Annotated in this window: 89 protein-coding genes (2 of these 89 only partly in view); 46 read left to right on the top strand and 43 right to left on the bottom strand. The window is 34.0% G+C overall.

Annotated elements, in window-relative coordinates; genetic code table 11:
• Positions 1 to 337 carry the 3' portion of a DUF3298 and DUF4163 domain-containing protein gene (locus LL966_RS13785; RefSeq protein WP_229354025.1) on the top strand. Its footprint begins 407 nt before the window's first position, so the window shows 337 of its 744 coding nt (coding positions 408–744); its start codon lies off the left edge, out of view; it ends in the stop codon at positions 335 to 337.
• Between the two features lie 170 nt (positions 338 to 507).
• Here the strand turns inward: LL966_RS13785 and LL966_RS13780 are convergent, their stop codons facing one another.
• The 3 genes from LL966_RS13780 to LL966_RS13770 form a co-directional block, all read right to left on the bottom strand.
• The gene (locus LL966_RS13780; RefSeq protein WP_229354023.1) at positions 508 to 1,653 is read right to left on the bottom strand and encodes an ATP-binding protein; all 1,146 of its coding nucleotides are present in this window, start codon (positions 1,651 to 1,653) and stop codon (positions 508 to 510) included.
• A gap of 108 nt (positions 1,654 to 1,761) precedes the next feature.
• Positions 1,762 to 2,517, bottom strand: coding sequence for an SDR family NAD(P)-dependent oxidoreductase (locus LL966_RS13775; RefSeq protein ID WP_229354021.1), 756 nt, complete (start codon positions 2,515 to 2,517; stop codon positions 1,762 to 1,764).
• 201 nt (positions 2,518 to 2,718) lie between these two features.
• A complete protein-coding gene (locus LL966_RS13770; RefSeq protein WP_229354015.1) occupies positions 2,719 to 3,594 on the bottom strand; it encodes an aldo/keto reductase in 876 nt (291 codons plus the stop codon).
• Positions 3,595 to 3,806: 212 nt separating this feature from the next.
• Between LL966_RS13770 and LL966_RS13765 the strand changes: the two genes are divergently transcribed.
• From LL966_RS13765 to LL966_RS13730, 8 genes are all read left to right on the top strand, one after another.
• The gene (locus LL966_RS13765; protein ID WP_017497457.1) at positions 3,807 to 4,811 is read left to right on the top strand and encodes an AAA family ATPase; all 1,005 of its coding nucleotides are present in this window, start codon (positions 3,807 to 3,809) and stop codon (positions 4,809 to 4,811) included.
• Between the two features lie 77 nt (positions 4,812 to 4,888).
• Positions 4,889 to 5,752 carry a DUF58 domain-containing protein gene (locus LL966_RS13760; protein ID WP_229354013.1) on the top strand — a complete coding sequence of 288 codons (864 nt, stop codon included), beginning with the start codon at positions 4,889 to 4,891 and terminating at the stop codon, positions 5,750 to 5,752.
• A 64-nt stretch (positions 5,753 to 5,816) separates the two neighbouring features.
• Entirely contained in the window at positions 5,817 to 7,451 is a 1,635-nt protein-coding gene (locus tag LL966_RS13755) for a phenylalanine--tRNA ligase subunit alpha (RefSeq protein WP_229354011.1), read from the top strand.
• On the top strand, positions 7,451 to 8,452 hold the full coding sequence (locus tag LL966_RS13750; RefSeq protein ID WP_229354010.1) for a vWA domain-containing protein: 1,002 nt from the start codon (positions 7,451 to 7,453) through the stop codon (positions 8,450 to 8,452). The genes LL966_RS13755 and LL966_RS13750 overlap by 1 nt, the downstream gene beginning before the upstream one ends.
• Before the next feature lie 75 nt (positions 8,453 to 8,527).
• Positions 8,528 to 9,562 (top strand): vWA domain-containing protein, encoded by a 1,035-nt coding sequence (locus LL966_RS13745; RefSeq protein WP_229354008.1) that lies wholly within the window; start codon positions 8,528 to 8,530, stop codon positions 9,560 to 9,562.
• Positions 9,563 to 9,600: 38 nt separating this feature from the next.
• A complete protein-coding gene (locus LL966_RS13740; protein ID WP_229354006.1) occupies positions 9,601 to 10,368 on the top strand; it encodes a tetratricopeptide repeat protein in 768 nt (255 codons plus the stop codon).
• Between the two features lie 107 nt (positions 10,369 to 10,475).
• Entirely contained in the window at positions 10,476 to 12,221 is a 1,746-nt protein-coding gene (locus LL966_RS13735) for a BatD family protein (protein WP_229354005.1), read from the top strand.
• A gap of 101 nt (positions 12,222 to 12,322) precedes the next feature.
• On the top strand, positions 12,323 to 13,069 hold the full coding sequence (locus tag LL966_RS13730) for a tetratricopeptide repeat protein (RefSeq protein ID WP_229354003.1): 747 nt from the start codon (positions 12,323 to 12,325) through the stop codon (positions 13,067 to 13,069).
• 83 nt (positions 13,070 to 13,152) lie between these two features.
• On the opposite strand, the gene LL966_RS13725 is transcribed toward LL966_RS13730, so the two are convergent.
• The 3 genes from LL966_RS13725 to LL966_RS13715 form a co-directional block, all read right to left on the bottom strand.
• Positions 13,153 to 14,703, bottom strand: a complete 1,551-nt coding sequence (locus tag LL966_RS13725; protein ID WP_317207138.1) for a vWA domain-containing protein — start codon at positions 14,701 to 14,703, stop codon at positions 13,153 to 13,155.
• A 491-nt stretch (positions 14,704 to 15,194) separates the two neighbouring features.
• Entirely contained in the window at positions 15,195 to 15,767 is a 573-nt protein-coding gene (locus tag LL966_RS13720; protein ID WP_229354001.1) for a 5-formyltetrahydrofolate cyclo-ligase, read from the bottom strand.
• Positions 15,754 to 16,731 (bottom strand): succinylglutamate desuccinylase/aspartoacylase family protein, encoded by a 978-nt coding sequence (locus LL966_RS13715; RefSeq protein WP_229354000.1) that lies wholly within the window; start codon positions 16,729 to 16,731, stop codon positions 15,754 to 15,756. The genes LL966_RS13720 and LL966_RS13715 overlap by 14 nt, the downstream gene beginning before the upstream one ends.
• A 135-nt stretch (positions 16,732 to 16,866) precedes the next feature.
• On the opposite strand from LL966_RS13715, the gene uvrC reads away from it, so the two are divergent.
• The 15 genes from uvrC to LL966_RS13640 all read left to right on the top strand — a co-directional run bounded on the left by uvrC (position 16,867) and on the right by LL966_RS13640 (position 35,436).
• Positions 16,867 to 18,666 carry an excinuclease ABC subunit UvrC gene (gene uvrC / locus LL966_RS13710; RefSeq protein WP_229353999.1) on the top strand — a complete coding sequence of 600 codons (1,800 nt, stop codon included), beginning with the start codon at positions 16,867 to 16,869 and terminating at the stop codon, positions 18,664 to 18,666.
• A gap of 6 nt (positions 18,667 to 18,672) precedes the next feature.
• Positions 18,673 to 19,209, top strand: a complete 537-nt coding sequence (locus tag LL966_RS13705; protein WP_229353998.1) for an XAC2610-related protein — start codon at positions 18,673 to 18,675, stop codon at positions 19,207 to 19,209.
• 130 nt (positions 19,210 to 19,339) lie between these two features.
• Positions 19,340 to 21,544 carry a patatin-like phospholipase family protein gene (locus LL966_RS13700; RefSeq protein ID WP_229353997.1) on the top strand — a complete coding sequence of 735 codons (2,205 nt, stop codon included), beginning with the start codon at positions 19,340 to 19,342 and terminating at the stop codon, positions 21,542 to 21,544.
• Positions 21,545 to 21,844: 300 nt separating this feature from the next.
• Positions 21,845 to 23,002, top strand: coding sequence for a homogentisate 1,2-dioxygenase (locus LL966_RS13695; RefSeq protein WP_229353996.1), 1,158 nt, complete (start codon positions 21,845 to 21,847; stop codon positions 23,000 to 23,002).
• 144 nt (positions 23,003 to 23,146) lie between these two features.
• Positions 23,147 to 23,506: a four helix bundle protein gene (locus tag LL966_RS13690; protein ID WP_229353995.1), complete on the top strand. Its 360-nt coding sequence runs from the start codon at positions 23,147 to 23,149 to the stop codon at positions 23,504 to 23,506.
• A gap of 79 nt (positions 23,507 to 23,585) precedes the next feature.
• Positions 23,586 to 24,746, top strand: a complete 1,161-nt coding sequence (gene hppD, locus LL966_RS13685) for a 4-hydroxyphenylpyruvate dioxygenase (RefSeq protein ID WP_179004192.1) — start codon at positions 23,586 to 23,588, stop codon at positions 24,744 to 24,746.
• A 299-nt stretch (positions 24,747 to 25,045) separates the two neighbouring features.
• On the top strand, positions 25,046 to 25,819 hold the full coding sequence (locus LL966_RS13680; protein WP_229353994.1) for a DUF3108 domain-containing protein: 774 nt from the start codon (positions 25,046 to 25,048) through the stop codon (positions 25,817 to 25,819).
• Positions 25,816 to 26,757, top strand: coding sequence for a tryptophan 2,3-dioxygenase family protein (locus tag LL966_RS13675; RefSeq protein WP_229353992.1), 942 nt, complete (start codon positions 25,816 to 25,818; stop codon positions 26,755 to 26,757). The genes LL966_RS13680 and LL966_RS13675 overlap by 4 nt, the downstream gene beginning before the upstream one ends.
• Positions 26,758 to 26,781: 24 nt before the next feature.
• Positions 26,782 to 28,002 carry a peptidoglycan DD-metalloendopeptidase family protein gene (locus LL966_RS13670; protein ID WP_229353990.1) on the top strand — a complete coding sequence of 407 codons (1,221 nt, stop codon included), beginning with the start codon at positions 26,782 to 26,784 and terminating at the stop codon, positions 28,000 to 28,002.
• 39 nt (positions 28,003 to 28,041) lie between these two features.
• On the top strand, positions 28,042 to 28,662 hold the full coding sequence (locus LL966_RS13665; RefSeq protein ID WP_229353988.1) for a hypothetical protein: 621 nt from the start codon (positions 28,042 to 28,044) through the stop codon (positions 28,660 to 28,662).
• Between the two features lie 9 nt (positions 28,663 to 28,671).
• Entirely contained in the window at positions 28,672 to 29,013 is a 342-nt protein-coding gene (locus tag LL966_RS13660; RefSeq protein WP_229353986.1) for a hypothetical protein, read from the top strand.
• 103 nt (positions 29,014 to 29,116) lie between these two features.
• The gene (gene pgi, locus LL966_RS13655; protein ID WP_229353984.1) at positions 29,117 to 30,760 is read left to right on the top strand and encodes a glucose-6-phosphate isomerase; all 1,644 of its coding nucleotides are present in this window, start codon (positions 29,117 to 29,119) and stop codon (positions 30,758 to 30,760) included.
• 319 nt (positions 30,761 to 31,079) lie between these two features.
• Positions 31,080 to 34,328, top strand: a complete 3,249-nt coding sequence (locus LL966_RS13650; protein ID WP_229353982.1) for a TonB-dependent receptor — start codon at positions 31,080 to 31,082, stop codon at positions 34,326 to 34,328.
• 104 nt (positions 34,329 to 34,432) lie between these two features.
• Complete coding sequence (locus LL966_RS13645; RefSeq protein WP_095953867.1) at positions 34,433 to 34,855, top strand: hypothetical protein; 423 nt, start codon at positions 34,433 to 34,435, stop codon at positions 34,853 to 34,855.
• A gap of 89 nt (positions 34,856 to 34,944) precedes the next feature.
• Positions 34,945 to 35,436: a septal ring lytic transglycosylase RlpA family protein gene (locus tag LL966_RS13640; RefSeq protein WP_229353980.1), complete on the top strand. Its 492-nt coding sequence runs from the start codon at positions 34,945 to 34,947 to the stop codon at positions 35,434 to 35,436.
• A gap of 33 nt (positions 35,437 to 35,469) precedes the next feature.
• On the opposite strand, the gene LL966_RS13635 is transcribed toward LL966_RS13640, so the two are convergent.
• Positions 35,470 to 35,925, bottom strand: coding sequence for a DinB family protein (locus LL966_RS13635; protein ID WP_229353978.1), 456 nt, complete (start codon positions 35,923 to 35,925; stop codon positions 35,470 to 35,472).
• A 79-nt stretch (positions 35,926 to 36,004) separates the two neighbouring features.
• Here LL966_RS13635 and LL966_RS13630 point away from each other — a divergent pair, with 79 nt between their 5' ends.
• The 7 genes from LL966_RS13630 to LL966_RS13600 all read left to right on the top strand — a co-directional run bounded on the left by LL966_RS13630 (position 36,005) and on the right by LL966_RS13600 (position 40,222).
• Entirely contained in the window at positions 36,005 to 36,352 is a 348-nt protein-coding gene (locus tag LL966_RS13630; protein ID WP_229353976.1) for an arsenate reductase family protein, read from the top strand.
• Positions 36,353 to 36,446: 94 nt separating this feature from the next.
• A complete protein-coding gene (locus LL966_RS13625; RefSeq protein ID WP_229353974.1) occupies positions 36,447 to 37,307 on the top strand; it encodes a YicC/YloC family endoribonuclease in 861 nt (286 codons plus the stop codon).
• A gap of 2 nt (positions 37,308 to 37,309) precedes the next feature.
• Positions 37,310 to 37,906, top strand: a complete 597-nt coding sequence (locus tag LL966_RS13620) for a hypothetical protein (protein WP_229353973.1) — start codon at positions 37,310 to 37,312, stop codon at positions 37,904 to 37,906.
• Positions 37,907 to 37,930: 24 nt separating this feature from the next.
• On the top strand, positions 37,931 to 38,503 hold the full coding sequence (gene gmk / locus LL966_RS13615; RefSeq protein WP_229353972.1) for a guanylate kinase: 573 nt from the start codon (positions 37,931 to 37,933) through the stop codon (positions 38,501 to 38,503).
• A 36-nt stretch (positions 38,504 to 38,539) separates the two neighbouring features.
• A complete protein-coding gene (locus LL966_RS13610; RefSeq protein WP_229353970.1) occupies positions 38,540 to 38,905 on the top strand; it encodes a four helix bundle protein in 366 nt (121 codons plus the stop codon).
• A gap of 33 nt (positions 38,906 to 38,938) precedes the next feature.
• Positions 38,939 to 39,520 carry a nicotinate (nicotinamide) nucleotide adenylyltransferase gene (gene nadD, locus LL966_RS13605; protein ID WP_229353968.1) on the top strand — a complete coding sequence of 194 codons (582 nt, stop codon included), beginning with the start codon at positions 38,939 to 38,941 and terminating at the stop codon, positions 39,518 to 39,520.
• Positions 39,521 to 40,222 carry a hypothetical protein gene (locus LL966_RS13600; protein ID WP_229353966.1) on the top strand — a complete coding sequence of 234 codons (702 nt, stop codon included), beginning with the start codon at positions 39,521 to 39,523 and terminating at the stop codon, positions 40,220 to 40,222.
• A gap of 41 nt (positions 40,223 to 40,263) precedes the next feature.
• Here LL966_RS13600 and LL966_RS13595 read toward each other — a convergent pair whose 3' ends face one another.
• The 6 genes from LL966_RS13595 to LL966_RS13570 all read right to left on the bottom strand — a co-directional run bounded on the left by LL966_RS13595 (position 40,264) and on the right by LL966_RS13570 (position 45,421).
• A complete protein-coding gene (locus LL966_RS13595) occupies positions 40,264 to 41,733 on the bottom strand; it encodes a nicotinate phosphoribosyltransferase (protein WP_229353965.1) in 1,470 nt (489 codons plus the stop codon).
• A 21-nt stretch (positions 41,734 to 41,754) separates the two neighbouring features.
• On the bottom strand, positions 41,755 to 42,282 hold the full coding sequence (locus LL966_RS13590; RefSeq protein WP_229353963.1) for an NADAR family protein: 528 nt from the start codon (positions 42,280 to 42,282) through the stop codon (positions 41,755 to 41,757).
• 70 nt (positions 42,283 to 42,352) lie between these two features.
• Positions 42,353 to 43,186: a ribose-phosphate diphosphokinase gene (prs, locus tag LL966_RS13585; RefSeq protein ID WP_229353962.1), complete on the bottom strand. Its 834-nt coding sequence runs from the start codon at positions 43,184 to 43,186 to the stop codon at positions 42,353 to 42,355.
• A gap of 74 nt (positions 43,187 to 43,260) precedes the next feature.
• The gene (locus LL966_RS13580) at positions 43,261 to 43,953 is read right to left on the bottom strand and encodes an NUDIX hydrolase (RefSeq protein WP_229353961.1); all 693 of its coding nucleotides are present in this window, start codon (positions 43,951 to 43,953) and stop codon (positions 43,261 to 43,263) included.
• A gap of 111 nt (positions 43,954 to 44,064) precedes the next feature.
• Positions 44,065 to 44,436, bottom strand: coding sequence for a PKD domain-containing protein (locus LL966_RS13575; protein WP_229353960.1), 372 nt, complete (start codon positions 44,434 to 44,436; stop codon positions 44,065 to 44,067).
• A gap of 79 nt (positions 44,437 to 44,515) precedes the next feature.
• Complete coding sequence (locus LL966_RS13570; protein WP_229353958.1) at positions 44,516 to 45,421, bottom strand: LysR family transcriptional regulator; 906 nt, start codon at positions 45,419 to 45,421, stop codon at positions 44,516 to 44,518.
• 85 nt (positions 45,422 to 45,506) lie between these two features.
• Here LL966_RS13570 and LL966_RS13565 point away from each other — a divergent pair, with 85 nt between their 5' ends.
• The 3 genes from LL966_RS13565 (at position 45,507) to LL966_RS13555 (ending at position 48,964) form a co-directional block, all read left to right on the top strand.
• Positions 45,507 to 46,268 (top strand): type 1 glutamine amidotransferase domain-containing protein, encoded by a 762-nt coding sequence (locus tag LL966_RS13565; protein ID WP_229353956.1) that lies wholly within the window; start codon positions 45,507 to 45,509, stop codon positions 46,266 to 46,268.
• Between the two features lie 189 nt (positions 46,269 to 46,457).
• Positions 46,458 to 47,615 (top strand): iron-containing alcohol dehydrogenase, encoded by a 1,158-nt coding sequence (locus tag LL966_RS13560; RefSeq protein WP_229353954.1) that lies wholly within the window; start codon positions 46,458 to 46,460, stop codon positions 47,613 to 47,615.
• Positions 47,616 to 47,968: 353 nt separating this feature from the next.
• Positions 47,969 to 48,964: an NAD(P)H-dependent glycerol-3-phosphate dehydrogenase gene (locus LL966_RS13555; RefSeq protein ID WP_229353952.1), complete on the top strand. Its 996-nt coding sequence runs from the start codon at positions 47,969 to 47,971 to the stop codon at positions 48,962 to 48,964.
• 146 nt (positions 48,965 to 49,110) lie between these two features.
• On the opposite strand, the gene LL966_RS13550 is transcribed toward LL966_RS13555, so the two are convergent.
• The 4 genes from LL966_RS13550 to LL966_RS13535 form a co-directional block, all read right to left on the bottom strand.
• Positions 49,111 to 49,518, bottom strand: a complete 408-nt coding sequence (locus LL966_RS13550; protein ID WP_229353950.1) for a hypothetical protein — start codon at positions 49,516 to 49,518, stop codon at positions 49,111 to 49,113.
• 80 nt (positions 49,519 to 49,598) lie between these two features.
• A complete protein-coding gene (locus tag LL966_RS13545; RefSeq protein ID WP_198855280.1) occupies positions 49,599 to 50,618 on the bottom strand; it encodes a phenylalanine--tRNA ligase subunit alpha in 1,020 nt (339 codons plus the stop codon).
• Between the two features lie 84 nt (positions 50,619 to 50,702).
• On the bottom strand, positions 50,703 to 51,152 hold the full coding sequence (locus LL966_RS13540) for a hypothetical protein (protein WP_229354114.1): 450 nt from the start codon (positions 51,150 to 51,152) through the stop codon (positions 50,703 to 50,705).
• 173 nt (positions 51,153 to 51,325) lie between these two features.
• Positions 51,326 to 51,682: a hypothetical protein gene (locus tag LL966_RS13535; protein WP_111377556.1), complete on the bottom strand. Its 357-nt coding sequence runs from the start codon at positions 51,680 to 51,682 to the stop codon at positions 51,326 to 51,328.
• 240 nt (positions 51,683 to 51,922) lie between these two features.
• On the opposite strand from LL966_RS13535, the gene LL966_RS13530 reads away from it, so the two are divergent.
• A complete protein-coding gene (locus LL966_RS13530; protein WP_229353948.1) occupies positions 51,923 to 52,474 on the top strand; it encodes a CvpA family protein in 552 nt (183 codons plus the stop codon).
• 185 nt (positions 52,475 to 52,659) lie between these two features.
• On the opposite strand, the gene LL966_RS13525 is transcribed toward LL966_RS13530, so the two are convergent.
• The 11 genes from LL966_RS13525 to LL966_RS13475 all read right to left on the bottom strand — a co-directional run bounded on the left by LL966_RS13525 (position 52,660) and on the right by LL966_RS13475 (position 76,017).
• A complete protein-coding gene (locus LL966_RS13525; RefSeq protein WP_229353946.1) occupies positions 52,660 to 55,068 on the bottom strand; it encodes a glycoside hydrolase family 95 protein in 2,409 nt (802 codons plus the stop codon).
• Between the two features lie 226 nt (positions 55,069 to 55,294).
• Positions 55,295 to 57,241: a sialate O-acetylesterase gene (locus tag LL966_RS13520; RefSeq protein WP_229353944.1), complete on the bottom strand. Its 1,947-nt coding sequence runs from the start codon at positions 57,239 to 57,241 to the stop codon at positions 55,295 to 55,297.
• 115 nt (positions 57,242 to 57,356) lie between these two features.
• Positions 57,357 to 58,856 (bottom strand): cellulase family glycosylhydrolase, encoded by a 1,500-nt coding sequence (locus tag LL966_RS13515; protein ID WP_229353942.1) that lies wholly within the window; start codon positions 58,854 to 58,856, stop codon positions 57,357 to 57,359.
• A gap of 93 nt (positions 58,857 to 58,949) precedes the next feature.
• Positions 58,950 to 61,187, bottom strand: coding sequence for a glycoside hydrolase family 3 C-terminal domain-containing protein (locus LL966_RS13510; RefSeq protein WP_229353940.1), 2,238 nt, complete (start codon positions 61,185 to 61,187; stop codon positions 58,950 to 58,952).
• A gap of 99 nt (positions 61,188 to 61,286) precedes the next feature.
• Positions 61,287 to 62,858: a GH39 family glycosyl hydrolase gene (locus LL966_RS13505; RefSeq protein WP_229353938.1), complete on the bottom strand. Its 1,572-nt coding sequence runs from the start codon at positions 62,856 to 62,858 to the stop codon at positions 61,287 to 61,289.
• A 64-nt stretch (positions 62,859 to 62,922) separates the two neighbouring features.
• Positions 62,923 to 64,929 (bottom strand): glycoside hydrolase family 97 protein, encoded by a 2,007-nt coding sequence (locus LL966_RS13500; protein ID WP_229353936.1) that lies wholly within the window; start codon positions 64,927 to 64,929, stop codon positions 62,923 to 62,925.
• Between the two features lie 363 nt (positions 64,930 to 65,292).
• Entirely contained in the window at positions 65,293 to 67,692 is a 2,400-nt protein-coding gene (locus LL966_RS13495; RefSeq protein WP_229353934.1) for a glycoside hydrolase family 31 protein, read from the bottom strand.
• Between the two features lie 133 nt (positions 67,693 to 67,825).
• On the bottom strand, positions 67,826 to 70,312 hold the full coding sequence (locus LL966_RS13490) for a glycoside hydrolase family 2 TIM barrel-domain containing protein (protein ID WP_229353932.1): 2,487 nt from the start codon (positions 70,310 to 70,312) through the stop codon (positions 67,826 to 67,828).
• A 137-nt stretch (positions 70,313 to 70,449) separates the two neighbouring features.
• Positions 70,450 to 71,319, bottom strand: coding sequence for a hypothetical protein (locus LL966_RS13485; protein ID WP_229353931.1), 870 nt, complete (start codon positions 71,317 to 71,319; stop codon positions 70,450 to 70,452).
• Positions 71,320 to 71,337: 18 nt separating this feature from the next.
• Positions 71,338 to 72,915, bottom strand: coding sequence for a RagB/SusD family nutrient uptake outer membrane protein (locus tag LL966_RS13480; protein ID WP_229353930.1), 1,578 nt, complete (start codon positions 72,913 to 72,915; stop codon positions 71,338 to 71,340).
• A 12-nt stretch (positions 72,916 to 72,927) separates the two neighbouring features.
• The gene (locus LL966_RS13475; protein WP_229353929.1) at positions 72,928 to 76,017 is read right to left on the bottom strand and encodes a SusC/RagA family TonB-linked outer membrane protein; all 3,090 of its coding nucleotides are present in this window, start codon (positions 76,015 to 76,017) and stop codon (positions 72,928 to 72,930) included.
• Positions 76,018 to 76,582: 565 nt separating this feature from the next.
• Here LL966_RS13475 and LL966_RS13470 point away from each other — a divergent pair.
• The 4 genes from LL966_RS13470 to LL966_RS13455 all read left to right on the top strand — a co-directional run bounded on the left by LL966_RS13470 (position 76,583) and on the right by LL966_RS13455 (position 81,083).
• Positions 76,583 to 77,299: an NUDIX hydrolase gene (locus LL966_RS13470; RefSeq protein ID WP_229353928.1), complete on the top strand. Its 717-nt coding sequence runs from the start codon at positions 76,583 to 76,585 to the stop codon at positions 77,297 to 77,299.
• Positions 77,300 to 77,354: 55 nt separating this feature from the next.
• Positions 77,355 to 78,056, top strand: a complete 702-nt coding sequence (locus tag LL966_RS13465) for an NUDIX hydrolase (protein WP_229353926.1) — start codon at positions 77,355 to 77,357, stop codon at positions 78,054 to 78,056.
• Between the two features lie 162 nt (positions 78,057 to 78,218).
• Entirely contained in the window at positions 78,219 to 80,015 is a 1,797-nt protein-coding gene (lepA, locus tag LL966_RS13460) for a translation elongation factor 4 (RefSeq protein ID WP_229353924.1), read from the top strand.
• A 453-nt stretch (positions 80,016 to 80,468) separates the two neighbouring features.
• Entirely contained in the window at positions 80,469 to 81,083 is a 615-nt protein-coding gene (locus LL966_RS13455; protein ID WP_229353919.1) for an outer membrane beta-barrel protein, read from the top strand.
• 52 nt (positions 81,084 to 81,135) lie between these two features.
• On the opposite strand, the gene LL966_RS13450 is transcribed toward LL966_RS13455, so the two are convergent.
• The 3 genes from LL966_RS13450 to LL966_RS13440 are packed head-to-tail and all read right to left on the bottom strand — an operon-like array spanning position 81,136 to position 83,463.
• Positions 81,136 to 81,333 carry a hypothetical protein gene (locus LL966_RS13450; RefSeq protein ID WP_229353918.1) on the bottom strand — a complete coding sequence of 66 codons (198 nt, stop codon included), beginning with the start codon at positions 81,331 to 81,333 and terminating at the stop codon, positions 81,136 to 81,138.
• A gap of 5 nt (positions 81,334 to 81,338) precedes the next feature.
• On the bottom strand, positions 81,339 to 82,730 hold the full coding sequence (locus tag LL966_RS13445) for a radical SAM protein (protein WP_229353917.1): 1,392 nt from the start codon (positions 82,728 to 82,730) through the stop codon (positions 81,339 to 81,341).
• On the bottom strand, positions 82,720 to 83,463 hold the full coding sequence (locus LL966_RS13440) for a prolipoprotein diacylglyceryl transferase family protein (protein ID WP_229353915.1): 744 nt from the start codon (positions 83,461 to 83,463) through the stop codon (positions 82,720 to 82,722). Before LL966_RS13440 ends, LL966_RS13445 begins: the two co-directional genes overlap by 11 nt.
• Before the next feature lie 205 nt (positions 83,464 to 83,668).
• Here LL966_RS13440 and LL966_RS13435 point away from each other — a divergent pair, with 205 nt between their 5' ends.
• Positions 83,669 to 84,628 carry a helix-turn-helix transcriptional regulator gene (locus LL966_RS13435; protein ID WP_229353913.1) on the top strand — a complete coding sequence of 320 codons (960 nt, stop codon included), beginning with the start codon at positions 83,669 to 83,671 and terminating at the stop codon, positions 84,626 to 84,628.
• Between the two features lie 52 nt (positions 84,629 to 84,680).
• On the opposite strand, the gene LL966_RS13430 is transcribed toward LL966_RS13435, so the two are convergent.
• Entirely contained in the window at positions 84,681 to 85,160 is a 480-nt protein-coding gene (locus tag LL966_RS13430) for a DinB family protein (RefSeq protein WP_229353911.1), read from the bottom strand.
• A gap of 288 nt (positions 85,161 to 85,448) precedes the next feature.
• Between LL966_RS13430 and LL966_RS13425 the strand changes: the two genes are divergently transcribed.
• Entirely contained in the window at positions 85,449 to 89,504 is a 4,056-nt protein-coding gene (locus tag LL966_RS13425; protein WP_229353910.1) for a T9SS type B sorting domain-containing protein, read from the top strand.
• 258 nt (positions 89,505 to 89,762) lie between these two features.
• On the opposite strand, the gene LL966_RS13420 is transcribed toward LL966_RS13425, so the two are convergent.
• Positions 89,763 to 89,933 carry a hypothetical protein gene (locus tag LL966_RS13420; protein ID WP_229353908.1) on the bottom strand — a complete coding sequence of 57 codons (171 nt, stop codon included), beginning with the start codon at positions 89,931 to 89,933 and terminating at the stop codon, positions 89,763 to 89,765.
• A 167-nt stretch (positions 89,934 to 90,100) separates the two neighbouring features.
• On the opposite strand from LL966_RS13420, the gene thiL reads away from it, so the two are divergent.
• On the top strand, positions 90,101 to 91,147 hold the full coding sequence (thiL, locus tag LL966_RS13415; protein WP_229353906.1) for a thiamine-phosphate kinase: 1,047 nt from the start codon (positions 90,101 to 90,103) through the stop codon (positions 91,145 to 91,147).
• Positions 91,148 to 91,237: 90 nt separating this feature from the next.
• Here the strand turns inward: thiL and LL966_RS13410 are convergent, their stop codons facing one another.
• The 5 genes from LL966_RS13410 to LL966_RS13390 all read right to left on the bottom strand — a co-directional run bounded on the left by LL966_RS13410 (position 91,238) and on the right by LL966_RS13390 (position 97,188).
• Positions 91,238 to 91,936 carry a response regulator gene (locus LL966_RS13410; RefSeq protein WP_229353904.1) on the bottom strand — a complete coding sequence of 233 codons (699 nt, stop codon included), beginning with the start codon at positions 91,934 to 91,936 and terminating at the stop codon, positions 91,238 to 91,240.
• Positions 91,926 to 93,983, bottom strand: coding sequence for a tetratricopeptide repeat-containing sensor histidine kinase (locus LL966_RS13405; RefSeq protein WP_229353903.1), 2,058 nt, complete (start codon positions 93,981 to 93,983; stop codon positions 91,926 to 91,928). Before LL966_RS13405 ends, LL966_RS13410 begins: the two co-directional genes overlap by 11 nt.
• A 97-nt stretch (positions 93,984 to 94,080) precedes the next feature.
• Positions 94,081 to 94,389 (bottom strand): hypothetical protein, encoded by a 309-nt coding sequence (locus tag LL966_RS13400; protein ID WP_229353901.1) that lies wholly within the window; start codon positions 94,387 to 94,389, stop codon positions 94,081 to 94,083.
• A 175-nt stretch (positions 94,390 to 94,564) separates the two neighbouring features.
• Positions 94,565 to 95,380 carry a LytR/AlgR family response regulator transcription factor gene (locus LL966_RS13395; protein ID WP_229354112.1) on the bottom strand — a complete coding sequence of 272 codons (816 nt, stop codon included), beginning with the start codon at positions 95,378 to 95,380 and terminating at the stop codon, positions 94,565 to 94,567.
• A 269-nt stretch (positions 95,381 to 95,649) separates the two neighbouring features.
• Positions 95,650 to 97,188 (bottom strand): glycine--tRNA ligase, encoded by a 1,539-nt coding sequence (locus LL966_RS13390; RefSeq protein WP_229353899.1) that lies wholly within the window; start codon positions 97,186 to 97,188, stop codon positions 95,650 to 95,652.
• A 98-nt stretch (positions 97,189 to 97,286) separates the two neighbouring features.
• On the opposite strand from LL966_RS13390, the gene LL966_RS13385 reads away from it, so the two are divergent.
• Positions 97,287 to 97,967, top strand: a complete 681-nt coding sequence (locus LL966_RS13385) for a ComF family protein (RefSeq protein WP_229353897.1) — start codon at positions 97,287 to 97,289, stop codon at positions 97,965 to 97,967.
• Positions 97,968 to 98,167: 200 nt separating this feature from the next.
• Here LL966_RS13385 and LL966_RS13380 read toward each other — a convergent pair whose 3' ends face one another.
• A complete protein-coding gene (locus tag LL966_RS13380; RefSeq protein WP_229353895.1) occupies positions 98,168 to 100,849 on the bottom strand; it encodes a zinc-dependent metalloprotease in 2,682 nt (893 codons plus the stop codon).
• 196 nt (positions 100,850 to 101,045) lie between these two features.
• Here LL966_RS13380 and LL966_RS13375 point away from each other — a divergent pair, with 196 nt between their 5' ends.
• The 3 genes from LL966_RS13375 (at position 101,046) to LL966_RS13365 (ending at position 103,531) form a co-directional block, all read left to right on the top strand.
• Positions 101,046 to 101,975: a bifunctional riboflavin kinase/FAD synthetase gene (locus tag LL966_RS13375; RefSeq protein ID WP_229353893.1), complete on the top strand. Its 930-nt coding sequence runs from the start codon at positions 101,046 to 101,048 to the stop codon at positions 101,973 to 101,975.
• A 114-nt stretch (positions 101,976 to 102,089) separates the two neighbouring features.
• Positions 102,090 to 102,527 carry a hypothetical protein gene (locus LL966_RS13370; protein WP_229353892.1) on the top strand — a complete coding sequence of 146 codons (438 nt, stop codon included), beginning with the start codon at positions 102,090 to 102,092 and terminating at the stop codon, positions 102,525 to 102,527.
• A 137-nt stretch (positions 102,528 to 102,664) separates the two neighbouring features.
• Entirely contained in the window at positions 102,665 to 103,531 is an 867-nt protein-coding gene (locus tag LL966_RS13365) for a cupin-like domain-containing protein (protein ID WP_229353891.1), read from the top strand.
• A gap of 46 nt (positions 103,532 to 103,577) precedes the next feature.
• Here LL966_RS13365 and LL966_RS13360 read toward each other — a convergent pair whose 3' ends face one another.
• From LL966_RS13360 to LL966_RS13345, 4 genes are all read right to left on the bottom strand, one after another.
• Positions 103,578 to 106,880 carry a T9SS sorting signal type C domain-containing protein gene (locus LL966_RS13360; protein WP_229353890.1) on the bottom strand — a complete coding sequence of 1,101 codons (3,303 nt, stop codon included), beginning with the start codon at positions 106,878 to 106,880 and terminating at the stop codon, positions 103,578 to 103,580.
• A gap of 379 nt (positions 106,881 to 107,259) precedes the next feature.
• Positions 107,260 to 107,448: a T9SS sorting signal type C domain-containing protein gene (locus LL966_RS13355; protein WP_317207140.1), complete on the bottom strand. Its 189-nt coding sequence runs from the start codon at positions 107,446 to 107,448 to the stop codon at positions 107,260 to 107,262.
• Positions 107,449 to 111,117, bottom strand: a complete 3,669-nt coding sequence (locus LL966_RS13350; RefSeq protein WP_229353888.1) for a delta-60 repeat domain-containing protein — start codon at positions 111,115 to 111,117, stop codon at positions 107,449 to 107,451.
• 144 nt (positions 111,118 to 111,261) lie between these two features.
• Positions 111,262 to 115,343, bottom strand: the 3' portion of a protein-coding gene (locus LL966_RS13345) for a GEVED domain-containing protein (protein WP_229353886.1). Its footprint extends 364 nt past the window's final position; the window shows 4,082 of its 4,446 coding nt (coding positions 365–4,446); its start codon lies beyond the right edge, outside the window; its stop codon occupies positions 111,262 to 111,264.

Below are 115,343 nucleotides of genomic sequence, written 5' to 3'. Positions count from 1 at the left end.
AGGAGCGCACGGCTATCAAGGCTATCGTTCTTTATTATTCAATAAAAAAACGGGAAAAGTAATTTTTAATAACCAGCTATTTAAAAATGAAAAAGAGTTTAAAACATTGGCTGAAAAAACCTTCCGAGCAAAATACAAAATTCCAGAAAAGACAAATATAAATGCGACAGGCTTAATGTTTGAGAATGATAAATTTCAACTACCGCAGAATATTTTTTATACTTCACAAGGATTGCTTTTATATTACAACTCTTATGAAGCCGCGTCTTACGCAGACGGTCCAAAAGAAATTATATTTCCATATAATGAAGTCAGCAAATATTTGAATTTTCAATAAATTTAAATTGAATCTTTGTCGATATGTTGGATGTAGACGCACTGCAGTGCGTCTCTACAGAAAACCTTTGTCACTTTGAACCTCTGAACCTTTGTAACTTTACTACGTCTCAACAGAAAAAACCTCAAAACCTTAGCATCTCAGAACCTCAGCACCTTAGAACCTTTTTTTTACTGAACATCATATTTCATTTTACGCAAAATTCGTAATGCTTCTTTAAAAGAAGAATAAATCTGTTTATAAGGTTTCAAAAGCAGTTTTGCATCAATTAATTTCTGTCTAGCATCTTCAAAACCATTCAAATAACAAATCATAAAAGTAGAAGGCAGATTTTCTAAATCTTTCATTTCTCTTTCAGATAATGCAATTTCTTTTTGAAGTTTGCTCAATAATGCCACATTCGAATTGTAAATATGATAAAGCATCTTTCGATTGAATTCTGGCGGCTGAAAAAGCATTTGACGATCTATTTTATAATAACCATTATCAAAAAAATGAATAGTCTGCTCTTCTAACGGATAGTAACTCGTTTTATCATTCAAACCCAAAGGAACATATTCTGTAATGGTAAAAGTATCATCATTATATTCTATCGTAACAACATCTTGCGCAGAATAAAAAAGTTTAATTTGTTCGTTGATTAATTCGATATCAACACGCGAAAGAAAGGTTTTATCCCGCATTGTTTTAGGAACTCCAGCCCAACAGATTACAAACAATTCTTTAAAGACATAATACTTAGGCGACATGTCTTTATGCCTGAAATTCATAAAATCGATAACGCCATCTAAAGTATATTGAATACTGTTTCTTGAACTGTTTTCAATCCCAATAACGGTTTCGGTATTTTGATTACTTTTTTCTACTTCCTCATGGTCTTCTAGCGGAATCGAATTACTGCCGCGTCTGATAAAGATGCTATTGGCTAAAATAGTATGAATTCCTTTTTTAAAATAAGAGATTTTACTTTTAGGTTTAATAGTAACCAGACCGATTACTTTGTCTTTTGGAAGATTGGGAAAAGGAACATTTTCGTATTGAATTTTAGGCGGATTTTCTAAAAAAGCGTTGACCAGATTCTGAATTCGACTATCATCGAAGAAGTCATCGCCGACAATTTCGTTATCTTGGTCTTCTACTCCAACTACGATATAAGAATTATTGTTTGGATTGGAATTGGATAATGCGCAAATGTGTTTTAAGAATTTGCCTTTCCCTTCGCGAGAATGAAGATTCAGCTGCCTTTTTTTATCATAAAAACTGCTTTCGTCATTATGTGCGAGAAGATTTTTAATTAAAAGGCGCTTATTAATCATGTCGATTTTATTTTGCCACGAATTACACTAATTCGCACTAATTTAATTTATTAAACCTTAAAATTAAAAAAAAGACGCACTACTGTGCGTCTCTACAATCAATTTTATTTAAATATTTTTCTTGACAATCGTAGAAGATGCCTGAGCGGTACTCATAACAACCAGATCAGCAATATTTACATGATAAGGTCTTGAAACTACGAAATGAATAATATCTGCAATATCTTCAGCCTGCAACGGATCAAATCCTTTGTAGACATTTGAAGCTCTTTCCACATCTCCTTTAAAACGAACTTCACTGAATTCTGTAGCAACCATTCCTGGATGAATACCTCCCACTCTAATTCCAAACGGATTTAAGTCGATTCGCATTCCCGCAGTAATCGCATCAACAGCATGTTTAGAACCACAGTATACATTTCCGTTTGGATAAACTTCTTTCGCAGCAGTTGAACCAATATTGATAATATGTCCCGACTGTCTTTCCACCATTTGCGGAATTATCGCTTTTGAAACATACAAAAGTCCTTTTACATTAATATCGATCATGTCATCCCAATCGTCTAAATCTCCGTTTTGAATCGGATCTAAACCGTGAGCATTTCCTGCATTATTTATCAAAACATCGATTATAGCAAAATCATTCGGCAAAGAACTTATTTTTTCTAACACATCTTGTTTATCACGAACATCAAAAGCCAAAGAATGCACTTCTGTAAAAGCTGAAAGTTCTTTTTCAAGTTCTTCCAAACGGTCTTTACGTCTTCCGCAAAGCACTACTTTATAATTGTTTTTTGCCAAAGTCTGAGCGGTTGCTTTTCCAATTCCGCTTGTGGCGCCAGTAATTAAAACTGTTTTTTTCATTGTTAACTATTTTGTTTTAACACATAGATACATAGTTCAGCTTTGCTTTAAAAAGGTATTTCATTTACATCAACACACATAGCTATGTGTAAGTGAAACGCTAAAATCTTCTTTTTAAAAGAAAAAAATCTATGTCTCTATGTGTTTAAATTTTGATTCAGATAAAACTGAGCACTTAAAACTGCGACTGAACACTAAAATTTAAGGCACATCATCACCCATACTTTCTGTCCAGATGGCGAACCAGTCTTCTGTGTCCATATCCAATTCAATTGCTTTTGACAAAGATTGAATTCTAGCAATATTTACAGTTCCTGCAATTGGAATTATTTTTGCCGGATGTTTTAAAATCCATGACAATAAAAGTGTGTCTGCTCCTAAATGATATTTCTCTAATAAAGTAGAAAACAGTTTTTTCAAACGGCGCGTTTGTTTTGTATCTTCTCTAAAAACAGTTCCAAGCGGATTCCATGATAATGGGCGAATTCCGTTAGTCTGCATGTAATCTAAACTTCCGTCAGTCATTGCTTCATAATGCGTTGCCGAAAATTGCACTTGATTGTAGCTAACTTCAGTTTTCTGACGAATTAATTCAGTTTGCGAACTGGTAAAGTTTGAAAGTCCAAAATCAATGATTTTTCCTTCTGCTTTTAATTTCTCAACCGCTTCTGCAATTTCGTCTGCCTGCATTAACGGACTCGGTCTGTGCAATAAAAAAACATCAACATAGTCCGTTTTTAAGTTTTTTAAAGAACCTTCAACCGACTTAATAATATAGTCTTTAGAATAATCGTAATGTTTAATTTTGTTTTCAGGGCGTTTATCAGCAATCATCTGAATGCCACACTTGGTAATTAATTGTAATTTTTCACGGTCAATTTTACTAGCGTGAAAGGCTTTTCCAAAATCGGCTTCGGTCGTATACGAACCGTAAATATCCGCGTGATCAAAAGTCGTAATTTTGTTTTCGATACTCACTTGTATCATGTTTTCCATTTCTTTGGTTGTAAGGTTTTTATCCCAAACTCCCCAATTCATAGTGCCCGAAATTATAGGCGATAAGACTGTTTTGCTCATAATTGTTATGCGTTATTTTTGGTAATAATTATGCTTTAAAAAAACATAATCATCAAAGTTCTTAAAAATATAAAAATAGATTCACAATTAGTCCTTAAAATTAGGTCATTGGTCGAAGTTTTAACCATTCTTTAACATCTTACTTCTTAAAAAATATTCAATTTGCACTCTCAAAAATAAGGCGTAAAAATCAAGGTTTTAAAAATATTTATATGGAAGAAAATACAACGACTTTAGACATTAGAGCGATAAATGAAAAAATTGAAAGAGAAAGTGCTTTTATAGACCTTCTTACAATGGAAATGAACAAAGTTATTGTGGGCCAGAAACATATGGTCGAGCGTTTATTAATCGGATTGCTTGGACAAGGACATATTTTACTGGAAGGAGTTCCAGGTCTTGCAAAAACTTTGGCTATTAATACGCTTTCTCAAGCGGTTCAAGGTTCGTTCAGCCGTATTCAGTTTACGCCCGATTTATTACCTGCCGATGTTATCGGAACCATGATTTACAATATTAAAGCAAACGAGTTCTCTATTAAAAAGGGACCAATTTTCGCCAATTTCGTACTTGCCGATGAGATTAACCGTGCTCCAGCAAAGGTTCAATCAGCATTATTAGAGGCAATGCAGGAAAAACAAGTTACTATTGGCGACACTACTTTCAAATTAGATCGTCCGTTTTTAGTATTAGCAACACAAAACCCGGTTGAGCAAGAAGGAACATACCAACTTCCTGAAGCACAAGTGGATCGTTTTATGTTGAAAACCGTAATTGACTACCCAAAAATTGATGAAGAGCGTTTCGTAATTCGTCAAAACTTAAAAGGATCTTACGAAAAAGTAAATCCAGTAGTTTCTGTTGAGCAAATATTACGCGCGCAAGAAGCGGTTCGTGAAGTTTATATGGACGAAAAAATTGAAAAATACATCTTAGATATTATTTTCGCTACACGTTACCCAGAAAAATACAAATTAGCCGATTTAAAACCGCTTATCAGTTTTGGAGCTTCTCCTCGTGGAAGTATCAACTTGGCTAATGCTGCAAAATGTTATGCTTTTATCAAACGTCGTGGTTATGTAATTCCAGAAGACGTTCGTGCCGTTGTTCACGATGTGCTACGTCACAGAGTTGGAATCACTTACGAAGCAGAAGCAGAAAACATTACTTCTGTAGACATTATCAACAAAATCGTTAACGAGATTGAGGTACCTTAAAAGTTGATGGTTGATAGTTTTTTGTTGATGGTATTATGCCATTAACCAACAACCACAAACCATAAACCAAACAAAAAATGGATACAAAAGAGCTTTTAAAAAAAGTACGGAAAATAGAAATCAAAACGAAGAGACTGAGTAATCATATCTTTTCGGGAGAATACCACTCTTCATTTAAAGGACGAGGAATGACGTTTAGCGAGGTGCGTCAATACCAATACGGAGATGATATTCGTAACATCGATTGGAATGTAACCGCACGCTACAACGAAGCTCACGTTAAGGTATTTGAAGAAGAACGCGAATTGACCATGGTTTTAATGGTTGATATTTCGGGTTCTGAATCCTTTGGTTCTAAAAATCAATTCAAGAAAGACATCGTAACCGAAATCGCGGCAACGATGGCTTTTTCGGCTACACAAAACAATGACAAAATTGGTTTAATCTTATTTTCTGATACAGTAGAATTATATATTCCGCCAAAAAAAGGGCGTTCGCACGTGCTTCGCATAATTCGTGAATTGATCGAATTTGAACCAAAAAGTCATAAAACAGACATCGCTCAAGCTTTGAAGTTTTTATCTGGAACTCAAAAAAAGAAAGCTATTATTTTTATGATTTCAGATTTTATGTCTGATTCTTACGAGCAAACTTTAAAAATTGCATCTAAAAAACATGATATTACAGGCGTTCGCGTTTACGATATGCGCGAAGAAAAAATTCCAAATTTAGGAATGGTTTCTATGCTGGATTCTGAAACAGGAAAAATACAGTTGGTTGATACAAGTTCTAAAACAGTTCGATTGAATTATGAGAAACATTATCAAGAAAAATTGAATTATTTTAAAGATACATTCCGTAAATCTGGAGCAGGTATTGTCAACACCAGAGTTGACGAAAATTACGTTACTAAACTATTAGGCTATTTCAAAGCACGATAAAAATTTGGCAATTTTGATTAACAAATCAAAAATCGTTAATCTAAAATCAACAATCGTTACTCAAATGAAATTTAAACTTTATATATTTTTATTGCTTTTTTCTACTATGATTTTTGCGCAGCAGAAACAGGTAGAAACAAGTATTGACACCACCAAAAATAAGATTGGTGCCGAGTTCAAACTAACGCTTAAAACGGTGGTTACTTCAACATCTAAAGTTGAATTTCCGAAACTTAAAAACATTGGGCCGTTAGAAGTTATTCAATCATATCCGATTGATACCGTTAAAAAGGACGGAACTTACGAACTTATAAAAAAATATGGTTTAACACAGTTTGATTCTGGTCGCTATACTATTCCGAGTGTCAAAATTTTAATAGATAAAAAACCTTTCTTTTCTGATTCTATCAAAGTTGAAGTTGCAAACGTAAAAGTCGATACTTTACAGCAAAAAATGTACGACATCAAAGATATTTCTTCTGTTGATGAAGGAATGGGAAATTGGTGGATTTATGTTTTGATTGTTTTAGCTATTATCGGAATTGGCGCAATCGTTTACTGGTATGTTAAAAAACGTCAACTGAAAAAAATCGAAGAAGAAGTTTATAAAACTCCAATCGAAAAAGCAACAAGTTTATTGAATAATCTGGAACAAAAAGAACTTGTTCAAAAAGGAGAAATTAAAGAATATTATAGTGAATTAACCGATATTGCAAGAAATTATATTGAAGAAGCGATTCACATTCCAGCAATGGAAAGCACAACTTCTGAGTTAATTACAGCTATTAGAGAAGCATCGACCAAAAAGAAAATGACGCTGACTCCAGAAACCGTTGAGAATTTAGAACGTGTTTTACGTCAGGCCGATTTAGTAAAATTTGCGAAATCGAAACCACTTGATTTTGAGATTACAGAAGACAGAAATAAAATTCAAAAAGTTATTTTAACGCTTGATAATGCTATTCCGACTGAAGCTCCAGAAGATATCGAAGATCAGTTATTGAATGAGGCTCAAAGACAAAAACAAATTAAGGAACAACTTCGCAAAAAACGCAATGCCAGAATTGGTTATTCTATTGCAGCTGTAATCTTAGTGTTGTTTGTAACTACAACTTATTTTGTGGTAACAAAAGGTTTCACTTACGTGAAAGACAATTTAATCGGTCATCCTTCTAAAGAATTATTAGAAGGAGAATGGGTAAAAAGTGCTTACGGAAGTCCAGCTGTTTTGATTGAAACTCCAAAAGTTTTAAAAAGAATGGACACTGAAAAAGTCCTTCCAAAAGAAACAATGGCTTTAATTAAAGAAATGCAGCTTTTCACATACGGAAGTATGATTGATAATTTCTATATCACTGTTTCTACTGCCAAGTTTAAACAGCCAACTGATATTGATTTAGCAAAAGCTCTTGAAGGATCTTTAAAAGTAATGGAAGCTCAAGGAGCACAAAATATTATTGTAAAACAAGAAGATTTTCAAACAAACGAAGGTATTCAGGGTGTAAAAGGTTATGGAACAATGACTATTCTAAATCCTGCAACTAAAACAAGTACAAAAGCATATTACGAATTGTTGCTTTTCAAACAAGATCAAGGTTTGCAACAAATCATGATTTTGCATGAAGAAGGCGACACGTATGCCAACGACATTACAGCCCGAGTATTAAATTCTGTTGAACTTCAAAGAGCAAGCAACTAATGAGTAAGATGAGTTTTTTAAATCCAGAATTTCTTTGGTTGTTTCTATTGATTCCAATTGCCATAGGTTGGTATTTCTGGAAACGCAATCAGCAGTCGGCTACTTTAAAAATGAGCTCAACTGCAGGTTTTCAAAACAGCGAATCATTTTGGACAAAGTTCAAACCTGCTTTATACGTTTTCAGAATCCTTGCTTTATGTTCTTTGATTATTGCTTTGGCTCGACCAAGAACGGTAGATATTAGCAATCAAACCAAAACAACAAAAGGGATTGATATTGTAATGGCAATTGACGTTTCTGGATCTATGTTGGCAAAAGATTTAAAACCAAATCGTATGGAAGCTTTAAAAAGAGTTGCCGCCGATTTCGTTGAAGAAAGACCAAACGATAGAATCGGATTGGTTTTATATGCATCTGAAGCGTACACAAAAACTCCAGTTACGAGCGATAAAGCGATTATTTTGGAAGCAATAAAAGGCATTAAATACGATACAACGTTACAAGACGGAACTGGAATCGGAATGGGATTGGCAACTGCTGTAAACCGCCTTAAAGACAGTAAAGCGAAAAGCCGAGTAATTATTTTAATGACTGATGGAGTTAATAATGCTGGTTTTATCGAACCAGAAACGGCTTCTGACATTGCAAAACAATACGGAATTAAAGTATATACAATCGGTATTGGAACAAACGGAATGGCAGAATCTCCGTATCAATACGCTCCAAACGGAAGTTTAATGTTCAAAATGCAGAAAGTTGAAATTGACGAAAAGTTGATGAGAAGCATCGCTCAAAAAACAGATGGAACGTATTTTAGAGCAACAAGTAACGACAAATTAGCTCAAATATATAATTCGATTAATAAGCTGGAAACAACAGAAATCCAAGAATTAAAATTCTACGATTATGATGAAAAGTACAGAATTTTTGTTTTGTTTGCAGCCTTTTTATTATTACTTGAAGTTGGATTAAGAAATACGGTTTACAGAAGCTTTATTTAAATATTTTAGTCGCAGTCTCAGTTCTCAGTTTACAGCTGGAAACTGTGACAGAAAACTGGAAACTAGAATTAAAAAATGGAATTAGACGAAAAAAAATATTTATATCTCTTACTACTGATCCCAATTGTGGTGTGTATTTTTCTTTTCAATATGTATTGGAAAAGAAGAACACAACGCGAGTTTGGTGATTTGGAAATGGTGAAAAGATTGAGTCCTGAGAAATCGGTTTTTAAACCTGTTTTAAAAATTGTGGTGATTCTCTTGGCGCTTACCTGCTTGATTATCGGTTTGGTAAATCCGAAAATCGGAACCAAAATGGAAACCGTAAAACGAGAAGGTATCGATATTGTTTTTGCTGTCGACGTTTCGAAAAGTATGCTTGCTGAAGATGTGGTACCAAGCCGTTTGGATAAAAGTAAACAATTGGTTTCTCAAATTATCAATAACTTAGGAAGCGACCGAATTGGTATTGTGGCGTATGCAGGAAGCGCTTTTCCTGTTTTACCTATCACATCAGATTACAGCGTTGCTAAAATGTTTTTGCAAAGTATGAGTCCTGGAATGGTTTCTTCTCAAGGAACATCTTTGGATGAAGCAATAAAATTATCTTCAACTTATTTTGATGAAAAAAGCAAAACCAGCAAATTATTAATCCTGATTTCTGATGGAGAAGACCATTCTGAAGGCGCGACTGCTGCGGCAGAAGAAGCGAATAAATTAGGAATGAAAATCATTACAATTGGTGTTGGAACAGAAAAAGGAGGAACAATTCCGTTAAAAGAAAATGGTGTTGTCAGAGGATATCAAAAAGATCAAAACGGAGAAACGGTAATCACGAAATTAAATCAAGAAGGCTTAAAAACGATTGCCAAAGCAACAAAAGGCGGTTATGTTTATGGCGGAAGTACCAAAGAAGTTTTAGAATATATAAAAAATGCTTTGAACAATATTCAAAAAACAGAATTTGAAGCAACACAAATGGCAGAGTTTCAATCGCAATTTCAATGGTTTATCGGATTTGCTTTTTTACTGTTGTTTATTGATATTTTCTTATTAGAAAGAAAAACAAACTGGATCAAAGAGTTGGATTTATTTAACGAAAAGAAATAAATGCTCAGATGAAATTCAGAACAGAAAACAAAATTAGAATGAAAAATTTACTTCTTTATATCTTATTAACGGTTTCTTTTGCAGTTTCTGCACAAGAAAAAGACAAAACATTGCCTGCTGCGAATGAAGAATATAAACAGAATAAATTTGTTGATGCTGAGGCAAACTATAGAATTTCGGAATCTAAATTTCCAAAACGATCTGCGGCGCCATATAATTTAGGAAACACTATTTACAGGCAAAATCAAATTTCGGAAGCTAAATTCGCTTACGCGAAAGCGATAAAAAATGCCAAAACAAGACCTGAAAAACATAAAGCTTTTCACAATCTTGGAAACGTTTTCATGAAGGAGAAAGATTATACGCAGGCGGTTGAAGCTTACAAACAAGCTTTGCGCAATGACCCAACAGATGAGGAAACGCGTTATAATTACGCATATGCAAAACAAAAACTAAAAGAAAATCCTCCGAAAAACGATAACAAAGACAAGAATAAGGATAAAGACAAAGACAAGGATAAAAATAAAGATAAGAACAAGGACAACAATAAAGACAAAGATAAAGACAAGGACAAGAAAGACGACAAAGGCGATAAAGACAAGGATAAAAAAGATGGTAAAAACGATCCGAAGAAAGATGACAAATCTGACAATAAAGGAGAGCCAAAACCACAGCCTGGAGGAATATCAAAAGAGCGCGTTCAGAACTTGTTAGATGCTGTTAATAATGAAGAGAAGAAAATTCAGGATAAAGTTAACGCACAAAAAGTAAAAGGTAGTCCTAAAAAATCTGAAAAAGACTGGTAAAATTTTGGTTAATCGTTTAACCGTTAATTTGTTTATTTGATCCAAACAAAACGATTAAACAAAATGACGGTTAAACGATTAAACATTAAAAAACGATTAAACATTAAATGAAAAGATATTTAATTCTATTTCTAATCACATTTCAAGGACTTATGGCTCAAGTACAATTTGAAGCCAGAGTCAGCAAAAACACACTTGGAGTAAACGAAAGACTTCGTATAGATTTCATTATGAATGTTGACGGAGACAACTTCGAACAGCCTTCTTTTGACGGGTTTAGAATGGTTGCAGGGCCAAGCCAGCAGATTAGCCAATCTTGGGTAAATGGCCGAAGCTCTTTTCAAAAAATATATTCTTACATTTTACAGCCTGAAAGAAAAGGAGTTGTAATGATTAAACAGGCCGCTATAGAATACAACGGTCAAGTTTACAAAACCAATCCGATAAAAGTTACGGTTACCAATGCCGTTGCCCAAGAAAGAGATCCAAACGACAGGCCTCCAGGATCTCCTAATGAATTATTGACTTTAGTTGCAGAAATTTCTAAAACAAATCCGTATCTAAACGAACCAATTACAGTAGTTTACAAACTATACTTCAATAATATTGGAGTAAATCGTTTTAAAGAGCTTGCAAAACCTAAATACAATGATTTCTGGAATCAGAATATCGACATTAAACAATTACAGATTGAAGAAGGAAGTTATCAAGGTCAGAGATGTTATTCTGTAATCTTGAAAAAAACCATTTTATATCCGCAAAAATCGGGAAGATTAACAATCGAACCTCTTTCATTAGATATTGAAGTAGAAATGGCTTCTAATCGTCGTGATATGTTTGGTCAAATGATTACAACAGAAGGCAATAAAGTAGTTTCTGCTGGAGCAAAAACAATTAATGTAAAACCACTTCCAGAAAGCAGCAAACCAGAAGGATTTACCGGAGCTGTTGGAAAATTTAATTTTACAGTTACTCCTTCAAAAACAACACTTAAAAATGGTGAAGGACTAGACTTAATTGTGAGCGCGCAAGGAACTGGAAACATGAAGTTATTTACACTTCCAAAACCAGTTGTTCCAAACGCATTAGAAATGTACGATCCTGTTCATGATGAAAGCGTAACCACTTCTCTGACTGGAATGTCTGGAAGAATTACTGATAAATATACTATTGTTCCGCAATACAGAGGAAAATATGCCATCAAACCAATGCAGTTCTCTTATTTTGATTTAAGTACAGGTTCATACAAAACCATTACTTCAAAAGAAATTATGATTGACGTTTTAGATGGACCAACGCCTGCAGAAGCAAATACAGGATCGGCATCTAAAAATGCAGTTGCACAAACAGATCATTTCAAAAACATTAAATCTAAAACAGCTTTAATTCCAATTGCTAAAAAAGAGTTTTACGGTTCTAATTTGTATTTAGGATTATTATTTGCTCCTTTTATCATTATTCCGTTAATCATTTTAGCTAAGAAAAGAAAAGAAGCTATTGACAGTGATGTTACTGGAAATAGAATTAGAATGAACAATAAACTGGCGAAAAAATATTTATCGCAAGCGAAGAAACATCTTAATAACAAAGAGCCTTTCTATATTGCATTAGAAAAAGCGATGCATAATTTCTTAAAAGCCAAACTGCATATTGAAACTTCAGAAATGAGTAAAGACAATATCAGAGAATTATTATTGTCAAGAAATGCAAATGCAGAAACAGTTCAGAACTTTATTAATTTGACAGAAAACTGTGAATTTGCACGTTACGCACCAGCGTCGAGCGCTTCGATTCAACAAGATTACGACAAAGCAGTTTTGATTATTTCTGAATTGGAAAAACAGATTGTCTAATTTTTTTAACGCAATCCCGATAGCTATCGGGAGCTAAGAAATAATGATCTAGCTTTCGCTGAATTTTAAGTCCGCAAAGTGAAAATTTATATATCATAAAAATGAAAAATACACTCTATCTCTTTTTATTAATCTCGCAGGTTATCTTTGCTCAAGGACGCTTTGAATCGGCAAATGCACTTTATCAGAAAGGGCAGTATAAAGAAGCGGTTCAGGTTTACGAAAACATAGTGAAAGAAGATAAATTACATTCTGCAGAATTGTATTTTAATCTTGGTAATTGCTATTATAAATTAAATCAAGTTGCGCCTTCGATTTATAATTATGAAAAAGCTTTAGTATTAAAACCAAACGATACTGAGACTTTAAATAATTTAAAATTTGCCAAAAAACTGACTATTGATGAAATTAAAGAAGTTCCAAAAGTTGGTTTTGCAAAACTGATTCAAAACTTTACTTCTATTTTTGATTATAATGAATGGGCAAAAATTGCCGTTGCAATTGGTTTTATTTTTTTACTAAGTTTCATCGGATACTATTTTTCAAAAGCTACACTTGCAAAAAGAATCTACTTTGTCGGAATGTTTATCTTTTTAGTTGCATTTGCTTTAAGCATATCTGCTGCTGTATCTGAAAAACGTCATTTTGATAACGATCGTGTTGCCATCGTTTTTTCTGAAATGAGTCAAGTTCGTGCAAAACCAGAAAAATCTGCAAATGGTATTATTTTATTGCATGAAGGAGCAAAAGTATATGTTTTAGAAAGTGTTGCCGGCTGGAGAAAAGTAGAATTAACAGACGGAACCCAAGGCTGGATTGATTCTTTGACAATTAAAGAAGTTAAGTAAAAGTTCAAAATATTTAAATAAAGAAATCCCAAATTCCAAAACTTAAATTGGAATTTGGGATTTTCATTTTTTGGAATTTAAGATTAATTCACTGCATCAACTAATCTTATAAATTCAGATCGATAACCTTCTTCATCATTAGATAATCCTGATTTTGCCAAATTTTTAATGTCAGAACTTGAGCTGTTTGCAATATATTTTGATTCGCGTAATTTTAGTCCGAACCAAGAAACGGCAGTTGTAAATTTGAAATCTGGCGAACTATTTTTCAGTTCTGTTTTCTTATCTGCAATAACATTTATTATTTCATTGCTTTTATTGCCATTAGGTTTTTTATATCTAAATTTCACCGTTGCCAGTTCATCGCTATAATTTCCCTCGTTTTTCTGTGTTTTGGTGTATTTCAAATCTGAAGGTGTATAATCGCTTTCAACACCTGTCGGAATAACTTCATACAAAGCCGTAACCGAATGTCCGCTTCCTAATTCTCCTGCGTCAATTTTATCATTTTTAAAATCTTCTGCATTTAGTTTTCGGTTTTCATAACCAATTAATCGATAGGCCTGAACATGTTTCGGATTAAATTCGATTTGAATTTTTACATCTTTCGCGATAGCAAACATTGAGCCTTTAAATTCTTTTCCAAGAAAACGATTTGCTTCTTGAATATTATCGATATAAGCGTAATTTCCATTTCCTTTATCGGCTAGAATTTCCATTTTACTGTCTTTATAATTACCCATTCCAAAACCTAAAACGGTTAAGAAAACGCCAGATTCTCTTTTTTGTTCAATCAATTTCAACATATCATCGTCGCTTGAAGCGCCAACATTAAAGTCACCATCAGTAGCTATCACTACTCTATTATTTCCTCCTTTAATAAAGTTTTCTTGTGCTAGTCTATAAGCTAATTCGATTCCTTCACCGCCCGCCGTGCTTCCGCCTGCGTGCAAATCGTCAAAAGCATCCATAATTTCGTCTTTATTATCTCCAGAAGTTGGTTCTAAGACTACTCCAGCCGAACCTGCATAAACTACAATTGAAACTCGGTCTGTACTGCGAAGCTCTTTTACCAAAATTTTCATTGATTCTTTTAATAACGGTAATTTATTTGGTTCATCCATCGAACCCGAAACATCGACCAAAAAAACCAAATTAGTAGCCGGCAAATTGGCCATTGGAACATCTTTTCCCTGCAAACCAATTTTTAGCAATCGGCTTTTTTTATTCCACGGACAGTCGCTGTATTCGGTATTAATAGAAAACGGATGCTGGCCATCTGGCTGTGGATATTTGTATTTAAAAAAGTTGATCATTTCTTCTACTCGAACGGCATCTTTAGGAACTTTTTGCCCTTCATTTATAAATCGGCGAATATTGGTATAAGATGCATTATCAACATCAATAGAAAAAGTCGAAAGTGGCGTTTTAAGCGGAGATTCAAATGGATTTTCTTCCAATCCTGCATAACTTTCTGAATTGGTTTCAGGAATGTAATTTTCTTCTTCAACCAAATCGGTTGTTGTTACTGCGATTTCGGTCGAATCTGCAGCTTCGTCTGGTGCATACGCTTTCTTACAGCTGAAAATAGTAAGTACGAGGAATGCCATCATAAAGAAATTAAGATTTCTCATAAAGTAAATTTTTAAATATTAATAAATAGGTTATTGGCTTCAAATAAGGACTAGCATTCCGGATGTACTAGAAGTGATTATTTGCAATTTTCGAGTACGCAAAATCGTGCCAAAAACTTTACAAATATTTTTCTTACGAGAAAATAAAATTAGAAACCTTGATTTTAAAGGGATTTGATGCGGAAGATTTTTTTAAATGCGAAGATTTTTTTGCCACTCCCGATAGCTATCGGGATAAAATGATTAAATAGATTAATCTTTTTGAATCCTTTAATCTGTGGCATTAATTTTTTATGCATTTGAATTGTAGAGACGCACTGCAGTGCGTCTACGTCTAGCATATCGACAAAGATTGTGTTAGACACACTGCAGTGCGTCTCTACATAATATTGGAATGTAAAAATTAAATGTGTTTTTTGCCACAGATTAAAAGAATTAAATGGATTATTTTTTTGAAATCATTTTAATCCTTTTAATCTGTGGCATTAATTTTATTCAAACTGATAAATTTTCTCCGGCGTAACACAGAAATCTAGTTTGATATCCGATTCAAAAACATCATCGATTTGATTTACGGGTTGAAAAAATGAAAGCCCGATTTTAATGGTTTCAGGTTTACATTCTGAAAGGAATTTATCATAAAAACCTTTTCCATAACCAATACGATTTCCGAAAATATCAAATGCTAGAAGCGGAACAAAAACTACTTCGACTTTAGAAGAAGGAACTTCAATTCCGTCAACAGGTTCTGGAATATTATATTCGTTTTTTTTAATTTTAGTATTATCCGTCAATAAAAAATGAGTCATTTTTCTGCTATTGAAATCACTTTTCGAAATCAGGATTTCTTTGTCTTTTCCAGAAAGTAAATGAAGAACAAACTCTGTATTTACTTCTTTTTGCTCTTCAATAGGAAGAAAAACATGATAATAGATTTTATCCCAAATTGGCATTTGGATTAGCTGATTTGCAATTGCTAAACTTTTTTCTTCTACTTCATCGAAAGAAAGTGCTTTACGGAGATTTTTATATTCTATGCGAAGTTCTTTTTTACTCGTCGGCATTGTCGGGCGTTTTAGATAAATGGTAAATAGCATCGCCTTCGTAAACAATTGGCGAATGATTAGCATTAATTACAAAACCATCGTGCGGCGCTTTGACTTTTTGTTCAAACTTTCCGAAAGGATCTGTAATTATGGCTAAGATAGTGCCTTTGGTAACAAATTTTCCCACCAAATTAAAATCATGAAGCAGACCCGAACATTTTGCGCGAAGCCAAACTGATTGTTTAATATAAATGGAAGGCTGCGCTGCTGGCTCAACTAACTGTTTAGGATCTAACATATTCAAATAATGCAATAACCGTTTTGTACCCAAAACACCTTCATTTGCAATTTCGTTATTAATGTCCAATGATTTTCCACCTTCAAAAAGAAGCATTTTTACATTGGCTTTTTCAGAAGTATTTCTAAAAGAACCATTTATGTTTTTAGAATAAAGTGTAAATGGCGCATTAAAAATATCAGCTAGAATCTTCAACTCGGGATTGTTTTCGGTAATTCTGATTTGCGGTGCATTGAATCGGCTCGCTCCACCTGCATGAAAATCGACCGCGTAGTCTAAAATCGGCAAAATTTCTTCTACAATATGATAAGCAAATCGGCTGGCAAGTGAGCCTTTTTTGCTTCCTGGAAAAACACGATTTAAATCGCGCCCGTCTGGAAACTCACGAGATTTATTGACAAAACCATACATATTGATGACAGGAATGCAGATTATGGTTCCGCGAGAAGGCCGATTTATTTTCTTGCTGATAATCTGGCGAACAACTTCAACACCGTTAATTTCGTCGCCATGAATTCCGGCAGAAAATAAAATTGTTGGACCGTCATGCTTGGAACGGCGCACGATTACAGGAATATTCAACTTGGTTGTAGTATGCAGCCGAGCAATTTCGACGTTTATGGTTCTGTGTTCTCCCGGCAAAATCGATTCGCCAAAAATAACCAATGGAGTACTATTTTTCATGTAGAATTATAAAATCTAAATATAGAAATTATTCTTTTGATTTCGTAAATTTGAAACTAATTCAATGTTAAGCTTCATTTAGAAATCGGAATGGTTTTTGAAAAGCTTCTCGAACATCTTCAGAAACAATAAAGAATGCAAAAGCCGGCCTTAGACCTTCAAATTTTAACCTTGCCAGACAATCCAGGTGTTTATCAATATTACGATAAAGACGGGAAAATCTTGTACGTCGGAAAAGCAAAAAACCTAAAAAAAAGAGTTTCTTCTTATTTCAATAAAATTCACGACACCGCAAAAACCAATGTTTTGGTAAAAAAAATCGTGACTATAAAACACATCGTTGTTCCCACAGAAACCGATGCCCTTTTATTAGAAAACAATTTAATTAAAACCCTTCAGCCGAGATACAATGTATTGCTGCGCGATGATAAAACCTATCCTTGGATTTGTATTAAGAAAGAACCTTTTTCTAGAATATTTTTAACGAGACGAATGGTTAAAGATGGTTCTGAATATTTTGGACCGTACACTAATTTCAAAATGGTGCATACGATTTTGGATTTGATTAAAGAATTGTATCCGCTTCGAACTTGCAATTATGATTTGAGCGAATCGAATATTAATTCTGGGAAATTTAAAGTTTGTCTGGAATATCACATTGGCAATTGTAAAGGACCTTGCGAAGGTTTAGAACCTTTAGAAGAATACCAAAGACAAGTCAACGCTATTCGCGAAATCTTGAAAGGAAATTTTAAAGAAAGTTTAAAAGATTTCAAAAAATTGATGAATACTTATGCGCAGAATTTACAGTTTGAAGAAGCGCAAAAAATTAAAGAAAAGATTGAAGTTTTAGAGAATTATCAATCCAGATCAACGATCATCAATCCGAAAATTACCAATATTGACGTTTTCTCAATTGTTTCTGATGAAAATGCAGCTTATGTCAACTTTCTTCAGATTTCTCATGGTTCGATTATTCGTTCGCATACTTTAGATATAAAGAAAAAGCTGGACGAAAGCGATGAAGAATTATTAGAATTAGCGATTGTAGAATTGCGTGAGCGTTTTCAATTGTTATCCAAAGAAATCATTGTTCCTTTTGAATTGGATTTGGGCGAAAACATTAAAGTGACCGTTCCGCAGCTTGGCGATAAAAAACAGATTTTAGATTTATCGATTCGAAATGCCAAATTTTATCGCATTGAACAGTTGAAACAATTGCAAATTGTAGATCCAGATCGTCACGTAAACCGAATTATGGCGCAAATGCAAAAAGATTTACGTCTTCCTTCTGAGCCTCGACATATTGAATGTTTTGATAACTCGAATATTCAGGGAACAAATCCGGTTGCGGCTTGTGTTGTTTTTAAAGATGGAAAACCAAGCAAAAAAGATTATCGTCATTTTAATGTCAAAACGGTTATTGGTCCAGATGACTTTGCTTCGATGACCGAAATTGTGTACCGACGTTACAGAAGATTGCTCGATGAAAATGAACCTTTGCCTCAATTAATTATTATTGACGGTGGAAAAGGACAGCTTTCTGCCGCATTAAAAAGTATCGACGAATTAGGCTTACGCGGAAAAGTGGCCATTATCGGAATTGCAAAACGTCTCGAAGAACTTTTTTATCCTGGAGATTCTATTCCGTTATATTTAGACAAAAAATCAGAGACTTTAAAAGTAATTCAGCAATTACGAAATGAAGCGCACAGATTTGGAATCACTTTTCATAGAGATAAAAGAAGTAAATCGGCTCTTAATTCTTCTGTGGAAAGTATTCCTGGAATTGGCGAAAAAACAATGCTCGCTTTAATCCAACATTTTAAAAGTGTTAAAAGATTAAAACTGGCTACTGAAAAAGAAATTTCAGATGTTGTAGGAGTTTCCAGAGCCAAGAAAATTGTTGCATTTTATCATCCAAAAGAAAACTAATTCATTTTGAAAAAAGGCCTTTTACATATTATTATCTGTTTGTTTTTTTCTATTTCGTATAGTCAAAACGACATTTCTTTTGTACAAAAAGACAAAAGCAAAATCGAGATAAGTTTTAAAAATAAAATTGGAACGAGCGAAGAAGAGTACGAACAAGCGGTCGAAATAAAAAATACACAAACTGGAAAAACTCAAATTATAAACAACATAGAAGTTTCGATTACAGGAAAACCATCCCATTTAGAAATAAACGATTATAATTTTGATGGTTACACCGATTTTGCAAGTTTTCATACCGATGACGGAATGGGAGTTTACACGATTTATCAGATTTTTATTTTTAATCCAAAGACCAAAAATTTTGAAAATTTAGAATTTCCAACCCATTATAATCCGAAATGTGACATGTTTTGCGATGTTAAAATTGATAAAATTAAAAAGACACTTACCTCAAGCTGTCGCGGCGGCGCTAAGACTCATAACGACATTTGGAAGTACGATCAAAATAAAAAATTAATACTTTTAAAAACAACATCATATTAGGAATAAACCCGAAAAAATTGCCGACTTTTACAAAACTAACTTGCAGATTTTTATGCGCCAAAATCCATTTTCAATTTTAAATATCAAATCAAAAGGGTTCTCTCCAAATACAGTTTGGAAAGCAATTTCTATGATATTTATATTGCTGATGCTGTTTTCGCAAAATTCTTTTTCGCAAGAAACAAAAAAAGACAGCATTAAAAGGCCAAAAATTGGTTTGGTTTTGAGTGGCGGTGGTGCCAAAGGTTTTGCGCACATTGGTGTTTTAAAAGTTTTGGAAGAAGCCGGAATCAAAATTGATTATATAGGCGGAACCAGCATGGGATCTGTCATTGGCGGACTTTATGCCTCTGGTTACAATGCTTCTCAAATCGATTCTATTTTTAAGAAAACCAATTTCGACGAATTGATTAACGATTATATACCAAGATCTTCTAAGAATTTTTACGGCAAGAAAAATGACGAATTGTACGCAATCGTTTTACCGTTTAGTAATTTTAGAGTCGGCATTCCAGAAGCGCTTTCAAAAGGAATGTACAATTATAATTTATTGAGCAGTTTAACTCGAAACGTGCGTCACATTCGTGATTTCAATAAACTGCCAACTCCATTTTTATGTATTGGTACCAATATTGAAACCGGAGAAGAAGTTTTATTGAATAAAGGAAATCTCGTTCAAGCTATGATGGCGAGTGCTGCTTTTCCTTCCCTATTTACTCCAGTAGAAATTGACGGGAATTTATTGGTTGATGGCGGTGTTGTAAACAATTATCCTATTGAAGAAGTACGAAAGCTTGGAGCCGATATTATTATTGGAGTTGACGTTCAGGACGATTTAATGAAGAGAAAAAACCTGAAAAATGCTACCCGAATTTTGGTTCAGATTACCAATCTTCAGTCGATCGACAAAATGAAAAACAAAATAAAAAACACCGATGTTTACATAAAACCTGACATTCGTGACTTTGGTGTCATTTCATTTGATAGAGGCGAAGAAATTATCCGAAAAGGAGAAGAAGCGGCTTTTGCCGTTTACGAAAAAATCAAAGCATTAACTGACGAAACCACTTTTTACAAAAAACCAAAACTAAAAGTTGCGACGGACACGATTCAAATTCAAAAAATAAACACCGATCAATTAGATAATTATACTAAAGAATATATTCGCGGCAAACTTCGCTTTAAACCAGGTAGCACTATTACTTACGATGGTCTTAAAGCTGGAATTAACAATTTAAATGCCACACAAAACTTTAGCACTATTTCGTATTGTTTGCAACCAGATGGCGAAAAAGATGATTTAGATTTGGTTTTAAAAGAAAACCCAACACAGACTTTCTTAAAACTTGGACTCCATTATGATGGACTTTATAAAAGCGGCATTTTATTAAATCTTACTCACAAAAAAACATTTTTAAAAAATGATGTTACTTCGCTTGATATAATTTTAGGAGACAATTTCAGATATGATTTGAATTATTATGTTGAAAATGGTTTTAATATCAGCTTTGGTTTCCGTTCGAGATTAAATCAATTTAATCGAAATGTAACTACAAGTTTGAGTAATTTGGTTACACAAAATCCGAACTTCAACTTAATCAATGTTGATTTTATGGATGTTAGCAATCAAGCTTATTTTCAGACTATTTTTGTTCAGAAGTTTTTAATGGGCGGTGGTTTAGAATATAAATATTTAAAAATAAATTCTCCAACACTTGCCAATGAAGATAATATCATTGACAAAAGTAATTATTTCAGTGCCTTTGCTTATCTAAAATACGATTCGTTTGATGACAAATATTACCCAAGTTCAGGATTGTATTTCTCTACAGATTTGCAAACCTACTTGGCATCTTCAGATTATACCAAAAATTTTAAACCTTTTTCGATTGCAAAAGCAGAAGTGTCTTTTGTGAATACTTTATTTAATAGAGCTACTTTTAAAATTGATGCCGACGCAGGTTTTACTTTCGGAAACTCAAGTGTTCCGTTCTTTGATTTCATTTTAGGAGGATACGGTTACAGCAAAATAAACAATTTCAATTATTTTTATGGGTATGATTTCTTGAGCATTGCAGGTAATAGCTACATCAAAACAGGAATTACTTTGGATTACGAAATCTTAAGAAAAAACCACATTAATCTTTCTGCCAATTTTGCCAATCTTGGAAACGATATCTTTTCTACTGTAGATTGGGTTTCAATGCCAAAATATACTGGTTACGCAGTAGGATACGGATTAGAAACCATTATTGGTCCAATTGAAATAAAGCAATCTTGGTCTCCAGAAATATCTAGAAGCTTTACTTGGTTTAGCATCGGATTTTTGTTTTAGGATTTTATCAAAGAATAGTTCAATAAAATCGTACTATTTTTTTGCTTTGTAAAAATTATATCAAAAAAATTAAAACATCTTGTAGTTATAATTAATATAATTTTTATTTTTACTCGCAAAAATTTACGACATTTGTTATAATGAAAACAAAATGGACAGGTTTATTAGAGTATCTTCAATTCCTCATCAAGAGAAATCCTGAGTAAGCTATCGAATTGAGATAATTTAGATCATTTAAGAACGAATGATCAGATTATCTGTTCAAACAATTCAATTTTCGAATTATCTAATTGAAAAGCCATGCCATTATATCACAAACTCGGAGATTTTCCGCAAAAGCGACACACCCAGTTCGAAAAACCAAACGGAGGTTTTTATTATGAACAGTTATTTGGAACAGAAGGTTTTCATGGACATTCGTCATTGTCTTATCATGTTCACAGACCAACGCAGGTTAAAGAAATTTTAAACTCTTATCCGGTTGAGCCCAAAATTGCAATCGGAAAAAATATAAAATCATTACTTTTTAAAGGTTTTGAATTAAAACCTGAAAACGACTTTTTAGACAGCCGAAAAGCAATGTTAGTCAACAAAGACTGTATTATTGGTTTGGCTGCGCCGAAAGAATCGCTTCGAAATTATTTCTACAAAAATGCCGATGCCGATGAAATGCTTTTCATCCATAAAGGAAAAGGAAAATTAAGAACCATGTTAGGAAATATTCCGTTTGAATATGGCGATTACTTGATTATTCCGCGTGGCATTATTTACCAAATCGAATTTGAAACGGAAGAAAACCGACTATTTTACGTAGAATCGTATTCTCCATTTTACACTCCAAAACGATATAAAAACCAATCAGGTCAGCATTTAGAACATTCTCCATTTTGCGAGCGTGATTTTATTTTGCCAAGCGAATTGGAAACACACGACGAAAAAGGTGATTTTTTAATTAAAATCAAAAAAGAAGGCATGATTCACGAAGTGGTTTATGCAACGCATCCTTTTGACGTTGTGGGCTGGGACGGCTATAACTTCCCATACGGATTTTCAATTCACAATTTCGAACCTATAACTGGGCGTGTTCACCAACCGCCGCCAGTACATCAAACTTTTGAAACGGCCACTTTTGTCGTTTGTTCATTCTGCCCAAGACTTTACGATTATCATCCGAAAGCAATTCCGGCGCCTTATAATCACAGCAATATAGATTCTGACGAAGTGCTGTATTATGTAGATGGCGATTTTATGAGCCGTAACAATATTGAACAAGGTCATATCACTTTACACCCAAAGGGAATTCCGCATGGACCAGCGCCAGGCGCAATGGAACGCAGTATTGGTCACAAAGAAACTCAGGAATTAGCTGTTATGGTCGATACTTTCAGACCATTAATGGTTACGGAAGAAGCTATGGGTCTTGATGATGGGCAGTATTATAAATCCTGGACGGAGTAATTTTTTAATGTGGCAATATGCCAATTAGATAATTTTCAATTAGAAAATGTGGCAATTAGAAAATTAGAGAATTAAATACTGTAATTTTAAACTTACAAAATAAATTATCTCATTATCAAATTTCCTAATTAACTAATTCAACAAATGACTTTCAACGAGAAATATAGAGACAACGCTCTTTTACTTAAAACATTCAATTTTGCATTAAACATAATTGATTACACTAGTGAACTTCAGGAACAAAAGAAATTCGTAATTGCAAATCAGTTATTAAAAAGTGGAACGTCAATTGGAGCAAATTCAAAAGAATCACAAAACGCAGAAAGTAAAGCAGATTTTATTCATAAATTAAAAATTGCAATTAAAGAGGCAGACGAAACTGAGTATTGGTTGTTTTTATGTGATGCTCATAGAGAATATCCAAATTGCAAACGTTTATTAAATGATCTTTCAGAAATTTTAAAAATTTTAAATAAAATAATATCAACATCAAAGAGGAATTAGAAAATTAGAAAATGTGTCAATTAGAAAATTAATGCATTTCAAGAATTATCTCATTTTCTCATTATCAAATTATCTAATTATGAGCAAAGAAGTAAAATCAGTAGAATACGGATTAGAAAAAATCTTTGAAGGAGCACAAGATTTCCTTCCTTTATTAGGAACCGATTATGTAGAATTTTATGTAGGGAATGCAAAACAATCTGCACATTATTATAAAACTGCTTTCGGATATCAGTCATTGGCTTATGCTGGATTAGAAACGGGAGTAAAAGACAAAGCGTCTTATGTTTTGAAACAAGATAAAATCAGAATTGTTTTAACTACGCCTTTAACAGCAGATTCTCCAATCAACGAACACTTGAAAAAACACGGCGACGGAGTTAAAGTTGCAGCACTTTGGGTTGAAGATGCTACAAAATCTTACGAAGAAACTATGAAACGCGGTGCACGTTCTTTTATGGAACCAACCGTTGAAGAAGATGAATTTGGTCAAGTTATTCGTTCTGGAATTTACACTTACGGAGAAACGGTTCACATTTTTGTAGAAAGAAAAAACTATAACGGAGTTTTCTTGCCTGGATATAAAGAATGGAAATCAGACTATAATCCAGAACCAACAGGATTAAAATACATTGATCACATGGTTGGAAATGTGGGTTGGAACGAAATGAATACTTGGGTAAAATTCTATGAAGATGTAATGGGATTTGTAAATTTCCTTTCTTTTGATGACAAACAAATTACTACAGAATATTCTGCGTTGATGAGTAAAGTAATGTCAAACGGAAACGGAAGAATTAAATTTCCTATCAACGAACCAGCCGAAGGAAAGAAAAAATCGCAAATTGAAGAATATTTAGATTTTTATGGCGGACCTGGAATTCAGCATATCGCAATTGCAACTGATGATATTATAAAAACTGTATCACAATTAAGAGCTCGCGGTGTTGAATTTTTATCTGCTCCTCCTCATACTTATTATGAAGCAATTCCAGAAAGATTGGGTGTTCATATGGATATGATGAAAGAAGACATTAATGAAATTGAAAAATTAGCCATCATGGTCGATGCCGACGAAGATGGTTACCTTTTACAAATTTTTACAAAGCCAGTTCAGGACAGGCCGACGCTTTTCTTCGAAATTATCCAAAGAATGGGTGCAAAAGGATTCGGTGCAGGTAACTTTAAAGCTCTTTTTGAGTCGATTGAAAGAGAGCAAGAATTGAGAGGAACGCTATAAAACGTTAATTTTCATACACAAAACAGCATAATTCTCTAAAAAACGATGCTTTTTTTGTAAATGTTATGTTAAACTTGACTTTGGCTATTTGTTTTTTGAACTTTCTATCTATCTTTGCACTCGCAAATAAGGAAGGGGTGGTTTCCTTCCGAATTGATATAAATTTCATAATTTATAGTTTTTTGGTTAGTTAATAGCATAAAAACTCAGTCATCCTTTGACTGAGTTTTTTTGTTTTGGTACATTTGGAATAGAATTTGCATTTATTTATCTTTATAATGAAATGTAAAAATTGTACTATGAAAAAGCTTATCCTCATCATATTAGCACTAACAACACTGGCGTTCGACACTCAAAAAGAAGACGCTTTCGATACTGGAGAATATTTTAAATTTAGAATTCATTACGGAATTGTAAATGCAGGTTACGCTACTCTCGAAGTAAAAGACGCCATAATCAATAACAAAAAAGTATATCACTCTGTTGGAAAAGGTTACACTACCGGAATGTCTAAATTTTTCTTCAAAGTAGAAGATTTATACGAAAGCTATTTTGACAAAGAAACTGGAAAACCATATCGATATGTTCGAAAAATTGACGAAGGCGGTTACACCAAAAATCAAGAAGGTTTTTTCAATCAAGCAGAAAATAGAGTTTTAGTAAAAGACTATAAAAGAAAATCAGAAAAAACGATTATTGTTACCGAAGAAGTGCAAGACATTGTTTCTGCATTTTACTATTTAAGAAACCATCCCAATATTGACAAATTAAAATCGGGCGAAGCAATCACAATAGACATGTTTTTTGATGATGAAATCACAAAATTTAAGTTAAAATATGTAGGCCGTCAAGATATTACAACTAAATTTGGAACCGTTTCTACAATGGTCTTCAAACCATTGGTGCAAACAGGAAGAGTATTTAAAGAAAAGGAAAGTTTAACACTCTGGATAACAGACGACGACAACAAAGTTCCAATTAGAATTAAAGCAGATCTAGCAGTTGGCTCGCTAAAAGCAGATCTCGATGAATATAAAGGATTGAAAAGTCCGCTTAAAGTAAAAAAGAAATGAATTTAACTGATAATTCAGAAGCAATTTTAAAAGAAATTGATCAAAAATTTCAAGCCATTAATCAAAAAACTGATGTTCAGTTAGAAGGATTGCTTTGGGCTAAACCAATCACTTATTGGGATTACATTCAGACTGACGCTCTTTTAAATTTACAAATACAACGCACCACACTTCCTGACGAAATGGTTTTTATCATGTATCATCAGGTAAACGAATTAATCTTTAAAATGATTTTGTGGGAAATTGACCAGATTGCCGAGAAAGAAAACATTCAAGTAGATTTCTTTAGCGAAAGATTATCTAGAATAACACGTTATTTTGATATGCTTACCAACTCTTTCAGCATTATGGAAAATGGTATGGAAGTAGATCAATACATGAAATTCAGAAACACGCTTACACCTGCAAGCGGTTTTCAAAGTGCACAATACAGAATGATTGAATTTGCTTCGACAGATGTCATTAATTTAACCGACAGAAGATACAAAGCAAACTTTGACGAAAACACCGATCTAGAAACCAGCTTCGAACATTTATATTGGCAAGCTGCGGGAAAAGATTATCATACAGGAGAAAAATCATATTTGCTGCAAGAATTTGAGAAAAAATACAAAGAGCAATTTTTGAGACAAATGGCTTCTTTTAAAACCAAAAACATTTGGCAAAAATTCACACAATTACCTGCTGAAGACCAACAAAATACAGAACTAATTACTGCCATGCGTCATTACGATGAAACAGTCAATATTACTTGGGTGATGCAGCATCTTAATACGGCGAGAAAATATATTTTAGAAAGCGGAAAAGGAAATGGCGAAGCTACCGGCGGAAGTGACTGGCAAAAATATATGCATCCAAAATACCAAAGACGCATCTTTTTTCCTAAATTGTGGACCGAAGAAGAATTGTCGAATTGGGGAAATGAAACCGTAGCATAATTTCACCACAAAAAAACAAAAAGTTTGAAAAAAGCAGTCGTAATTTTAATTGTCTTGTTTTCTATTTTTTCATGTAAAAAAGCAGAAGAAAAAGTAGAAACCAAAATTACTAAACCAGCAACCAAAAAAATAGAATTCGGTTTTAATTACGCAGATTTCAATGTTGTTAACGATACAATTTCAAAAGGAGATTCATTTGGCTCCATTATTCAAGGTCAGACTATTGGCGACAAAAAAGTTTTTGACATTGTAGAACAAGTTAAAGATTCTTTTAATGTAAGAAGTATTCGTTACGGCAAACCTTTCACTTTACTTCGATCAAAAAATAAAACCAACAATTTACAGGTTTTTATTTATCAGCCAGACGCTTTAAGTTATTATGTTATTGATTTAAGAGACAGTATTGCAAAGGCTTATAAAAAAATAAAACCAGTAACTTTAAAAAGAAAAATTATTGGCGGTGTTTTAAAAAGTTCACTTTCTGAAACTTTAGGAAATGAAAGTGTAGAAACAGCATTGGCCAGCAGAATCACAAAAGTATTTTCATGGTCTATCGATTTCTTTAAACTTAAAAAAGGAGATCGCTACGGATTAATTTTCACAGAACGTTTTATCAACGGAAAAACGTATGATGGTGTAGAAGAACTGGAAGCGGCATTTTTTGAATATAAAGGTAAAATTGTTTATGCTTTCCCTTTTGAAAGAGATACCACTTCAGGAAAAGTAGAATATTATGATGATGAAGGAAAAACACTTAAAAATTTCTTCTTGAAAACACCAATCAAATTCAGCCGAATCACTTCAAGATTCACAATGAATAGATTCCACCCAGTACAACACACCTGGAAAGCCCACAAAGGAACCGATTATGCCGCTCCAACAGGAACTCCGATTTCAACGACTGCTTCTGGAGTTGTAGAAACCACAGGATATACCGCTGGAAACGGAAACTTTGTCAAAGTAAAACACAACGGAACCTACTCTACTCAATATTTACATATGTCTAAAATCTTGGTTCGCCGTGGACAACGCGTTACACAAGGACAGACAATTGGTTTGGTTGGAAGTACCGGTTTAGCTTCAGGACCTCACGTTTGTTACCGCTTTTGGAAAAATGGCGTCCAAGTAGATGCCTTACGATTGAATCTTCCGACTGGAGAATCTTTGACTGGAAATGACAGAACTCGTTTCATGAAGCAAATTGAACCTTTGAAGAGAGAATTGGATAGTATTGGAAATTTGTAAATAATTCACTTATAAATTTTAGATTTCAAATCGAAAAACATGAAAAATTCGCGTCTTAAAACCATGTATCATGAAACTTTTTCGGGTTTAAAATTATTTTACAGAGACACCAATTTCTCTGATAATTTAATTTCAAATTATAAAATTGGTCAAATCATTCAAGAAAAAGGTTTTACGGATATGAGTTCAATGAGCGGAGGTCTTTCGGGAAACTTCAGGTATTTAATTGCAAGTGCTCACGCCAAAGATTTATCAAAATTTAATCCTGATTCGGCAAAAATTGGTCATTTTCTTTTAGATTCGATTGCGTATTTTAAAGTATTGGATATTCAGAAAATTGAAAACAAGACACAGGTTTTTCTTTTAAATATACCAGACAATTCGATTTCACTTTTCAAAAATTCAACTTCAAATTTAGAAGATGAAATTATAGAAAAAGCTCAAAAACGCTTTCGCGAAAAAATCGATTTACCGTTAATTCCAGAATTACAAACTGAAAACTGGAAAGAGAGAACAAAATCTCCGCTTGGAATGAGTGATAATGGCGAATTATTTTTTGATGATTCTAAAATAAAAACAGAATCTCCAAAAAGAATTGATGTTGATATTACAAAGAAAGTTATTGAAATCAACAAAAAGCCTTGGTGGAAAATTTGGTAAACTTAAATTATGAAATCCATTTTATTAGTATCAATTTCTATTATCTTAATTGGATGTTCTAAACCGAAAGCTTTTGTTTTAAATGATACCAAAGAAAATAAATATTTTGTTTTAGAATTCATCAATAAAGCTTTTAAAGAAAATCAGATAGGAAAGTCTCCATTAATTGTAATTGATGGAATTCCCTTTAAATATGACAAAAGCAAAGACACTATTAGATTACCCTTTAAAAGATCAGACATTAGCAGTTTAAATTTTTTAAATGAAAATAGCAGTCGTATTATATACAATGAAAAAGAAAACAATGGCGCTATTATCATAAGTACAAAAATCCAAACTCAGAATCCATAAAACGTTTTCGTAACTAATTGTTATATAATCGTGAACCGTTCCCCTTTTAAAAGTTATTTCAGTATTTTTGTGTTTCAAAGAACAAACTCAATTATAGATAAAAATGGCTTTAAACACAACAAACCCAACTGGGACTGAAGCGTGGAAAAATCTGCAAAACCACTATAACGCAATTCACGAAACCACCATACAAGAATTGTTTCAACAAGATAGTGCCCGCGCTGAAAAATTCAATTTGCAATGGAAAGATTTCCTTGTAGATTATTCTAAAAACAATATCAGTCAGGAAACTATTTCGCTTTTATTAGAATTAGCAAATTCAATCGGATTAAAAGATGCAATCGCTGATTATTTTGGAGGTGAATTAATTAACAAAACAGAGAATCGTGCAGTTCTTCATACGGCTTTACGCGCTCCAGAATCGGCAGTAATTAAAGTGGATGGAGAAAATGTAATTCCAGAAGTTTACGAAGTAAAAAATAAAATTAAAAAATTTACTGAAGAAGTAATTTCAGGACAAAGAAAAGGATATACCGGAAAAGCTTTTACTGATGTTGTAAATATCGGAATTGGTGGTTCTGACCTTGGTCCAGTTATGGCGGTTGAAGCTTTACAGTTTTACAAAAACCACTTAAATCTGCATTTCGTTTCAAACGTTGACGGAGATCACGTAAACGAAATCATCAAGAAATTAAATCCTGAAACGACTTTATTTGTAATTGTTTCTAAAACATTTACAACGCAAGAAACGCTTTCAAACTCGGAAACAATTAAAGAATGGTTTTTAAAATCGGCTTCTCAGGAAGATATTGCAAAACACTTTGCAGCGGTTTCTACAAACATTAAAAATGTAACAGAATTCGGAATTAATCCAGACAACGTTTTCCCTATGTGGGATTGGGTTGGAGGGAGATTTTCTCTTTGGAGTGCTGTTGGTTTAAGTATCGCTTTGGCCATTGGATTTGAAAACTACAACCAATTATTAGTTGGAGCAAACGAAATGGACGAGCATTTCAAATCAACAGAACTAGACCAAAACATTCCGGTAATTTTAGCTTTATTAAGTGTTTGGTACAATAATTTTTATGGTGCTGAAAGTGAAGCGTTGATTCCTTATACACAATATTTATCAAAATTAGCTCCTTATTTGCAACAAGCAACTATGGAAAGCAACGGAAAAAGTGTTGGCCGCGACGGAAAACCAGTTAATTACCAAACGGGAACTATTATCTGGGGAGAACCAGGAACAAATTCGCAACATGCTTTCTTCCAATTAATTCACCAAGGAACAAAAAGAATTCCAACAGATTTTATCGGTTTTGTAAAACCTCTTTACGGAAACGAAGATCATCATGATAAATTGATGTCGAACTTTTTTGCTCAAACAGAAGCTTTAATGAACGGAAAAACTCCAGCGCAAGTTCAAGCAGAATTTGACAAACAAGGACTTTCAGCCGAAAAAGCATCTTATTTATTGCCTTTTAAAGTTTTTACAGGAAACAAACCAACCAATACAATCCTAATTCAAAAACTAACTCCAAAAAGTTTAGGATCGTTAATTGCTTTATACGAACATAAAATTTTCACTCAGGGAATCATTTGGAACATTTTCAGTTTTGATCAATGGGGAGTTGAATTAGGAAAACAATTGGCTAATTCTATCTTAGATGAGATTAATTCTAAAACTGTTAAAACACATGACAGTTCGACTTCTTTCTTGCTAAATCACTTTTTGAAAAATAAGTAAAAAGTAAAATTTACAAATTTCATAACACTTTGGAACGTCTTAATTTAACCTAAATTAAGACGTTTTTTTTCATAAAATACCGACAAAAACATGAAAAATATCGGCAATTTGCACGTTTAAGCTTACAACATAATTCAAATAATTACATAATTAACAAAAAAGCTTTACATAAATTCAAAAAAACAACGTTTTTTTTATGTAAAAAAGAAAAATTCATTTTAATGCGCAACACAAAAGACAAAAGTTATTTTTCTTAACATTTCGATAACATTATCTGAGTTAATTGTTATAATTTTGCCAAAAACAAATAACAAAACAGATGAAAAAATTGTCAAAGTTTCTCTTACTGCTTTTAGCGTTTATTTATGCAGGAGATATTTATGCGCAAGGTAATACAACATCTTCTATTAATGGTGTTGTATATGATTCGCAAAACAAGTCCCTTCCAGGAGCAACGATTCTTGCAGTTCATGAGGCTTCAGGTAGCCGTTACTCAACCACAACGGATTTTGATGGTCACTTTAGAATCTCTAACATGCGTGTTGGTGGTCCTTACAAAATTGAAGTAACCTTTATTGGTTTCACAACCTACACAGAATCAGGAGTTTATTTACAACTTGGTGATTCAAAAAATTTAAAAGTTGTTTTAAAAGACGAAACAAGCCAACTTAGCGAGGTTGTAGTTGTTGCTAAAAAAGATCCAACTTTTAACTCTAAAAAGACTGGAGCTCAAACAATTATTGATCACGACAAGATCAACGAATTGCCATCTTTATCAAGAAATATTGCTGACTTTGCAAGACTTACACCACAAGCACAATTACGTGGAGATGATGTAATCTCAATCGGCGGACAAAATAACAGATTCAATGCAATTTATATTGATGGAGCTGTAAACAATGACGTTTTCGGATTAGCTGCAAACGGAACAAACGGTGGACAAACAGGAGTTTCTCCAATTTCATTAGATGCGATTGAGCAATTTCAAGTGAGTGTTTCTCCTTACGACGTAAAATTATCAGGATTCGCTGGAGGAGCAATTAGTGCTATTACACGTTCTGGAACAAATAACTTTGATGGTTCTGCTTATTTCTTATACAGAGACCAATCTTTGGCAGGAAAGACTCCAACACGCAGCGGAAGCGGTGTCGAGAGAAAACGATTGGGTGATTTTACAGCACAAACATATGGTGTTAGAGCTGGAGGAGCAATTTTAAAAGATAAATTATTCTATTTCATTAACTATGAAAAACAGGAGAATGATACACCACAGCCTTTTGATATTGCAAATTACACAGGAACTACAAAAGCTGCAGGGTTAGAGACTTTAAGTAATTTTTTAATAAATACATATGGTTACAACCCTGGAACATATCAAAATAATAAATTATCATTGACAAGTGATAAGTTAATTGCTAAAATTGACTGGAACATTAATGATAACAATAAATTATCTGTTAAAAACAGTTATGTAAAAGCTACAAACTTTTCTCCATTCCGTTCTTCAAACACTGCAATTAATTTCTTGAACGGTGCTCAATCTTTTGAGTCTGTTACAAATTCAGCATCGTTAGAATTAAACACTAGATTCAATAATAAATTTTCGAATAACTTAGTTGTTGGATACACAACTGTAAATGATGATAGAGATGCGTCTGGAGATCCATTCCCAACGGTAACTATTAGAGATGGTGTTGGTGCAACGATTTATTTTGGATCTGAAGCAAGTTCGACAGCAAACTTATTAAATCAAAGAGTCTTAACTATCACTGATAACTTTGAAATTAATTTGGGTAAACATAATATTTTAATTGGTACTCACAATGAATTATCTCACGCTAAAAACGTATTTATCAATAGAAACTACGGAGCGTATGATTTCAATAGCGTAAGCGATTTCATGGGTGGAGTTAAGGCATACCGTTACCGTTTAGGATATTCATTATATGGTGGTTCAGGAGATGATTCTAAAGGAGCTGCTGATTTCAATATGAATCAATTTGGTTTATATGTTCAGGACAATATTAGAATATCTGACAACTTTCGCTTAAATGTTGGCGTAAGAGCTGATATGCCAGTATGGTATGATGGACTTGTGAATGAAGATTTTAATACAAGAACAATTGGCCTATTGGAAGCTAAAGGAAAAGATTTAAAAGGAGCAAAAGTTGGTCAGCCAATTAAAAGCACTGTTCACTTCTCTCCAAGAATCGGATTCAACTACGACGTAAACGGAGATAAAGAAACTCAGGTTAGAGGAGGTATTGGTGTTTTTACATCAAGAGTTCCATTAGTATGGCCTGGTGGAGCATACAATAATAACGGTATTTCTCAAAACAGTATCCTGATAAACAATTCTACTGCTACTCCTACACCAAACTTCAATCCTAACACTAATATTGATAGCCAATTAAGTGGTGTTCCTTCAGCTCCATTACCTGGAAGTGGACAAGTGGGTGGAAATATCGATTTATTTGCTAAAGATTTTAAACTTCCACAAGTTTTAAAAACTAGCTTAGCTTTCGATCGTAAATTAGGTGCTGGCTGGATACTATCTGCTGAGGCAATTTGGAATGAAAACCTTAACTCAATCCAATACCAAAACTTAAACATTGATGCACCTGTAACTAATTTAACAGGAGCAGACAACAGACCAAGATACAATGGAAATGTTCGTATCGATAATACTTACCAAGGTATTTATTTAGCATCTAATAAAAAAGCAGGAAGTTCATGGAACACAAACTTTACCGTATCTAAGAACTTCACATCAGATTTTATTGACGCAAATATTTCAGCAACTTATGCTTATGGAGAGTCATATGTTTGGATGGATGCAACAAGTTCTCAAAACAGTTCACAATGGCAATTCATCGAAACTGTTAATGGTTCAAATGCAATTTCTGGAGTATCTAGATCGGATTTTGATCAAGGATCAAGAGTACTTGCTAATTCTTCTATAAAATTCAAATGGAATAAATCAATTAAAACTACGATTGGTCTTTATTACGAAGGTACTCAAGGAACTCCTTTTAGCTATGTTTATGATGACGCTGGTAACTTATTGCGTGATACTTTTGCAGCTTCAGCATTAATCTATGTTCCTGCTAACAAAAACGAAATAGTTTTCACTCCTACTGCAACAATGACAGCAGATCAACAATGGGAAGCTTTTAATAGTTTTATCTCTAATGATAAATATTTAAACAGCAGAAGAGGTAAATATGCAGAACGTAACGGAGATCGTTTAGACTGGAGTCATGTTATAGATGTGAAAATTGCTCAGGAATTCTCAATCAATGTTAACAAGAAAAGCCATAAATTAGAATTTACAGCTGATATCTTTAACTTTACAAATTTGTTAAACAAAAACTGGGGAAGAAGATACTTTATGTCAAACGATCAGATCTTAGTTCTTAGACACAGTGGATTCTTACCAAACGGAACAACCCCAACATTTACTTATAATCCAAATACTACAAGTACTGTTAAAAATCAAATTGATGACGTAGGTTTACAATCATCAAGATGGCAAATGCAAGTTGGAGCTAGATATTCTTTCAACTAATAAAGAACCATCCTAAATAATAAAAACGGCATTGACTTTTAAGTTTAATGCCGTTTTTTTTTAGTCATTTTTGCTATATTTGTTTCAAACAAAAAACAAGGTTTATGTATAATTTTCTACAAAAATTTCACTCTGGCTGGGCATACTTAGCATTGCTTCTTTTGCTAGTTGCAGTGGTAAATGCCATCATCGGAGTAACATCAAAAAAAGAGTTTACAGCTAAAGATCGAAAAATTGCTTTATTTGCTTTAATTGGAACTCACACTCAGCTATTAATTGGTTTAATACTATATTTTGTTTCTCCGTTAGGGAAAGCTGCTTTTGGTCAAATGTCAAATGCAGAACTTAGATTAACATCATTAGAGCACCCACTTATTAATCTTATTGCAATTGTCCTAATTACTATTGGATGGTCTAAACATAAAAAATTAATCAACAGCGAAGCTAAATTTAAAACCTTTGCTATTTTTTACGGATTAGGATTATTACTTATTTTAAGTAGAATTCCTTGGAACCTTTGGTTCTAAAAACCAATTAAGAGCCCTTTCAACAGGGCTTTTTTTATCTCGGCATATTATTTGTACAAACTCCCCCCAAGTCTGAAAAACAATAACCCATGAGAAATAAAAAAATTATTTTATTCGCCACAATCGCTTTCACATTAATTAGCGGCTTTACTTATGTCATAAGCCAAACCAAGCCTACTACAGACCCAAAAATCACCCAAGACACTTTAAAAAATGCAAGACCAAATATTATTGCATTACCAATAGACTCGGTATTTACAGACAAAGGCTTAAAACTTAGACCATACAAAAAAAATGCTCATGCCTCCTACTATGCAGATCGTTTTAATGGAAAAAGAACCGCTAACGGAAGCAGATTCAACAACAACAGTTATACAGCAGCTCATAAAAAACTTCCTTTCGGAACTAGAGTAAAAGTAACCAACGAAGCAAACGGAAAGTTTGTTATTGTAAAAATTACCGACCGCGGTCCGTTTGTAAAAACCCGCGAGATCGATTTATCTAAAAGAGCTTTTATGGATATCACCAAAAATAAGGGTGCCGGAGCAATGAAAGTTACAATCGAAACTATAGTAGAATAAAAAAATCCCGCTTTAAAAAGCGGGATTTTTATTTTAAACCAATTTTCTTAAAGTCATCACGATTCCGGTATGAATTCCTTCGTGATAATTATTAAAATCTAATGCGTCTTGAACGCTGCTTAATGTAAATCCCATACTGGTGGTATATTCATTATAATCTACAAAAAGACCGCTTTCAAAATCATTTTTTGTTTTTTCAAATGTGCTTAAAAGCAAAGTCTTAATTTCATTTACTTCTTCTTCAGAAACATCTCCTTCTGGTTTTGTTCCTTTTCGGTATTTCAAAATAAATTCTTCTGAAACCATGGTCGGAAGACCTGATAATTTGTACACCAATGTCTGCTGCGCAGCGACACAATGCCCTACATTCCAAATAATATTATTATTAAAACCTTGCGGAATTTTGTTTAATTGTTCTAAAGAATGTCCATCTAAGATTTTTAAGAGAATTTCTCTAATTGTTTTTTGCGTTTCAAAAACCGAACTCATATTATTATTTTTTTTCTAAAATTAATCATTTTTAAGTTTCAAATGATTTTTCTTTGTAGTCTAATACAATTCAAAAATCATGGACAAAATATATTATTTAGCTTCTTGCGATACATGCAGAAAAATTATCAAAAGCTTACCCGAAAACAATTTAGTTTTTCAAGATATCAGACAAGATCCAATTACAGAAGATCAGTTGGAAGAAATGTACCAACTTTCAGGAAGTTATGAAGCTTTATTTAGTAAAAAAGCACAGTTGTACAAATCAATGGATTTAAAAAACAAATCTCTGACTGAAGCTGATTTTAAAAAATACATTTTAGAACATTATACTTTCTTAAGCCGTCCTGTTTTTATTATTGATGGCAAAATTTATATTGGAAACAGTCAAAATAATGTTACCGAAGTCATAAAAGCATTATCGTAAGAATCGTCTTGAAATATTTGTACGAAACTGATTTACAATTTACAACGCAAAGCAGCAAACTTTTAATTATCTTTGCGCCTTTATACTCAATTCTATGATACAATCTATGACAGGGTTTGGCAAAGCTTCTTTGCAATTGCCTACAAAAAAAATTACAGTTGAAGTAAAGTCCTTAAACAGCAAAGGTTTAGATCTAAATGTAAGAATGCCATCGCTTTACCGCGAAATGGAATTAGGATTACGCACTCAGATTTCGACTAAATTAGAGCGAGGAAAAATTGATTTTGCGATTTACATCGAAAACACCGCAGAACAAACTACAACTAAAGTAAATGTACCTGTTGTAAAATACTATATTGCACAGTTAAAAGAAGTCAATCCCGATGCTGACGAAACTGAATTAATGAAAATGGCGGTTCGTATGCCTGATACATTAAAAACAGAACGTGAAGAAATTGACGAAGATGATTGGGAACAAATTCAGGTTATCATTGACGAAGCACTCCAAAACATCTTGAATTTCAGAAAAGACGAAGGTCAATCTTTGGAAAAAGAATTCAATCTGAGAATTGGAAATATTCGCCAATTTATGAATGATACTTTAGCACTTGATCCAGAACGCGTTCAAGCAATCAAAGATCGTTTACAAAATGCAATTTCAGAATTACAAGTAAATGTAGACGAAAACCGTTTTGAGCAGGAATTGATCTATTATTTAGAAAAATTAGATATTACTGAAGAAAAAGTTCGTTTAGGAAATCATTTAGATTACTTTTTAGAAACTTTAAATGGTTCTGAAGCTAATGGTAGAAAACTTGGTTTTATCACTCAGGAAATGGGTCGTGAAATCAATACAATGGGTTCAAAATCTAACCATGCTCAAATGCAGAAATTGGTTGTGATGATGAAAGATGAATTGGAGAAGATTAAGGAACAAGTTTTGAATGTGCTTTAAACATGAAACATTGTTTCATATTATTATTTTTTATAGTTTTTAATTGTTTTGGTCAAGAAGTTTCTGAAATAAATAAAGTTTTAGAAATACCTGACACATTAGGATTTCAAGAGGAAATCCGCATTTATAAAAATTACTCAATTACAGAAAGCATTGATTTTTTAAGAATGTTTAAAAACGAAAAAAATGAATGGGTGGCTCAAAAATTTTGGTATTCTAAAAATTTTAAAACCGTAACCAAAATTGATGTAATAAGTTTTTCAAAAGAAACCATTGGTAAATTAAAACCAAAAGATCCAGAATTAATTTGGCTTAATTTACTTATTACAAATATTGAATTTCTTCCAAACATGGAAGCCATTAAATACAAATTTGGTAAACCACAAATTGATTTAGATAGAGGTAAGCGAGGAATCTCTAGAATAAAAAAACATGTTGTAGACGGAGTTGGATACAAAGTATATGTTAGAAATGGAAAAACCAAAAACAGTTTCTATTTTGACAATCCTAAAACTTACTTAAAGTATTATCCAACGGTTGATGAATTAATTTCATATAATGAATTACTATCTGTTCTAGAAAAAGAATTTAGCTTTTAAAAACAGATTACACATATACACACAATGAACAAAGGAAAATTAATTGTTTTTTCGGCACCGTCCGGATCAGGAAAAACAACTATCGTAAAACATTTGTTAGGTCAAGAAGATTTAAACTTAGAATTTTCGATCTCAGCAGCTTCGCGTGACCCACGTGGAGAAGAAGTTCACGGAAAAGATTATTATTTTATTTCGCTGGAAGAATTCAAAAAACACATTAAAGCGGAAGATTTCCTTGAATGGGAAGAAGTTTACCGTGATAATTTCTACGGAACTTTAAAATCAGAAATTGAAAGAATCTGGGCTTTAGGAAAAAACGTCATTTTTGACATTGATGTTGCGGGCGGACTTCGTATTAAACATAAATTTCCTGAACAAACTTTAGCCGTTTTTGTAAAACCACCAAGTGTAGACGAACTTAAACGTAGATTAAAAGAACGCTCTACAGAAAGCGAAGACAAAATCAATATGAGAATTGCAAAAGCATCTGTAGAATTGGCCACTGCTCCACAATTTGATGTAATTATCAAAAATTATGATTTGCCCGTAGCATTGGAAGAAGCACATCAATTGGTTAAGGATTTTGTTTCTAAATAGTGATTAGTAAAGAGTAATTAGTAAATAGCGTAAAAAATGAGCGAAATAAGATCTTATAAAGATTTACTGATTTGGCAAAAAGGAATTAAAATCGTTTCTCTGATTTATCAATTAGTAAAATCATTCCCAAAAGAAGAATTATTTGCTTTAACCAGTCAGTTGAAGAGAGCTTCTGTGTCTATTCCATCAAATATAGCAGAAGGTTATGGCAGAAATACCGACAAATCTTTTGGACATTTTTTAAACATTTCAAGAGGATCTTTATTCGAAATTGAAACTCAATTACTTATTGCAAATGATCTTGGCTTTATAACTAGTGAAACTCTTTACAAAGAAATTTTAAATCAAATTGAAGAAGAATCAAAAATGATTAATGCTTTTTGTAAAACATTAAAAGACTAATCACTTTTTACTAATCACTATTTACTTCAATTTATGAAAGTAGGTCTTTATTTCGGAACATATAATCCTATCCACGTTGGTCATTTAATCATTGCCAATCATATGGCAGAATTTGCCGATTTAGATCAGATTTGGATGGTCGTTACGCCACATAATCCGTTAAAGAAAAAAGCGACTTTATTAGACGATCAGCAGCGTTTGCAAATGGTTTTTCTGGCAACAGAAGATTATCCAAAAATCAAGCCTTCTGATATTGAATTTAAACTGCCTCAGCCGAGTTATACAGTAATTACATTGGCACATTTACAAGAAAAATATCCTACTCATGAATTTTCATTAATTATGGGCGAGGATAATCTGAAAACGCTTCATAAATGGAAAAACTATGAGGTGATTTTAGAAAACCATGATATTTATGTCTATCCGCGTATTTCTGATGAACCAGAAAATGTAGAATTAAAATCGCATCCTAAAATTCATGTAATTGATGCACCAATTGTAGAAATTTCTTCGACTTTTATTCGAAATAATATTAAAGAAGGAAAAAACATTCAGCCTTTATTACCACCAAAAGTCTGGGAATATATTGATCATAATAATTTTTATAAGAAGTAAATGCTTTTTTCTGCTTCAATTTTTATTCCTGAAAAACCTAAATTCTTTAATTTAACCCTTTCAGAAAAATTATCATATTTGTCTATTGGAACAGTTATTTTGTATGGTTTAATATTACTTCTGATTGAACGATTTTTAGGTTATAAACTATCTCAGTACTTTTACTACCCTTTAGCACTTCTTTTGCTCTTTCATTTAGCTGGAACTTTTATTAGGCTTGCAGAATTTGAAAATTTCAATGGATATTTAAAAGGGAAAATTTCATTTGACGAAGATTTTCTCGTAGTAAATGAGATAGAATACAACTATTCAAATCTACAAGATCTTGTGATTTATGGAAATTCTTTCTCAGGAGAAAAAACACAAAACTATAAATCTGGTCCCATGTATGGAAATGGCACTAAAAACCTTATTTCGTTTACTTGTGATGGGATTAAAGTTGAAAAGTATTTTCAGTTAAACTCAGAAAGGCATCTTGACGAATTACAAGAGGTTTTAATTCATATTTTAACAACTGAAAAACTTCCTTATAAAAGAGAATATCTAGATTTTATAAATGATGAACATCGTTCATTTTTACTTTTCGAATTATTTATTGGAAAATTAATCCGAGAAAAACGAATGGAATGCAAAGAAGGAATTAATTTAATCGGTCTTAATTCTAAAGATGCAGCAGAGTTTAGATTAAAGTATTGTTCTTAAAATAAAAAACCTGAATTTAAATTCAGGCTTTTCTTTTATAATTATGCTTCGATACTTACTTCACTTTTTACTCTTGTTCTAATCTCACTAAGTGATTGATCGACTAAAAGTTTTCCATCTCTAAAAACCTCTTTCAATTCACCTTGTTTTTCTTCTTCCCAAGAAACATTATCAGTCAAATGATACTTTCCGTCAATCAAATCAATTTTCATTAATCCCTTGGCAGATTTTTTAGTTCCGTCGTCAGTGATTGGATCTTTAAAGATAGCTCTTCCCTCTCCGTTCACTTCTCCGTAAGTTGCTTTCATCGCAAATCCGAAAGTATCTCTGGTATTGTATTGATAAGTAAAAGATCCAATTCCTAATACGACATTCGTAGAAGCAAATCCCTTAGCTTTTAATCGTTCGCAGATTTGAGTTGCTCTTGCCACGGTGATACTATCTCCATAAATCGCACCAATTTGAGGCACTAATTCTTTAAACCCTTTTGTATTTGTAGAACCTCCAAAAACATCCCAAAGAAATTCAATAACACCTTTCTTTTCTTGTTCTGTTTTTCCGTTCGGATTTCCGCAGATAATATCAACTGGATCACCGCTATCAGGACGAATTACTACTTTTCCTTCTCTAGAAACAATTTCTTCTTTTAATCTTGGCAGATAATCTGTTAGTACTTTCCACAGATCCCAAGTATCAGAAACGATAGAAACGATTCCTTTTGGATAAACTTGCGTAATCAATCTTTTGAACGTTTCGTATTCGCCTTCTGTGGTTCCCATACACATTACAGAATGTTCTGTTGCAGCTACTGAACCCGCTACAAGTTCCAAATCTGAATTGGCATTGTAATATTCTTCTAAGAAATCGATAGCTGGAATAGTGTCAGAACCTGTAAAACTTAATAAATGTCCCGCTGCAGAAGTCAAAGCCGCTTCAATTCCGCCCATTCCTCTCATTGAGAAATCGTGCGCCTGCCAATCTACAAATTCTGGTACTGAAGAAGTTTCTGCTGCATATCTGTCTAAAACTTTTCTGTATTGTTTTGCCAAAGTCGCAGAATTACAAGGAAGCCAAACCACTGCAGAAAGTAACGTTTCGAAATAATTTGTCAACCAGAAAAATTCAGGAATGGTGTTGTACATCGTAAACATCGGCACACGCAATGGAACACTTGCTCCTTCCGGCAACGCTTTGAAAACCATCGGAATATAACCTAAATCATGTAAATCTTCGATATGTTTTGTTCCGACTAAATTTTCACCTAGATAGTTATTGATTCTTTTCGCGTATTTATTAACGACTTCTTCTTTTGGTTTCTTAAAGAAATACTCCTCAAAATCATGAATGATATATTTTTTAATGAAATATTGCAATCCGAAAAACACAACTTCGTCTAGCTCTTCAATTCTAGATTTTCTTGGTGTCCAGTTAGAATAAACAATGGTTGTTCCGTCTGGGTATTGTCTTCTGTGGTCAACTTTGTAACCGTCGGTTAATAGTAGTGGGTTCATATATTTTTATTTATATTTTAATTATTTCAATTCATCTCTAACTTCCATCAAAGCAAAACCTAAAAGATTTAAGCCTTGCCATTTTTCAGGGATTGTTGCATCCGTATGATCGCTTGCCAATCCGATTCCCCAAATAGGATCTACTGGACTTGCTTCGACTAAAACTCGGTTTTTTGTATTCAATAAAAACGTTTTTAAATCGAGGTTTTGGCTAAACTTATGAAAATTTCCTTGTTTTACAATTTCAAATCTATTGGCTAACCAAAGCTGATCATCATAATTTTTTACTTCACGCCCTAACTTTTTTGCTTCGGCTGGAGAATCGGCTAACAGAATTTTTTCTAAAATTTCTTTATCCTGAAACAATTCTGCCTTTTTGGCCATCATCCAATGCTCTGCTGTTTTGTATAGTATGCCTTCAACTTCAAAAGAACTTAACCACCATTGACTAAAACAGGTTTTTGTAATTTTCCCGTCTTCATTTGCCTGGTGTCCCCAGAAAAATAAAAACTTACTTTCTGGAGCTATTGTTGCTATATCGTATTTCATTTTGTTTGATTTTTTGTTTGCTTCAAGTTTCACGTTTCTAAAGAACTTGAAATCTGAAACTTGAAACTTTTTAAACTAATTGATCCAGTCCAATTACCTGAACATTTTCGCCTTCAAAATCTTTAAAAGAATTGGTAGTGAAAATTCCATCAAAGCAGTTTAAAACCTCAAAACCTTTATTGAAAATTCCGTGGCTTACCGCTAAGTACAATTTTCCGGCATTTTTCTTTTTCAATTCCTCAGCCAAACCGACAAAAGTACCGCCACCGTCGCAGATATCATCTACAATTAAGCAATCCATTACTTGCAAATCCTCTTCATAAACTTTAAAACCAGATAATTTTCCTGTTTTCACATCGCGGCTTTTACTGCATTCTACTACTTCTACTCCGCCTAAAAACTCAGATACTTTGTAGATTTTTTTCAAAGCGCCTCCATCTGGAGAAATTAATTTTACGTTTTGACCAATTCTATTTAAAACTTCTTTAATAAAAGTATAGTTCGGGATTACGGTACAATTGTTCAACAAAGCTGGAGTAACTTCTGAATGCGCATCGAAAACAAAAACTTTGCTCAATTGCAATGCATTGATAATATCAGCATAAACTTTTACAGACAAAGGTTCTCCAGGAATCATAACACGATCTTGTCTTGCTGCTGGAAAATATGGAATAAAAAGATCGATAATTTTAACGTCCATTCTTCGTAGGGCATCAACTGTGATACACAATAAGCCTAAATCGTTGAATGAATTTAATCGATGCGTGATTGTGATTTTTCTTTTTGGATCAAAATCTGGACTGATTTTAATATGGGGTTCTCCACCAGAAAATGTAAAACTTTGAAATTTGATTTCTTCCTGATTTTGGAAAGGAGCGAATTTTGGATCAAGATTTAGTATCATAGCTTTTTAGTTTGCGTTAATTATACGCAAATGTAAAATTTAATTTTGAATAAACAATTTATTTTGTGTAAAAATTACGCAAACTTTATTTCGAAGTGAAAACCTTCCTTAATTAACTCTCTGTATTTTAACTTATTAAACCTAAAAAGTTTAGCTGGACGCCCACTTTTTACGGGAGAAATATTATCTGTTTGTTCTAAAATATCAAAGCTGAATATTTTTTTTCGGAAATTACGGCGGTCAATTTCTTTTTCTAAAATGGTACAATAAAGGTTTTCAAGATCCGAAAACAAGAATTCTTCTGGTAGTAAATCGAAACCGATTGGCTCATAAGTTAATTTGGCTTTTAATCTTTCTATTCCTTTTTGTAAAATTAAATTATGATCAAAAGCTAGAGACGGAATTTCATCTATTTTGAACCATTGCACTCTTTCTGCATCTGTGCTAGCTTTAATTTCTAATGTAGAAGCATCTACTAACGCGTAATAGGCAACCGAAATAACTCGATTTCTAGAATCTCGCTGAATATCATCGCCAAACGTATATAATTGTTCCATAAAGGTCAATTGCACATTAGTTTCTTCGTGCAATTCACGAATAACAGCATCGCTCAAAGATTCGTCGTCTTTGACTAAACCGCCAGGCAAAGCCCAATATTTATCAGAAGAACCGAATTGCTGTTCAATCAATAACGCATACAAACCACTGCTTTTATATCCAAAAACAATTGCATCGACAGCAATTCTAATATTTTGTAATTTTTCCATAATCAAAAATCGTATCGAACAAATATAACGAATGAGGACCAACTTTGTAATCTATGCTTGTGCAATAAATTACAAAGTTGGTCCTCATTACTATTTTTTACTTGTGGTATTTTAGTTCACTGTTACACTTTTCTTTGGACTAACAGTACAGCTTCCTCCACCTTTTGAAAGTGTTACATCAGCTTTAACCTCAAATGTTCCCGCAGCGCTATACGTATGAGAAACTTCGCCAGTAGCGCTACTTACAGTTTGCGCAGGAGTTCCGTCGCCAAAAGTCCATTTTACAGAGGTTACAGTATTGCTTCCACTGTATTGAATGGAGTACTTAATAATCTTAGAATTTGTTCCGTCTGCCGAATGTTTTAATTCAGTTAAGATTGAATCACCAAAACAATCAACTATTGCAGCATCATCGCTTTTACTGCAAGAAAAGGACAAAAAAGCCATAATAACAATTCCAGAAATTCTTTTAATATTTTTCATAAATAATTGATTTAATATTAGTTATACACAAAAATAAATCTTTTTCTCACATAAAAAACAAAATGCAGGACTTTACTTATTACAATCTATTCCCAAAAAAGAGTTTTAATTCTTTAGCAATAATTTCGAAAAACGAATTGGTATTAGTGTTTTTGGATGTCAATAAATACACAAATTCTTCTGGAACATGAAAACTATTCCAAACCAGCTGCAATTTATTTTCTTTTATCAATTTTCTAGCATTACAATTCCAAGTTGCTGCAACACCTTCATTTTTAGCCAGAAGTCTAAGCATTTCAAATTCGGAAGGAATAATATAATTGGGCACCATCGAAGGTCTTTTTTTATTAAAAGCATGTAGCCAAAATACCTTTATGTGCGGAATACGCGCATCATGGCTGTACCATTTTTGACCATTAAGCCATTGCTCTATTTCTGTGTAATTGTCTGCTTTTAATCTTTGGCGAAATTCTGTTATATCTAGACTTGTTGGAGCGACCAATATCAATTTAATTTTTCCAACAATTTCGTAAGTAGTATCAAAAGTATCGAACCTTTTTGTTGTAATCGCAAAATCAAGTTTTTTAGCATCTACCAAGGCAAAAAGCTCCTCATTTTCTGCGAAAGTAAAATCGATTAAATCAAATTTAGAAATAAGAATATCGCCAACACAGTCAAAAAGATGTTTTGAAATTCCAACCGAAATTAATCGATTGGCATCTTCAGCTTTTGTTCTAAAGCTAGTTTCCACATTTTCAAGCCTTTCCAATGCGTCTATTATTAAATTATTTAGTAACTTAGCATATTCAGTCGGCTCAACTCCTTTCGACTTTCGGTTAAATAATTTATTTCCAACGTGTGCCTCAAGCATTGAAATTTGCTGACTAACCGCGGGCTGACTCATAAATAATTCCTTCGCAGCCACTGAAAAATTACCGTTTTTGTAAACTGCTTTAAAAGTTCTGTACCATTCTAGATTTACCATGATATAAATTTATTTATAACAAACATAGTTTATTTTATTTTTACTGATATCACATAAGCCGTAAATTTGTTGAAAATTTAATCTTATGAAGAAAATAACACTATTCGCAATAACTGCATTTACAGCCGTAAGCTTTTCAGCTGAGGCTCAAAAGTCTAATAAAAAAAGTATGAAAAAGGTCTTATTTGTTGTTACCAGCAATGATAAACTGGGCAATACAGGAGAAAAAACAGGATTTTGGTCAGAAGAACTTGCTGCACCTTATTATGAATTACTAGATCAAGGCGTTGAAATCACAATTGCCTCTCCGCTTGGAGGACAACCGCCAATTGATCCAAAAAGTGCCGATCCAGCTTCGGCAACAGAAGATACCAAACGTTTTGATGCTGATAAAGTATTACAGGAAAAATTAAAAAATACTTTAAAACTTTCGACGGTTGATCAAAAAGATTATGACGCAGTATTTTATCCAGGAGGTCATGGTCCGCTTTGGGATTTGGTTGAAGACAGGAGTTCAATTGCTTTAATTGAATCTTTTTATACTCATAACAAACCAGTTGCATTTGTTTGTCACGCTCCTGCCGTCTTGAAAAATGTAAAAGTAAATGGTCAATATTTGGTAAAAGGTAAAAAAATTACTGGTTTTACTAATGATGAGGAAGAAGCTGTTGGTTTAACAAAAGTAGTTCCGTTTTTATTGGAAGATTCTTTGGCATCAAACGGAGGAATTTTTTCTAAAGGACCAAACTGGCAACCGTATGCTGTTGAAGACGGACTTCTAATTACAGGACAAAACCCTGCATCTTCTAAATTGGTAGCTGGAAAATTGCTAAAGAAATTGAATTAAAAAGGCACTAAGGGACTGAGTTGCTAAGGTACTAAGGTTTTCTCTTTGTACTTAAAAACTCAATCTCTTATCCATTAATTAATAAAAAAATTAAATAACAACGATGCTAAGTTTACTAAATAAGTTCAAAAAAAAACTTAGAACGTCAGTCCCGAAGTTTCGGGATAGCATCTTAGAACCTTAAAAAAAATGCTAAACTTTGAATTATACAATCCGACGAATTTGATCTTCGGAAAAGGACAAATTGAAAAACTTCCGACTTTAGTTCCAAAAAATGCTAAAATATTGTTGGCTTATGGCGGTGGAAGTATTTTCAAAAACGGAATTTACGATCAGGTAATCCAAAATTTAAAAGGTTTTGAAATTGTAGAATTTGGTGGAATCGAACCGAATCCAAGATTCGAAACTTTGATGAAAGCTGTTGAAGTTATCAAAACAGAAAAAATCGATTTTATTCTAGCAGTTGGTGGTGGATCTGTAATTGACGGTGTTAAATTTATTTCTGGAGCTGTTAATTTTGAAGGAAATCCGATTGATATCCTTCAAAAAAGATTATTAATTAAAGAAAACGCTTTACCGTTCGGAACTATTTTAACACTTCCAGCAACAGGAAGCGAAATGAATTCTGGATATGTAGTAACGATTGAGGCAACTCAAGAAAAATTATCTTCTGGCGGAAGCGCTCTGTTTCCACAATTCTCAATTTGTGATCCAACAGTAATTGCTTCTTTACCCAAAAGACAACTTGAAAATGGTGTTGTAGATGCGTACACGCACGTTATGGAACAATATTTAACCTATCCAACCGATGCTTTTTTGCAAGACAGAATTGCAGAAGGAATTTTGCAGACTTTAATTCAAGTTGGTCCTGGAGTTGTACAAGATCCGACAAATTATACTTTGGCCTCTAATTTTATGTGGAGCTGTACCATGGCTTTGAACGGATTAATTCAGAAAGGTGTTCCTAGCGATTGGGCAACACACATGATTGGTCATGAATTAACTGCTCTATACGAAATTGATCATGCTAGAACTTTGGCTATTATTGGTCCAAGTTTGTATACTGTAATGTTCGAAACCAAAAAAGGAAAATTAGCGCAATACGGAAGACGTATTTTTAACTTAACCGGTTCTGATGACGAAGTTGCAAAAGAAGCAATTAACAAAACCGTTGAATTTTTCCATACAATGGGAATGGATACCAAACTTTCTCAATATACAAAAGACTATTCGAATACAGCAGATTTTATCGTAAATCGCTTTGATGAAAGAGGCTGGAAAGGTTTAGGAGAAAATCAATTAGTAACTTTAGATAAAGTAAAATCTATTGTGGAACTTAGTTATTAAAAGATAAATTCCAAATTTTTAAAATTCCAAATTCCAATCTTAGTATATTGGAATTTGGAATTTTTTTATTGGAATTTCATAAAAAAAGGCGTTCTTAATAAATTTAGGAACGCCTTTTTAAAATACTAAAACAAAACTAACTAACTCAATTCCTTCTAAATTCATTAAAACTCTAATTTATAAAGTGTTATAACGTAAGCGAAATGATTTTATTGTGAGCCATTGCAAAATATATTTTAAATCTCCAAAACTCTTGAAAGCCACTGTATTTTAAGGGTTTTTTCAAAATTCTTAAATGAGGTTTTGCTTTATTAGCACATTATTAAGTACTTTTGTTTTAAATTATTAAAATAATGAGCGAAAAATTAAAATTTGCAGTGATTGGTGGTGGAAGCTGGGCAACGGCAATTGCGAAAATGTTATGCGTTAATCTTTCAGAAATTGCTTGGTACATGCGTAATGATTCGGCAATCGAACATATTCAGAAATACAAACACAATCCAAACTATTTAAGTTCGGTTGAATTTGACACCAATAAACTCAAATTAACTAATAATATAAACGAAGCGATAGAATATGCAGATTACATCATTTTTGCGATTCCATCTGCTTTCTTAGATGCCGAATTAAAAAATATGACGGTTTCTTTAGCAGATAAAATTATTTTTTCTGCCATTAAGGGAATTGTTCCTGAAACTAGTTTAATTGTTGGCGAACATTTTCATATCGAATATGATATTCCATACTACAATATCGGAGTAATTACTGGTCCATGTCACGCAGAAGAAGTGGCATTAGAAAGACTTTCTTATCTAACTATTGCTTGCGGCGATCCAGATAAAGCAAAAATGGTGGCTAAAACACTTTCTGGAAATTATATTAAAGCAAAAATTTCAGACGATATTATCGGAACTGAATATGCTGCAATGCTAAAAAATATTTATTCTATCGCTGCCGGAATTGCTCATGGTTTAGGTTATGGCGATAACTTTCAATCCGTTTTGATGAGTAATGCGATTCGCGAAATGAAGAAATTCATTAGAAAAGTACATAAAATGAAGCGTAACATTAACGATTCGGCTTATTTGGGCGATTTATTAGTGACAGGATATTCTGTTTTCTCTAGAAATAGAATGTTCGGAAATATGATCGGAAAAGGCTACACCGTAAAAAGTGCCATGATGGAAATGAGTATGGTTGCAGAAGGTTATTATGCTACAAAAAGTGCTTATAAACTAAATCAAGGATACGGAGCTAAAACGCCAATTATCGACGCAGTTTATGCTGTTCTGTATGAAGGAAAAGATGCAAAATCTGTTTTCAGAAAGTTGACTGAATCTTTGGATTAAGTTTTTTTAGTAAAAAGAGACAAGAAGCAAGAAAAAAGACTTCTGTATTGAGATAAAAAAAGAGCCAAACTGAATTTCAGTTTTGGCTCTTTCTTCTTTATTATTTAAATCTAGGCTTTCCTCTTGCTTCTTTCCTCTTTAAAACTCTACTTCACCATAACCCCATCCACAAACAAAATCGGCACTTCTTCCGTTTTATTTTCGTCAAGCGAATTGGCTTTAAAAATAAACTTCTTATCGTATAAAGTATTTCCGATGAAGAAAGTTACCATAAACTCATTATTAAGCGGTAAAAGGCTTTTTTCGACCAATTCTATTTTCACAACAGAAACAGAAGGAACCTCAACAAATGCATGACGCAAGATTGAAGTCTTTTTCATTTCTCCATCAATAGTTCCAAATGCTTTTGAAACTACCATAACGCTATCTAGATTAAAATCACTGTCATTTACTAAATAAGCGTACCACACTTTTTCCATAAAATCGTCGCTCCATTCCTGCACTGCAGCAAGAAATACATTTTCGACTTCTGGAATTACTATATCTTTTTTCATAATCTTAGTAATTAGTAAAAAGTAAATAGTGATTAGAAAGAAAGCTTCTCACTAATCACTATTTACTAATAACTTTATTTTTAAATATTTGCTTTAAACTGCTCTAAGAAACGAACATCGTTTTCATAAAACATACGAATATCTCCAATTTGGTATAAAAGCATTGCAATACGTTCTACTCCCATTCCAAAAGCAAAACCATTATATTCATCAGGATTAATATCACAGTTTTTCAAAACGTTTGGATCTACCATTCCGCAACCTCCAATTTCTAACCAGCCTGTTCCTTTAGTGATACGGTAATCGGTTTCAGTTTTTAAACCCCAATAAATATCAATTTCGGCACTTGGTTCTGTAAATGGAAAATAAGATGGACGAAGACGAATCTTAGATTTTCCAAACATTTCTTTAGTGAAATAAAGCAAAGTCTGTTTTAAATCGGCGAAAGACACATCTTTGTCAATGTACAATCCTTCCACTTGATGGAAAATACAATGCGAACGAGATGAAATCGCTTCATTACGAAACACACGTCCTGGAGAAATCGTACGAATTGGCGGTTTATGATTTTCCATATAACGCACCTGAACTGATGATGTATGCGTACGCAACAAAACATCTGGATTGGTTTGAATGAAAAACGTATCCTGCATATCACGTGCCGGATGATATTCTGGCAAATTCAATGCTGTAAAATTATGCCAGTCATCTTCGATTTCTGGTCCTTCAGAAACGTTGAATCCGATATTGGCAAAAATATCTATAATCTGATTTTTAACGATAGAAATTGGATGACGAGAACCAATAATCACTGGTTCTGCCGCACGAGTTAGGTCTCCAAAAATTCCTTTTGACTCTTCTTTGCTTTCTAGTTCTTCCTGAATAACTCTAACTTTTTCTTCAGCAACCGCTTTTAAAGTATTGATTACTTGTCCAAAATCTTTTTTCTGGTCATTTGGAATATTTTTAAATTCAGTAAAAAGTTCTTTCAGCAAACCTTTACTTCCTAAATATTTAATACGGAATTGTTCTAACGATTCTTTATTTTTCTCATTAAAGGCTTTAGCTTCCTCTATATGTTGTTTTATCTTATCTATCATTTTCCTTCGATAATTGAGAGTACAAATTTAGTGTTTTTAGTTGAAAGTGTACGGTCACCGTCGCAGTTTTAGGTTTTCTGTAAATTATTTTATCAGATTTAACTTTTCTTCAACTTGTTTAACCTTTACATGCCAATAATCTAAACCTTCCTGATTGGTTACTATTTCTTTTTTGTAATTAGGAGAAATACTGCTTAATTTATGCCAGTTTTTATTTAAATCCCGTTCTCGTTCTTGTTTATTTGTTGGTTCAATTCTACTGCGCCAAAACCCCATATTTTCAAGATATCTTTTTTTTATCCCTTCAAAATACTCCACTAATTTTTCTTTTGAATTTGGAATATAGCCCGGCCCACTACAACCGCAGGAGTGAAACGTAATACCTACAGAAAATAAACTTTTAATATGTTCCCACTTTTTGACATCGTCTTTCTTAGGCGATTCAAAATCTAGTCCCATATTGGCCATAAATTCACCGCATTGCGGACATTTGGCTTCAAAAACCGATGTTTCTCCTTTTTTCACATCAACCATCAATCTTCTTTTAAAGGTCTTTCGACAATTAAAACAAGCATAATGAGGTTTATAAGATGTCATAGCGTATCTGCACATTTTTTTAGTGGTCTGTGGTCAGGTTTTTAGTGTTCAGTATTCCGTTTACAGCGCTGAACACTAGTCAACTGAATACTGAACACTTAAAAAAAAATCTATTCAATAAGTTTTCTTTCTAAAAAATAACTCACAATCGCTTCTTTCATTAAAACCGATTGTTCACCGGCTTTTAACGGCGGTAAATTTTCTTTTACTTTGTAATGAGGCCAGCCTTCATCGTCGAAATATTCGAATTCATAAAATCCGTATGGTTCTAGCAATCGACAGATTGCAATGTGCATTAAATTCAGTTTTTCGTCTTTTTTGTATTCGCGGTGCACTTTTCCGTATTCTTGAACTCCGATTAGGTAAATTATGGCATCCAAATCTAGATCTTCGCCTTGCGAAAATTGATTGGAAAGTATATCAACGAGCTTTTCCCATCGCTCTTTTAATTGTGTATCTCTAGACATTATATGATTTTAGATTGTTGCTTTAGATTTTAGATTGCTGAAAATCCAATTCTGAAGGGGGCAGAATCGCAATCTGAACTCTAAATTTTGATTTGCAAAGATACATAGTTCAATACATTACACCTAAAAATAAATACACAGAAAAAAGAAAGCCCTAAAAACCTTTGTCTCTTTGTCACTTTGAATCTCTGAACCTCAAAAAAAACATATCTTTGCGCCTCATTAAACATTAAACCAAACATGAGTTTTTTTGATATTATTGTTGCCGCGCTTTTGGCTTTTAGTTTATACAAAGGCATTAAAAATGGACTTTTTGTGGAAGTCGCTTCTTTTGTTTCGTTGTTATTAGGAATTTATCTTGCTATTAAATTTTCTTCGTTAATGACAGGAATAATTTCAAAACATGTTTCTTGGAACCCAACTAATATTCAGATTACGGCTTTTATATTGACTTTTATTTTAGTGGTGATTGGAGTTTATTTCCTTGCCAAAATATTAACCGGAATTGCAGATTTTGCCATGCTGGGATGGATGAATAAACTCGGAGGCGGATTTTTCAGAGTTTTAAAAACGATTCTTATTCTAAGTATTTTTATCGCTTTATTTGAGAAAATCAATTTCAATAATACTTTCGCTAAAGAGGAAACTTTAGATAGTTACATTTTTTATAATCCAGTAAAGAAAGTTGCTGCATTTGTATATCCGTCGATTGAAAAATGGTACTATACTTTTAAAAAAGAACATACTCAAAAAGATGAAGAAAAAGAAACTTCTGAATCTGAAAAAAAATAAATTCAAATATAAAAAAGCTTCGGAGAAGCGAAATATTTATAGAAAAAAAACAAGCGTTCAAGATATAAAAGAGCTCCAGCGGAGCGACATATTTAGATTTTAAATCATTTATATGTCGCTCCGCTGGAGCTCTTTTTGTTTTGATTATTAAATTTCTATAAATATTTCGCTTCTCCGAAGCTTTTCTAAAACTTGATTTCTATACTTTCTCCTTTTTTCAAAACAATTTCTTGTTTTTTATCGCCGAAAATCAAAGTTGTTTTTCCTCCATTTTTAGAGGAAATAATCACTTTTTCAGGTTTTTTATCATTCCACGTCATTTCAATTTCAAATCCCCCTCTTGCACATATTCCTTTTACAGAACCTTCTGACCAAGCGTCTGGTAAAGCAGGAAGTAATCGAATTTCATTTTCATTTGACTGAACCAGCATTTCAGCAACGGCTGCAGCTCCTCCAAAATTGCCATCAATTTGAAATGGCGGATGCGCGTCGAATAAATTTGGATATGTTCCTCCTCCTCTTCTTGGTTTATCTGTTTTCTTTCCGTCGGGATCAACGTAGCGAAGTAATTCTCGGAACATTTTATAAGCGCGGTTTCCGTCCCAAAGTCTTGCCCAAAGATTGATCCTCCATCCTTTTGACCAGCCAGTAGTTTCGTCGCCTTTTATTTCTAAAGTTTTCTTTGAAGCTTCCGCTAAATCATGCGTTTTTAAAGGCGTAATATGATCGCCAGGGAAAAGTCCGAATAACTGTGATTGATGTCTATGTTTCGGGTCTTTATCATCCCAATCAAAATACCATTCCTGCAGATTTCCTTTTTTACCAATTTGATACGGATACAATTTTGAAAGTGCTGTTTCCAGTTTTTTTCTGAAATCGGCATCAGTATTCAGCACTTTTGACGCTTTTATGGTTTTATCAAAACATTCGCGGATCATGGCCAAATCAGCAGTTCCGCCATAAAGTGTTGCACCTACAAAACCATCTGCCAATTTATATTGATTTTCTGGCGAAGTCGATGGCGATGTAATTAAATTCCCGTTTTTATCGGTAACCAACCAGCCCAAACAAAATTCAGACGCACCTTTCATTAATGGATAACCTTCTTTTTTTAAATAAGATAAATCTTGACTAAAAATATAATGTTCCCAAATATGAGTACTCAGCCAAGCGCCTGCCAACGGCCAGCAAGCCCACATTGGATCTTCTTTTCCAAACTGTCCAACCGGATTGGTCATTGCCCAGATATCTGAATTGTGCGCTGCCGCCCACCCTTTATCAACTCCGTAAAAAGTCTTTGCTGTAACTTTTCCGGTTACCGAAAGATTTTTAATAAAGCTCAAAAGTGACGAATGCATTTCGGAGAGATTGGTGTTTTCTGCGAGCCAATAATTTTCTTCCAGATTGATATTCATTGTATAATTACTGCTCCAAGGCGGATTTAAATGCGGATTCCAAAGTCCTTGTAAATTGGCCGGAACGCCCAAAGTTCTGGAAGAACTAATTAATAAATAACGTCCGTAATTGAAATAGAGAATTTCGAGATTTTTATCTTCTTTTCCGTCGGCGTAACGCAATAAACGTTCATCCGTTGGAAAATCTGGAGCGGTTGTTTTTCCTAAATCTAAATGGACACGATTGAAGAATTTTTGATAATCGGCAATGTGAGATTCTTTAAGTTTATCGAATGGTTTTGCGTAGGCATTGTTCAAATTTTGTAAAGCAATTGAAACATCGTCTAAACCTTCTGATGCTGGATTTTTATCAAAACCATTAAAACTTGTTGCAACAGAAACAAAAATAATCGCTTCGGTCGCATCTTTTAAAGTTAAGGTTTCTCTGGAACTCGTAATTTTTCCGTCTGTTTTTTTAATTTGTACTAAACCTGTAAATCGTGTTCCTCTATCTTTTAAATTCAGGTATTTTGGCACAACATTATATCCTGCGTTTTCATGAATTGGCGCAGAACCTTTAATTACCAAAATATTATTTCGCACTTCAACATTTGATTGTAAAAGGCTTTTTAGATTAATATCGAAATTTAAAGCTCCTTTTTGATCGGCAGTCAATTTGATAATCATAACCTTATCTGGAGCTGAAACGAAATATTCTCGTGTATATTTGATACCCGCCATTTCGTAACTTACTTTTGAAATAGCGTTTGAAATATCTAATTCTCTATGATAATTTACCGCTTTTCCTTTTTCGGAATTATTGATTTCTAATGTTCCTAAAGGCGCGTACGATTCGGAATTTTTCCCCTGAACTTTTTTATTGAGTTCTTCTGCCAGTTTGTAGTTTTCGTTTTGTAAAGCTTCACGAATTGCTGGAATGTTTTTGTATGCTTCTGGGTTCATATTGGCATTTACGGGTTCGCCCGACCAAAGCGTAATGTCATTCAAATAAATTTTGTCTGAATTGGAACCTCCAAAAACCGTCGCTCCCATTTTTCCGTTTCCTAAAACCAAGCTTTCTTCAAAGAATTCTGCGGGTTGTTTGTACCATAAAACATTTTTGGACTGCGCCGAAATGGTTGTATAGTAAGATGTGAGAAGTAAGAAGAGAAATGTTTTTTTTATGAGAGCTGAATTCATTTTGATGCCTTTTTTGTTACCGATCAAATGTTCCAATGGAACATAATTACAATGTTGATTTTTTATCAACGGATTGCATCCGTTGCTACCGACGAATTGTTCCTAACGGAACATTTTTAATTTATTTTACATCCAAACAAGTTTCGAAAACCGTTTAAATTACCTTTTACTTCACCATTTAAAAACTAGTTACTAAGGACTAATTACTATTCACTAAGAACTAAAACTATTTACTCACTTTATACTTCTCATTCGCCGTTAGCATTTCCCAATTATCGGTTCTAAATGGCGATGCGGGAAATTTTTCTTTATTGAAAAGATTAATTGCCGTATCATCGTCTGCCCAGCCGTAATGCACTGCTACAGGATTTTGAACTTTATCGCTTGAAACAATTATTTTGTTGTCTTTAATTATGGCTTTCGCGGAATGAAAAACTTTGTCAGCGCCTGCAATTTCAAAACCTTTTAATTCAACGTTATTTGGAGTTGATAATCCGCTTCCGATATTATCGAAAGTGAGGATAATTTGGTTTCCTTTTATTTCCTGAGATTTATAAGTCGGACCGCTGTAAACTTGTTTTTTGCCGTAAATATTGTTTAACGCTGTTGCTGCCAAACGCAAACCAATATCTTGTTTATTGGTTGGGTGAATGTCTTTTGCGTTACCAATATCTGTAGTAACGGCCATTCCTGTATTCTTTAGTTTAAGCGTTTCAGATTGTGCTTCGCGAAGTTCTGCCCAACGGCTTCCTTTTTGGCTGTTTCCTCCAAATTCGTCGAAAGTCGATAATTGAACGAAATAGAAAGGAAAGTCTCCTTGTTTGAATTTGGTTCTCCAATCGTTGATCATTAATGGAAATGACTTTTTGTATTCTGCCGCTCTCCAAACATTCGCTTCACCTTGATACCACAAAACGCCTTGCATCGCATATGGAACTAAAGGGTTAACCATGGCATTGTACAGTAATGATGGATAACTGTTTGGTGAAACTTCGATTCTTACTTTGATAACGTTGAATTTCCAAAGCCCTTCTAACGGTAAATTTGAATCTTTAAAATCAATTTTTAAATCGGCTGCATCACCGTAAATTCCGCCGCCGCCACTGTAATCTGTAATTCTCACTGCGATTACGTTTGTTCCTTCTTTTAAGACATTTGCAGGAATTTTATAAACTCTTTTAGCATCCCAAAAATTGTTAGTTCCAACTTCAACACCATTCACATAAGTTTTGTCTTCGTCATCGACTTTTGCTAAATGCAAAGTGGCTTCTTTTTTGGCTTGTTCTGCGGTTAAAATAATGGTTTTGCGCATCCAGACAATTCCGTCGATATTGCCAATTTGCTGGTTTTCCCAAAGTGAAGGCACTTTTATTTCTGGCCAGTTTTTATCTTGGAAGTTTGGGTTTTTAAATTGCTCTTCGTTTTCCATCGAAACATCAAAACCTTGTACTTTTTTCAAATTGTCTAAAACCGATTTTTTATAGGTTTCAAAAATAGCATTGATATCTACGGTTGGAACGTCGGCAATCATGGCTTTAAAATCGGAACTGTTTTCAAAAGCTTCACGGCTTGTCCAAGTTTCTACATTGGTTCCGCCCCAAGAAGTATTGATGATTCCGATTGGGATTTTTAGTTCTGAATATAGTTTTCTGGCAAAATAATAGCCAACTGCTGTAAAATTGCCTACATTTTCTTTGTTGGCCACTTCCCATTTTCCTTGTTTTAAATCGTCTTTTGGAGTGCCACTTAAATCTTGGGCAACACCAAAATGACGAATCATTGGGTAATCTGCGCTGCTGATTTCTTTTTCAGAATTCATCGTTTTGAAAACCTGAAATTCCATATTCGATTGTCCGCTGCAAATCCAAACTTCGCCAACCAAAACATTTTTGATGGTAATTTTATTTTTTCCGATGATAACCAATTCAAATGGTCCGCTTGCTTTTTCTGGACTTAAATTTACCGTCCATTTTCCGTTTTTATCGGCTTGCGTTTTCTTAATTTGTTTGTTGAAATGAACTTCTACACTTTCATTAGCATCCGCAAAACCCCAAACTGGAATTTCTTTGTTGCGTTGCAATACCATTCCGTCAGAGAATATTAAAGGCATTCTCACATTAGCATTAGCTAAAACACTAATAAATAGAAAAATAAACAATAAACTTTTTTTCATTTTTTCTAATTTAATTATTTTTAAACCATATAAGTGATATAAGTTATTTTAAGTTTTTATTCCGCATTGTGCTTAAATTTACTTATATCACTTATATGGTTTTAACCTTATTTTTTTACTTTAATCCATCTATTAAAGCGTTTAAAGCTTGTGTATCGAAGACGGTATTATTGGTTCTATTTATGATTCCGAAACCGTTGTTTCCTAGACTTCCTTCGTCCCAATAAAAAGGTAATAGTCCGTTTGCTTTTGCCGTTTTGACTACCGTTTTTAAATAATAGGCTCTTGAGTTTAAATGTAAAGTTAAAGCATCTCCCGTTAAAGTTGTTCTTCTTATTGCTCCAAATTCTCCCAATAAAACCGGAATTCCTTTGTCTACAAATTGGGTTTTCATCAATTTGAAATTCTTTTCTAAATCGGCCTCTTCTCCCCAAGTTGCATTTCGTTCTGTATCGGTTGTAGAATGAAATCCTGCTCCCCAATAATAGAACATTTTACCCCAAGTTTCGTCTTTGGTTAAACCAGCAAAATTCCAAGGAGAATAATAATGTACTTCGACCATCATTCTGCCTGTAACTTTATCTGTTGGCAATGTAGTCATTAATTTGTTTGTTTTTTCTATATCTGTTGTTGGTCCTTGAACTACTAAAACACGTGTTGCATTTTTTCCTCCTGTAGAACGCACGGCATCAATAAAAGTCTGGTGATAAGAAGTTAAAACGGCCATTTGAGCAGCATCTTCAACCGCTGGTTCGTTGGCGCTTGCAAAAAGTAAATGTTCATCGAAACCTCTTAAATGTGTTGCAATTTGTTCCCAGAATGCTTTTTGTTTCGCATTGTTTTCTACTTTTTTGGCTTCGGTAATATTGTTTTCCAGCCAGCCGCCGTCCCAGTGAATGTTTACTACAACATACATATCATTGTCTACACAATATTGTACTACTTCTTTCACTCGGTTCAACCAATCTACTTTGATTTTTGCTGTTGCAGCATTTTCAAGATTCTGATTCCAAGAACACGGAATTCTGATCGCATTAAATCCGTTTGCTTTTACCGCATCAATTAAAGCTTTTGTTACTTTTGGATTTCCCCAAGCAGTTTCGCCTCCAGTTGCTTCCAACGTATTTCCGATATTCCAGCCTAATTTAATTTTTGCTGCCAATTCAACTGCAGAACTTCCCATTCCGGAAGCATCGGCCGCAATTGGATTGGTATTGTAACTCGGATACAAACTTGTCGCTAAAGCCGCCGCTTGTGAAACTTTAATTTCGGAAGCATTTCCTTCAGTAGAAGTTAAAGTCAATACGGCATTTCGTACTGCAGTATTTGCGTTTTCTGAAGCAGTAATTTTAACAATTGTACTTCCAGAAGTTCCAACCGCTTGACTCAATTTTATCCAGCTTGCTGGATTGCTTAAAGTCCAATTTGTTGCATTCGAAGTAATGGTTATTTCAATTGTATTTTCCTTACTCTCAAAATCGATTTTATTTGTACTGGCAGCAAGCGTTTTTATACTTACTGGAGTTTCTTCTTTGTCTGAACTGCATGCTAAAACGCCTAAAAAAGCAAAACATAAAACGATAGACAAGAGGTAATCTTTGATTGTTTTTTTCATTTGGTTTGGTTTAAGTTAACTGTAAGTTTTTAAAATCAACGCCAGCTTTGAATGGCTGGCGTTGGTGGTTTGGTTATTTTATAGCAATAACAATTATTTAATTGTTACCTGAATTTCCTTTTTAATATCTCTAGAAGAAGTTCCTAACTTAATAGTATATTTTCCAGGTTCAACTGTCCATTTTTTAGCAGCAACATCGTAGTAAGCCAATTCTTTTACTGGTACTTTGATCGTTACTTTTTCTGAACTTCCCGCTTTTACATCTGCTTTTTTGAAACCTTTTAGTTCTTGCGCTGCACGAGTAATTTTAGAATCAGATTTTGAAGTATACAATTGAACTACTTCTTTTCCATCTACTTTTCCAGTGTTTTTAACGTCAACTGTAACTTCGATTACATCGTTTTGAGCGTACGAATCTTTATTTGCTTTTGCATTATCAAGCGCGAAAGTCGTGTATGATAATCCGTAACCAAAAGGATATAATGGCGCAACATTTTTAGTATCAAACCAACGGTATCCAATTAAGATTCCTTCAGCATAATTTACCGCTTTTTCTCCAGGGAAACTGTTTGTTGCATGCGCAGGTGAATCTTTCAATTGTTTAGGCATTGTCCAAGGTAATTTCCCTGACGGATTTACTTTTCCTAAAATCACATCAGCCAAAGCATTTCCACCTTCAGAACCGTTGAACCAGCTCCAAACTAAAGCAGAAGATTTCTGGCTAACTTCATTAATATCAAAAGGAGCCCCAGCAATCATTACTACAATAGTTTTTGGATTTGCAGCTGTTACTTTTCTAATTAATTCTTCTTGTCCAAAAGGCAAGTGTAAATCTCTACGGTCAGAAGCTTCTGTTTCGTAATCACGGTTGGATCCCGCAAAAATGATTGCAACATCTGAATTTTTAGCGGCATCAACTGCTTCCTGAACTTTTGCTGGATCTAATTCGTCAATTGTAACTGGACCATTAGCTGTAATATTTCCTAAGTTTCCTCTGTTTTTCTTATCGTAACGCTCTAAATATCCTTCTGCATAATTGATTTTAACTGATGAAGGCAATCTGTTTTTAAGACCTTCAAGAGGTGTAACTTCTCTCTTTGTTTTTACACCCGCTCCAAATCCGCCAAGAGCATTTTTCTTTGTTGCATTGTTTCCGATAACAGCAATAGATTTTACTCCTTCTAATTTTAAAGGCAATGCATTGTTTTCGTTTTTCAACAAAACAATTGCTTCTGCTGCAATTTTGTAAGCATCTTGGTAATGTGCTTCGGTTGCGATGCTTCCTTTTGCACGTGTCCCGCCGCCCATTGCTTTTACCTGAAATAATGTTCTTAAAATTCGTTTCACATGCAAATCAATTTCTTTTTCTGAAACTTCTCCAGATTTAACAGCAGCAATTAATTTATCGGCTAAGAAAAATTCGTTGAATGGTTTTGGTGTTCCCATTTCAATATCTAAACCATTTTTCAAAGATTTTGCTGTAGAATGCACCGCAGCCCAGTCAGAAACTACGATTCCTTTAAATCCCCATTCATCACGAAGGATTTTATTCAGCATATAATCGTTTTCACATAAATATTCGCCTCTGAACTTATTGTAAGCCCCCATTATACTGTATGCTTTTGCCTCTTTTACTGAAGCTTCAAAAGCTGGAAGATAAATTTCGCGAAGTGTACGCTCGTCAATTTGTACATCTACAAAATCACGATTTGTTTCCTGATTGTTTGCTGCGTAATGTTTTACACACGCCATTACATCTTTTTCTTGTAAACCAACGATCAAAGGCACCGCGATTTTTTTGTTCAAAAATGGATCTTCAGACATGTATTCGTAAGTTCTTCCTCCAAGCGGTGTTCTAACCATATTGATAGCTGGCGAAAGTAACATGTCTTTGTCTCTTGCACGTAATTCTTCTCCTAAACTGGTGCCGAAAGTATGAGCCATTTCTGCGTTCCAAGTTGCTGCCAAAGCACCTCCTGCTGGATAATACGTTGCAAAATCGTTTGTCCATCCAGCTGGAGCCCAATTATCTCTAGAGATTTCTTCACGAACTCCCAAAGGACCATCGGCCATTTTTAATTCTGGAATTCCTAAACGTTTTACGCCTGCATTTGCAAACATACTGTTCCCGTGAAGCATTCCGATTTTTTCTTCTAATGTCATTTGCGAAATCAACTTGTCGATTTCAGCATCATGTTCTGTTCCTATTTCTTTTCCAACGTATTCTTCTGTCTGCGCCGAATTTGACGCTAAAGTTTGTGCATCATTTTTACATGAAGTAAACAATGCAAAAACCAAAGCCGATGAAAGGAATATCATTTTGTTTTTCATAGATAGTTAGGTGTTTTTTGATTTAAAGATTTTTGATTCCTCACACATCGTCTTTAAATACCATTAATACTTTTTTTATGCTAGTGGTTTTTCTCTCTATTATTGTTTAATTAAATTCAGCATGACAACATCATTTTCATTGATTTTAAATTCTCTGCTGAAAGTTCCTTTTGCGTCAATTGTAATTTTTTCTGTTGAAATTGGCGCTCCATTATTTTTATCTTTTATGGATTTTACTTGTTCACGGGTTAGCTGACTTGGTTTATTCATCGCCAAATAATCTGCGTAAGCGTCATTTACTTTATAACCCACTTTGTAAATTTCTAAAAGATATTTTCCTTTCTGAATCCCATCAATCTCCACTTTTACTTTTCCTTTTTCTTTTGATGGAAGATCCTGAATGTAATAAGTTTGGTTCCAAACTTTATCGCCTGGGTGCGTATTCGTAAAATCCCATAATAAAACTTGTACATCGCCTTTTGCATTTTTGGAAGTCCACGAAGCTTTATCTGAATTTTGAAGTTCTGTTTCTCCTAATTTATTCATTAAATAATAAGAGAAATAAGCTGGCTTTTTGATTCCCTGCGTATTCAACAATCCAAAACCACCGTGAAAAGGGGTAAATCTTGGTCCTGGTTCTTCAAAAATATCGGTAAAAACCCAGTATGACATCGAGTTTGCCGCATTGCCAACTTGCTTGAGTTTTTGCAGAATGTAAGCTGCCGAATGATAACTGTCGTGAATGGGATCTGCAGGCGTGTAAGAAGAACTCCATTCTGTATAATGCAATTCTAAATTTGCTTTAGCCGAATTGGTAATCTGCTTACGCGAATTTATAACATCTCCGTTGATACTATTCACGTCTGGACTCAAAACTGTTCCAGAAGTTCCGAATTCATCCAAATATCCTTGATTTACGCCATAAGTATGTGTCGAAATAAAATCCAATGGCACATTATTTTTCACACAAAAATCAATTGTTTCCGGAACCCATCCAGCACCCGCCGTTGCTGGTCCGCCAACTTTATATGCAGGATTTACAGCTTTTACACCGCGGGCTGCATAATCGTATAGTTTAAAATATTCTTGCTGCGTTCCTGTCCAGAAACCTGGTGATAAGTTAGGCTCATTCCAAACTTCAAAGTACCATGTTTTTACTTCGTCATCTCCGTAACGTTCTTTAAAATGAGCAGTTAGATTTTTAATCAAATCTTCCCATTTTTTATAATCTTTTGGAGGTGTTACGTTTCCTTTCCACCAAAAAATCGTTTCTTTTCCGCTTGCCAATGCATTTGGCATAAAACCTAATTCTACAAAAGGTTTCATTTTAAGACTCACAATATAATCGAACAAAACGTCTACATATTGGTAGTTGTATTCTGGATTTCCTTTGTTGTCTTCACGATAAACCGCCATATCATCTGACAATAAACCATGAAAGCGGATGTATTTAAAATCGCATTCTCTTTTTACCAATTCTAATTGTTGCTGCCAGTCGGCTCGCAAACCTTCGTTTGCTCTTCCGGCACCAATGCATTCTTTGAACATGGTGTTTAATTTTCCTGCTTCTTTTTTGAAATCTACTTTTATGATTCGGTTTTCAGCATTATTGTTTTGTCCAATGATTTGAATTGAATGAATTAAAATCAATAATATTAAAATTCTTTTCATCTGAAAATGGTTTTGGTTATCCTAACAGGTTTCGAAAACCTGTTAGGATACTAAAATCTAATAGTTATATTTTTTTGAATCTTACTGCTCCACCGCCAGCTCCACCTAATTTCAATTGTAATTTATCTGAAGCTTTTACTGTTTTCTTAGAAATTGCTACTGCTTCTGGATTATGCGTTTGATCTGTTCCTTCAGCATCTACATAAATCTGTGCTTCGTAAGTCGCTTTTGGATCTAAAAATGATAATGAAACCTCAACATTTCTTGGTTTTTCATTTGTCAAAGTTCCTAAATACCAGTCGGCGCTGTTTCTATCTTTTCTTGCTGTTGTAATGTATTCGCCAATTTTTCCTTCTAAGATTTTAGTGTCTTCCCAATCTGTTGGAACATCTTTTAAGAATTGTAAAGCTGGTTTTCCTTCGTAATTTTCTGGAAGATCGGCTAACATTTGAATTGGAGAATAAATCGTAACGTACAATGCCAATTGCTGTCCAACTGTTCCCTGAATTCTTTTTCCTGGATAACCTTGTTTGACCTCAACATCAAAAATTCCAGGTGTAAAATCCATTGGTCCAGAAAGTAATCTTGTAAACGGAATTATACTTAAATGGTTTGGCGGATTTCCTTCGCTCCAAGCATTATATTCTTGTCCGCGCGCTGCTTCTCTAGAAACCATGTTTGGAAAAGTTCTTCTTTCTCCCGTATCTTTTATAGATTCATGGTATAAAACGGCTAAATCGTATTGCGCTGCTTTTTCTAAAATATATCTGAAATAGTTTACTCCAAACTGTCCGAAGTGCATTTGTTTCATATTCAATTTAGAACCTACGTGACCAATTTTTACGGTATGAATTCCTAGTTTTTTGTATAAAGCAAAACCTTCGTCAACTTCTTTTAAGTAGTTAATTAAGTTTGAACCTGTTTCGTGGTATCCGATTAATTCGATGTTCTTTTTCTTTCCATATTCCACTACTTTTTCTAAATCGAAATTATCGGCACTTTTCGTGAAGCTGAACATGTGCATACGGTTTTCGTACCAACCCGGCGTCCAACCTTTGTTCCATCCTTCGATTAATAAATGGTTGAAACCTTCTTTTGCTGTAAAGTCAATATACGTTTCTGCATTTTTGGTTGTTGCACCTTGTTTGTCACTTTCCCAGAAAGTGTATTTCCCAATATGCATTCCCCACCAGATTCCTAAATATTTATAAGGTTTGAAATAGCTGTTTGTATTTTTTAATTTGTTTGGTTCGTTTAAGTTTAAAACCAAATATGAAGTAATTAATTCTCCCGGATTTTCTCCAATTTGAAGTGTTCTCCAAGAAGAAGTGAAAGTATCTTTTACACGAACTTTTATTCCATCTGCCCAAGGCACTAAATCTGATTTTAGTTCTGTTCCTTTTGTGTTTACCAAAGTCATACTTGCAAAATCGATCAAGTTTGCTTCGTGAAAACTCAACGCTAATCCGCTTTTGCTTTCAATTGTTAATGGAGTTAAAACGGTATCCAAAGTACTTACCGGCGCATCTTTAAAAAGATATTCGTCACGGTTTTCTCTGTTTGCCGGAATCCACCAAGCTTTTCCGTCTTCTTTTAAGTTGAAAGTCGTTTTTTCATCCATGATGAAAATGCTGTCTTTTACAATTTGTTTTGGATAAACGTATCTAAAAGCCACTCCGTCATCAAAAGCGCGAAACTGAATTTGTAATTTTCTTTTGTTTCCAGTCTTTTGCTGTAAATCAACTACCAATTGATTGTAGTGATTTCTGATGTTTTTCTTTTCTCCCCAAACTTGTTCCCAAGTTTCGTCAAACGTAGAAGTTTTTGCTCCTTTTATTTCAAAGTTTGAACTTAAATCTTCGTTTCCTTTTAAAACAAATCCCATATCTGACGGAGAAATTACTTCTGTCTTTCCGTGAGAAACTGCGTATTTTGGAGCATTTTTTACCAGCTCAAATTTGATTTTATTCTTTCCGTTTGGCGATGCCAATTCGTAAGCACTTTTCGTTTTTTGACTGTAGCCTATTGCTATCGAAAACAATACGGCTGGGAGAATTAGATAGTTTTTCATGTTTTTTGGTATTATATTTTTTTTGCCACAGATTAAAAGGATTTTTTTGTTTGCGGATTTTTTTCTCGCAGATTTGGCAGATTTTTGCAGATTTATTTTAATCTTTTTAATCCTTTAATCTGTGGCTTAAACTTTTTTAAACACATAGAATCATAGCTTATTGGAAACTTAAAAAAAGGCGTTTCACTTGTTTAAACAAACATAGTTTCTATGTATGAGAAACTAGTTTCTTTCCATTTTCCTTTTATTCACAAACAAAAACCTATGTTTCTATGTGTTTAAATATTTTATTTTTTGCCACGAATTGCACCAATTATCACCAATTCAATTCGTGGAAATTCGTGTAATTAGTGGCTATTTTATTTATTTAATCCACTCGGTTTTAAAAGTGGTTTTTCCGTTTAGTGGATTTGCAGCTACTTCAAAATTGTTGCCAGTTTTATTCACTTTTATTTCTTGTACTGCATCGCCTTCTGGTAAAAATACTTTGGCTGTTGCCGAAGTGGTTTTATCACTTGCATACACTTTCAAAGTCAATTTGCTCCAATCCATATCTTTTGTAGACTGCGCTAAACCGATATGGGGAATTGCAGTTCCGTCTTTAATTAAAACGATAATTGGCACTTCGCCCGCTTTAATTTTATGCCAGCCCGATTGGTACACTTTTTTAGTTTGGTAATCGATCCACGTTCCTTCTGGAAGATAAACGTCTCTTTCTTCAACTTCTTCAAAAAGCGGTGCAACCAACATGCTTGATCCAAATAAATATTGATTGTCGACTAACCAAGCGCCCGGATCGTTTGGATATTCTACAAAAAGAGCACGCATCATTGGCAAACCTTTTTGAGAACTTTCTTTTGCCTGAGCGTAGATATATGGCATTAATTCGTAACGCATATTATCAGCTTTTCTAAATCCTTCTAAGAAATCTTTGCTGTACAACCAAGGTTCACGAGGCGGTTCTCCGTGGCTTCTTACGTGTGAAGTTAACATTCCGAAAGGTGTCCATCTTCTGTAAATGTTCTCAGGAGATTTAGTTGCGAAACCTCCAACATCATGACTCCAAAAACTGAATCCGCTTAATCCTAAAGAAAGTCCACCACGTAATTCTGCCGACATCGCTCCGTTTGTAGTTTCAGAGTCTCCTCCCCAATGTAAAGGGTAACGTTGTGATCCTGCCCATGTACTTCTTGCCCAGATTAAAGTATATCCTTTTTCTTTTTGAGTGATTTCTGCAACTGCTTTATTGTATCGTAACGGATATAAATTATGTTCGTAGAAACCTGTTCTACCAGAATGATAAATTCCGTCTGGCGGAGCAGCTTCTCCAAAATCTACTTTGAAAACTGCAACGCCTTCATCAAATAATTTTTTCAATTTTCCTTGGTACCAAGTTACCGTTTCAGGATTTGAGAAATCTAAAACAGCATCTTCATATGGAAGATTTCCTTTTCTGTCTCTTACCGCTAAGTTTTTATCCATGATTTCTGGGAACAAAGTATTCTTTGGCGTGAAATAAGGCAACTGCCAAAGACAAACTTGGAAACCGTCTTTCTTCAAATCAGACATCATTTTTGTAGCGTCTGGGAAACGAGATTTTGCAAACTCGTAGTTGTTTCTCCAATCTACATCAAACCAGCCTGTATCAAAGTGAATAACATCGGTTGGGATTTTGTATTTACGCAAATCTCTGGCTACTTCTCTTCCTTCTTTTTCAGAAAAATAAGTAATTCTACTCATCCAGAAACCGAAAGACCAAAGTGGTGGCATAGCCGCTTTTCCAGTCAAATTCGTGTATTGGTCTAAGATATCTTTTGGTTCTCCGATGAAGAAAAACAAATCGGCTTCGTCGTCTCCAATGTACATTTCGTTGGCACTTGAAAAGTATTTCCCGAAATCCACTGTAATTGGTGTTGAATGGTGCATGAAAACGCCATAACCACGGCTGCTCATGTAAAACGGAATAGGTTTGTACATCGTTTCATTTTGGATTCCGTTGGCGTCATCTGTCCATAAAACTACTTTTTGTCCGCGTTTGTTGAATTGCGTGAATGATTCTCCGCAGCCAAATATTTTTTCATCTGGTTCTAAGCTGAAAGCCGCGCCCATACTTCTTGAATAATCGCTGTTTCTGCGAACGTAAGAAAAGGGAAGTGTTGGTGTGTATGTGTTTTTAAAATCGGTATCGTGAAGTGTACTTGTCAGCAGTTTTCCCTTTTCATCGTAGATTTTTACGTGCCAAGGTTTTGTCAAAATTTCAACTTTCCCGTGTTTGCTTGTATAACTGTGACCGCCTTCGATTTTAGCATATTTCCATAATTCTGGGTGATTTGGCGCAACACCGTCAATCAACATCAATGATTCTTTTTCTGGGTGAAATTGCGGTCCAGAAGTAGTTTTGATTCTAACCGTTCGATCTGAAACAAACTGAATTTCGAATGGCAAAACAGGAGATTCTGCATATTCTGTTGTTGGAAATTCGTTTGCTTTTTCCACATCAGGTTTCATCATCATGTTGTTGAAAGCCTGACGTGTTTTATAATTGTATCGCAGATATTTAATGGTTCCTTTTCCCGTTGCAGGATCAAAAGAAGCCAATTCGTCTGCGAAATAAAAAGTGTTCAGATAATTCTGAAAATCCTTACTGATATCTATTGGAGCATTTAATACGTCTGCATTTTGGATTTGTGCATTAGCATTTGGAACTGCCAAAAATCCAAACATAAGAGCAGAAAATAATGCGGTTAGTTTTGAGTTTTTCATTGGTTAATAATCTAGATGTTAGTTATCCTAACAGGTTTCAAAAACCTGTTAGGTATTTTATTTATTTTAATATCTTAATTAAATATATTGATACCTAACAGGTTTTGAAAACCTGTTAGGATAGCGCAACTTATCATTCGGTTGTAATTACAATTGTTGCTTGTTTTAAGCCGTTTGCTTTTGCGGTCAATTCTAATCTTCCTGATTGATCTCCAGATTGTACAATTACCAAACATTTTCCAGCCAAAGCGGTGTGTTTATTTCCTTTGTATGATTCGTGACTTACTGGATCTCCGCTGCAAACGCCAACAATTTTTCCGTTTCCTTTTAAAGAGAAATTAATTTCGTTATTCGCATTTGGAACGAAAGTTCCTTTATCATCTAAAATATCAACTGTGATAAATGACAAATCGCTTTTATCTGCTTTGATGGTACTTCTGTCTGCTGTCAATTTTAATTGAGATGGATTTCCAGCCGTTTTAATTTCTTTTTCTAAAACCACTTTTCCACCTTTACGAGAAATGGCTTTTAAAGTTCCTGCTTCAAAAGGAATTCTCCATATTACATGCAAATCGTCTCCTTTTTTACTTCTTTTTCCAACAGATTTTCCGTTTACAAAAAGTTCCACCTCATCGGCTTTATTGTAATAGGCCCAAACATCGACAGTTTGTCCCGCTTTCCAATTCCAATGCGGGAAAATATGAAGAACGGTTTTATCTGTCCATTCGCTTTGGTACATATAATAAACGTCTTTCGGGAAACCGGCTAGATCTACAATTCCGAAATAAGAACTGATTGACGGCCATTCGTAAGGCGTTGGTTCTCCGATATAATCGAAACCTGTCCAAATGTACATTCCAGAAAGAAAATCGTGTTTTTTAATGACTTTCCAAGTCGCTTCGTGCGTAGAACCCCACGGCGTCTGAACCTGATCATAAGCTGAAACCGTATTTCCTGGATTTCCTTCTGTGAATTTTAAATCCCATCTTACCGGCCATTTTTTGATAGTGTCTGAAACCGCATCATAATAACCTCTTGTCTGTAAACCTGAAGTGGTTTCGGTTGCAATGAAAGGCGTGTTTGGAAAGTTTTTTAAATGATGTTCATACGTTTGATGCGCATAATTGTATCCGATTAAATCTAAAACTCCTGATCCTGCAAGCGGATTAATTGATACGTCTTTTTTCTCAAACTGTAAAGTCACCGCATCAATATTCATATTTACCGGCGGATTCATCGCTGCGGTTAACGGACGCGTTTTGTCGTATTGACGCGTAATTGCCGCTAATTCTTTGGCAATTTCAACCCCTTTTTCATTCCATTGTTCTGGAATTTCATTTCCGATGCTCCAAACAAAAATACTTGGATGATTTCGGTCGCGAAGCAATTGATCAATTAAGTCTTTTTTATGCCATTTGTCCCAGTCGTTTCCGTAATCGTATTTGGTTTTGGTTTGTTTCCACATGTCGAAAGCTTCATCCATGACAATGAAACCCATTTTATCACAAAGATCTAAAAGTTCTGGTGCAGGCGGATTATGAGAAGTTCTAATTCCGTTTACACCCATTTCTTTCATGATTTCCAATTGTCGTTCGATTGCACGCGTATTAATCGCAGCACCTAATGGACCTAAATCGTGATGCAGACAAACACCTTTTATTTTGACCTGTTTTCCATTCAAAATAAAACCTTTGTTTAAGTCAAATTTAAAATCTCTGATTCCGAAATTGGTTTTGTATTGATCGATGATTTTATCGTCAAGCGAAATTTCAGTAACTGCTGTGTACAATTCTGGTTTTTCAACCGACCATAAAATCGGAGTTTCAACTTCTGCCGATTGTTTTAGGGTTTGATTGGCATTGGCGCCAATTGTTATATTTTGAGTAACCGATGTTACTTTGGTATCTTCTTTAAAAATAGTAGTGGTTATAACAGCCTTTTTTTCTTCAGCATATTGATTTTGAATAGTTGTTTCAAAATTAACGGAAGCTTTTTCTGCAGTAACCTTTGGAGTTGTAATATACGTTCCCCATTGTCCTACATGAAGTTTATCTGTGGTTTCGATCCAGACATTTCTAAAAATTCCTGAACCCGAATACCAACGTGAATTGGGTTGTTTTGAATTGTCAACCTTAACAATGATTTCGTTGTTTTTTTCTCCGTAATTTAAGTACGGTGACATATCATACTGAAAACCAATATATCCGTTTGGACGTTTTCCTAAATAATGTCCATTTACCCAGACTTCGCTGTCTTTGTAAACACCATCAAAAATAACAGAAGTTACTTTGCTACTGTCTGCGGCATTTACTTTGAATGATTTTTTGTACCAGCCTAAACCTCCGTTTAATGCTCCGCCTCCATAACCTGCAGGGCTTTTTTCGTCAAATTTTCCTTCGATGCTCCAATCGTGCGGAACATCTAAAGTTCTCCATTTTGTAGTATTTCCGATTGTATCTTTATCAACAATACTATCATTAAGATAAAAACTCCAATCTGAATTAAAAGAAACTTTTCTATTTGTAAATGCATCCTCTTTTTTAGCGCAGGAATTAAATAAAATTAATCCGGATGCGACAGCCAATAAACTTATGCTTTTTATAGTTTTTGTAATTTGCATAGGTACTTTTTGTGTTTTTGGAAATGGAAGATAGAAATAAAAAATGATTTCGAATATTTCTTCTTAAAATAATTTAAGTCTCAGTCTTAAAGCACATTATAAATGTATTTAAAACTGAGACTTCAAAACTAACTAACTTATGATTTTGGAACTAAATGATAAATTAAATAATCACCATCTGCTCTAATTCCGATAAAGCATAAACTTGTCTCTGTAAGTTCAACAATTTTTACATTTGTAAAACTGAAAGAAGGACTAAAATAACTCGGCTCGTTTGGATGCAGCATTTCTGTTCCTCCGTTAAACGAAATTCTATCATTTGTTTCTCCAGTTGTAAGACTAAAATTGAATGTTCCTACTTTGGTTGTTTTTTGTGTATTTCCTAAAGCTGGATTGGTTTGTGTTACCGAAACATTATACCCTCCATCAAGATCAAATGTAATTTCTCCCCAGTCTTTATTTTCTAGACCAGCCCAAGAAATATCTGAAAGATTTGGCCACCAACCTGGACCGCTCACTGCTCTGTTTACATAACTAGGCGTGTTTCCAATAAATTCTAATGGAGCAGTCATATATAAAACCCAAGTTTTTCCCTCTTGTCCATTAGTTAGTTTGTTCCATCTAGGGTCGCTAAAGAAAGCATCATCATTTTCTGGAACATCTACGGTTACTGGAGCAGCTTCAACAGAACCTCCTCTTACAAAAGCTGTGTAAAAAATAGTGTACTTCCCTGCAAAAGGAAAATTTACTTTATCGTCACTTTTATTAGAATGGCCCAGTTCGTTTCCGTTACCATCAACATATCTCCAAAATGGAATTACAGTTGGATCATCATTTTTTAAAACTACTTCATTCTTTTTTGCTGTATTTTGAGTTATGGAAAACTCAAGTGTTTCTGGAGTCAGCGTTACTGCTGGCAGACTTTCACGATCTTCAACAGGCTCGCAAGAGAATAAGAACGAACTGATTGATACAGCCGCTAATACTATATATAATATACGTTTCATAATCAATTTGTTTTAGAGTTAATTCCAGCCTGGATTTTGAGTAATAGTTCCGTTAGAAAGAATTATTTGCGATTGTGGCAAAGCAAACCATCCTTGAGTTTCTGTTCTAAAAGTTACAGCAAACTGAGAATCTCCCGTGTTATCTATAGCTGCTTTCATTGCAGGCATTCCTTGTCTGATTAAATCAAAATAGCGTAATCCTTCCAATGCAAATTCTAAACGACGTTCTTCCATAATACGAGCTTGAGTTATAGGAAGTCTGTGCAATGTATTTTTGAAAGCGCGATCACGAACTCTGTCATAATCTGTTTGCGCCAACGCTGCATTTGTTGTTAAGTTTAGTTCGGCAGCCATTAATAATACATCTGAAAAACGAATAATAGCGTAATCCTGATAATTATCAATTTGGAAGTTTCCTCCGTTAGCTTCTACAACTGCTGTTCCTGCTTCATTTGTAATCGGACAATATTTTTTCCAAGAATAACCAGTGTATTGACGTTGTTCTCTAGCCTGAGCATCAAAATTTAAGCCTTCGCCAACGTAATCAATAAATGATGCAGCTTTTCTAGTATCGGCATTATCATAAGCTGCAACCAATTTAGGATTTACAGTTGCTCCTCCCCATCCTGTTGCATATCTTCCGATTGCTCCACCACGAGGTGCAATGTTTACTTGGAAACGGTTTCCTTCGTGAAGATCCCAGTTTCCTTTTCCTGAACCGTTGAAACGAACTGCCCAAACCATTTCAGTATTATCTTCTCCCACAAAATTGGCAAAAGAAGCCGCTAGCCAAAGATTAGCAAAATCAGCAACCAATCCGTGCCCGCTGTTGTTAACAGCATCATTAATGTAAGTTACTGCCTGAGCTTTAGTGACTACTCCAGCTAAATCTGTTTTACCATAAGCTCCAGTATAGAACAAAAACGTTCTAGCCAAATAAGCTTCTGCAGCCCATTTTGTAATACGTCCGTAATTGGCATTTCCTGCTTGCGAATAGTTTTCTGGCCCTAAATTATCTGCAGCAAATTTTAAATCGTTTGCAATTAAAGCATAAGTAACTTCTGGTGCTTGTCTTGGCAACTCAAATTCGCTTGTAGTCACAGTGTGATCTAACGGAATAATATCTCCAAACATTTTTGCTGCCTGAAAATGAAAGTGAGCTCTTAAGAAACGAGCTTCTGCTTCGTATCTCGTTTTTAAAGCGGTGTCTGAACCCCAGTTTACTTTGTCTAAGTTTTCTAATAAAACGTTAGCTCTGTAAATACCAAGATAAGAGTTTGTCCAAGTTAGGGCATTCATATCTTTATCTGTAGTATACTGAAAGCGGTCCCATTGTAAATCTACCGTTGGATCTGCAATACCAAATCCGCCAAAACAGTTATCAGAAGCTTGTTCACTCACAATCAATTGTGTTCCGTAAGCTTCTCTCTGCAATACGTCGTAAACGGCTACCAAACCTTCAAAAGCATCAGAAGGAGTTTTATAAAAATTCTCTGTTACTTTATCTGTGTAGGGTTCGTTTTCTAAAAAATCTTCCGAACAAGAACCTAAAACAAGTAAGCTTGAAAGGGCAAATAATTTTATATATGTTTTCATCGTTTTCAAAATTTAAAAGTTAACATTTAAACCCATCATGTAGGTTCTTGGCTGTGGGTAATATCCAACATCAATTCCTTTAGCCCAAGATTGATTTACGTTTCCGAAACCAATTTCCGGATCCATTCCTTTGTATTTAGTGAATGTGTAAATGTTATTTCCAGCAACGTAAACTCTGAATTTAGAGAAGAATTTTAATTTGTCTGTTAACTTCGTTAAATCACATCCGATTGTAGCATTTTTAATTCTGAAGAAATCTGAATCCTGAATGTACAAATCAGAGAATTTAGTGTAGTTACCATTATCATCAGTTCCGTAAGTTACTCTTGGAATTCTGTTTGAAGTTCCTTCGCTTGTCCATCTGTTTAATACATCTGTTGTGTTGTTTGTGTATGCACGAGTGTAATCGTGAATTCCGAAAACGTTTTGTCCTCCAGCTGTACCGTAAGTATTAATTGTCAAATCAAAAGCTTTGTATGAAATATCCAAATTGATACCGTAGTTAAAATCTGGATTTGGATCTCCCACTTGTGTTTTATCATTAGCATCAATTTTGCCATCTCCATTTAAATCTACGAAACGTACATCTCCAGGCTGTGCATTTGGCTGAACTCCCGCTGCAACTTCAGCTGCATTTTGGAAGATTCCTGCTGTTTTCAAACCGTAGAAATAACCCATTGGTTTTCCAACCTCAACACGGTTCATCTCGTCTAAACCTTGGAATAAAACGTTAGATTCTCCGTGAATAATTCCTTCGTTGTTAGCAATTCTCAAGACTTCATTTTTATTTTTAGAAAGGTTGGCATTAATACCAAAATTCCAGTCTTTTCCAAAATGTGTTCTATATGCTAAACCAATTTCAAAACCTTTATTGCTTACGTCACCACCATTAATATAAGGTGCTGTTGCTCCAGCATAAGTTGGAATTGACGCCAACACTAACCAGTCTTTAGTTTTCTTATCGTAGTAATCAAAAGTTAAAGTAAAATTGGTAAACAAAGTAGCATCAAAACCTAAATCTAACTGCTCAGAAGTTTCCCATTTTAAGTTGCGGTTTGCCAACTGATCAGGGCTTGAACCTACTAAAAGAGTTTCATCTCCAGTTCCGAAATGATATGTTTTGTCTGTTGAATTCACAGTAGACATATAAGCAAATCTTCTCGCAAATTGATCGTTACCATTTTGTCCCCAGCTCGCTCTTATTTTGAAAGTATTTAAAACTTTATTTTCTTTAAAGAAAGCTTCTTTATCTAAATTCCAACCCGCAGAGAATGAAGGAAAAATGGCATATTTGTTATCTGGACCAAATTCTGATGAACCATCACGACGAACTGTTGCAGAGAATAAATATTTGTTGTTGTAATCGTATAATAAACGTCCGAAGTAAGACTGAATCGCATAATCTCTGCGATTTCCTTTTACCACATTTGATGTCGGATCTTTTGCATTATCTAAATAAGCATGCTCAAAATCATCAAAAATTAAGTTTCTTCCTTGTCCTTCCATATAATCAGAAGTATTCTTTTTAGCAGAAGTACCCACTAAAAAATCGAAATTATGAGAAGATGCTAGATTGAATTTGTATTGAAGCGTATTCTCAAAAATCCATCCTAGAGATTTTGTAGAACTTTGTGTAACGCTAGAAACCGTATTATTATCATTTGAAGAAAGAGAATAAACGGGTCTGAAAGAACGATAGTTGCTGTCTGTCATATCAACACCGAAACTAGTTCTGAAAGTCAAATCTTTTATGATTTTTAATTCGGCAAAAATGTTACCTACATAACGGTTTGTTTTTGTCTGATTAAAGTTGTTGTAATACAAAGATCCCACAGGATTTGTAACGTCATTTGAGATAATTGAACGAGCAAAATCTCCATTTTCGTCATAAGCCTGATCAATTGGAGCAGCATTTAAGAATGCTCTAATAGCATTACTATAAATACCATCATCTGCAATACCACTCGATTTTACGTTTGAAAATGTAAAGTTTTCTCCAATTTTCAAATAATCTTTAATCACTTCTGAAGTAGAGTTTACTGAAAAAGTTACACGATCGTATTTTGACTGGCTAGTAGAACCACCAATCATACCTTCTTGTCCGTAGTAAGACAAACCAGTTGCAATAGTCGATTTTTGATCGCCGCCTGTAATTAATAAAGAGTGGTTTTGTTTTATTGCACCTTCATTAAACAAGTCGCTTTGCCAATCGTGGTTTGGAAATGCTGCTATTTGAGCTTTACTGTATAATGGAGAATATCCAGAATTTACGCGAGCTTCGTTAATAATTGTGGTGTACTCTTGTGTATTCATCAAATCTAGCCTCTTAGCAATCTGCTGAAAACCTGTATAAGAATTGAAAGACACATTCATTTTACCATCTTTTCCTTTTTTTGTTGTAACCAAGATAACCCCATTTGCCGCTCTAGCTCCATAGATAGAAGCTGCAGAAGCATCTTTTAAAACGTCAACCCTTTCAATTACAGAAGGATCTAAATATCCGATTCCGTTATCTACGACAACACCGTCTACAACATAAAGCGGATCACTGTTTCCTGCTGTACCGGCACCACGAATATTTACCACCATATTCGCACCTGGCTGACCAGAAGATGAAGTTACAGATACTCCAGAAGCTTGACCTTGCAAAGCATTTGTAACATCAAGACTCGCAACTTGCTGAATGTCTTTTCCTGATACCAAAGAAGTTGCAGCAGTATTTACTTTCTTCTTCTGAGTACCATAACCAATTACAACAATTTCCTTAAGTTCTGAAGTTTCTGGTTGTAAAACTACATTGACAACTTTTTCGGTGCCAACTTTAATATTTTGTGTTTTAAATCCCACGAAAGTGATCACTAAAACATCTCCTGTTTTGGCTTCCACTTTATATTTTCCATCAAAATCGGTAACAGTACTCGATTTTGTTCCCTGTACAAGTACAGTTGCTCCCGGAACTCCTAGCCCGTCTTCTGACGAAGTGATTGTTCCACTTACAGTTTTAGATTCTTGTGCCAATCCAAACTGCATCATAAATACGCTAAGCAGCACCGTCATAAAGTATGACAGCTTTGTTGTTTTAATACAATTTTTGCTTTTCATAATAAGAATTGATTAAGTTTAAGTTATAGTTAGTAAATCTTACCTTAAGAGAACCCTGGAAAATTTCCCAAGCAGTTCATGTCAAAAATGAGGGCCTGAATCTCATTTCCAACATTTAGTACTTGCAGACTATAAGCATCAAAATCAATTCGAAAATCAATTTCTCAAAAAACAATTGTGGTAAGTTTAAGTTAAGTTGTAGCTTTGCCTTTTTTACTTATAGTCAATTTGAATTTATCTTATGGTAAATTTGACTACAAGTGTAAAACAAATTTTCTATATTAACAAAATATTAGGGTTAATTTTTTTCAATTCTAATAATTTCTGTTTCATTTTTATGAATGCCATAAAATTTGAATTAGATTTGAAATAAAAAATACAGAAAAATCAAGCTTTTATAAAATTGACAATCAGCTATTTAAGAATCAGTCTAATTAAAGGTGTTTTTTTAAGCTTTTTTAATATGCTGATTATCAATTTTTTGTTTCGTTAAAAAAAAATATAAAGCTTTTAAAAAGCATCTTAATCAATTTATTTATTTAATTTGTCAAAATTTATCTCGAGTATGATTGAAAATGTAGATGATAAACCTGCAGCAAAAAACGAGCAAAGTGCTATGAACGCCATCACGATTGACTGCGTTATTTTTGGTTTTGATCAGGGAAGTTTGGAAGTACTTTTGGTACAGCACGGCGAGGGTATCAGTAAGGGAAAATGGGGATTGCCTGGAGGATGGATTTATAAAAAAGAAAGTACTGATGCCGCAGCTCATCGTTTGTTAAATGAACTTACAGGTCTTGACAATATTTATCTAGAACAGTTGAAAGCATTTGGTGATCCAGATCGTTTTCCGCTACGACGTGTTATTACCATTGGTTATTATGCTTTGGTAAAAAGAGAAGATTATAATATTAAAGCCGGTTTTACCGCTGCTGATGCAAAATGGTATAAAATCAACGAAATTCCAGATTTGATTTACGATCATAATGAAATTTTAGATTATAGCATAAAACATCTTAGAAATAAAGTTCGCCAGACGCCAATTGGTTTTAATCTATTGCCCGAAAAATTTACTTTATTGCAATTGATGCATTTGTACGGAGAAATTTTAGGAATTGAAATGGACAAACCAAATTTCAGACGAAAGATCCTTCATATGAAATTATTGGTTGCTTTAGACGAAAAACAACAAGACGTATCGCACAGAGCCGCTCAGTTGTATAAATTTGACCCTGAAATTTATACCAGATTAACAGAAAAGGGATTTAATTTTGAATTTTAATGTTCTTCTAAAATCAATTAAAATTCTTTTTTGAACTTCGAAACAACACAATACATTGACAGAAATAATTACTCAACATCATAAACCAGCCGTAGACGGAATCACGATTGACTGCGTTTTCTTCGGTTTTAACAAAGAGAGTCTCGAAGTTCTCTTGGTTCAGCACGCTCAAGGCGAAAGTAAAGGAAAATGGGGCCTTCTTGGTGGATGGCTTCAGTTAGATGAAAGTGCCGATGATGCCGCACAACGCATTTTACAAGAACTTACTGGTCTTGAAGACATTTATTTGGAACAGTTGAAAGCCTTTACAAACCCTAAACGTGTTCTCGAAAGACGCGTTGTAACTATTGGCTATTATACTTTGGTCAATCGAGAAGATTATAACATCAAAGCGAGTTTAAAAGTTATAGAAGCAAAATGGTATAAAATCAACGAAATTCCAGAGTTGATTTTTGATCATAATGAAATATTAGATTTCAGTTTATTGCAATTGAGAAATCGCGTCCGTCAGGCACCAATTGGTTTTAATTTATTACCTGAAAAATTCACATTATTGCAACTAATGCATTTGTATGAAGAAATTTTAGGAATCGAATTGGATAAATCTAATTTCAGAAGAAAAGTACTTCATATGAAACTGCTTCAAGCATTAGACGAAAAACAAAAAGACGTTTCGCACAGAGCGGCCAAACTTTATAAATTTGATGCCGAAATCTATAAAAAATTAACAGAAAAGGGATTTAATTTTGAATTCTAACCCCAATTTTAATTCTTTACTGTCAACTATCGAACGTCAAGATTCCAGAATCCAAAACTTTGCGCTATCTTTGCGCCTTAATAACCTGCTTTAAAGCGATTGCTTTGGCATTATTTATACCCAAAAATTACTAAAACTCGTTTAGAGAACTGATATATTAAAATGAAGAAGATACGTAACTTTTGCATTATTGCACACATTGACCACGGTAAAAGTACATTGGCGGACAGATTACTAGGCGCAACACAAACCGTTACAGCTCGTGAAGAAAAAGCACAATTGCTTGACAACATGGATCTGGAGCGCGAGCGTGGAATCACCATTAAGAGTCACGCCATTCAGATGGAATACAAATATAAAGGTGAGGAATATATCTTAAACTTAATTGATACTCCCGGCCACGTAGATTTTTCGTATGAAGTTTCTAGATCAATCGCTGCCTGCGAAGGTGCACTTTTGATTGTTGATGCTGCTCAAAGTATTCAGGCACAAACGATTTCAAACTTATATTTAGCTCTTGAAAACGACTTGGAAATTATTCCGGTTTTAAATAAAGTTGACTTACCAAGTGCTAATCCAGAAGAAGTTAGTGATGATATTATCGATTTATTAGGATGTAAATTAGAAGATATTATTCACGCATCTGGAAAAACTGGTTTTGGTGTTGAAAACATCTTAGCCGCTATTATTGAAAAAATTCCTGCTCCAAAAGGAAATCCAGAAGAACCATTACAAGCTTTGATTTTTGACTCGGTTTACAATCCGTTTCGTGGAATTGAAGTAATCTTTAGAGTTGTAAATGGTGAAATCAAAAAAGGCCAGAAAATTAAATTCATGGCTACAGGTAATGAATATTTTGCTGATGAAATTGGAACTTTAAAATTAAATCAAGTTCCTAAAAATGTAATTTCTACTGGAGATGTTGGTTATTTAATTTCTGGAATTAAAGAAGCAAAAGAAGTTAAAGTTGGAGATACCTTGACTGATGCCAAAGTACCAACAACGAATATGATTACAGGTTTTGAAGATGTAAAACCAATGGTATTTGCTGGGATTTATCCTGTTGATACTGAAGATTATGAAGATTTGCGTTCTTCTATGGAAAAACTGCAATTGAATGATGCTTCGCTAGTTTTTACACCAGAAAGTTCTGCGGCGTTAGGATTTGGTTTCCGTTGCGGATTCTTAGGAATGCTTCACATGGAAATTATTCAAGAACGTTTAGAACGTGAGTTCGATATGACTGTAATTACAACGGTTCCTAACGTTTCGTATTTGGCTTATACCAAAAAAGATCCTGAAACTGCATTTGTAGTAAACAATCCTTCTGATTTGCCTGAACCTTCTCGTTTAGATAGAGTTGAAGAACCTTTTATAAAAGCAACAATTATTACAAAAGCTGATTTCGTAGGAAACGTAATGAGTTTGTGTATTGAAAAACGTGGTCAAATTACCAATCAAACGTATTTGACGACAGAACGAGTTGAATTAAACTTTGATATGCCTTTGGCGGAAATTGTATTCGATTTTTACGATCGTTTAAAAACGGTTTCTAAAGGTTATGCTTCTTTCGATTATTCTCCAATCGGTATGAGAACTTCGAAATTGGTTAAATTGGACGTTCTTTTGAATGCCCAAACAGTTGATGCGCTTTCTGCATTGATTCACGAAGATAACGCGTATAACATCGGTAAAAAAATGACCGAGAAATTGCGTGAATTGATTCCGAGACAGCAATTTGATATTCCAATTCAAGCTGCAATTGGAGCAAAAATTATCGCTCGTGAAACCATTAAAGCACTTCGTAAAGACGTTACCGCAAAATGTTATGGTGGAGATATTTCGCGTAAGCGTAAATTGCTAGAAAAACAGAAAAAAGGTAAAAAACGTATGCGCCAGGTAGGAAACGTAGAGATTCCGCAAGAGGCGTTTATGGCTGTTTTGAAATTGAATGACTAGATTTTTTTATTTTAGAAAATAGAAGAAAGAACAAAAAATATAGACTAACCCAATGACGAAAGTTGTTGGGTTATTTTTTTACGTTGTGTATTTTGATTGCGTAAGACGCACTGCGGTGCGTCTCTACGATTCTATGTCTATAAACGATACTATTTCTCAATCTATATCTGTAGAACGCACCGCAGTGCGTCTACACAAAGTATATCGACAAAATCAAAAATCGAATTCCCTTTTACATCAAAATAGAACATGAAGTAATGTATTTATGTAGTTCGAATGCTTAAATTCGTTTGTTTTTAATTTAATTTACTTATAAATTAAAAAGATAAAACCTACAAATTTATCAGAATATTAACCTGATTGATTCAATTTTAACGCGATAAATCAAATTTTTGGCTTGTATTATTATTGCAAAGTACATTTAATCTTACAAACAATTAAATTTTTAAGATTATGAAAACTAAACTATCAGTTATTTTGGCACTTTTTACCTTTTGTTTCGCAAACGCACAAGAAGATCAAGCTGAAGCTGAAATGAATTCTGCAAAAGGGGTGACTTTTCAACAAGGAGATATGTTTCTCGAAGGTTCTATAAAAATCAGTACAGGAGGTGAAGAAGATTATTATGGTTTTAGTCCAAAATTTGGCTACTTCCTGAATGATAAATTTGCTGTTGGAGCAAAACTAAACTATGCGAGTATTAAACAAGAAACTCCCTATGAGAAAACAAATGTATTTGGAGCTGGAGCATTTGCACGTTATTATTTCTTAGAATTAGATAAAAAACGTTTTAAAACTTATGCTGAGGTAGGTTTAGGATTTGGAAGAAATAAATATGAAAGCGATCTTATTAACGACACTACAAATAGCGTTACTGCAGATGTAAATGTTGGCTTAAACTACTTTATTACTAAAAATGTTGCAGTAACATTTGTATTAGCAAATATGCTTTCTTACAATAGCGTTGCTCCAGAAAACGGACCTTCATCAGATACTTTTCAATTGAATATTAATTTATTTGAAAACATCTTTGATCAACCACAATTCGGATTGTTATATAGATTTTAATCAACTAATAATCGTGCTTAAAAAACCCCAAATATTTATTTGGGGTTTTTTCTTAAGACAACAATGTTCCGCATATTCCCAATCCGATAAGTAAATATAGTGCGCCTATAATAAAGCAAACTTTTGCTCCATTAGGATGGTTTTTCTTCACTGCAAAACCAATGATTGTCATTAAAATTGGAGGTACGATCATAATCGCTACAAAAAAAGCGACTAAACCACCTAAATTACCTACTTCTAGCGCTGTCATATTCTTTATATGTTGGTTCTTAATTCTTCTAATCTTTTTACTTTATCATCTCTATAAAACAAATTCATAGTTTCAAAAGGAATTATTTTATTATCCTTATTGACAATATGTACACATGATTTTTTTATTGCTCTCACATCGAAATTATAGGCATCAATAAACTGCATGATAATAATTCTGAACAGATTATCATATCCTAATTCTGGCGCATCAATATTAGGAAGACAGCATAATATCGATTTCAAGTTTTCTTGTGCTACTTCTACAGAATTTCCTGTACTAAACAAATCTATCATTTTACCTCGAAGTACTTCGTCCTGCTCATAAATAATAGTGTTTTTACTATTGTCCAATAGATCATTTGGATTTATATATCGTGTCAACGGAAAAACTTCTTCTCCTAACTTCAACGCGTAACCCATTACTAAAGCATCAGGATTACACGGAACAGGAAGTAAATCATCTGAATTGAAAACTGTAGTTTGCTCCAGAATTTTTCTTCTTACTTCTGTTAATGTCATCCGATCGGTTTCTAAGTTAAAATTCTCCAGTCGGCCTGCAATTTGAGTCGGTTGAAATGTAACGCCTCGAACGCATTTTTGCTTTAGTGCAAACTCAACAATTTTACCGATTTCATGATCGTTTAATCCTTTCTGAAGTGTAACAACCAAAGTGGTCGATAAATTAACTTCATTTAGATTTTCTAAAGCCTGTTTTCTTATTTCACTTAAATCGGCTCCACGCAATTCCTGTAATACACTATCTTCAAAAGAATCAAACTGAAGATAGATTTCAAAATCTGGAGCATAGCTTTTTAGCCTCTGAACAAATTCTTTGTCTTTTGCAATTTTAATTCCGTTTGTATTCAGCATTAAGTGCTTTATTGGAGTTGACTTTGCATAATCTAAAATTTCAAAAAACTCAGGATGTATGGTTGGTTCTCCTCCACTAATCTGCACGACATCAGGTTCTTTTTCATTTTTAACAACGGTATCGAGCATTGCTTTTATTTCTTCAAGAGTTCTGTGTCGGCCATAATTAGGTGACGAACCTGCATAACAAGTCGGACATGTCAGATTACAGCGATCTGTAACCTCAATAACTGTCAAACAGGAATGCTGTTCATGGTCTGGACATAAACCACAATCGTACGGACAACCATAATGCGTTTTTGTATTAAAAGTATACGGCATCTCAGATGGTTTATTATAGTTTCGAATATTCTTGTAATACTGAATATCATCGGCTATTAAAACCTTAGAATTTCCGTGTTCCGGACATCTTTTGAGCATGTAGACATTCTCATCTTCAAAAACAATTTTGGCATCAATTCTCTTTAAGCATTCTGGACAAAGGCTTAATGTAAAGTCATAATATGTATATTTTCTAACCGGCATTTTTTACAAATAAATTTAAAATTGTTTTTTTATAATAAATCAGACAAATCAAGCATAAAATCTGAATTGAACTAATTCCTAAAATCAGGAAATAATTTGGTTTTAAAAACTCAACAAAAAAACGAAAACCAAAATAGGCAATCATAAAATACTGAAATAACAATCCATTTTTAAGATTTCTCGTTTTTAATTTCTTCAAAACAAAAAACAAAAAAATCAGAAATAGTAATTCGTATAAAGCAATTGGATGTCTTATAATGTTATCACCAAGATTCATACCTAAAAAAAAGGTCGTTTGTTTTCCATAAGTAAACTCATTTGTGCCAGATAAAAAACAGCCAATTCTCCCTATAAAAATTCCTAGAATAATCGGAAAGGTAAACAGATCGCCAGATGATTCTTTTTCTCCAATAATCTTCTTCGCAATTTCAACGCCTAACAGTCCGCCAAACAATCCTCCCATAATTGTTTTTGCATTAAAGAGATCTAAAATTGATTTTGCATCAAGATGAAAAACAGGATTTTCGAGAAAACCCATAATTCTAGAACCCAAAAAAGCTCCAATTGCAGCTCCCAATATGATTGATAATCTGTTAGAAGAAACAATAGTATCATTCGTTCTTTTTCTTAAAAAAACATAATATCGATATCCTAAAAAAAATGCCAAATATTCTAAAACTAAATGGATATTTATTTCATAACCATAAACAACTGGCTCAAAGGGAATCTTCATTCTTTATATCAGAATTTAATACTATAATTCTGTAAAGATGCAAAAAAATGTTTAAATTCATTCCACTTAATAAAGTAAAAGCTGTTTCAATTTGGAACAGCTTTTTTATTTCGAAAAACATTTAACCTTTGTAACTTTGGCTTTTTAAAATCAAGAAAAAAACTTAGAACCTCAGCAGCTTAGAACCTTAGAATCTTAAAAACAAATGCTCGACGAAACTCCAAAACGATTTGACCGAATTGTTGCCATTCTTATTCAATTGCAATCTAAAAAGATTGTAAAAGCACAAGAATTAGCCGATCGTTTTGATTGCAGTTTGCGAACTATTTACAGAGATATTAGAACGCTAGAGGCTTCTGGAGTTCCAATTTACAGTGAAGCCGGAGTTGGTTATGCTTTAATGGATGGTTATCGACTTCCGCCTGTCATGTTTACACGCGAAGAAGTCAGCAGTTTTATTGCCGCGGAAAAACTAATGCAGAAATTTACAGATCCGTCTTTGGGTACGCATTACGCATCGGCAATGTTCAAGCTAAAATCGGTTTTAAGAAGTACAGATAAAGATTATCTTTCGAATATAGAATCGAGAGTCGTTATGCAAACTGCAGAACCTATGTTCAATGATAATTCTCCCAATACATTGGCTGTTCTTTTTGAAGGAATTGCAGAGAAAAAACAAATTCTCTTAACGTATAAAACTTTTAATAAAGAGGAAACAACGCAACGAAATCTAGAACCAGTTGGCGTTTTTCATGATAATAACAATTGGTATTTTCTAGGTTATTGCCATTTACGAAAAGATTACCGCCAGTTTAGAACCGACCGTATTCAGGAAATCAAAAAAACTGAATTTGATTTTACAATCGAACACGATGCGTTGGAAACTTATTTGACTAAAACAGAAACTTGTCCTACAACTAAAGTGCGAATTTTGATTGAAAAGAAAATCGCAAGATATCTTACTTACGAAAGAAAATATCACGGCTTTGTATCTGAAAAAGAAGTAGGTGACAAAATCGAAATGAATTTTATGTGCCGCGATATCGAGAGTGGTTTTCCTCGTTGGTTTTTGATGTTTGGAGATTATGCAGAAATTCTGGAACCCGCCATATTAAAAACTAAAGTGCTAGAACTTCTAGAAATAAACAAAAAGAGGCTTTTATAAAAAAAAAACTCCTGAGAGCAATTATCATCAGGAGTTTTTTTATTTTCACTTTTTATCTTTCCCAGAAAAATGGTGGTTCGATATTTAAAGCTCTTAAATATACATAAGCTTGTCCGCGGTGATGCACTTCATTATCAATAAAATACAAGATGTTTTGTATTACTGGAAATTCATATTGACCGAAAAGATTGAATGTTTCGTTAAAATCTTCAATTGATAATTGTTCCCAATACTTATTAATTTCTGCCGTAGCTTCGTCCCATTTTTCCAAATATTGCGCTTTGAAAATCAAATTGTCTTTTCCTTCTGAAAATGCTTCAGTTTGTTTAGTCACAATTCCTTTTAGCCCTGGAACTGCAATAGCCAAAAGTTCATCTACCAATTTCGCAAAAGGACGCATTCCTCCGATTGAAAATTCAAAAAAATCCTTTTCAGGAAAAAGCTCAATCAAACGACGTGTTAATGCTCTATGTCCTTGCCAATGTTTCAATAAATCTTCTGAACTGATTACTTGCGCTTCTAATGTTTTCATGATTTTAAGGTTTTAAATTTCTATACATCAAAAGTAAAATGGGCCGGTGACAACAGTTTGTCAGCAGGAAAAAATATTTTTTGTAAATATTTTTTTTTTTCGTTAACCATCACAAAAACAACTAATTTCTCTTATTAGTTTGATATCGTTTTAGAATTTAACAAAAAAATACTTGTAATTCATTTTTCCTCAAATAAAACCTAAAAAATCATAAAATACTGACAATCATAATTTTAATAAGAATTAATTTCGTAATTTTAAGTAACCCAACTAATAAAAATATGAAATATGAGAGTGTCTCTACTTCTACTTTTATTATTTTATTCGGCCATATCTTCATCACAGGGAATCATAGTCGACACTACAACTTTGGGCATACCTGAACTGGTTCGAGCAGAATTGATGCAAAATGGCTGTTCAAACGAAAGTAATTTCAAGTTCTCTTCCCATCAAGGTATCGGTAAATTCACCAATACAAATCCTAACTTTCCTATTTCAAGCGGAATCATTATTCGAAACGGAATTGCCAAATATTCGGAAGGTTCCTATACAGGCAATAATGAAAGCAGTAAACTAAATGATGCTACAGATGCTGATCTACAGGTTATCAGCGACAACAATGGACAAGTAGTACCAGTTACAGATGTGAGTTTTCTTCAATTTGATTTTACACCTTTGTCGAGCAATTTTAGCTTTGATTTTCTTTTTGCTTCCAATGAATATGGCGAATTTCAATGCGGATTCAGCGATGTTTTTGCATTCATATTAACCGATTTAACAACGGGAATTTCTACAAATCTTGCCGTAGTTCCTGGAACAAATACGCCTGTATCGGTCAAGAATATTAGAGATCAGCAATATAATTCGTCCTGTTTATCTGCCAATGCGAATTTATTTGATCATTATAATGTGACGAATCCTGCTCAGTCGGCCATCAATATGAGAGGTGAAACTAAGGTTTTAACTGCTTCTTCAACGGTAATCCCAAACCGAACTTACCGCATAAAATTAGCAATTGGAGATTATAATGACAGCAATTATGATTCGGCAGTTTTTATAAAAGGCGGCAGTTTTATGACCACTATGGATTTAGGTCCTGACAGAACTATTTGCCAAGGCGAAAAAATAACACTTCAATCTGATCTTGTCGGTAATTACAGTTACGTTTGGACCTTAAATGGAGCCGTAATTTCAAATGAAACCAGCAATTCTTTGACAGTCGATAAAGCTGGAACTTATGGAGTGACCGCAACACTTTCTGGCTGTGTGGTTAAAGACGAGGTTGTAATTCAAGATCTGATTATCAAATCTCCAAAAAACTTAACTGCCTGCTACAGCACAACTGGAACTTATCAATATGATTTAACCCAAAACAACTTAACCGAATTAGGAATTGATCCCGCTAATTTTGCTATTTATTATTTTGATTCTTTAGCTTCAGCCAATGCAAACGGACCTACAATACCCGAAAATCAATTAAAATCTTATGTAAGTTCCGGCAATCAAACCATATACATAAAAGCAGTTCCTGTGGATAATAAAACCTTCTTTTGCAACAATTTAATTTCATTTAATTTACTGATAACCGATCCCATCAATGTTGTAAAACCACTAGACCTCAGTGCCTGTGAAAACATTTTTAAAAATGCACAGGTTGATTTAACTGTTCAGGAAACCATAATCTTAAACGGATTGAATCCTTCTAACTATTCAATCAAATATTATAGCAGCGAAATAGATGCTAATAATGGTAGAAACAGTATTGCAGATCCAAAAGCATTTATTACCAATTTGCAACAATCACCGAAAACAATTTGGGTTCGTGTTGAAAACATTTCGAACACCTTTTGTTACACAACAGTAAATTTCAATATCATTGTTAATCCGCTTCCGCCAGTTGATACTATTCCGAATGTTATTGCCTGCAACAGCTATACTTTGCCGCCCATTTCAAACGGTGAATACAACACATCAATAAATGGAACAGGAACAAAACTTAATCCTGGATATGTGGTTACTAAAAGTGGTACTTACTATATTTATCAAGGTCCGACCACAAACAATTGTAGCAACGAAACTAGTTTTAATGTAACCTTGGTCTACGAAATTGGTTTTAAAAAAGAATCTTGCGGTCAATACATAGTTCCTCGGGTGGCTGCAGGCGGCTTCTTTACGCAGCCAGGAGGACGAGGAGATTCTATCGCGGAAGGAACAGCATTTACAACCAGCCAGACTATTTATTATTATGCCGTAATAAATGGAGCAGTTTGTCGTGATATACCAGTGCCGTTTACGGTTTATCCTTTGCCTGAAGTAGATAAACCTGAAAATGTTGTGACTTGTGATTCTTACACACTGCCTCCCTTAGCAAACGGAAATTATTTCACATCATCTGGAGGTTTAGGTAAACCGTTAAATGCCGGAGACAAGATAACGTCAAGCCAGACTGTATTTATTTTTGCAAATGATGGAAGATGCACCAATGAACATTCTTTTAAAATCGACATCGTGAATACTCCTATTTTTATTCCAATTTCGAGATGTGGAAGTTTTACTTTGCCTCCTATTACCATTGGCGGTTATTTCGAAAGTCCAGGCGGTCAGGGTAAAAGTATACCAGCCGGCACTGTGATTACCAATTCGCAAACCGTATACTATTTTGCTGCAACTACAACTTCGCCGAATTGTACTGAAAATCTAAAATATGTCATTACCATAAAACCGCTGCCATTAGTAGATAAACCCGTCAATAGACTGGAATGTGCGCGTTATGTTTTACCGCCATTGCTAAATGGTAATTATTTTACAAAAACCAACGGTGGAGGAACAGCATTAAAAGCAGGTGACGTTATCACTTCCACACAAACTATTTATGTTTATGCTGTTGGAACTGAATGTACAAATGAGCATAGTTTTGCTGTTGAAATCAGACCTCTTCCTCCCGTTGACAGTTTTACAGATGTAGTTACTTGCACAGCATTTCCACTTCCAAAACTTAAAAATGGAAAATATTATACCGCTACAGGAGGACCAAACGGTTCAGGAACTCAACTTGCAGAAGGAATAGCCATTAACACAACACAAACCATTTATATTTACAATGAATGGCCCGACTTTAAGTCCTGCAGTAATGAAACTTTTTTTAAGGTTAATTACAACGGAATAGATGTTGGCAATTTTAGCAATATAAATGTTTGTGACAGCTATATGTTGCCACCGCTAAATTTGGGTAATTATTATGGACAGCCAGGAGGAAAAGGTCCTATAATTCCGGTCGGAACTATTTTACAAACCTCACAAACCATATATGTTTATGCCGTTTCAGGTAATCGTCTGACATGCGTTAGCGAAAAGAGTTTTTCAGTTACAATTTCCAAAACTCCCGTATTAGCAGACACTCCAGATGTTGCTATTTGCGAAAGCTACACTTTACCACCTTTAAACGTCGGAAGTTATTACAGCGGACCTAATGGAACAGGAACTCCATATGTGGCAGGACAAAAAATAAACACCAGCCAAAAAATGTATATATATGCCGTAGCGCCTACAAATTCGAGTTGTTTTGTTCAAGATGATTTTTACATTACCATTTATCCTTTAAAAAATTTCACAGTACAGAACGGAGTTATTTGTGTTGATTATCAAACGGGAACTTTACAGCATTCGGTAGAATTAAATTCAGGAATTAACTCCCCAGATTATACTATCGAATGGTATTTAAACAATACAAAAATGGGGACAGGCACAACTTATACCGCTGTTCAAGACGGAACTTATACAGTTGTCCCTATTAAAAACGTGCCCGATGTGGGTAACGACTGCGGATATAATCCAGCCACTGTGATCGTCGGAAAATCAAGTCCGGCAATTGCTACAGTAACTGTGTCGGGTGAATTTGAAGACACTGTGGATATTATCGTAAACCTCACAAATGGTTTCGGGAATTATGAATATCAGCTCGATGATGGAGATTTTCAGACCAACAATGTATTTCAGAATGTTGATTCGGGAGAACATGCTATTACAATAAAAGACACAAAAGCCAATTGCGACAATCTTATTTTGTTTGCCAAGGTGCTCAAATATCCTAAATTTTTTACTCCAAACAACGATGGCTACCACGATACTTGGAATATTCCAGACCTCGCTGATCAGCCAAATGCTGTCATCACTATTTTTGACCGTTACGGAAAACTCATAACAATGATAAAACCTTCTGGTGCTGGTTGGGATGGTAATTTTAATGGCAGTCCGCTTCCTTCTACAGATTATTGGTTTCACGTTACCTATACCCAAAATGGTGTAATTCAGGAATTCAAAGCTCATTTTAGTATGAAACGATGATTTTCAAAAGGAAAAAAAATTTTGTTAATAGTTATTCAATCATCAACTTTGTAAATTTACTAAAGTAAAAATCTTGTTTCTGAATATTATTTTTACAACCTTAACACTAATATCAAATTAAATATCAGAACTAAAAACTCATTTTTAAACTAACTATACTTAAATAATGATTTTTAAACCCCAAACTGCCAAGCAAAAAAATATTTTAAAAACCCTGGCATTTTATTTAATTTATATCTTAATCGCAGTAATCTTTTTTTACATTTTTCCGAGTGGAATGTGCGCACCAGGTCCAAATGCAGTATTAATTTTGTTAGCACCATTTATAGTTGGAATTTTTGCAATAGTCAATTTGATAAAAACATTCATAAATAATGAACATTTAGGTTCGTTAATAATCCATTTTGCTGTTTTAATAATTTTACTCATTTTGATATTTTAATCTAAGTTTAATAAACTTCATTTCATCAAAAGCAGAATAATACAATCAAAAAGCTAAATCTTTCTACTCTAAATCAATAATCGAACATCGTTTATAGTTATTCAAATCTCAACTTTGTACCTTTGCACCTTAAAACCTTTGTACCTTAGAAAAAATGATAGAAGATAAAAATCAGCAGAGAACTAGTATAGCACAGTTGGGAGAATTTGGTTTAATTGAGCATTTAACCCGAAACTTTGATGTTACGCAAGAATCGACTTTAAAAAGTATTGGTGATGATGCCGCTGTTCTTGATTTTAAAGACAAAAAAGTAGTCGTTTCTACCGATTTATTAATTGAAGGAGTTCATTTTGATTTGGCTTATATGCCTTTGAAGCATTTAGGTTACAAATCTGTTGTCGTAAATGTATCTGATATTTGTGCGATGAATGCGAAACCAACACAAATTACGGTTTCGGTGGCAGTTTCAAATCGTTTTCCCCTTGAAGCTTTAGATGAATTATTTGAAGGAATTACACATGCAGCAAAAGAATATAAAGTTGACGTTATTGGCGGTGACACAACCTCATCTCAAAAAGGATTAATTATCAGTATTACTGCCATTGGTGAAGCTGATGAAGATGAATTAGTTTACAGAAACGGAGCAAAACAAACCGATTTATTAGTGGTTACAGGAGATATTGGAGCCGCTTATATGGGATTGCAAGTTTTAGAACGCGAAAAACAAGTTTTCCAAGTTAATCCAAACAATCAGCCGGATTTAGACCCTTATACATATTTAGTAGAGCGTCAATTGAAACCAGAAGCGCGCAAAGATGTTCGTACTTTACTTCACGCATTAGATATTAAACCGACAGCTATGATTGACATTTCAGATGGATTATCTTCAGAGATTATTCACATCTGTAAACAATCTAAAGTTGGCTGTAATTTATATGAAGACAAACTGCCTTTAGATCCGCAATTTATTTCGACTTGCGAAGAATTTAATATTGATAGTACAACTGTTGCTATAAACGGAGGTGAAGATTATGAGCTTCTATTTACAATCGACATTAATGATTTTGACAAAATAAAAGGAAATCCGAATTTCTCTATTATAGGTCATATGGCAGAAGAAAATGAAGGAATTCATCTTGTAACGCGTGCAAATACAAAAATTGCTTTAAAAGCACGTGGTTGGGACGCATTGAGCGAGTAAATTTTAAAAAATCCAAATAAAAAATTCCAAATTCCAACTGTTACTTTAGTGATTGGAATTTGGAATTTATTTTTTATTGGAATTTTTATTTTAAAATAGCCCCTTACTTTTTGCTTCTTTCAGCAAATCATCGTCAGAATCGTTTTTAATTTTTAATAATTCTTTTAAATGTTTTTTTCTTTTCTCAATTGCATTTAAAGAAATTGGAATATGATGAAGCATATCATGATTTGAAATTCCTTTTGATAAATGTACTAATATCTGTTTATCGTACTGATCAATTTCAATAGCATTGTGAGTAGACTGATTCAGCATTTTTACGACCGACTGGCTGTAATATTTTTCGTTTTTCATTACTTTATCAAAAGCAAGAAGCAATTCATCAAAAGTAAGATCGTTTTTTATAATTAAACCATTTGGTTGAATAGTTCTGATAATTGTTTTGATTTTCAGCAATTCGGTATACATGGTTAAAAGGATAATCTTGCACGAAGGCATTCTTTTAAGCAAAAGTGCAGCCAAATCTTCACCAGAAAAAATTTCTTTTTCCTCGTAAGGAGGCATACTGATATCTAAAAAAGCAATATCAAATTGAGGTGAATTATGATTTTCAATTATTTCATAACCCGATCTACAATCTTGTGCCTGAAAAATCGAAAATTCGTATTGATGGGGATTGTACCGCGTAATGGCATTCTTATATCCTTCAATAATAAATGGATGATCATCTACTATTAAAATATTTTTTTTAACTAATTGCGAGTCGGAGGCTGTTAAATCAAATGTCATTATTATGCTGGTAAATATTAGGAATTATTGGGATTCTTACAGTGAGCTTAGTTCCTTCTCCTTTAACAGATTTTATCGTAACTGTTCCTTTACATTCTTTCGCTCTATATTCTATATTGTGCAAACCAATTCCATTTTTGGTCTTCTTGGTATTAAATCCTATTCCGTCATCTTCGATAGAGAAAATCAAAACATTGTTAACATTTTTAAGTTCCACTTTAATAAAATCTGCATTAGCATATTTATTGCAATTCTGAAGACCTTCCTGAATAATTCGATATAAATTAATTTTAACCATATTGCTTATCTGCTCCCATTTTATATTGGGATCAAAAGAGGTAATTAATTTTGAATTATATGTATTTATTTGATTTTCAAATAGTTTATTCAAAATTGCAATAAAATTATTAATTAATTCCGATTTTTCTCGATTTAAATCATGAGAAATTTCTCGAATGTCTTGTTCTATATTTTTTAGCTCTGCGAGGTATTTTTTTCTTTTAGAAGCTGCCTCTGCTTCATCGAGTTTATCCAAACTATCCAAACTAATTCTAATTCCGAACATGCGGCCCAAAACTCCATCATGCAATTCCTGCGCTACATTTTTCTTTTCTCTAATTCTGGTAAGTTCAATTTCATTTTGCTGAGAAATCATCAAATTGTAAATATCTTCGTTTGCAATCTGCTGTTGCTGCTTAAATAAAAGTTCGCGGTTCTTAGCCTGCTGTGTTTTATAAACATAGAAAAACAATCCAAGCAAAGTACAAATACTAAAAACATAAACCAAAGTTTTATTTTTCTCCTGAAGATTGGAGTTTTGGTCTTTTATTTCGTTGGTTTCGTAGGCGATTCTAGAGAATTTTTCTCCCATTTTTCGCTCGTCTTTCAACATTTTATCGTTAAGCTTTATGTATTCTCTAGAATAAATCGAAGCATTTCTCGGATCAACGCTTGCCGTTTGTTTTAAGGCTTCTAATGTATTTATATATTTTGCCGTAGTTCTCGAAAGAGCCAGTGCCTGTTTGGATAATTCTAATGCTTTGGCCGTGTCTCTATTAAAAGCGTAATATTGAGATAAATGAATTTTACTGGATACGATTCCAGAAACCAAATCAAGCTTCTCTCTAATCTCTAAAGATTTATAAAACAAATCCGGCAATTCATATGTGTCATTCATCTTGAATCTAGAATATCCTAAATTATCTAATAAAATTGCATATAAAGTAGCTCTCTGTTCGAAAAGGTTTTTTTGTTTAAGCCCCTCTTCAAAATATTTTTCCGCCGCTTTATAATCATCCATATTCATATATATGAAACCGATATTGTTTAAAGAGGCTGCCTTATATTGAAATTCTGAAGCTATATCTTTATCTTCGAGAATTTGCAAAGCTTTGTTTTGAAACTCCAAAGCTTTTTGATATTCCTCTCTTTCATTGTATAAAACACCGAGTAAATTGTAGCTTTCATACAGAATTTCATTGACATTTTTTTCTTTTTTTAAGATACTCAAAGTCTTAAAAACATTTATTTCACTTTCAAAAAAATCTCCTTCATTATATTGTAAATTGGCTTTACTCAAAAATGTTTTCGCCAAATTGATTTGATCTTTTATTTTCAAATAGGTCTTTTCTGCTTTAAAATAATTCATAAAGGCACTATCAGAAACAGATTGAGAAACATAGTAATCTCCTAAATAAGTATAAGCCTTGGCCATATTAACAGAATCTCTCGACTTCTCTGAGCGCTCTAAAATTAACTTAGTGGTGTTCAAATAAGATTTCCAGTTGCTCATGTTATAGTAACGATTGGCAACTTTAAAAAGATTTACTTTATTTATAGAGTCGTCTTTCTGGTTTAAAATGATATTTAAAGCCTTAAGATTGTAATTTTGTCTGAATTTGAGAGGAATACTGTCCTCGTTTGCAAGAGAAAGATATACGGGAAGACTATCTACTGAAGAAATTGTATTATTATCTAGCCCTGTTTTCTTGGTACAACCCAACAAAACCAAGAGTATAAGGAATACTATTTTGCTTGCGTCTTTCAATTATGTTTTTGGAATTTTACCAAAAATAGTAAAAAACTTGAGACACAAAAAAAAAGCTGTCATTTCTGACAGCTTAAATATATATTTCGATTGTAGATTAGTCTACTTTTTTATCATTTCCGATAGATTGATTAACACTAGCGAAGTTTAAATTTCTAGAGTTCATTTCAGATGCATTAACATCTCTTTTTCTGATAATTCCACCTGCTGCACCACCATCGATTGGCAACATTGCAACATCTCTTTTTCTGATAATTCCACCAGCAGCGCCACCATCAATTGGCATAAATGCAACATCTTTTTTTCTGATAATTCCACCTGCAGCACCACCGTCAATTGGAGCGCTAAAAGAAGTTGCTAATACTACTAAAGAAAATAATCCGATTGTCAAAGCTGTTTTTTTCATGACCTGAGGTTTTAAATGTTTGTTTATATTTTTGGAGATTGACCGCTTTTGGTTGCGAATCATGGTGTAAAACTAACACGAAGGCCGAAGAAAATTTATACGAAAAATTGAGTTTGTGGTAGATGATACCCAATTGATAGTCAATGGGTAGCAAATCCGAGTAAACGTCTACTTTTTAGATTTCTAGATAATTACCCGCTGCGAAATCAGCAATAATCTGATCTACATTAGCTTTGTAGGTCTTTGAAAACGGGATTTTCTTTGAAGAATTTTTAAGATAACAAATGGCATTTCCGCTATGAATTCTAGAAATGTAATTTCGATTGATTACATAACTATTATGAATACGAATAAACGGATAGGTTAAAATGCTTTCAAAATGCTTTAATGTTTTAAATGCTGTAATCATTTCACCAGTATTCAAATAAATATCTGTAGAATTGTTATCTGCTTGAAAATAACAGATATCGGCTGCATTTAAATACCGATAATCACCATAAGATTTGATGCAGATCGTAAGCGGTCTTTCTACATTTTGAGGAATTCCTGCTGTATCATTATCAATTACGATAGAAACGGGTTCTTGTTCTAGCGAAGTATTTTTTGATCCCAGATCAGCCTTATTTAGCTTTAAAATAGTCTTTCGAAGATCTATTTGCATAACTGGTTTTAAAAGATAATCGTAGACACCATACTGAATGGCATCAAAAGCTTTTTCTTTATGTTTTGTCGTGACAATAATTTTAGGAATTTCTTGAAAAAAACGATGCAGTTCGCTTATAAAGGTCAAAGACAACTGACTTGAAGTGTTTTTAGGGTCTATTTCGAGAAAAACTAATTCTGGTTTATATTCTAAAACCAAATTCAAACCATCCTGAAAATTTGATGCCGACGCGATAAAAGATAATTCTGAAAATCCTGCAGCGGTTGTTTTGGTTTTCAAAATACTTTCAGCATCATCATCAACAATAATATACGAATATTTCCTCAAGTTTTGGTTTTGTTGATTTCCTCCATACGCAATTTCAATCAAAAATTGGATCTTTGATTGACTGGACTGGCGAAAAATTGGTTTTGGCTTTTACCCGAATTTAAAAATACGGATTTAAACATTTTAAGCCGTTCATTGTTAACACATTACACCCAAATGTTAATACAAAATGATGAAATGCAAAAATCATCGATAAAATGCGTGTTTTTTAAAATCAAAAATCCCAAACTCCTAACGGAATTTGGGATCAATACTATAATTGGTAAAGATTACATTTTCATTAACCAGTTTTTCATCGAAACTTCATTTTCGATAATTCCTCTTAATTCTGTAATTTTTACACGATCTTGTTTCATGGTATCTCTATGACGAATCGTTACTGTTTCATCTTCCAAAGTTTGATGATCTACCGTAATACAGAAAGGCGTTCCTAAAGCATCTTGTCTTCTGTAACGGCGTCCTACAGCATCTTTTTCATCATAAGCAACATTGAAATCCCATTTCAAATCTTCAATGATTTTTCTTGAAATTTCTGGCAAACCATCTTTTTTAACTAATGGTAATACTGCTGCTTTCGTTGGCGCTAAAACTGCTGGCAATTCTAAAACTGTTCTTGTAGAACCGTCTTCTAATGTTTCTTCTTTTAAAGAAGTTGCAAAAACCGCCAAGAACATACGATCTAAACCAACTGAAGTTTCTACTACATAAGGAACATAGTTTTCATTTAATTCAGGATCAAAATATTGTAATTTTCTTCCAGAATATTCTTCGTGTGCTTTCAAATCAAAATCTGTACGAGAGTGAATTCCTTCCAATTCTTTAAATCCGAAAGGGAAATTGAATTCGATATCAGCTGCTGCATTTGCATAGTGAGCTAATTTTTCGTGATCGTGAAAACGGTAATTTTCTTTTCCTAATCCTAAAGACAAATGCCATTTCAAACGAGTATCTTTCCAATGGTGATACCATTTCATTTCTTCTCCAGGACGTACAAAAAATTGCATTTCCATTTGTTCGAATTCACGCATACGGAAAATAAATTGTCTTGCAACAATTTCGTTTCTGAATGCTTTACCCGTTTGAGCAATTCCAAAAGGAACTTTCATACGACCCGATTTCTGAACGTTTAAAAAGTTAACGAAAATACCTTGCGCCGTTTCCGGACGTAAATATAAATCCATTGCAGATTCTGCAGAAGCTCCAAGTTTAGTTCCAAACATTAAGTTGAACTGTTTTACATCAGTCCAGTTTTTAGAACCCGTTTCTGGATCGGCAATTCCTAATTCTTCAATTAACGCTTTCACATCCTGAAGATCATCAGTCATACCTTTTGCAAGCCTTTCCAGAATTTCTTTTCTTTTTGAAAGATATTCTACAACGCGCGCATTTGTTGTAATAAATTCTTCTTCATTAAAAGCATCACCAAAACGAGCTTTTGCTTTTTCGATTTCTTTTTGAGCTTTTTGATTAATCTTTTCAGCGAATTCTTCAACTAAAACGTCAGCTCTATATCTTTTTTTAGAATCTTTATTATCAATTAATGGATCATTAAATGCATCAACGTGACCTGAAGCCTTCCAAGTTGTTGGATGCATTAATATTGCAGCATCAAGGCCGACAATATTTTCATTCATCTGAACCATTGATTTCCACCAATATTCACGGATATTCTTTTTTAACTCGACTCCATTTTGTGCATAATCGTAGACTGCACTTAATCCGTCGTAAACTTCGCTTGACGGAAAAATAAATCCGTACTCTTTTGCGTGCGAAACCACATTCTTAAATATATCTTCTTGTTTTGCCATAGTGATGCAAAAATATAAAAAGTACCTTTAAAAAAAAGAAAAATAATAAAGTTTGAAGCAATGATTTTACTTAATTTGTAAATAAAATCTTTCTTTTTATGATTAATTATCTAATAAATCTGTTTTTCCCTAAAGTCTGTGACGGATGCCGCGGAATTTTACTTCAAAATGAAAATGTTTTCTGCACGGTTTGCCGACATGAAATGCCTCTAACTCAATATCATTTAGATTCAAAAAATGAAGCTATAAAAAAATTTTACGGCAAAGTCGATATTCAATTTGCCGCTACATTTTTATATTTTAATAAAAAAGGAATGGTTCAGGAACTGATTCACAATCTCAAATACAAAGGTCATGAAGAAATTGGAACCGTTCTGGGAAACTGGTACGTGGAAGATTTAAAAGAAGTTTGTTTTGAACTCCCGTTTGATGCTGTAATTCCAGTTCCGCTTCATAAAAGAAAATTGAAGGAACGAGGCTATAATCAGGTCACTAATTTCGGGAAAGCAATTGCTGAAGGTTTGGGTATTTCGTTTAATGAAACCCTTTTATTACGAAAAGTATATTCTAAAACACAATCTAAAAAAAATCTTTTAGGAAGATCCGAAAATATTGAAAGCATCTTTGATGTTGAATTTACGAAAACAGATCACAACAAACACTTTTTGATTGTCGACGATGTTCTTACCACAGGCGCAACCATTGAAGCTTGCTCACGTGCTTTGTTGAAAATTCCAGGCGCCAGAATAAGTACCATCTGTATTGCAATGGCGCATTAGAAATTTAGTTTAACCTGATGGATGAAATTTTTAAAAAAAAGTTTTAACACATAGAAACATAGATTTTGTTATTTAAAAGGAAATCAAAAGAAACCAGTTTCCACACATAGCAAAACTATGAGCTTTTAAATTAGTGAAACGCCTTTTTAAATCATCTAGAAACTATGTTTCTATGTGTTGAAAATAACTAAAGCTATAAGTTAATTAACTATTATTTTTCTTACTGTTCTTTTCTCCCCATCAGTAATGGTCACAAAATAAACTCCCGATGGCACTCCTGGCAATTGTATATCTTGAATAAAATATCCAGAACCTTGAAATGTTTTATCGTACACATATTTTCCTAAGATATCATGAACAAAAACTCTAATATCTTTAAGTGAATCTCGTTGAAACTGAATCGTAAAATTTCCTTTATTCGGATTTGGATACAATGTAAAGTCTACATTTTGAAAATCTCCAGTATCTAATGTATACGTCTTGTTACAAATATTTACTGAAGCCGAATTTATAGTTCCTAACATTCCTAGAACAGCATCACGAACTCTAAAAGTCCAAACTCCTTGCGGATTTTCGCCATTAAAGGCACTTAACGCGCTGGCAGGAATTACAATTTGGCTAGTGGTTGCATTACAGTTTAAAGCAGTTCCACTATCATCAAACTGAAGTGCAAGTGTCGAACTGGTACTGCCACAGCTTTTATTAAAGAGACTAACTACTGTTCCGCTTGGGCTCACAATCTGCATTTCAAGATCAGAAAACCTTGTATGAGTTACATTTACAGACACATTTACATCCGAAATTGTTCCTGTTGAAGATGGCACAGTTACAGTTTTACTTATATAGGTAGAACTGTTGCCTGTTGAATAACCTCCTTCAAAATTGTAAGTATTGCAACTTGTAGAAACAGCATAACCAATGGCAAAAGGACTTTTATTTAAAGCATAATATATATTATTGACTGGCTCAATTAAAAGTCTGCAATTTGTTGACGGAGTAATTCCGGACGGAATCAAAACAGTTTCTGACCCATCATTTAATGTATTTGAAGCTAAAATGGTAGGAAACGTCAAACCACCATCTAAAGATAATTTGATGTTAACGTTTGATGATCCTGAAAGTGTATTCGTATTATTAACACTCCATGTAATAGTTTGTGCAGAACCTCTTTCCCAAGAAATATTATCTGTATTTTGTGAAGTTACAGCAAATGGTCCTGCAGCAGCAGTTACTGTAACAACCATCGCATCTGTATAAGTTTGCGCTGTTCCTTCTGTTGTAATATCTCTTCCTGTCAAAGTAAAATTCATCGTTTTGGCAATTGAAGAAACAGATTCCCAAGTTGTCGTTAGCTGATTGTTGAGAACAGAACTGAAAGCTGGCATATAACGAACCGGAGATGCCGTTGGCGGAAATGATCTAAACATTGGACCATCTGGTTTTGTTGCGTAGGCAATACTATTTGCTCCTGTTGTAGTAATTGCGCTGTCAAATTGTTCCCAAGTATATGTTATAGAATTTCCCTCAGGATCTGAACCTGTACCAGTTAAGATAAACGGTGTACTAATTGGAATAGTATAATCTAATCCTGCATTGATTACAGGAGGATTATTTGTTATAGGTGTCGTTACAGCACAATTTTTTCCGGCTAAATTATTCTGAATCTGATTAATACTTCCGTATGAAAAATAATCATCTGAATTACTTTGAATGTCATAATCTTCTGTTACTCCAGCATACGCCATAATGGTAGAACCACTTCCTGGTTCATAATGTGTGCCCGACCCTTCTGCTTTATAAGAGAAAGTATGAGTTCCTCCAAGCTGATGCCCCATTTCATGAGCTACAAAATCAATATCGAAGGTATCCCCAAGCGGTCTTCTATCTGATGGCGAAGTATAAGCACTTCCTTTTCCAAGCGGAACACCAGCAGTTGGATCTACACAAACACAGCCAATACAGCCTGCATTTCCGCCTCCGCCTGAAGCTCCAAATAAATGCCCAATATCATAATTAGCATTTCCAATTACATTGGTTAATGTTGTCTGCACTTCCTGCCCCCAAGTACCGCCAGGATCTGCAGTTCCTTGAGCAGCATTAGAATAAGGATCTGTAGTTGCATCAGTATAAATTATTGCATCATTATTGGCAATTAAAATCAATTTTACAGAAAGATCTTTATCAAAAACTCCGTTTACTCTCGTAAGAGTGGCATTCATTCCTGCTAATGCTCCCGCTTTTGTACCTCCAAAAAAGGTAGTATATTCTCCTGTACAAGATAATGCCAGACGGAATGTCTTATATTGTTTGGCACTTGAAGCCGTTTTTCCTGTAATTGAAGATTTATTCTCAGCAACTAAATCGGTTGTGTTGCAGTTCAGACGCATCTTTGAAGCTGCATTATCTGCCGATTTAAACACTACATATTCAGAACTATCATCAGGATTTTGCTCAATATATTCTGTTTGTTTTTCTAAACGAAAAACCATGGTTTGCATTCCGATTGGAGCAACACTAAAATAAATTTTAGCATTTTTATCGTCTATTCCGATTCCTTGATAAGCTCTAATTTCTGGATATTTAGCCTGCAATTCTGGATCAAAATTAGAAGATTCCCAAACCGAAAAGCGTTCTAAATTTCCTTCCGAATTCGGAATTGTTATTTCGACATTATTGCTTTTTACGGTTTTACTGGTTGCAGAAACTAATTTTGAACTAAGTAGATCAGCATTTAATTTATAATATAATTTATTTGATTCTGAAGCACTTGCCTTTTGCGTAAGCGAGGAAGATGAATTTACTTTTTGCCACAAAACAGTATTCTGTCCTTTGACACTAACACAGCAAAAAATAAAAAATATATAGAGTAATTGTTTTTTCATATTCGATCGGGATATAGTATCAAAATTAATTCAATTAATTTGAAATTATACAAGATATAAGACAATTAACGCTTTTTAATCGACGAGTTGGCTTGTTTTTACAAAAAGAAATCTAAGGAATAGTTAAAATTCGATTTAGCCAGTATTAAATTTAAGACAGAATAGTATAAATTTGCAGCATCTTAAATAATTTGTTTTGAAGCTCTTTCATTCTATAACCGATTTTCAGTCAACCAAGAAAACTATTTTAACTCTTGGTACTTTTGACGGCGTACATATTGGTCACAAAAAAATTCTGGAAAGAATTACCCAAAATACTGAAAATGGGAAATATGAAAGTCTGGTTCTTACCTTTTTTCCGCATCCGCGAATGGTTCTTCAGGAAAAATCAGAAATAAAATTATTAAACACTATCAGCGAAAAAACAAAACTGCTGGAAGCAACCGGAATCGAAAATTTAGTGGTTCATCCTTTTAACGAAAGTTTTTCAAGACTGACTGCCGAAGAATTTGTTCATACTATTTTAGTCGATAAATTTCAAATTCAAAAAATTATTATTGGGCACGATCATCGTTTTGGACGCAACCGAACAGCAAACATTGACGATTTAATTGCTTTTGGAATTGAATATGGTTTTGAAGTTGAACAAATTTCAGCACAAGAAATACAAGATGTTTCAGTAAGCTCAACCAAAATCAGAAAAGCGTTAAACGACGGTAATATGGCTTTAGCAAACGAATATTTGGGATACGACTATTTCTTAAATGGTACGATTGTTAAAGGAAAACAATTAGGAAGAACGATTGGTTTTCCTACTGCAAACATTCACATTGAAGAAGATTATAAACTAATTCCAAAAATTGGTGTTTATGTTGTAAAAGCTGTCGTAAACAAAGAAACTGTTTTTGGCATGATGAATATTGGTTTTAATCCAACTGTGAATGGCGAGAAACAAACCATTGAAGTGCATCTTTTTGATTTTGATAAAGATATTTATAACCAAAATATTGAAGTTTCACTTTTGCATTATATTCGCGAAGAGCAAAAATTTAGTTCTGTCGATGCCTTAAAAGAGCAACTTAATAACGATAAAAAAGTTGCTGTGAATTATATAAATCTTCTGTAGAAAATCGCAATACAGTTTTTCCTCGTTTTTAAATCATTGTAGTTATTTTTTTAGTAAATTTGATAGAACACTGTTTTTCAAATATTTACTATTATCTTCTAAAAAATAACCACTATGAAATTACCTAAAGAAATTACCAACGGTTTTTTGATTTTTCTCGGAATAGGCATTTATTTTTTATTAATGAATGTATTAGGTTTGGCAGATTTGTTTTATTTAAGAACGCTCAATGTTTTCTTTATTTTCTACGGAGTTAATAGAACAATGCAGATGAATCTTCATGAGGGAGAAACCAATTTTGTTACTAATGCCGTTTCTGCCATGACTACTTCTGTAGTCGGCGTATCAATGAGCGTATTTGGCTTGTTAGTTTACAGTTATGCCCGAGGCGGAGATGCGTATGTTAGAACGCTATCTGAAGCTTTTATGTTTGGAGGAAATCCATCGGTGCCAACTTATTGTATTTGTTTATTATTTGAAGGACTTGCTTCTTCAGTAATTGTTACTTTAATGATGATGCTGTATTGGAATAATAAATATGCTGCGGACTAATTTTTAAGAGTTTCGCAGATTACATCATTTTAAATTCGATTAAATCAAAAATTTAGTTAAAAGAGCTCAATAATCTCGATAAATATTTTTAAATTGCTTATAGCTCAGTGCTATAAGCAATTTTTTTATTCAGCAAAATGAAATTAAAACAAATCGAAAGGGTAAAAAAAATCTCTAAAGATGATTTTATTTCCCAATATGTAAAAAAACAAATTCCTGTTGTTATTGAAGAACTGACCGAAGATTGGCCCGCTTATAACAAATGGAATTTATCCTATATCAGAGAAATCTCAGGCGACGCCATTGTTCCTTTGTACGATGACAGACCTGTAAATCATGAAGATGGCTTCAATGAAGCTCATACTAAAATGAAAATGAGCGATTACATTGATTTATTAGAAGAAAAACCTACCAATTATCGCATTTTTCTTTACAATTTGATGAAACAAGTGCCATCATTAAAAGACGACTTTTTATGGCCTGACATTGGTCTGAAATTAGTCAAACAAATGCCGATGCTATTTTTTGGAGGCGAAAGCTCGAGAGTCTTTATGCATTACGACATTGATTATTCTAATATTCTTCATTTCCATTTTCATGGAGAAAAACAATGTATGCTTTTTGCTCCAGATCAGTCAAAATATATGTATAAAGTCCCTCACGCTCTAATTTCGAGAGAAGATATTGATTTTGACAATCCAGATTACGAAAAATTTCCTGCCCTCAAAAATGCAGAAGGATATATCACTAATCTGAAACACGGAGAAATGCTGTACATGCCTGAAGGTTATTGGCATTATATGAAATATCTAACACCAGGTTTTTCAATGAGTTTGAGATCCTTCCCAAAAAACATTGTTAATTTATCAAAAGCCGCCTATAATGTTTTTATAATGCGCCATTTCGATATTATGATGCGAAAAATTCAGGGCCAAAAATGGATTGATTACAAAAATGAAAAAGCGATAACTAAAACTAATGAAAATCTACAGCGTACATTCTAAATAAAAAAAGCGGTTGAATTAATATTCAACCGCTTTTTTTTAGAATCTAGAAGACTATTTTCTTAGTAGTTGTGTATCCATTATCCAATGTTATTTTTACCAAAAGCACCTGATGTACTGGCGGTAAATTTGTAATCAATAATTCTTTATTATTAATATTCTCTTTTTGATATAGCAACTTCCCGCCGACATCATAAATAGCTGTTTCTTTAAGATTTTCAGTATCCGATACTGCTTGCAGTTTGATGTTTTTATCTTTAACAGAAACAAATACATTTTTATCAAGACTGGCAAAATTATTCGTTTCTAAATTTTTATTGGTGTAGCGCAATACGAAACGTTCATTAAAAACCCCTATCGCAGTAGTAAATGTATAAGCTCCTGCTTTAAGATCTTGTATCTTATTTGTGGCCTTATCTTCCAGATATATTGTCTGTGTACTCAAGTTGCCATCTGTACGTTCTATTGCAATGGTAAAATCTCCTGCAATTGAAGATCTATATCCCAACGGAACTGTATCCGATTCTTCAAAAGGTATTGCCCGGCCTTGAATTAACAATTTAATCGTTCCATTTATGCTATAAAAATCAAGTAAAGGATTTGAATTTAAAGTTTCCGCATCGTAGTTATCATCCCATAAATTGGTTGCACCCTCTATATAACCAATTAATATTTGTTTAAAGGCTCCTTGCGTATTCGTAAAATTTAGCCAGACACGATGTCTTTCAAATTCACTTTGACCAGATTTAAAAAACTGACTATTATTACCAGATACTCGCATTAAATTTGTAAAAACAGCTCTTTGCCCAGTTTTTGATCTTGCAAAAAATCCTTGTCCAGCCGCAATATAGCCTAATGGCGGAGCTTGGTTTCCTGGAGTTGTAGCTCCTGTACCTGTCATTGATCCAGCATTTGTATTTCCTGAAAGATTATAAACCGCAAAATCATTATTATTATAGTAATATTTAGAATCAGCCGGGTTGTATACTGGAAGCGAATTATGTGTCCAAAAATACAAGGTCCCATAATAATTTGCCGCATTATCAACAATAAACCTATCAGCATAAATTGCTGAAGGATACGGATTTCCAAGAAGATTTCCTTTTGTAGCCACAGCAGTAGGGCCTAAAATAGTTCCGTTATTTGGTACACCAATAAATACACCACCATAGATTGCATTTGGAATGGTAGTATCAAAAGATTGAGGCGCCCGAATATTGTAACCATTTCCTTTAACCATTTCTTCCGTTCCATTTAAAATGATTGTCCAACCATTATTGGGATCGAATCTATAATACTTGTCTAATAAAGTGAATGGAGAAAATTCTTGTAATGTAAAGGCTGGCACGCGGGTGACTGGAGAAGACCAATATGTTGCATCATAACGTCTTACTGGTTTCGAATCTCTTTTATAGGTAATATTACCACTATTAACGGCTTCAGATATCTGTACTAAACTTGAGTTATTTTCAAAAACAAAAGAACCTGTTCCTAATACATTTACTTCATTGGTAACGGTTAAGGTATTACTGCTTTGAACAATTAAAGAACCATTATTCTGTATCGTAATTCGATTTGCAAAAAACGTCCCATTTGTTCCAGAAATAATTGGATTTGTTGTCATCGGCGGAATAGTAACGCAATCTGATGCTAAAGGAACTCCAGTTGGAGTCCAATTTGCTGGTGTTGCCCAATTAGCACTACTGCTGCCGTTCCAAATTTTAGCTACTACTGGATTTATAGTAACCGCAGTCGATGGTGACTGACAAAGAGTAGAATTATTTCTAACACTTACATTGTATGGTCCTGTCGTCAAATTGGCAAACACTCCAGTAGTATTAGTAAAAGTAGTTCCATCAATACTATATGAAAAACCTGTCCCAGATGCAGGAGATGTTACCGTTATAGTTCCTGTATTCACAGCGCAAGTTGGTTGTTGAGTTGCAGAAGCTGTTGGCGCAACAGGCAAAGCATTTACAACTACCGAAATTGGATAGTTAATTGATACGCAACCTGCATTACTTACAGTCAGCGTTCCTGTGTAGGTTGTTGCACCTGTTCCAGCAGGAACTGCAATACTTATCTGACTTGCAGGCAAAGTTGCGTTGTTAACTGCTACAAAATTATTTGCAGGAGACGCATTCCAAGCAATACTGTAATTTGTTGGTACATTCGTTGTTGCGGTGTAAGGCAAATTTACATTTTGTGAATTTGTACTTCTACATACTCCTGGAATAGCACTAAGCGCTATTGTTGGACGAGCAGTAACTGCAATTGTAACTACGTTATTTGCCGTAATTGTTGAAGAACAATCCATTGATGCTAAAGTTGTAATTGTAATTGTGCTATTTCCAACAGTATTTAATCCTGAAGCTGTAAAACTTCCAACACCAGCAGTTCCAACCGTAAAATTAGCAATTTGACCTGTCGCGCTGCTTGTATTGTAAGTAGCCACATAATTTCCTTTAGGTAAGCTCGTTGGTGTACCTGTAAACTCGACTAATGATGTCCCAGTAGTGGTACAAGCGGTAGATGCTTTTATTGTACTTAAACTATATGTTTTACAGCTATATGTAATTATTAGATGACCACGTGCACCTGTCCCTCCGTTGTGAGAAGCTCCCAATGAAGCTAGACCTCCGCTACCACCACCTCCATAAGTCTTTCCATCATTACCTACACTATTTCCTAATAACAAACTTGAAATTGCATCTCCACCTCTACCGCCGCCGCCAGCTATATTCCCAGCGTCTCCACCAGCACCAGCACCAAAGACAGCTAATAAGGATAGAACTCCAGAAGACCCGTCTTTACCTGGCAGTCCTGCCTCTGAACCTGTGCCACCTATCGTTGTACCTCCTAGACCTCCAGTTGGCGTCCCTCCATTATTTGCAAGACCACCTGTACCTCCCGCAGCATTAAATACAGAAGTGTATGATGCAATGTATGATGCGCCGCCAGATGCCCCATTACCAACTGCACCGGTCGTTGCTTTCCCTACAAATATACTTAACGTTTGAGGCGTGCTTGTTGTAATTTTACCTTTTGCATAGGCTCCTCCGCCGCCGCCGCCGCCGCCTCTTCCTACCAAAACAGTTGAGGTTGCACCTCCGCCTGCTCCGCCTGCTCCCCAAGCTTCTACATTTACTTCATCTATACCAGCAGGAAGTTCTATAGAGCCATCTGCAGGAAATGGATGTGTTTTCGTTTGCGCTTTTGTGGAAGTGTAGAATAATGATATAATTAAAATCAGAATAAATTTTAAATTGAAAGAGCAGCTCAATTGCAATCGTTCTTTAAAAAAAAATAAAGTCGAAAAGCTGAACTGGATAGGTAATTTTCTTTTCATCTTGTGGTATTTTTAGTAGTTGAAAAATAATTCAAATGCTAATCAAGATTAATTGCAAAATTGAGAATGAAGGAGTTTATGTAAATCTTATATTTTAGTCAATTTTTTGAAACACATAAAAAATACTTTAATCGGCAATACTATACATTTAATCGATTAAATACTATAACAAGGTACGATTTTATTTACACATAAATATCGTTTGTAGTATTAAACTTTAAAATTTAACACTTAAAACATGATTTACATAAAAAATAAGAAAAAACTGTTAAAATGGAAATTTAACACACGTAATAAGTTGTTATAATGGTTCTTAACAAAGAAAAAAAGCCTTTTGCATACGTTAGCAAAAGGCTTCAATAAGTTGTTAATATATAGTTTAGAAGAGTATCTTCTTAGAACTACCATTTCCATTTTCTAAAATTATTTTCACAAATAATACTTGATTTGAAACGCCTAAATTTTCAATAGACATTCTCTTATTTTCAATTCCTTCTTTTTTGTATAATTGATTTCCTAAAACATCATATACACAAACTTCTTTAAGATTTTCATTTAATGAGTCTATCTAAATAATATGCTTTTTTACCGAAACCAAAACTTCTTCTAAATTCTTTGAATGGTCATTATTTTCTAGTTTTTTATTCGTAAAAACAACTACAAAACGATCATCAACAATTCCGTTTCCAGATTCAAACTCGTAGAATCCTTCACTGAGATTATGAAGTTTGTGCAATACCTTATCCATTAAGAAAATATTCTTTCCAATAAAAAAATTGTCATAATGATCTATTTCTAGAACTAAAGAGCTTTTTTTCGCCAAATTATATCCTAAGACAATTGAATCACTTTCAACAAAAGGCAACTCTCGTCCTTGAATTACAAGTTTTCCATTTCCTACAACGCTATAAAAATCCATCCTGGGATTGGAATTAAGAGTTTGCGCATCGTAAATAGGATCTAGATCATTTGATGCTCCATCAGCATAACCAAGTAGAATTTGTTTAAAAATTCCTTCTTGATTTTTAAGATTCAGCCACAAACGATATTTTTCAATTTTACTTTTGGTCACTTCATCTTTTGAAGGTTTAAAAAAAGAGCTGTTACCACCTGTAATTCTCATACTATTATTAAACTCAAGAGTACCTGCTGCGCTTGATCTGACAAAGAAAGCCTGACCAGATGCAATAGTTCCATCAGGTGCGGAGTTACTTACTCCAGAACTTAAAGCAGAACTTGTGCCAACACCTCCTAAAAGATTGTACACCGCAAAATCATCATTGTTATAATAGTAATTTATAGGAGGTGTATTGTGTGTCCAAAAATATAAGGCGGTTTTAATTGTCGATAAATTATTTCTAATAAAAACATCGGCATCAATTGCACTTGGATATGGATTACCAACAAGATAAGAACTATTTGCAAATGGCATGTCTACATTAATCTTACCATTATTAGGAACTCCTTTAAAAGTTCCTTCAAAAATTGATCTTTCATTCATCGAATAACTCTGTGGCGCCCTAATACTGTAACCTTGCCCAGGATTCATTACCATCGTACCATATAGACTTATATTCCAACTTGTAACTGGATCGTACCAATAAAATTTATCTAGTAGTGTTTCTGGAGAAAAATCGAACATTTTCTGGTCTTTTACTGGTGAAGACCAATAGGTTGTATCATATCGAATAACTGGATTTGTTTTTCTTTTCAAATGAACAATTCCTGTGTTGATCATTTCGTCATCAGATTGGCACAAACTAGCACTATCTTCTAAAATCAAAGTACCAAATCCTGTATAGGCAAACTCAATATTTAGAGTATTTTTCTCTAGGAGTGTTACCATTTTATCCTGAGCAATATTGCATCCACAGACATTCGCGCTTGTTAAATTCGGATAATTTTCTTTAAAATAAACGTCTTTGCCAGCCGATGGAAAACCAGCTGACCAAGAAATTCCATCCCAAATTGTAGTATTTACACAAAGTTTCAAACGCGCAATTCTATGTTTTGAAATTCCAGATACCGAGTTGAAGATCCCGCCAATTAACAATCGATAATCTTCTGTGAAGTTCATAGCAAAAATCGTGTTATTTAAAGATGCCAAAAAAGAGTCATCAAAAGATCCCGATGGCATTAAGCGAACTAACCTTAATGACGGAACATTTTTATAAGTTCCTGAAAATGCTCCTCCAACTAAAATTCTATCGTCTGGTTGAACTAAAATTGTACGAACATCTCCTTTACTAAAAGCTGTTCCCGAATCAAAAGTCGTATCCAAACTTCCATTAGGATTTAAACGAACGATTCTTTTTTGTGAGGTTCCATCAAATGTTACAAATGACCCTCCCACAATAATCTTTTGATCCGATTGTAATGCAATTGCATAAACATATTTATCAAAACCTTCACTAATCGTAAAACTTGTATCAATTGTTCCGTCAGCATTTAAACGAACTAGCCCTGCAAATGGCAATCCATTAAATGTTTTAAAATGCCCTCCAACAAGGATTTTCCCATCAGATTGCAAAACCACACATTCCACAGTACCATCTGCGCCTGAACTGATATTAAAATTTGGATCTTTCGAACCATCTGAAAGCAACCTGACAATTCTATTTGCATTAACCACTGAACCGTTGTATTTTGTAAATGCTCCAGCAGCGATAATCTTTTGATCGGACTGAATTGATAAGGCATAAACCTGACCATTAAAACCTTCTCCACAAGAAAATGAATAATCAATTTGTCCGTCCTGAAAAATCCGTACAATTCGATTATTGCTTACATCGTTGTATTTAGTAAAACTGCCTCCAATAATTACTTTCTGATCGTATTGCAAAACGGCCGCTTTTACCAGATTATTTGCTCCAGTATTTTCAGCATTAAACGAAGTATCAATAGCTCCATTTTCTAAAAGACAGCTAATTTTAGCAACTAAATTTCCATTAAATTTTTTAAAATTACCTCCAATAATAGTTTTCTTATTTGGAAGAGGCAAAATGGTTAAAACAGAATTGTCAAAACCAATGCCTGAAGATAAGTAAGCAGTATCGGGCTCTCCATCAATATTAATTTTAACCAACCTTCCTTGATTTTGTCCATTAAAAATGGCAAAAGATCCTCCAGCATACCAAGAAGTTTCTTCGTCAAATTCTAAAGCAAAAACAGAAGCTGATGCCGGTCCAGAACCAATATCAAAATCTGTTTTTAGTGTCCCATCTGAGTTAAGATAAATTAATCGATTTACTGGGTTATCATGGTATAAACCCGTAAAAGATCCCCCAACCATAATATCGCCAGATTGAGTGATTCTAATTACTTCTACTCCTTCTTTAGAAAAACCTGATTCTGTCAAGAAACTTTCATCTCTTGTTCCATCTTCATTTAAACGGATAATCCGATTGGCTGTATTCGAATTATAAGTCGTAAAATTACCGCCCAAAACAATTTTTCCGTCTGCTTGTAAAGCAATAGCCTTTACATCATCATTAAAACCAGTTCCTGAGTTGAAACTTGCATCATAAGTTCCATTGTTGTTCAACCGAATAATTCTATTTGCGACTGTACCGTTGAAAACAGTAAAATTTCCGGTAAGTATTATTTTTTCGTTTGGTAAGACTTTTACATGTGTGATATTTACCGCAGAGCCCGAATTGGTAAGAAAAAAAGAATCTACTGCTCCATTTGGAAGTAAACGTGCTACACGATTTACCGTAATTGCATTGTACTTTGTAAAACTGCCAACAATGATAATTTTTCCATCTGATTGCTTTGCAATATCATAAATAATTCCTGACGTTGCTCCTATAGTACTATTAAAACTATTATCATAAGATCCATCTGCGTTCAAGCGGATAATTCTTCCTGCACTAATTCCATTATAAATAGTAAAACTTCCGCCAACAATTATTTTACCGTCTTCTTGCAAATAAGAGGAGTAGATTTTTCCATTAAATCCAGTTCCAGTATCAAAACTTTCGTCTATCGATCCGTCTGGATTTAATCGGGTAAGGTACGAAACAGGGCTTCCGTTTAGGCTTACATAATTTCCTCCCACAATTAAATTCCCGTCTTTTTGAATTTGAAGTGTTCGCACGGCATTATTAAATCCGTCACCAAACTCTCCATTATCAATAGTATTAAACGAATTATCAACCTTTCCTTGCTGAGCAAGCAGTAATGTCTTTAAAGGAAGTAAGACCAAGATTATTAAATACAGTACTTTTTTAATCAAAACAATATAATTTAAATTAAAACAAAAAAAATTAAGCTAAAATTATAGAGGCTTAACAAATAGCACAATACCTAGATTTAGGGATATTTTAAATAAAAAAGCCCATTCTAAAAAGAATGGGCTTACAAATTTATTTACTGTCGATTATAAGGCAGAATAGACAACTTTTTTAGTTAAGGTATGTCCGTTTTCTAAAGTTATTTTTACTAGTAAAACCTGGCTACCTGAATTTAGATTCGAAATCTGTAATTCTGACAAATTGATGTTATCTTTACTATACAAGATTTGCGCTCCGATATTGTAAATGTTTACATTCTTTATCGTTTCTTTTGACGACGTGATTTTTACCACTTTATTTTTCACAGAAACCACCACACTATTTTCTAGATCTTCAAACTCGCCTGTTCCCAGTGTTTTAGAAGTATAACGAAGATTGAAACGATTTGCAAAAGTTCCAGCTTCAGTAGCAAACTTATAATTTTCAGTTCGTAAGTTGACTATTTTAGCTTTCAATAAATCCTCTAAATACACTTCCTGCTTATCAAAAAATCCGTCTGCATGGTCAATTGAAATGGTGTAATCTCCAGCAGTACTAGCCTTATAGCCTAATGGAATTATTTCTTTATTATCAAAAGGAAGTGCACGCCCTTGAATTGTCATATTGTTCGATTCATTGATACTGTAAAAATCAGCGCTAGTATTAGAACCTAACGTATTAGCATCATAATTAATATCAAAACTATTCGTTGCTCCTTCTATGTAACCAATTAAAGCCTGTTTGAATGCTCCATAATCGTTAGACAAATTAAGCCACAAACGGTTTTGTTCTAATTCAGCTGATTCATCAGTTTTGTAAAACTGTGTATTACTACCGTTTCTACGCATAGTGTTGGTAAAACTAAGTGTTCCTGTTTTTGGTTTAGCCAAGAATCCCTGTCCTGCTGCAATATATCCTTGGAAAGGCTGTCCATTTAGTGTTTCTCCTGAACTTGTTTCAGTAGATCCTGTAAGGTTAAATGCTGCAAAATCGGCATTATTATAATAATATTTCGAGTCCGCCGGGTTGTATACTGGATATGAATTATGAGTCCAAAAATATAGTGTACCTAAGTTTGTATTTCCATTAATCAAAGCCACTGCGCTAATTGCAGAAGGATAAGGATTACCTACTAAGTTGTATTTATCTTGTACCACAACAGCATTAATATTACCATTATTCGGAACACCTTTAAATACTCCTGTAAATGGTGCGGCTATATCAGCATCAAAAGGCTGAGGAGCTCTTATGCTGTAACCTTTTCCGGTTTCCATTACCATTGTTCCATAAGGATCGATAACCCATGACGCATTAGGATTGTAATACAGATACTTGTCAAACAGCGTATCAGGAGATAAAGTATTCATTCTAAAGCTTGAATTCGTAACTGGTGAAGACCAATACGTTGCATCATAACGTCTTACAGTTGCTATTCTTTCGTAATCAATCTGACCACTGTTTGCAACATTTGTTGTTTGTACTAAACTTGAACCACTTCTAAATGTTAACTGCCCATTTGTAGTTACCGCATTAGTGATTACTAATGTCACACCGCTAGAAACGATAGCAGTAAAACCTGCATTAACCGTTAATGAACAGCCGTTAACAACTGGTGTGCTAGCAGGGAAAGGCGTACCATTGCTTGAATTAATAATGATTCTTTTTGTACTATCTGGAGCACCGCCGTCCCAAGATAAACCATTCCATGTAGCGGAAGGAGAATCATCAATAACAACCGTTGCAGAAGAAGCTGAAACACAAGAAGTTGTTGTTTGAACCGTGAAAGTATAAGATCCAGCGACTAAACCAGTTACTTGATATGAAGTTCCTGTGCCATTTATAGTTGCTGATGCCTGTCCTGATTGGTTAATTTGCCAACTTCCTGAAGGAAGACTTCCTATAGTTACTTTTCCTAATTCTGCACAAGTAACATTAATTTTACCACTTGTTGACGGAGTAGTCTGTATTGGGTTAACGGTAACCGTTACTGTAAATGGTACTCCTGTACAAGTTCCAGAAACAGGAGTAACTGTATAAGTAGCCGTTTGTGGTGTTGTTGTTCCTGTATTTAAAGTTAGTACTCCCGTTGCGATACTGTTCGGATTTCCTGAACTTGCTGCTCCTCCAGATAATCCTGCTGTCCTAACTGGAACTGGCCATGTATAGGTTGTACCTGTTGGAACTGTATTTCCTGTGATAGTTGCAGGATTTATAGTAAGTGATGCAGCTCCGCTACAAGTTGTTGCAGTAATCGGACTAATTGTTGCCGATGTTACATCAACCATTACTGGTATTGAATAATTAGTTGTTGAGCCACACGTTACCATTACGCGATAAAATGTTTTAACTGTTTGTGTAGTTGTAAATGTTGGACCTGCCCCAACTGGATCAACATATCTAATTAATAGATTATCTATTAAATGTCTGTCATTTGAACCTCCTGTTCTTGCTGAAAACTTAAATCTCCAGTTTGATTTAACTGCTAAAAGATATGCCCCTGGCAATGCTAAATCTGCTACAACTACTGAGTTGTTTACGGTTAGACTTAGTCTTCCTCTTGCATCTACTTTTATAATAACTGGAGTATTTCCAGTAGTCGGTCTCAAAACCGGTTCATTAATTGCAGTATTGTAAATAGTATTACCTGCATATTTTATTCTAATACGGCTACCTGCTTGAACTCCTTCATTATCGTAGGTATCAAATTGTACAATTATTCCAGTTCCTGAACCATCTTCTCCTCCAGTAGCATCATTTGCAACATCACTAGCGTAACTTAAACTAAAACCATCTGCCCCCCCTGTAGTCGGAATCTGATAATCAAAGTTTACATTAAAGGCATCATAATTTACACCTGGTGTCTTCTGAATTACATAAGCACCATACAAACTATTTACTGCTCTTGTTAACTGCAGTTGTCCACCAACCAAAACAGCATCTCCATATAGATTTGCCTGCGCATTTGCAGCATCAAAAGTTTCAAGACCAAAAAAGTTAGTAGTTGGAGTTGAAGCAGTACTCCAAGATCCTGTTCCATCAGGTGAAGTTTGCCAAGTATAGGTTACTCCATCTTGCAATGTGTTCTGTAACGACAACGTAAATGGAGTGTAAGGACAAACAGTAGTTGCTGTACTCAAAGTATTCCCTGGAGTTAGATTACCTGTACAAGGATCTTGCAACGTAATACTATGGTCTTCTATCTGTCCTGTATTCCCTAAAGATGCACATGGATTATTGTTATAGTTACCTGTACGGCTCATAACTCTCACTTTTATCGTACCTGTAAAAGCACCTGTAGGCACTGTCACATATACTGATGCTGATTTACCATCTGCTGTAGTTCCTACTGAATTTCTGATTGTTCCTATTTTAACATACTCCGAAGCCTCAAATGTTCCATTATTATTCCAATCAAAATAAGCATCATAATACGCATTTTGATCACCACCTGTATTACCTCTTACAACCAAAGCATAACTTTGTCCTTTTACAACTGACGTTAAAACTGGCGAAGTAAGATCTTCATAATTTCCAGTTCCTGAGCTTGGTCGCGTTTGGTTATTGTAGGAAACACTTGTAATTGGTACACCAGCATTAAAATTAGTACAGGTGCTTGATGAAACATTTACAATTCCGGTAGTTGCCGTAAAAAAAGTATCATCCTTACGCAAAGACGGAGAAATTGTATTCCCCCATGAACTAGGAACAACTTGATTTGCACCTAAAGTCAGTGTAGCTGCTGAATGAGTTAATCCTGTGCCTAAATTTGCATTTACGTTTGTATTTATGGTTAAGGCATTTGTTATTGTTGTTGTTCCAATAAATGTTTTTGTTCCTCCGGTAGAAAACAAAAGATTATAATAACTAAACGCATTAAAAGACTGATTTGTTCCATTTAATTCTACTCTACCTGTTGAAGGGATAAGCGAACCTCCTCCATTTGAGAAGAAATCTCCCCCAACTCTTAAAAGACCAGCCCCAGTAAATTCAATTCTAGCACTTACATCATTAGAACTTGTAGATAAGTTGCCAGAAACCATTACAGTACCTGTAGAAATAAGAATTCTATGTCTCACAGTATTTCCAGTAGTAGGGAAGTCAATACTTCCGGCATTCAAAGTTCCTGTTCCTACATTAATTTGGTTTAAAGAGCTTCCTCCTGCTCTAGGAATTAAAATATTTCCTGAAA

This window comes from Flavobacterium chungbukense (assembly GCF_020805785.1).
In the GTDB taxonomy this organism is placed as follows: Bacteria; Bacteroidota; Bacteroidia; order Flavobacteriales; family Flavobacteriaceae; genus Flavobacterium; species Flavobacterium chungbukense.
Note: the sequence above shows the minus strand (reverse complement) of the source record. Positions and strands in the feature narration are given on the sequence as shown.

Coding starts and splice junctions, on each gene's coding strand:
- LL966_RS13780 (WP_229354023.1), bottom strand. CDS start 1,653: ATGATTAATAAGCGCCTTTTAATTAAAAATCTTCTCGCACATAATGAC.
- LL966_RS13775 (WP_229354021.1), bottom strand. CDS start 2,517: ATGAAAAAAACAGTTTTAATTACTGGCGCCACAAGCGGAATTGGAAAA.
- LL966_RS13770 (WP_229354015.1), bottom strand. CDS start 3,594: ATGAGCAAAACAGTCTTATCGCCTATAATTTCGGGCACTATGAATTGG.
- LL966_RS13765 (WP_017497457.1), top strand. CDS start 3,807: ATGGAAGAAAATACAACGACTTTAGACATTAGAGCGATAAATGAAAAA.
- LL966_RS13760 (WP_229354013.1), top strand. CDS start 4,889: ATGGATACAAAAGAGCTTTTAAAAAAAGTACGGAAAATAGAAATCAAA.
- LL966_RS13755 (WP_229354011.1), top strand. CDS start 5,817: ATGAAATTTAAACTTTATATATTTTTATTGCTTTTTTCTACTATGATT.
- LL966_RS13750 (WP_229354010.1), top strand. CDS start 7,451: ATGAGTAAGATGAGTTTTTTAAATCCAGAATTTCTTTGGTTGTTTCTA.
- LL966_RS13745 (WP_229354008.1), top strand. CDS start 8,528: ATGGAATTAGACGAAAAAAAATATTTATATCTCTTACTACTGATCCCA.
- LL966_RS13740 (WP_229354006.1), top strand. CDS start 9,601: ATGAAAAATTTACTTCTTTATATCTTATTAACGGTTTCTTTTGCAGTT.
- LL966_RS13735 (WP_229354005.1), top strand. CDS start 10,476: ATGAAAAGATATTTAATTCTATTTCTAATCACATTTCAAGGACTTATG.
- LL966_RS13730 (WP_229354003.1), top strand. CDS start 12,323: ATGAAAAATACACTCTATCTCTTTTTATTAATCTCGCAGGTTATCTTT.
- LL966_RS13725 (WP_317207138.1), bottom strand. CDS start 14,703: ATGAGAAATCTTAATTTCTTTATGATGGCATTCCTCGTACTTACTATT.
- LL966_RS13720 (WP_229354001.1), bottom strand. CDS start 15,767: ATGCCGACGAGTAAAAAAGAACTTCGCATAGAATATAAAAATCTCCGT.
- LL966_RS13715 (WP_229354000.1), bottom strand. CDS start 16,731: ATGAAAAATAGTACTCCATTGGTTATTTTTGGCGAATCGATTTTGCCG.
- uvrC (WP_229353999.1), top strand. CDS start 16,867: ATGCAAAAGCCGGCCTTAGACCTTCAAATTTTAACCTTGCCAGACAAT.
- LL966_RS13700 (WP_229353997.1), top strand. CDS start 19,340: ATGATATTTATATTGCTGATGCTGTTTTCGCAAAATTCTTTTTCGCAA.
- LL966_RS13695 (WP_229353996.1), top strand. CDS start 21,845: ATGCCATTATATCACAAACTCGGAGATTTTCCGCAAAAGCGACACACC.
- LL966_RS13690 (WP_229353995.1), top strand. CDS start 23,147: ATGACTTTCAACGAGAAATATAGAGACAACGCTCTTTTACTTAAAACA.
- hppD (WP_179004192.1), top strand. CDS start 23,586: ATGAGCAAAGAAGTAAAATCAGTAGAATACGGATTAGAAAAAATCTTT.
- LL966_RS13680 (WP_229353994.1), top strand. CDS start 25,046: ATGAAAAAGCTTATCCTCATCATATTAGCACTAACAACACTGGCGTTC.
- LL966_RS13675 (WP_229353992.1), top strand. CDS start 25,816: ATGAATTTAACTGATAATTCAGAAGCAATTTTAAAAGAAATTGATCAA.
- LL966_RS13665 (WP_229353988.1), top strand. CDS start 28,042: ATGAAAAATTCGCGTCTTAAAACCATGTATCATGAAACTTTTTCGGGT.
- LL966_RS13660 (WP_229353986.1), top strand. CDS start 28,672: ATGAAATCCATTTTATTAGTATCAATTTCTATTATCTTAATTGGATGT.
- pgi (WP_229353984.1), top strand. CDS start 29,117: ATGGCTTTAAACACAACAAACCCAACTGGGACTGAAGCGTGGAAAAAT.
- LL966_RS13650 (WP_229353982.1), top strand. CDS start 31,080: ATGAAAAAATTGTCAAAGTTTCTCTTACTGCTTTTAGCGTTTATTTAT.
- LL966_RS13645 (WP_095953867.1), top strand. CDS start 34,433: ATGTATAATTTTCTACAAAAATTTCACTCTGGCTGGGCATACTTAGCA.
- LL966_RS13640 (WP_229353980.1), top strand. CDS start 34,945: ATGAGAAATAAAAAAATTATTTTATTCGCCACAATCGCTTTCACATTA.
- LL966_RS13635 (WP_229353978.1), bottom strand. CDS start 35,925: ATGAGTTCGGTTTTTGAAACGCAAAAAACAATTAGAGAAATTCTCTTA.
- LL966_RS13630 (WP_229353976.1), top strand. CDS start 36,005: ATGGACAAAATATATTATTTAGCTTCTTGCGATACATGCAGAAAAATT.
- LL966_RS13625 (WP_229353974.1), top strand. CDS start 36,447: ATGATACAATCTATGACAGGGTTTGGCAAAGCTTCTTTGCAATTGCCT.
- LL966_RS13620 (WP_229353973.1), top strand. CDS start 37,310: ATGAAACATTGTTTCATATTATTATTTTTTATAGTTTTTAATTGTTTT.
- gmk (WP_229353972.1), top strand. CDS start 37,931: ATGAACAAAGGAAAATTAATTGTTTTTTCGGCACCGTCCGGATCAGGA.
- LL966_RS13610 (WP_229353970.1), top strand. CDS start 38,540: ATGAGCGAAATAAGATCTTATAAAGATTTACTGATTTGGCAAAAAGGA.
- nadD (WP_229353968.1), top strand. CDS start 38,939: ATGAAAGTAGGTCTTTATTTCGGAACATATAATCCTATCCACGTTGGT.
- LL966_RS13600 (WP_229353966.1), top strand. CDS start 39,521: ATGCTTTTTTCTGCTTCAATTTTTATTCCTGAAAAACCTAAATTCTTT.
- LL966_RS13595 (WP_229353965.1), bottom strand. CDS start 41,733: ATGAACCCACTACTATTAACCGACGGTTACAAAGTTGACCACAGAAGA.
- LL966_RS13590 (WP_229353963.1), bottom strand. CDS start 42,282: ATGAAATACGATATAGCAACAATAGCTCCAGAAAGTAAGTTTTTATTT.
- prs (WP_229353962.1), bottom strand. CDS start 43,186: ATGATACTAAATCTTGATCCAAAATTCGCTCCTTTCCAAAATCAGGAA.
- LL966_RS13580 (WP_229353961.1), bottom strand. CDS start 43,953: ATGGAAAAATTACAAAATATTAGAATTGCTGTCGATGCAATTGTTTTT.
- LL966_RS13575 (WP_229353960.1), bottom strand. CDS start 44,436: ATGAAAAATATTAAAAGAATTTCTGGAATTGTTATTATGGCTTTTTTG.
- LL966_RS13570 (WP_229353958.1), bottom strand. CDS start 45,421: ATGGTAAATCTAGAATGGTACAGAACTTTTAAAGCAGTTTACAAAAAC.
- LL966_RS13565 (WP_229353956.1), top strand. CDS start 45,507: ATGAAGAAAATAACACTATTCGCAATAACTGCATTTACAGCCGTAAGC.
- LL966_RS13560 (WP_229353954.1), top strand. CDS start 46,458: ATGCTAAACTTTGAATTATACAATCCGACGAATTTGATCTTCGGAAAA.
- LL966_RS13555 (WP_229353952.1), top strand. CDS start 47,969: ATGAGCGAAAAATTAAAATTTGCAGTGATTGGTGGTGGAAGCTGGGCA.
- LL966_RS13550 (WP_229353950.1), bottom strand. CDS start 49,518: ATGAAAAAAGATATAGTAATTCCAGAAGTCGAAAATGTATTTCTTGCT.
- LL966_RS13545 (WP_198855280.1), bottom strand. CDS start 50,618: ATGATAGATAAGATAAAACAACATATAGAGGAAGCTAAAGCCTTTAAT.
- LL966_RS13540 (WP_229354114.1), bottom strand. CDS start 51,152: ATGGTTGATGTGAAAAAAGGAGAAACATCGGTTTTTGAAGCCAAATGT.
- LL966_RS13535 (WP_111377556.1), bottom strand. CDS start 51,682: ATGTCTAGAGATACACAATTAAAAGAGCGATGGGAAAAGCTCGTTGAT.
- LL966_RS13530 (WP_229353948.1), top strand. CDS start 51,923: ATGAGTTTTTTTGATATTATTGTTGCCGCGCTTTTGGCTTTTAGTTTA.
- LL966_RS13525 (WP_229353946.1), bottom strand. CDS start 55,068: ATGAATTCAGCTCTCATAAAAAAAACATTTCTCTTCTTACTTCTCACA.
- LL966_RS13520 (WP_229353944.1), bottom strand. CDS start 57,241: ATGAAAAAAAGTTTATTGTTTATTTTTCTATTTATTAGTGTTTTAGCT.
- LL966_RS13515 (WP_229353942.1), bottom strand. CDS start 58,856: ATGAAAAAAACAATCAAAGATTACCTCTTGTCTATCGTTTTATGTTTT.
- LL966_RS13510 (WP_229353940.1), bottom strand. CDS start 61,187: ATGAAAAACAAAATGATATTCCTTTCATCGGCTTTGGTTTTTGCATTG.
- LL966_RS13505 (WP_229353938.1), bottom strand. CDS start 62,858: ATGAAAAGAATTTTAATATTATTGATTTTAATTCATTCAATTCAAATC.
- LL966_RS13500 (WP_229353936.1), bottom strand. CDS start 64,929: ATGAAAAACTATCTAATTCTCCCAGCCGTATTGTTTTCGATAGCAATA.
- LL966_RS13495 (WP_229353934.1), bottom strand. CDS start 67,692: ATGAAAAACTCAAAACTAACCGCATTATTTTCTGCTCTTATGTTTGGA.
- LL966_RS13490 (WP_229353932.1), bottom strand. CDS start 70,312: ATGCAAATTACAAAAACTATAAAAAGCATAAGTTTATTGGCTGTCGCA.
- LL966_RS13485 (WP_229353931.1), bottom strand. CDS start 71,319: ATGAAACGTATATTATATATAGTATTAGCGGCTGTATCAATCAGTTCG.
- LL966_RS13480 (WP_229353930.1), bottom strand. CDS start 72,915: ATGAAAACATATATAAAATTATTTGCCCTTTCAAGCTTACTTGTTTTA.
- LL966_RS13475 (WP_229353929.1), bottom strand. CDS start 76,017: ATGAAAAGCAAAAATTGTATTAAAACAACAAAGCTGTCATACTTTATG.
- LL966_RS13470 (WP_229353928.1), top strand. CDS start 76,583: ATGATTGAAAATGTAGATGATAAACCTGCAGCAAAAAACGAGCAAAGT.
- lepA (WP_229353924.1), top strand. CDS start 78,219: ATGAAGAAGATACGTAACTTTTGCATTATTGCACACATTGACCACGGT.
- LL966_RS13455 (WP_229353919.1), top strand. CDS start 80,469: ATGAAAACTAAACTATCAGTTATTTTGGCACTTTTTACCTTTTGTTTC.
- LL966_RS13450 (WP_229353918.1), bottom strand. CDS start 81,333: ATGACAGCGCTAGAAGTAGGTAATTTAGGTGGTTTAGTCGCTTTTTTT.
- LL966_RS13445 (WP_229353917.1), bottom strand. CDS start 82,730: ATGCCGGTTAGAAAATATACATATTATGACTTTACATTAAGCCTTTGT.
- LL966_RS13440 (WP_229353915.1), bottom strand. CDS start 83,463: ATGAAGATTCCCTTTGAGCCAGTTGTTTATGGTTATGAAATAAATATC.
- LL966_RS13435 (WP_229353913.1), top strand. CDS start 83,669: ATGCTCGACGAAACTCCAAAACGATTTGACCGAATTGTTGCCATTCTT.
- LL966_RS13430 (WP_229353911.1), bottom strand. CDS start 85,160: ATGAAAACATTAGAAGCGCAAGTAATCAGTTCAGAAGATTTATTGAAA.
- LL966_RS13425 (WP_229353910.1), top strand. CDS start 85,449: ATGAGAGTGTCTCTACTTCTACTTTTATTATTTTATTCGGCCATATCT.
- LL966_RS13420 (WP_229353908.1), bottom strand. CDS start 89,933: ATGAGTAAAATTATTAAAACAGCAAAATGGATTATTAACGAACCTAAA.
- thiL (WP_229353906.1), top strand. CDS start 90,101: ATGATAGAAGATAAAAATCAGCAGAGAACTAGTATAGCACAGTTGGGA.
- LL966_RS13410 (WP_229353904.1), bottom strand. CDS start 91,936: ATGACATTTGATTTAACAGCCTCCGACTCGCAATTAGTTAAAAAAAAT.
- LL966_RS13400 (WP_229353901.1), bottom strand. CDS start 94,389: ATGAAAAAAACAGCTTTGACAATCGGATTATTTTCTTTAGTAGTATTA.
- LL966_RS13390 (WP_229353899.1), bottom strand. CDS start 97,188: ATGGCAAAACAAGAAGATATATTTAAGAATGTGGTTTCGCACGCAAAA.
- LL966_RS13385 (WP_229353897.1), top strand. CDS start 97,287: ATGATTAATTATCTAATAAATCTGTTTTTCCCTAAAGTCTGTGACGGA.
- LL966_RS13380 (WP_229353895.1), bottom strand. CDS start 100,849: ATGAAAAAACAATTACTCTATATATTTTTTATTTTTTGCTGTGTTAGT.
- LL966_RS13370 (WP_229353892.1), top strand. CDS start 102,090: ATGAAATTACCTAAAGAAATTACCAACGGTTTTTTGATTTTTCTCGGA.
- LL966_RS13365 (WP_229353891.1), top strand. CDS start 102,665: ATGAAATTAAAACAAATCGAAAGGGTAAAAAAAATCTCTAAAGATGAT.
- LL966_RS13360 (WP_229353890.1), bottom strand. CDS start 106,880: ATGAAAAGAAAATTACCTATCCAGTTCAGCTTTTCGACTTTATTTTTT.